The organism is Mesorhizobium sp. B2-4-18 (assembly GCF_006441385.1).
Taxonomy (GTDB): Bacteria; Pseudomonadota; Alphaproteobacteria; order Rhizobiales; family Rhizobiaceae; genus Mesorhizobium; species Mesorhizobium australicum.
In genome coordinates this window covers 168,889-284,231 of sequence record NZ_VFUW01000004.1, presented here as the reverse complement: position 1 = coordinate 284,231, position 115,343 = coordinate 168,889, and the positions used below count along the sequence as shown (strand labels likewise).

Here is a 115,343-nt window from a genome sequence, read left to right as displayed (position 1 = left end):
GCGCACCGAAACTGTGGGCCATGCGCTTCATCGAGCAGAACGAGAAAAGCCCGCGCGCCTGGTATGGCGGCGCGATCGGCATGGTCAACTTCAACGGCGACATGAATACCGGCCTTACCTTGCGCACCATCCGCATCAAGGACGGCATCGCCGAGGTTCGTGCCGGCGCTACATTGCTCTTCGACAGCATTCCAGAGGAAGAAGAAGCTGAAACCGAACTGAAGGCATCCGCCATGCTCTCCGCGATCCGCGACGCCAAGACGGGCAATTCGACCAGCACCGAGCGCACCACGGCGCGCGTCGGCGACGGCGTCAACATCCTTTTGGTCGACCACGAGGATTCCTTCGTCCATACGCTGGCCAACTACTTCCGCCAGACCGGCGCCAATGTCTCGACCGTGCGCTCGCCGGTGCCGGAGGAAGTCTTCGACCGGCTGAAGCCCGACCTCGTCGTGCTGTCACCCGGACCCGGCACGCCGAAGGACTTCGACTGCGCCGCGACCATCAAAAAGGCGCGCGCGCGCGACCTGCCCATCTTCGGGGTGTGCCTCGGCCTGCAGGCACTGGCGGAAGCCTATGGCGGAGAACTCAGGCAGTTGCACATTCCCATGCACGGCAAGCCGTCGCGTATCCGCGTCTCGAAGCCGGGCATCATCTTCTCCGGCCTGCCCAAGGAAGTCACCGTCGGCCGCTACCACTCGATCTTCGCCGATCCGGTACGCCTGCCCGACGATTTCATGGTTACGGCCGAGACGGAAGACGGCGTCATCATGGCCTTCGAGCACCGCAAGGAGCCGATCGCCGCGGTGCAGTTCCACCCGGAATCGATCATGACGCTCGGCCACAATGCCGGCATGCGCATCATCGAGAACATCGTCGCGCATTTGCCGCGAAAGGCCAAGGAAAAGGCAGCCTGACGCCAATGGCCGAAGCCGAGAACACGATGGCGATCGCAGCCAGGGCGGCCGCGAAGCGCAAGGTCGCCAACCTTGCCTTCTGGTCGATCGTGATCGCTTTTGTCGTGCTCGCGCTGAAAGCCGCCGCCTGGTACGTGACCGGCTCCGTCGCGCTCTATTCGGACGCGCTGGAATCGATCGTCAACGTCATCGCGTCGATTGCCGCTTTCTGGGCGATCCAGGTCAGCCACAAGCCGGCCGACCAGGATCACCCCTTCGGCCATCACAAGGCCGAGTATTTCTCCGCCGTGCTGGAAGGCGTGCTGATCGTGCTCGCCGCGCTTTTGATTCTGAACGAAGTCTGGCGCTCCTGGCAGGCCCCGGCGCCGCTCGAACAGCCTTGGAAAGGCCTTGCCGTCAACGGCGTCGCCACCGTCATCAACGCCTTCTGGGCCTGGATGCTGATTCGCACGGGCCGGGCGGAGAAATCGCCGGCGCTGGTCGCTGACGGCAATCACATCATGACCGATGTGGTGACGTCGGTCGGCGTCTTCGGCGGCCTGGTCGGAGCGATCCTGACCGGCTGGCAGATCCTCGACCCGGCATTGGCCGTCATCGTCGCGCTCAACATCCTGTGGCAGGGCTGGCATGTCATCGGCTCGTCGATGAACGGCCTGATGGACCGGGCCGTCGACACGGCGGAGCACATGCGCATCCGCGACATCATCTCGGCCAATTGCAAGGGCGCCATGGAGGTGCACGATCTCAAGACCCGCATCGCCGGCCGCGCCACCTTCATCGAGTTCCATCTGGTCGTAGACGCCGACATGTCGGTCGGCGCCAGCCATGTCATCTGCGATCGCATCGAAGACGCGCTGAAGGCCGAACTCCCCTCGGTGCGGGTGACCATCCATGTCGAGCCCGACGACGAAGCCAAGCTGCCCAAGGGCACGACCGCGGTGCCGTTCGCCTGAGGCGGGTCACTGTCGCTGACCTTGGAAGAGCAATTCCAAGAAAGCATGAGCGGCTCTCCGTCCGGAATTGCGTAAAAACAAAGAGCTAACCGGAGTTTCTCGACTTCGTCATCCTTGGGCGAAGCAGGAGCGCAGCTCCGTAGCGGCGACCCAAGGATGACGAAACGCTGGTTACGGCGCGCAGGCGGATTGTGGCATTGGCTCCAGCCGATAGACCTTGTCGTCGGACATCGTCTTGCCGTCGGCCGCCTTCGAGCACAGGTCGACGATCGCCAGGCTGCTGTTGGGGTTGGCAAGCGTGATGGCGCCGTTGGCGCCGCGCTTGAGGAAGATCTCCTTTTGCGCAATGTCGCAGGAATAATTGCTCGTCTTCGAACTCGCGGCACAACGCCATTGATCGGCCTCGCCCTGGCATGAATAAGTCTGCGTGACCTTGGCCCCCTTCTGCCGCGTCGTGACCGAGACCGCGATGTCGGCGCCGTCGGGCCAGTTCGCGGCGTCGCCTCCCGAGGCGAAGGACGCCAGTTCCACCGGTCCTCGAAACACCCGGATCGACTGCGTCAGTTGCTCTGGATGCGAACTCATATGCGCAGCGTCATAGTCGCGCCCGTAGCAGAAGGCCTGGTCGGGTTTGAGCCGCTCGCGCAGCGGCGGCCCGAGCGCCGGGTCGATCGGATCGATGCGGGCGAATTCAGCCTTGCAGGTCGCCGCCGGCATCGGATCGAGGCGGAAATTGTCGTCTTCCTTGCCAAGCGCCTGCCTGTCGTATTCAGCCGCGCCGAGTTCTTCTTCCGAACCGGCGTCGAGGTAGATATCGGACGACAGGTCCGACAGGATCAGCCGACCCTTGCCGTCGACCTTCAGCGACGCCAGCGTACGGTCGCAGTCCATGCCGCAACGGATCGGGCCCGATGCGCCATCCTCGGACTCGTGATTGCACCAGCCTCCGGCCCATTCCGGCGCCTTGGCGCCACGCACCGTGGTGGTGAGGAACCCATTGTAGGAAGTATCGGAATTCGCGTTCGGTTCCTCATTCGGACGGCTGACCGGATTATGGCCGTAGTAGAAGAAAATCCGCGTCACCTTCTGCTTCGGACGCGCCTTGAGGTGCGCCGCGTCATAGACCCGGCCGAAACAGGCGTCCGCCCCGTTGGGGCTGAGTTCGGTGAGTTTGAGCGCATTGTCGGCAAAAGCAGAACCCACAAGTCCGCCAAGCAGTGCGGCGCCAAATCCGGCGCTGGCAAACGTCTTCCATTCCCTGAACGCCATGTGCCCCTCTCCGCATCGACAGGACGTAACGTTAATTTATGCTAGTATTGCGGCCGCGGCCACGCAAATCGCGCTGAGCCGGCAAGCCAGGGAGGCACGCCATGCGCCGACGTGACATGTTCCACGCGGCTCTCGCCGGAGCCGGGACGCTTCTAGGCCTGCGGGCGGTGCAGGCGGCAACCACCGAGCCTGCCAGGCTGAAGGTCGCCTATCACCTCAGCGACCTCGACAAGATCAATTTCGTGCTCGGCAACATCAAGAACCACTATGAGGGCACGGGCGGCAACGTCGATATCGCGCTGGTCGTGCATGGTCCGGCGCTTGCCGGCTTCAAGTCGAAGGGCATATCGGCGGCGGTTTCGGGGCGCTTTACCGGTCTTGTCCAGCAAGGGCTCGACCCGCATGCCTGCGGCAACACCATGCACGGCATGGATATTACGCTCGCCGATTTGCTCGACGGCTTCCATGCCGCCGACAGGGGTGGCGTCGTCAAGCTCGCCGAACTGCAAAGCCAGGGCTATGTCTATCTCAGGCCTTGAAGCGGCACTGACTTGAATGCAAGGGTGGCAACACCCGCCAAGAAACTTGGAAATCCCCCGGAGGAACAGCAGTGCCAGAGACAGCCCTTGGTCTTGTCATCCCCGACCTCGCCGGCAAGGCGGTGCTGGTCACCGGCGCCTCGACCGGCATCGGCGCGGCGCTCGCGCTCGCTTATGCCGGGCAGGAATGCAAGGTGGCGCTGCACTACAATTCCAGCCGCGACGCCGCCGAGAAACTCGGCCAGACCATCCGCGACGGCGGCGGTGAGGTGTTCCTCGTCCAAGGCGACTTTTCTCTCCCTGCCGATGTCGAACGCGTCGTCGAGGACAGCGCGCGGCATTTCGGCCGGCTCGACGGGCTGGTCAACAATGCCGGCGGCATGCTTGGCCGCGTGCCCTACGCCGAGCAGACCGAGGCGCATTACGACGCGGTGATGGACCTCAACGCACGCTCGGTGCTGACCGCCACGCGCAAGGCGATCCCGTGGCTGAAAAAACAGGGCGGCTTCATCGTCAACACCTCGTCGATCGCCGCGCGCAACGGGGCGGGCGGCGGCGCCGGCCTTTACGGCTCGGCCAAGGCCTTCGTCTCCAACGTGACGCGCGGCATGGCCAAGGAACTGATCGGCTTCGGCATCCGCGTCAACGCCGTGGCGCCGGGCACCATCCTTACCCCCTTCCACGAACGCTATTCGACCGACGAGCAGATGAAGGGCATGGTCGCCACCATCCCGCAGGGCCGTGCCGGCACGGCGCAAGATTGCGTCGGCGCCTATCTATTCCTCTCATCGGATCTGTTGAGCGGCTACATCACCGGCCAGGTGATCGAGGTCAATGGCGGCCAGTTAATGCCTTGACCGGCGACCGGCATACTGGACACACTCCTTTCGCGCCAACCCAGGGGGAGACGAGGACATGTATGGACTGATCGGCAAGATGCGGGCGGCGCGTGGCCAGCGCGACGCTGTCATGGCCGTGCTGCGTGAGAGCACTGGCGCCCTGCCCGGCTGCCTGAGCTATATCATCGCCACCGACCCGGCCGACGCCGACGCGATCTGGGTGACCGAGGTGTGGACCGATCAGGCAAGCCACAAGGCCTCGCTGCAGCTTCCCGAAGTCCAGGCGGCGATCGCCAAGGCGCGCCCCTTCATCGGCGGCTTCGAATTCCAGGTGGAAACGCATCCGGTGGGCGGCTTCGGCTTGGCTGAAGCCAAAACGGGCTAAGGCGGGCGCCCGAGGCGGAAACATGCTTTTCACGCGCACTTGCGTTCGCATTTTTCGCGTCTGGGGTTAAGACCAGAACATGGATTCCGAGGCCGAGCAGCCAGCTTCCGACCAACCCGCCATCGAGCGCATGACGCGGCTGAGCAAGCCTTGGCAGTGGCTCATCCTGCTGGTCATCTCCGCGCTCTTCGCCGGCGCGCTGGAACTCGCCGCTTTGCCGGCGGCGCTGCTGATCGGACCGATGCTGGCGGCCATCGTCGCCGGCACCAACGGTGCCGCGGTGCGTGTGCCGCGCCTTCTGTTCGGCGCCGCCCAGGCTGTCGTCGGCTGCCTCGTCGCGGCTTCGATCTCGGCCGATATCTTCCCGGTCTTCTACAAGGAATGGCCGCTGTTCCTCGGCGTGGTGATCGCCACCGTCGCGGCCTCGAGCCTGCTTGGCTGGCTGATCAGCCGCTGGCGCATCCTGCCGGGCACCACCGCCGTCTGGGGTTCTTCGCCGGGGGCCGCCACCGCCATGGTGCTGATGGCCGGCGCCTTCGGCGCCGATCAACGCCTTGTCGCCTTCATGCAGTATCTGCGCGTCATCTTCGTCTCGATGACGGCAGCCCTCGTCGCCAAGATGTGGGTCGACACCTCGGGCATCGAGGTCCCGCCCGTTATCTGGTTCCCCGAGATCGATCCGCAACCCTTCGCCGCCACCATCGGCATGGCGCTCATCGGCGGCCTCGCGGGCAGGCTTTGCCGGCTGCCTTCGCCCTTCTTTCTCGGCAGCTTCATCTTCGGCACAGTCATCCATCTCGGCCTCGGGGTGCCGATGCAATTGCCGCAATGGCTGCTGGCGGTCAGTTACGCGATGGTCGGCTGGGCGATCGGCCTGAACTTCACCAGGCCAATCCTGCGCCACGCGGCACGCGCTTTGCCGCAGATCATCGCTTCGATCATCGCGCTGATCGCGTTTTGCGGCGGCCTTGCCCTCCTCATCAGCCGGCTCGCCGGCGTCGACCCGCTGACCGCCTATCTGGCGACAAGCCCTGGCGGCATGGACAGCGTCGCCATCATCGCCGCCGCCGCGCAGAACGTCGACATCTCCTTTGTCATGGCCCTGCAGTCGGCGCGCTTCCTGATCGTGCTGCTTGTCGGCCCGAGCATTGCCCGGCTGGTAGCCAGAAGCATCCGGGAATGATGAGGGCTGCCACCAAGGCACCGCTATCGCGCGGCTGCCAGGCGTTCGGGCAGGAAATCGACGAAGACGCGCACCTTTGGCGACAGATGGCGATTGGAGGGCCATAGCATCCGGAACTGGCCACGGCCGTCGACATGATCGTCAAGCACGGTGCGCAGCCGGTCCTCGCGCAGCGGGTCCCCCACCAGGAAATCGGGCATGCAGGCGATGCCGAGTCCGGCGATCGTGGCGCCTTTCAAAGCTTCCATGTTGTTGCAGGTCAGCATCGAACGGATCAGCGGTTGGGCGCTCCCGGTAATGAACGGCCAGTCCAGCAGCCTGCCGCTGTTGAGATAGCGGAAGTTTATGCCGAAATGCCTGATGAGATCCGCCGGCACACCGGGAGTGCCATGGCGATCGAGGTAGGAAGGAGCCGCGCACAGCAGCATGCGGAAGGGCGCAATGGGTCTGGACACCAATCGTGAATCAGGCAGCTCGCCGCTGCGGATGGCGACGTCGATGCCTTCCTCGATGACGTCGACGATCCGGTCGTTGAAATCGATATCGAGCTCGATCTCGGGATAGCCGGCCATGAACTCCGACAGCACCGGCAGCAAAAGATGGTAGGTGACGATCGGGGTCGAGACGCGCAACCGCCCACGCGGCGTCTCCCTTATCCGCGACAGCATCGCCTCGGCATCGTCGATGTCGTCGAGGATGCGCCGCACGCGCTCGTTGAACAGCTTGCCCTCCTCCGTCAGGCCGATCCGCCGCGTGGAGCGCTGCAGCAGCCGCACGCCGAGTTGCTGTTCGAGTCGCGCGACGCTTTTGCCGACCGCCGAAGCGGAGATGCCGAGCGCCCGGCCGGCGGCGACGAAGCTGCCGAACTCGGCGGTGCGGGCGAAAGCCAGAAGGCCGCTGAGGCGATCCATCATGTTGCTCCATTCGAGCGTTTCAGTCCGTTATATCAGGATATTTAATACTATTATTCCTGATCTGTCTCTGACCTATCTTGGTCCGCATGATCGGCGCCGCGGTTGCGCATGCCGGCGCAGACCGCTCAGATAGGAAAAACCCATGACCTTGAAGACCACCACCGGCCCGGCCGAGAGATGGCTCGTGCTCTTGTCGGTATGCCTCGCCGCGATGACGATGCCTCTGACCTTCACCGGCCCGGCCGTCGCGCTCTCCCGCATCGCGGCCGATCTCGGCGGCAGCCCGATCACGCTCAACTGGGTGACCAACGCCTTTATGCTGACCTTCGCCGCCAGCCTGATGGCGGCCGGAGCGCTGGCCGATAATCATGGCCGCAAGCGGATCTTCCTCGTCGGTCTTGCCCTCTACATATTCGCTTCGCTCGGCGCGATGCTGGCGTCCGACATCGCCTGGTTCGACATCTTCAGGGCCGCGCAAGGGCTCGGCAGTGCCTTGGCCTTCGCCGGCGGCGCCTCCGCACTTGCCCAGGAATTCGAGGGACCATCGCGGCTGCGCGCCTTCTCCTTCCTCGGCACCAGTTTCGGCATCGGGCTGGCCTTCGGCCCGATCGCCTCCGGCCTGCTCATCGCCGCCTTCGGCTGGCGGTCGATCTTTGTTCTGGTGATGGCGCTCGCGGCTGGCTCGGCAACCCTCGGCCTGCGCACCATCAGGGAATCGCGTGATCCGGATGCTTCCGGCCTCGACTGGGCGGGCGCCGCCACGTTCACCTTCGCGCTGGCCTCGCTGACCTATGGCGTGCTCCAGGCGCCCCAGAGCGGCTGGACCGATCCGCTGGTGGCAACGCTTCTCGGCGTCGCCGTCCTTTGCTTTGTGCTGTTTGTCGTCGCCGAGCGGCGCGTGCGCCGGCCGATGCTCGATCTCACCCTGTTTCGCTTTCCTCGCTTTGTCGGCGTCCAGTTTCTTGCGGCGGCGCCCGCCTATGGCTTCGTCGTCCTGCTCGTACTTTTACCGATCCGCTTCATCGGCATCGAGGGGATGAGCGAGATCAAGGCCGGGCAATTGATGATCTGCCTCTCCGGACCGTTGCTGTTCCTGCCCTTGCTCGCCGGCCAGCTGGCGCGCTGGATCGCTCCGGCCACGATCTGCGGCGTCGGCCTGCTCGTCGCGGCGGCCGGCCTGGTCTGGCTGAGCCTGACGCCACCGGTTGAGGTTGCGCTGGTCGCGCCACTGATCCTGATCGGCGTCGGCATCGCCTTGCCTTGGGGGTTGATGGACGGGCTCGCCGTCAGCGTCGTGCCGACGGAGCGGGCCGGGATGGCGGTCGGCATCTTCAACACCACCCGTGTCGCTTGCGAAGGTGTGGCGCTGGCCATCGTCATGGCGACCCTGTCAGGCTTCACCGCCGCGCAACTCGCCGCTCGGGGCGCTGCGCCTTCCAGCGACGCCGCCGCCGCGGCGCAAATGCTGGTGACCGGCAATGTCGGTGGAACCGTGCACCATTTGCCGGCGGCGGGCGTCGCCGTGCTGGTCGAGGCCTACGAAACGGCGTTCGACAGGCTGCTGATCGTGCTGGCGGCAATCACCATCGTCACCGCCCTCGTCGTCTTTCTCGGCCTGCGCCGCGGATCCGCGGCGGAGCACCAGACCGCACCCCTGCCGGCCTGCCAGGAGGGGTAGGCGTCAGCCATTCGCAGGCCAGCTGAATATCAATGCACCTTAGTCCAGCCTGTGCATCAGATCGTCATCCAGCCAGCGGCCGAAGAAATAAGCCAGCTGCTTGTGCCACCACGGCCAGTCATGGCTGACGTCGCCGCCCCAATAGTCGACCCAGGCCGGAATGGATTTGTCGCGCAGTATCTGTTCCAGCTGGCGGGTCTCGACCAGCATGCGCTCTTCCCATGCGCCCTGCCCGCAGCAGAAGATCAGCCTGAGCGCCTTCAGCCGCGCCAGCAGTTTCGGGTCGACGATCCCTGGCAGATAATCGAGCGGCGAATTGTAGAAGATGTCGCCGTCGAGCGCCTTGCCGAAGAAATCGCGGGCCGAATAGACACCCGACAGCGAGATGACGCCGCTGGCGAGCTCGGGAAACCGGAAGACGAAGTTCGAGGAATGGTAGCCGCCCATCGAACAGCCCGAGAACAGCGGCTTCAACCGCCGTCCGCCATTGGCTTGCGCGGCGGTTTCCAGAAATTCCGGCAGCGCCTCCTCGCGCAGATAGCGGAAATAGGCCTCGTGCCGGTCGATGCGATGCACGGCATCGACATCCCTGGCGAAGAAGGATTCTGTATCGATGCCGTCGACGGTGAACAGCTGGATGCGGCCGGTATCGATGAACTCGGCGAGCGCCCCCGCTCCGCCGGAATCTTCGAACTGGTAGAACCGGCCCTGCGAGGTCGGGAACACCACGACCGGCCGGCCGGCATGCCCGTAGCGCTTGTACTCCATGTCGCGGCCGAGATTGCGGGCGAAGACCTTGTGATAGGAAATGTCCATGCCTCAAGCCTTTTCGGCGTGGATATAGGCCACCGCCTCGCGCAGATCAGCCTGATCCTTCGAGCGCATCTGGTAGGCGTAATTTCCCATGGCCCGGCTGAAAACCTCTTCTATCGGCTGATGATGGACGATCTTGTCGCGGTGGGCGGCTAGCACGTCCGCGTGGCTATGCAAATAGTCGAGGTGGCGCTTGCGGCTGGCATAGGCGGTGAAATACTTGCCCTCATAGGGGCCGCCGACGGCATCCTTGACCACCATGTCCGCCCATGCCGCGTAGACATCGATGTCGAACGTGTAGTTGATCGCGTCGGTCATCCAGGCGCCGGGCGGCCGCATGTTGACCTCCAGCGCGATGATGCGGTCGTCCCTGGTCTCGAACAATTCGATATGGAAAAAGCGTTCGCGCACGTCGAATGCTTTCAGGATCTTGCGGCCGGCCTCCTCGACGGCAGGCCTGATCCGAGGAAAGCAGGTGTAGCTCATGTGGCGGTCCTTGTTGACCACGTCCATGACGCTCTGGTCGTAGCGATGGCTGGCCGCCAGCACCACCTCGCCGTCACGGTTGATCAATCCGTCATAGGTCACAACCAGCCCTTCGATGAACTGCTCCATGACGAAGGTCACGTCCTCCGGCTTGTCCCGGAAGAACTGGTCGAGCTCTTTCGGATTGGAGATCTTGAACGTGTTCGAAGCGCCGGAGCCCGAATCCGGCTTCACCACCACGGGGTAGCCGACGCGGCGGATGAAGGTCATGGCGCCGGCCCGGTCGGAGCATTTGCGCTGCGCGATCGTCTCGACACCGCTCTTGCGGAAGAAGGCGCGCATGCGGCTCTTGCGCTTCAGATTCTTCACGAAATCGAGCTTGGTGCCGTAGATGTTGAAGTCGGTGCGGATGTTGGCTTCTAGCTCCAGCCAGTGCTCGTTGAGCGATTCGAACCGGTCGATGCGGCCCCATTTGTGGATGAAATGGCCTATCGCCCGGAACACCGGCTCGTAATCCTCCATGTCGGCGACGCGATAGTATTCCGAAAGCGCCTGCTTCAGCTTGCCGTCGAGCGCATCATAGGGCGCATCGCCAATACCGAGCACGGTCGCGCCGGCCTTCTTCAGCCGGTCGCAGAAATCGGCGCCATTGGCGGGAAAATGCGGCGAGAAGAACACGAAATTCATGAACGCCCCCTGCCGACGGCACCCCGCCGGAAGCCAAGTCTGGCGCATTTGCGGCGCGCGGGGAAGAGCATCCGCGTTAAGATAAAATTCGACGGGGGCCGGCCCGCTTGCCTCCAACAGGCCGCTCCTGTATGAGAGCGGCCATGAACACGCGCGCCACCACCGCTTCCCGTCAGACCGGCTTTGCCGGCGAGACCGTGCGCGCGCTTGCCTCGACCCTGCTTCTTCTCGGCCTTATCGGCGATCGCCGGGTTCGCTGAAGGAGCGCCCGGCGGTCGAACCGCCGCGCAAGCGCATGCTCCTTGGCAAATCATATCAAGCGAACGAAATTCTGGTAAAGGCGCCGCTTGGCTCCACATCCGCCTGAAAGGTGGACCCGCCAGCCGCCGGGAGAAACAACGATGAACGCACGAGAAGACATCCGCGCCAGCGAGGCCGCGACCGGCAAGCAAGTTGGCCGGGGCATGCCGGACGCAGCCCGCAAATATCAACCCTACCCGACCGTCGGCCTCACCGACCGGACCTGGCCCTCGAAGGTGATCGACAAGGCGCCGATCTGGTGCTCGGTCGACCTGCGCGACGGCAACCAGGCGCTGATCGATCCGATGGGCCACGAGCGCAAGGCGCGCATGTTCGGCCTGCTGCTCGACATGGGCTTCAAGGAAATCGAGATCGGCTTCCCCTCGGCTTCGCAGACCGATTTCGACTTCGCGCGCTGGTGCATCGAGCAAGGCAACGTGCCGGCCGATGTGTCGTTGCAGGTGCTGGTGCAGTGCCGGCCTGAACTGATCAGCCGCACCTTCGAGGCGCTGAAGGACGCCACCAACCCGATCGTGCATTTCTACAACTCGACCAGCGAGTTGCAGCGTCGCGTCGTCTTCGAGAAAGATGTCGGCGGCATCAAGCGTATCGCGACCGACGCGGCCAAGATGATCACCGACATGGCTGCCAAGGCCGGCGGCGGCTATCGCTTCGAATATTCGCCGGAGAGCTTCACCGGCACCGAACTCGAGGTCGCTCTGGAGATCTGCAACGCCGTCACCGAGATCGTCAGGCCAACACCCGACAACAAGCTGATCATCAACCTGCCGTCGACGGTCGAGATGTCGACGCCCAACATCTATGCCGACCGCATCGAGTGGATGTGCCGCAATCTCGACAACCGCGAAAACCTGATCATCTCGCTGCATCCGCACAATGATCGTGGCACCGGCATCGCCACCACCGAACTCGGCTTGATGGCTGGCGCCGACCGCGTCGAGGGCACGCTGTTCGGCAATGGCGAGCGCACCGGTAATGTCGACATCGTCACCTTGGCGCTCAACATGTACACGCAAGGCGTCGATCCGGGCATCGACTGCTCCGACATCAACCGGATGAAGGATGTCTACGAATATTCGAACCAGCTGAAGATTCCCGAGCGCCACCCCTATGTCGGCGAACTCGTCTACACTGCTTTTTCCGGCTCGCACCAGGACGCCATCAACAAGGGCATGAAGGCCTTGAAGAAGGCCAACACACCGCACTGGGAAGTGCCATACCTGCCAATCGATCCGGCCGATGTCGGCCGCAGCTATGAGGCCATCATCCGCATCAACTCGCAGTCGGGCAAGGGCGGCATTGCCTATGTGCTGCAGGCCGATTACGGCCTCAATTTGCCGCGCAACCTGCAGATCGAATTCAGTCAGGCTATCCAGGCGATCACCGACGCCGAAGGCAAGGAAGTGCCGGCCAAGCGTATTCATGACCGCTTCCTCGAAACCTATGTCGACCAGCCTGGCGCCCGCCTGAAATTCCTCGATCATCACACTTATCCGGCCACCGAGGTGAAGGGCCGGCGCGTGGTCGAGGCGGTCATCCTCGACAACGGCAAGGAAGTGACGATATCAGGCACCGGCACCGGCCCGATCGACGGCTTCGTCGATGCGCTGTCACGCCATGTCGGCGTCGAGATGTCGGTGCTCGATTATTCCGAGCATTCGATGCAGCGCGGCTCGAATGCGTCGGCTATCTCCTATGTCGAGATGGAATATCCCGGCGGCAAGCTGTTCGGCGCCGGCATCAACACCAACATCGTCGCTGCCTCACTGGAAGCGGTAACGTCAGCGGCCAATCGTATCGTCGGCCGCAACGCGCGATAGTTTACCGTCGGCGCGAGAGCCGGGATTGGCTCTCGCGCCGCCATCCTTCGGGCCTGGATTGCTCCGGCATCCTGGCCATCCTGTCGCGCGCGGCTCATTAACCACCGGGAAAATATCCGGTGGGGTACGCGATCGCATAATGGGTGTGTACTTGTATGGCGGTGCGGGCATTATATGATCCGTGCCTTAACCTGTGCCGACTTCGAGAGGATCGACACTTGCAGCATGCCACGCCTGCCGCCCCCGCAGTGCGCGAAACATTGGAGCGACTGCTTGCCAGCGAAACGTTCGGAAGATCCGAACGGGCACGCAAGCTGTTGCGTTATCTTGTCGAGCGCGAACAGGCAGGCGAAGCCGACAGGCTCAAGGGCTTTTCCATCGCCATGGATGTCTTCGGCAAGGACGGCGATTTCGATCCTTCGACCGATGCGGTGGTGCGGGTTCAGGCCGGCCGGCTGCGCGACTTGCTGCAGCAATATTTCGCCAATGAAGGTGTTGCCGAGCCTGTCCGCATAGCCATTCCGCGCGGCGGCTATGTCCCGGCCTACGAGCTCAATGCGATCCGCTTGCCTGAGACGGCCGAACTCGCCATCCAGACGGGAGCGGCGGCGGCTCCATCGGCGCAACGCGGCACTGCCGAGAGTGCCATTGCGGCCCCTGCCTTACTGGCACCGATGGTTGCGCCGGCGCCGTCGGTGGCACGTCACCTCAGATTCTTCTGGATGGCGATCGCCGTCGTCATCGCCATGCTTGGTGTTCTGATCCTGCGTCAGGGCAGCGGTGCGCTGCTGGCAGGCGGCGACCTTGCGGCCACGCTCGAGACCGCAGGCCTCACCGGCAGCATCGAGCCGTCTCCCGCCAGCGAGGCCTTGCCGCTCGTCTACATCGCCGTCAAGGCCAGTGGCACGGATGCCAGCCGTGTCGCCGCATCGCTGCGCGCCGGCCTGAGCGGTTTCGATACGATCGACTTCATCGGTCGCGACGCGGTCGCCACGACCGATCCGGCCACCAATGCCACAAGCTTCATCTTCGATATTCTGCCTGGGCCGGATACGGGCGAAATCACGATTGAACTGCAGAGCGTGGCGACCGGACGGGTGCTTTTGTCGCGCAACCTGACCGCCGCCGAAAGCGCACCGACCGCCGTCGAGAACCGTATAGCCGGCATCTTGACGTCCGCTCTTCCCGCTTCCGGCACGATCTACAGCTATCTCGAACAGAGCGGTATTCAGACCGTCCTCACGCAATGCCTGACGCTCAACGACAAATATTATCTCGACCAGAACGCCAGGACCCACGAAGCCGCCTATCGCTGCCTCGAAACCCTCGCCGAACGCGGCACCAAGTCATCACTGGTCTATTCGGAACTCGCCTCGCTGCACCTGGAGGCCGTGAACGACCACTACGCCTATCCGCCGGATGCCACGATCGAGAAGGCGATGACATTTGCCCATCGCGCCGTGCAGATGGGACCGACCAGTCCTTATGCGCATCGCTCCTACGGCTACATCAATTCGCGTCTTGGCAACGCTGACGAGGCGCTGCGCTGGATGCGCAAGGCCCATGACCTCAATCCCTACGATCTCGCCATGGCCGCAGCTTACGGCTATGGGTTGATTTTCGCTGGCAGGTATGCCGAGGGGACGCCGATCCTGGCCCAGGCGGTGGACGCCTCCAGCGGTCATCCGACATGGTGGGATTTCGGACTTTTCGCCGGCGAACTCATGCTTGGCGACACGAACAAGGCCGCCATCGCCAGTTCCTCTTTGAGAACAACCGCAACCAAATCGCACTATCTTGCAGCCCGGCTGATCGGTGCCAAGATCGCCGGCCAGGACAATCTGGCGCGCAAGCTGCTCGACGAGCTAACCGCCAAATTTCCGAAATTCACCGCCGATCCGCGCGCGACCTTCATCGACCGGAAATATCCGCCCGATCTGACCGAGCGGCTGGTTGGGGCCCTGCGCGCGGCGGGCCTCGGCAACGCGAGCTGACGTCCCACCAACGGGTTGTTTGGACCAACCGAATTGTTGGCCGCCGAAAGTAGGTGGCAAACCCCCGATACGACGGATTGTCGGCTTTGTCAGGCGACTTCGCAAGGTCGAGAGAGCGCAACCGCCAGTCGTCGCGAAAATTTTACTGGCCATCGTGCTGGACAAGGAGCAATCCAGCCGCATTCCCATCTTCCCGTCCCGTAATCTTCCCGTCCCGTAATAAGCTTTCACATTTCAATGATCGCATCGCTCACGCCACCGAACAGGGTGCTGGCTCGAAGGCCGTCGCCCTGCTGCATGGTTTTGGCGGCTGCCACGGTGTCTGGCACGAAGTGATCCCGTCGCTGTCGCCTGCGGTGCGCACACTCGCTTATGACTTGCCGGGGCACGGGCTGTCGCTCGATTTCCCCGGCGCCGGCCCGGCCAAGGTGGCGGCAAGGGCCGTCCTGACCGATCTCGCCGCGCGATCGGTGAAGCGCGTTCATCTGGTGGGCCACTCGATGGGCGGCGCGGTGGCGACGCTGATGGCACTGGCCGAACCCGAGAGGGTGGCCTCGCTGACACTTCTGGCGCCGGGCGGCTTCGGCCCCGAGATCAACGGCCCGCTGTTGCGCCGCTTTGCCGCCTCATGGGATCCCTCCGACATCCGGGCGTGCCTAAGCGCGATGTCGGGACCGCTGACGCGCGCCGTCGACCGCACCGTGGATACCCTTCGCGACATGCGCGAGCGACCCGGCCAGGTGGAGAAACTCATCGAGATTGCTGCCGCCATGACCAGCGACGACCGGCAGGGCGTCATCCCGCACGACCGGTTGGACACACTGACCATGCCGGTGATGGTGGTATGGGGGAGCAATGACCCGATGCTACCCGTTACCCAAATGGATGGTCTGCCCGCGCGATTTCACGTGCACCACGTGCTGGAGGCTGGCCATATGCTGATCGAGGAGGCGCCCGATCTGGTCGCCACGATCATCCAGCGCAACATGAACCGCCGCGCCAGGCCCTTGCACCCGAAACTCGCTGCGACCGGCTGAGACGTCCCGCGCGGCACCGAGCGGGCGCTCTGCCATGTTGATCTCGCGAGTGCATTTTGCCTTCGGCTGTGTTAACTGCCTGTTAACCAAACCCGCGAGGCCACGCCGATGAAGGACGCAGGCGAGAAGATCGATCCGTCAAAGAAACTGTCCGATGCCATCCGTGATGTGAAGAATGCCTTCGCTGACCGCGACGATGTCGTCGTCGACATGCGCGAGGCGCACCGCATGCGCCTGGACCTGCTGGCCGCGGACCTCGCGCCCGTCTTTGCCGATGTTCCAGCCGACATGGACAATTTCGACTTTGTCGTCTCCTCGGGGCTGCAGCCGCGCCTGTGGATCGACGCCGTCAGCCATGTCGCGATGGGACGCGACCGTCGCACCTACCGCTTCCTCAAGGATACACGCATTGGCCGGGTCGTGCTTGCCGAGTCGACCGAGATGAAGCCGGTCGCCGATTCCGTGACGCGTTATGTGGCCGAGCGCATCGTCGAGCGCCAGAGGATGATGGAAGGTGGCGTCGAGCCGGCGGTCGCCGGCATGAAACGCGCCGAGGTCGCGGAAGCCGAGCCACCGCTGCGAGCATCGACGCAAGGCAAGGGCTGGTCGGCCTTCCTGTCCGGGCTTGGGCTGGTCGCCGCCGGCGCGCTGGTTGGTCTGGCGGTGTCGGCCGCGCTGCTGTGGGACCGCATCTCGGCCATGGTTCTCAACTGGCGGCCATAGCCTCGCCGGGCTCGACCCCGAGTTCCAGGCTCTGCAGATCGGAAGGCGGTATTGACGGTCCGGTCAGACCGCGCCGCGTCAGGTGGATACGCCAGTTACCCTTTTCGCCGTCGATGTCGAACAGATTGTACTGTGCTGCCGGGTGATTGCCGCCCGGCGCCTGGCCGGCGGCGGCGACCCCGACGACCGGGATCTTTGCACCGCGAAGCCCAATCTGGAACAGCGACGGCAGATGCGAATGGCCGTGCAGCACAAGCTCCGCGCCATGGCGGCGGACGATTTTGTGGAAGCGGGCGATGCCGAACAGCCGCTTGTGCTGGGAGACGGCGCCCCGCAGGGGCGGATGATGGATCATGATCGCGCGGAACAGCCCTTGCTTCGCCGTGCTCTCGAGTATCTTGCCGAGCCGAGCCGCCTGCCCCTCCATGAAAAAACCATTGGCCATGAAGGGCGCCGTGGCGCGCGCCGTCGAAACCCCGATCAGCGCGATATTGCCGCGCACGCGCAGATAGGGGAAGGCATTGCGGTCGACCGGCGTGTTGACACCGTCGCCGCTCATCCACGCCGCCCACGACCGGCAGACCTTGTCGAATGCGCCGGGCACATAGGCGTCATGGTTTCCCGGCACCACCGACACCACATGCGGTGGCCCCAGCGTCTCGAGCCAGTGTTTGGCCATCTCGATCTCACCGTCGAGGGCCAGGTTGACGAGGTCGCCGGTGACGGCGAGATGGTCCGGATTTTGCGCCTTGATATCGGCGACGATGGCGTCGATGACGGCGTCGTGCATGTGGCGGCGGCGGTTGCGCTGCCAGTTGACATAACCGAGCACGCGCTTGGAGGCGAGATCGCGATAGGATACATCGGGCAGCGGCCCCAGATGGACATCGGAAATATGCGCGAGCCTGAACATCCCTCCTTCATAGGCGACGTGCGCGCCCCTTTCCACCCACGGTTTCGCTACTGATGGCGAGCGACGAGGAGGCTCCGTTCCGCCAGACCGGCTGGGCGGGTTTGAGGGCGCGGCTGTTCCATCTCTATTTCGTGCTGCGGCGGCCAATGACGCTCGGTGTGCGCGGCCTGATCCACGATGCCGCCACCAATTCCGTCTTCCTCATCCGCCATACCTATGTGCCCGGTTGGCAGCTTCCCGGCGGCGGCGTCGAGGTCGGCGAGACGATGGCCGAAGCGCTGGCGCGCGAACTTTACGAGGAAGGCAACATCCAGATCACGGACGCGCCGATTCTCAAATCGATGCATTTCAACCGCCGTGCCAGCCGGCGCGACCATGTCGGCTTCTACCTCGTCGAGCATTTCAGCCGCACCGCACCGAAACTGCCAGACCATGAAATCGCCGAGGCCGGCTTTTTCCCGCTCAATCGCCTGCCGGAGGGCACGACGCCGGCAACGCTGCGGCGGATCGCCGAAATTTTCGCCAACGTGCCAGCATCGCCCTATTGGTAGTCAGGCAGCAGCCCTTCCGAACCGCGCCCGATCATGCGGCGCGCCATAGTCGAGCGTCGGCCCGACCGGCACGATCCGGGTCGGGTTGATGGTCTCGTGGCTGCCGTAATAATGCGCCTTGATGTGGCGCAGGTTCACGGTCCCGGCGACGCCAGGCACGCTATAGAGGTCGCGCAGATAGTTCGACAGGTTCGAATAGTCGGCGATGCGGCGCAGGTTGCACTTGAAGTGTCCGACATAGACCGGGTCAAAGCGCACCAGGGTGGTGAACAGCCGCCAGTCGGCCTCGGTGATGCGATCACCCACTAGGTAGCGCTGCCTGGAAAGGCGATGTTCCAGAGTATCGAGCGCCGAAAACAGCGCGCCGAACGCCTCCTCATAGGCCGCTTGCGTGGTGGCGAAACCGGCTCGATAGACGCCATTGTTGACGGCGGGATAGACCAGCCCGTTGATCGCGTCGATCTCGCCGCGCAAGGCCTCGGGGTAGAAGTCGAAGCTGGCGTCGCCCCATTCGTCGAAGGCCGAATTGAGCATCCGGATGATCTCGGAGGATTCGTTGGAGACGATCGTCTGTTCCTTCTTGTCCCACAGCACCGGCACCGTCACCCGGCCTGAATAGGCAGGATCGGCCTTGGTGTAGATCTGGTGCAGGAAGTCGAGACCATAGAGCGTGTCGCCGGTGGCGCCGTCCTCGGCGAGAAACGTCCAACCGTCCGCGCCCATGAAATGGTGAACCACCGAGACGGAGATGATGCCTTCCAGCCTCTTCAGCGTGCGAAAAATCAGCGTCCGGTGCGCCCAGGGACAGGCGAGTGAGATGTAAAGGTGATAGCGGCCGGGCTCCGCCTTGAAGCCGCGACTGCGGCCTTCGGCGGGTTTGCCGTCGTGCGTGATCCAGTCGCGCCATTGCGACTGCGCCCGCACGAACTTGCCGCCACTGTTCTTCGTGTCGTACCAGCGATCCTGCCATTTGCCGTCGACGAGCAATCCCATGAATTGTCCTTTCGGGTTTCCCGTCATGTAGGGCGCGATGCGGCAAGGCGGAAAGCATCCAGGGCTGAACAGATCGTCAATCGGTAGTGCCAGCGAACGGGTCGATTGCGGCGGCGCAAAATTGATGCTAGCGGACACTCCGCATGTTCGACTTTGCTTTGATCCGGTTTGACCGACGACGAAAGGGCGCCCGCGCTTGATGAAGCGCTGACTGGCGAATGCTGCCGTTTGCAGCAACCTTTCCTCCTCTACCGGAACGCAAAGACCATGAGCCTTGCCGACGTGAAATACCTGCCGGAAACTCCGGCGCATGATCCTCAAATCGAAGCCATTAACGACGAGGCCTTCGGCCCCGGCCGTTTCGTGCTGGCCGCCTACAAGATCCGCGAGGCCGGCGGCCACGAGCGCGCCCTGTCCTTTGTCGCGGTCGACGGCGACCTCGTCGTCGCCTCGGTGCGCATGACCCGCATAGCGGCGGGGGCCGGCCGGGCGCTGATGCTTGGGCCACTCGCGGTACGGCCGGCCTTCAAGAACCTCGGCATCGGCCGCCGGCTGGTAGCTATCGCGCTGGAGGCGGCCGCCAAGGCTGGCGCGCCGGCCGTCATCCTGGTTGGCGACGAACCTTATTACGGGCCGCTCGGCTTCAAGCGCATCCCCCGTGGTCAGATTTCGATGCCTAGGCCTGTCGACCTCGACCGCCTTTTGTCGCACGAGATCACGCCCGGCGCGGTTGCCAGGCTTTCCGGCGAGGTCGGTCACGCCAGCCAGCCAGGGCCGCCGAGCACGTCTAGGCGATGGCTTGACCCGGCCTTTCAATCCGGGCCTGATCCGTCCCTGTTTGATAGCAAGCCCATTCTCACGGGAAGGATGACGCCATGAATCCCAGCGGCCAGATAGCAATCGTGACCGGCGGCGGCTCCGGCCTTGGCGAGGCAACCGCTCGTGCGCTTGCCGCCAAGGGAGCCAACGTTGCCATCTTCGATGTCGGCATCGAGCGCGCGGCCAAGGTCGCGGCCGAGATCGGCGGCATCGCCGTCCAGTGCGACGTCGCGAGTGCCGACAGTGCCGTCGCCGCCCTGGCCGAGGCTGCCGCCAAGCTGGGCGAGCCGCGCATCCTGGTCAATTGCGCCGGCATCGCCATCGGCGTGAAGACGATCGGCAAGGATGGACCGCATCCGCTCGACCAGTACCGCAGGGTGATCGAGGTCAATCTGATCGGCACGTTCAACATGATCCGCCTGGTCGCCGACCGCGCCGCGAAACTCGAGCCGCTGCGGGGCGGCGAGCGCGGCGTCATCGTCAACACCGCTTCGGTCGCCGCCTATGACGGCCAGATCGGCCAGGCGGCCTATTCGGCTTCGAAGGGCGGTGTCGTCGGCATGACGCTGCCGGTGGCGCGCGATGTCGCCCGATCCGGCATTCGGGTCTGCACCATCGCGCCCGGCATCTTCAAGACGCCGATGATGGCCGGCATGCCGCAGGAGGTGCAGGATTCGCTGGGCGCCGCCGTGCCTTTCCCGTCGCGCCTCGGCGAACCATCCGAATATGCCGCGCTTGCCCTGCACATCGTCGAAAACCAGATGCTGAACGGCGAGACCATCCGCCTCGACGGCGCCATCCGCATGGCGCCGAAGTAAGGCGTGTCGCCCCAAGCTGCGAAGCGGTTTGCGCGGGCACCTCCCCTTGCCAAGTCCGGCATCATCGGCTGACAAGTGGAATAGGAAATCAACTTGGCAGGGCGAGAAACCTTGGACGATCGAAAGAAGGATGTCATCCGCGAGACCGACGCCGAGGCGATCCGCCTGGCGAAAACGCTTCTGCGCAGTGCCCGTTTCGGCGCCCTGGCGGTGCTGGAACCGGGGACCGGGGCGCCGCTGGCGAGCCGGGTCGGCGTCGCCACCGACATTGACGGCGCACCGCTCATCCTGGTGTCGATGCTCGCGGCGCACACGTCGGCCCTGCTTGCCGATCCCCGCTGTTCCCTTCTGCTCGGGGAGCCTGGCAAAGGCGATCCGCTGGCGCATCCGCGGCTGACGCTGGCCTGCCAGGCCTCGCGGCTGGAGCGCGGCTCGCAGGCCCAAGCTCGCGCCGCGCGCCGCTATCTCAACCGCAATCCCAAGGCGAGCCTCTATGCCGGGCTCGGCGACTTCTCAATCTTTCGCCTTGAGCCGCAGCGCGCCAGTCTCAACGGCGGCTTCGGCAAGGCCTATCTGCTCGACCGGGCCGATCTGGTCACCGCCGGGCCGATTGTCGAAGAGCTCGCGGCGAGCGAACAGTCAGCCGTCGAGCACATGAATGCGGACCATCTCGACGCGATCGCCAACTACGCCCATCATTTTGCCAAGGCGCCAGGTGCTGGCTGGAGCATCGCCGGGCTGGACGCCGATGGCATGGATCTGGTGTCCGGGGACGATGTTTGCCGGGTATTCTTTCCGCAACCACTGGCGACTGCGCAGGAATTGCGTCCCGTTCTGGTTGAAATGGCGAGGGCCGCCAAGGCGGCATCCTAGGCGCAAAGCGAGATTAAATTGCATTTGATCAAAAGCAACGCTTGAGATTTGAAAGAAATGTTCTAGGCTTTAGGTGTGGTGCTGACTCGTCGGCACCTTCACACGTGAATTTATGGATTCAGGCGCCATTGCCCCCATGGCGCCTCGATGAGCAAACAGCATGGGGCATCAATGGTCTCGACAAAGCTAATCGCCAACGCCGAATCAGCTGCCGAATTTCTGATGCTGATGGGCAACGAAAAACGGCTGTTGATCATGAGCTATCTGATCGACGGCGAAATGTCGGTCGGCGCCATCGCCGAAAAGGTGATGCTTAGCCAATCCGCCCTCTCGCAGCATTTGGCCAAGTTGCGGGCGCTGGACCTCGTGGACACCCGCCGCGATCGCCAGATGATCTACTATTCCTGCAAATCCGATGCCGTGCGCGAACTGCTCGCCATGCTGGAAGGCATTTTCGGCGGCGGCAAGGAGGATCTGTCCCAAATGGCGCAGAGGTTGCGCCGCGCCGGGACTTGACCGGACGCTGCCGCGGTCGTTTACCTCGCTGACGATTTCCGGAGCGTGGTTGGTGTGTCTTTCCCGGCGCACGGACCGCGCTTTCGATTGTTGAGCGGGACATGGACCCAATTCGCATCGACGATCCACGCGATCCGCGCGTCGCAGCCTATCTCGATATTCGCGAGCGCGATCTGGCGGGCCGGCAAGGCCGCTTCGTCGCCGAGGGCAAAGTGGTGCTCGACCTGCTTTTGTCGTCGAGGCGCTTCACCGCCGAATCCATCCTGATCCTGGAAAACCGGCTTGGCGGCCTGGAGGAGGTGCTGCGCAAGGCGCAAGCGGACCTGCCGGTCTACGTCGTCGCCGGCGGGGTGATGGACGCGATTGCCGGATTCCACATGCACCGCGGCATCCTGGCCATCGGCCGCAAGGAGACGCCGCATCCGGCCGGGTCATTGCTGGATGCCTTGCCCGCTCAAGCCCTGATCGTCGTGCCTGTCGGCATCGCCAACCACGACAATATGGGTTCGATCTTCCGCAACGCCGCCGCTTTCGGCGCCGATGCGGTGCTGATGGACGGGACATGCTGTGATCCGCTGTACCGCAAGGCGATCCGGGTTTCGGTCGGCGCCGCGCTCAAGCTCCCTTTTGCGTCCTTCACCGACACCGCGGGCTTCACCGCGGAGCTCGACCGCCGGGGCTATGACCAGTTCGCATTGTCACCGCGCGGCCGGATCGACATACGCGATGCACGGCGCGGCGAGCGGCTGGCACTCTATCTCGGCACCGAGGGCGAAGGCCTGCCCGAAAGCCTGCTTGCCCGCCTGCAAACCGTGCGGATCACCATGTCGAAGGGCTTCGACAGCTTGAACGTCGCTGCCGCCTCGGCCATTGCCCTGCATCATTTCTCGCGCTGACGATCATGTGAGCCAGGACACGGCGAAAGCGTCAGCCTGCACGGCGTCAGTTGGCTTCTGCTTTCTGCAAGGCGCGCACGCGATCGGCGAGGCTGCGGTCGTTGCCGGCAGAGCGATTGTCCTGCGGCGCGGCGAGCGCCTTGGCGATTGGTGAATCGGGGCCTTCGAGCTTGGCCGTCAGGTGGACCACCTCCGCCGCCAGCTCATTCATCTGCTCGCGCAGCGCGGCACCATTGCCGTTCGTCAAACCCGACGATGCGGCGGCGCCGAGATCCGCCTTGAGGCGCTTGTTCTCGCGCGCCAGCGCCGTCAGCCTGGCCTCCAGCCGTTCGCGGTCGCCGTCAAGCTTGGCAATCGCCCGGTCCAAATCGTCGCGCTTGCCGGCCTCCTCGTGCCGGGCCGGCTCATCTGGCTTGCCGACCAGCCGCAGGGCCGGTGCGCCGTCCTCGGTTTTCGATTTTTCCCGCAACCGCGCCAATTCCTTTTCCCGCCGATCAAGCTTGTCCTCACGGTCGGCGAGCGTTGCGAGCAGCCGCTGGACCTTCTTGTCGAGTTCAGCGGCCCTTTTCTTCTCGGCCTTCAGGGCATCGCGCGCGGCCTTGCTTTCGGCCATGATCTCCTGGCTGCGCCGATCCGCTTCCTTGCGCTGGCCGCGCAGCAGCAAGATATCGCTGGCAAGCTTCTGCAATTCGGATTCGCGGGCCACGAGTTCGATCTGGCGGCTGCTGGAGGCAAAACTGGCGTCGTCATACATGTGCTCCAGCTTCTCGAGATCGAGCGCCCGCCTTTCCAGCTTTCGTTCGGTTTCCTTGAGCCGCTCCGAAAGCTGATGTAGTTCCTCTTCGCGCTGTCGAAGCGCTTCGTTCTTGGCGCCGAGTTCGGCGAGCGCGTGGTCCTTGTCCGTGCGCTCGACCGCCAGCGCCTTCAGCGCCTCGCGGCCGCGATTGATCTCGACGAGTTGTTCGGCCGCCTTCTCGCGCAGCGTCTTGACGTTGATTTCGAGGCGCCGCGTCGTCATGGCGTATTCGGCCCGGATCTGGTCCTTGTCGGCCTGGATCTCGGCTTGCGTCAGCGGAATGGAGGCCTCGATGCGCCTGCGGGTCAGTGCGACGGCACGCCGCCAGACGGCGGGAGCCACCATCAGCGCCAGAAAGCCGGCACAGAGAAAGCCGAGGGCAAAGAACAGGACCGACTGAACCAAAGGACTACCCGTTATCGACGACAACTTGGAAGGCTGGACCGTGCCATCTTGGCATGGCGGAAATCCGGCACCGCGGCAAGGGCTTGCCGCGGCCCATTCGGGTCGTCGGTTGAGGAATCCGGTCGAACCGTCCGTGATTCGCTCATATCGGCCGGATCAGAACGGATTCCAGGTCGCCCGCTCGGTCAGTTTCAGGTAGCCCAGATTGACGCCGAGCCGGGCGCCGACGCCGGTACGGATCGGCACCAGCAGCACATTGTTGTTCTTCAGCACGTTGAAGCCGACACCCGCCACCACATAGGCCGAACCGGCGACGCCGCCATAGCGATTGTAGAGGTTGCCGACATCGTCGAGATTGTAGACCAGCATCATCACGCGTGACCCCTCGCCGCCGAAATCCCAGCCCAGCGACGGGCCTTGCCAGAACACTTTGTGATCGCCGGCATTCTTGGTGTAGAGCGTGCCTTCGCCATAGGTCAGGCCGCCGATCAGCGCACCGGATCCCTCCTCCCCAAGCAGGTAGCCATTGGGCAGACCGTAGGAGGCGAAAATCTTCTCCACGACGGTGGCCAACCCGCCCGACGTCGCGCCGAAGAACTTGTGGCCGGAATCGACAATCTCCTGAGCGGTGTACTCCTGCGCCCGCAGGGGCGATGTCGAGAAGACGAGAACGCCCATGAGCGCGATCGCCATTGAGAGGACACGGAGAAAACTCCGGTCATAGATTCGGGAAAACATGCTTCCAATCTCCGTCATGAAGCACTTTCGCCGACGCCTCGCATCCGTACGGCTCTTTAGGCGGCCGTTAAGGATGACTGTTAGGGGCAAACTATGCCGTAATCCTTTTTCAACCATTAAACTCCCACATGAAGATGGCGGTTCGAAGGCTCTTGGCCGCTCGAGCGGACACGCAGCCTGCGTGAACGCGCCATATGCCATGACGGCAATTTTGGATTTGTTGCTGCACGCACGGGCGCTGTGTATTCAGAAAGCCTTGGGTTGAAGCGTGATTCGTGTGGGCAGGCGCGAAGATCGATCGCTCGGCCGTCAAATGGAAGATTTTGCAGGGATTTCGCCGATGGCCGATCTGTTCACCCTTACCGCTCCCGACCTGGCGGCACTTTTATGCAGCCGCGTCTGCCACGACATCATCTCGCCGGTCGGCGCGATCAACAACGGGCTTGAACTGCTCGACGAGGGCGGCGCCGACGAAGACGCCATGCGGCTCATCCGTCAGAGTGCAAAAAACGCTTCGGCGCGTTTGCAGTTCGCCCGCATCGCCTTTGGCGCGGCCGGCTCGGCGGGCATGATGATCGACACCGGAGATGCCGAGGCCGTCGCCATCGCCTTCCTCAAGAACGAAAAGCCGGAATTGGTCTGGAATGGAACCCGTGCGCTGCTGCCCAAGAACAAGGTCAAGCTGCTGCTCAACCTGCTGCTGGTCGCCAACGCCGCCATTCCGCGCGGCGGCAAGCTGGTCGTGACGCTCGAGAATCTCGAAACCGAGCCGCGTTTTTCGCTTTCGGCAAGCGGGCCGATGCTGCGTGTGCCGCCGAAATTCCTCGAACTGCACTCCGGCCACAAGCCGGAAGAGCCGATCGACGCGCATTCGGTGCAACCTTATTACACGCTGCTGTTGGCCCGCGAGGCCAACATGACGATTTCGATTCACGCGACGCCTGAAGAAATCGTCCTCTCAGTGGCCTGAAAGTCGGCGCCGGCAGCGCGACCAAACGAAGTATTTCAGTCTGAAATATTTCATTGACGCCACAATCGCGGCGCGATGATCTTTGCCCGCTCGTCGACACCGAAGCATCCGCAAGGAAAAACCCGCCGAACGGTTTCTTTGCAAAAATTTTACCTAACGGCTTTTCGGCTTCTTTACCAGATCGGTCTAGGCTGCGCCGTAGATGCCCCGCACGACCGGATCGCCCAAGGGCAAAGAGGACGCGGAAATGAAACGCTGCATGTTCGTCGACGATTCAAGCGTCATCAGGAAGGTTGCAAAACGCATCCTGGGCGGTTCCGACATGATGGTCATCGAGGCGGCCAGCGGGCTTGACGCACTGGAGATGTGCGCCGCCGACATGCCCGACATCATCGTCATCGACGGCGCCTTGCCGGATATGCAGGCGGTCGACCTCATCCGGCGCGTGCGCGCCATGGAAAGCCCGATCCGGCCGCAGATCCTGATCTCGCTGGTCGAACTCGATATCGCGTCGATCATGCGAGCCAAGCGCGCCGGCGCCCAGGGCTATCTGTTGAAGCCCTTCAATCGCCCGCAACTGCTCGAACGTTTTCGCGCCTTGAAAATCGCTGCCTGAACGGAAGCTGTTCCAGGCAAACCGCGCGGTGGTCTGTCGTGTCGCACAAAAACAAATAATTGCTCCACAATGCAAAAAAACCCGGCCAAGCCGGGTTTTTTAGAAGTGCGCTGCCGACTGCGCTCAGGCGCTGACGCGGATATCTTCCGGTTCGCGCAGCACATAGCCGCGGCCCCAGACAGTCTCGATGTAGTTCTGGCCCCCGGACGCGGCGTCGAGCTTCTTGCGCAGCTTGCAGATGAAGACGTCGATGATCTTCAATTCCGGCTCGTCCATGCCGCCATAGAGGTGGTTGAGGAACATTTCCTTGGTGAGCGTGGTGCCCTTGCGCAGCGAGAGCAGCTCCAGCATCTGGTATTCCTTGCCGGTGAGGTGCACGCGCTGGCCGCCGACTTCGACGGTCTTGGCGTCGAGGTTGACCACCAGGTCACCGGTGGTGATGACCGACTGGGCGTGTCCCTTCGAGCGGCGCACGATGGCGTGGATGCGCGCCACCAGCTCGTCCTTGTGGAACGGCTTGGTCATGTAGTCGTCGGCGCCGAAGCCGAGGCCGCGTACCTTGTCCTCGATGCCGGCCATGCCGGAGAGGATGAGGATGGGCGTCTTTACCTTGGAGAGGCGAAGCGTTCTCAAGACCTCGTAGCCGGACATGTCCGGCAGGTTGAGATCGAGAAGGATGATGTCGTAGTCGTAGAGCTTGCCCAGATCGACACCCTCTTCGCCGAGGTCTGTCGTATAGACGTTGAAACTTTCCGATTTCAGCATCAGCTCGATGCTTTGTGCGGTTGCACTGTCATCTTCTATCAGCAGAACACGCATTTCATTCCCCTTTTCTGCCGCCGGACCATTTCACGACCCGTCATGTCCCGGAGCAGTGGTTGCCTTGTGCAGAGGCTGCCATCGAATGGTTAACAAAACCTAATTTCCCGTCCAATACGGTATCAGATTTTTTAACCCCTTTCTACACCCTCTTGAATCTAATAACGAATCACAGACCAAAATTCCTAATGCAGCACATTAATAACCCGGACTAAGTGACTCCAGGGACTCATCGACGCGGCTTCGCTTCGGCGGCCGGAATTTTTACCCGGCCTTAAGCCCTGACCCGTATGATTAACAATGCCCGTAAACGAATGGTTACCGTCGGCAAAAAACTTTAGGGTTTTGTTTCCCATAGTGCGGGGAAAGCCGGTGGACACGGGCAGCGCTTGGACCTTTCCAGGTGGTTTGGACGATATGTGCGGGTGTGCGTTTCCGGGAGTACCGAATCATGAAGTCACGTGAAAACCTCGTTCGGCTGAAGCAATTTCAGGTGAATGAGAAGCGGCGCCAGCTGTTGCAGCTCGACATGATGATCGCCGAGTTTGAGCGCATGGCCGTCGAATTGGAGCTTCAGATCACCGCCGAGGAAAAGAAAGCCGGCATCACAGATATCAATCATTTCGCCTATCCGACCTTCGCCAAGGCGGCGCGCCTGCGCCGCGACAATCTCAGGAACTCGCAAGGCGACCTCGCCCAGCAGCGAAGCGCCGCCGAATCATTACTCGGCGAAGCTGAAGCGGAGCTTTCCAAGGCTGAGATGCTGGAATCGCGCGATACCAAGGTTCGCGAAACCGAAACTGGCGGCCGCAGCGCCATGATCGGCTGAGTCGGCCGACATCGGCGCTATTTGGCGCATAAGCGCGCGCCCTGTCAGGCGACAGCCTGAACCGGCAACAGCAAGCCGCCGCGGAAGCGCTGCTGGCACGCAAGACCTACGCCGCCCAATCCTCCTCATTTCTGGCGCTGGCCCTCGCCCGGGCATCCCCTAATATCAGGCGCAGCTGCTCCGCCCGTGATCTGATCTGGGCAAGCAGTCCGGCCAGGTTGTGGCCGAGTTCGGTCAGTTCATGTTCGACGCGTGGCAAGCGCGCCATTGCGCAGCCAGCCTTTGCGCAGCGCGCAGACGCCAGCTCGCGCGATATCAGGGTCGAGCGCATGTCGGTGGTGCCCGACCGCGAGGGCTTGCCGGGTTGATCGACGCGCAAAAGCCTGCCGTCCATGTCGCCAGGACTTTTCCACTCGACTAGGCGGGAGCCGCCGACGCCTTTCTCACAACCAAGCCGATCGGCAAGGTAGCGCTGACCGTCTGAGCGGCGACACTGAAAGCAAAGGGCGCGGCATGCCGCGCCCTTTGCTTGTGGTGAGACCGGCCTAGTGCCGGTATTGCTGGATACGCGTGGTGCGCAGCCCGGCAAGACCATATTCGTCGATCGACGCTTGCCAGGACAGGAATTCCTCCGTGGTCAGCTTGTAGCGCTGGCATGCCTCTTCAAGGCTCAAAAGCCCGCCGCGCACTGCTGCAACCACCTCCGCCTTGCGCCGGATAACCCAGCGACGCGTGTTCGTCGGCGGCAGATCGGCAATCGTGAGAGGGCTGCCGTCAGGCCCGATAACATATTTGACTCTAGGTCTAACCAGATCGGTCATCGTACTCTCTACAAAAAACTCAAAGACCCAATCCCCGCCACGTTACCGCCACAGCTTTAAAAATTGCCTAAGCAGACCCTAATGACTAGGTAAGGATCGTGAACGCCGCGTTAGTCTTTTAGCGGGCATTTGAAATATGCGGCCGGAAGCCCCGTTTTAGCCGGGAGAAATGTGCCCGCTCGCAGTGTCCGCCACGCCGGGGTCGTCCTGCAAGCTGGCGCCGCATGAAAGCTTGACCTATATTCTCGACATTGGCATTGAGCCGCCGCGAAATGAAAGCACCATGAACAGTCTCGACCTCCCCAGACGCCCCGAAGAGACCCGCGTCGTCGTCGCCATGTCGGGCGGCGTCGATTCATCAGTGGTCGCCGGCTTGTTGAAGCGCGAGGGCTACGATGTCGTCGGCGTCACCTTGCAACTCTATGATCATGGTGCGGCAACGCATCGGGCCGGCTCATGCTGCGCCGGCCAGGACATCGACGATGCCCGTCGCGTTTCCGAGACGCTGGGTATTCCCCATTATGTGCTCGATTACGAGGAGCGGTTCCGCAAGGCGGTCATCGATCCGTTCGCCGAGAGCTACGTCGCCGGCGAAACCCCCATTCCTTGCGTTTCCTGCAACCAGACGGTCAAGTTCGCCGATCTCCTGGCCACGGCCAAGGATCTCGGCGCCGACGCGCTGGCCACCGGCCACTACATCCGCTCCGGCGCCAATGGCGCCCACCGGGCGCTTTACCGGCCGGTCGATGCCGACCGCGACCAGAGCTACTTCCTGTTCGCCACCACGCAGGCGCAGATCGACTACCTGCGCTTTCCGCTCGGCGGCCTATCGAAGCCCCAGGTTCGCGCCATCGCCGAGGAGATGGGGCTGACGGTGGCCGCCAAGCAGGACAGCCAGGACATCTGCTTCGTGCCGCAGGGCAAATATTCCGACATCATCGCCAAGCTGAAGCCGACTGCCGCCAACCCAGGCGACATCGTTCATATCGACGGCCGCGTGCTCGGTCGCCACGAGGGCATTCTGCGCTACACGATCGGCCAGCGCCGTGGCATTGGCATCGCGTCCGGCGAGCCGCTCTATGTCGTCCATCTCGACGCCGAGCGCGCCCGTGTCGTGGTCGGCCCGCGCGAGGCGCTGGAGACGCACAAGATCTATCTGCGCAACATGAACTGGCTGGGAGACGGAGGCCTCGCCGATGTGCCCGCCGGCGGCATTGAGCTGTTCGCCAAGGTGCGCTCGACCAGGCCGCCACGGCCGGCCGTGCTGCGTCACGAGGCAGGTGTGGCCTCGGTCGAACTGGCCGACGGTGAATCCGGCATCGCGCCTGGACAGGCGTGCGTGCTCTATTCCGACGATGGCAACGAGGCCCGTGTCTTAGGCGGCGGCTTCATCGTGCGCTCCGAGCGCGGCGCCGAAGCCGAAGCGATGCTGAGCCGGCTGGCCGCGAAGCCGGCGCAAGTTCCCGCCGAGTAGCTCTCCCCTGCCCATCGTACCAGGAGTGCGGCGTAGCCTTCCCTCAGGCCGTGGATTTGGTGTGGGTGACGGTGCCGGCCGTCAGGATGCGCAGCACCCTGATCGCTTCCTCGCCGCTGGTGCGCGGTTCGGCGCGCGTTTCGATGCAGTGGATGAAGTGCTCCAGTTCGCGCGTCAGCGGCATGCCCTGGGCAACCGCGACATAGGACGGCTCATTGGTGGTGAATGCCCACTGGCCGCTGTCCTGCCACACGGCGTGGCGGTAGACCGCAAGCTTGCGCTCCCATGGCTCGACATCGTCGAACACCGCCATCGCCTTGGTGCCGACCACGGTCAGCCGCCGCTCGCGATAGGGGTTGAGCCGCGATGTGAAAAGATGGCTGCGCAGTCCGTTGGGAAAGCGCATGTGCAGATGCGCGAAATCGCTGAGATTGTCGAGGAGTGCCGCTCCCTCGCCGCGCACCTCGATCGGCTCGGTGCCGGTGATGGCCAGGATCATCGACAGATCGTGCGGCGCCAGGTCCCATAGCGCATCGTTCTCGGTATGGAACTTGCCGAGCCCCAGCCGGTGCGAATGGATGTAGCGGACCTCGCCGAGCTCGCCCTTGTCGATCAGCCCTTTCAACGTCTCGAAGGCGGGATGGAAACGCAGGACATGGCCGACCATGAACACGCGGCTATTGTCCTTGGCCGCCTGCACCGAGCGCTCGGCATCGGCCACCGTCAGCGCGATCGGCTTTTCCACCAGCACGTCCTTGCGGTTCTCGACGGCGCGCACGGCAAGATCGGCATGGAACTGCGGCGGCAAGGCCATGATGATGGCGTCGATGTCATCGCGGACGAACAGTTGGTCCGGCTCGATCGCCAGGCAGTCCTGTTCGCTGGCGAAACCTTCGGCGCGAGCCCGATTGGTGTCGGAAACCGCGTGCAATGCGCCGAGCGCCTTGAGGGTGCGGATGTGGTTGGAGCCCCAGTATCCGCAACCGAGGACTGCAATGCGCGGCTTCATCTGTTTCAAACTCTAAAAACTCGTGGCCGAGACATAGCGACGTGCCCCGTCGAACTCAACCCCGGTGGCACCAACCAGCTGTTCGTGCGGCAAAGCTTTTCCCCATCGAGAATAGCCCTGATATCGAATGCATCGAAGCTTGACAGGCTCGCCCTCCCAACCTTATATCCGCGCGACCTTGGCGAACGCCTCGAAATGCCTTCGATTTAAGGCGGATTCGGGCCTGTCGCCGCCCTGGCGGGGTAGCTCAGTTGGTTAGAGCACGGGAATCATAATCCTGGGGTCGGGGGTTCAAGTCCCTCTCCCGCTACCAATTTCTAGAATAATTCAGATACTAATGGGCTCCGCCGCCCGAGAACCTTGGCTCGGTTTGCTATCCACGCAGCCATACCCGTTTGAGCGCGTAACGATCGAGTTCGCGGCCGATTTCCGCGCCGCCGCGTCAGCATCAGCGTGCTCAGGCTCTTGCCCTGCGGATCCTGCGCCAGTGACATAGCCGAAGGCGCGGCCGACACCGCCTTTGGGATGGCCTTGCCGGACCCGAACCCGATCCTCACGGAGTGAGTAGCCCCTGGCGTGCTCCTACTTGGCCAGGCGCGCGGCGTGCCACTTCAAATGGTCGTCCATGAAGGTCGAGATGAAATTATAGGAGTGATCGTAGCCTTCCTGCATGCGCAAGGTGAGCGCGATGCCGGACTTCTTGCAGGCGTCTTCGAGAAGCCATGGCCGCAGGCCGTCCTTGAGGAAGCCATCGGCGGTGCCCTGATCGACCAGGAATTCGCCGAAGCGGTGCCCGTCTTCGATCAGCGCTGTTGTATCGTAGGCGCGCCAGGATTTCTCGTCCTTGCCGAGATATTTTTCCAGAGCCGGCCGCGACCAGTCTGCCGTCATCGGCTGAACGATCGGTGCGAACGCCGAGCAACTTCTGAAGTGCTCGGAGTTCTTCAGCGCGATGGTCAGCGCGCCATGCCCGCCCATGGAGTGGCCAAAAATCGACTGGCGCTCCATATCGGCGGGGAACTGGCTGGCGATCAGGGCCGGCAGCTCGTCGACGATATAGGAGTGCATCCGGTAGTTCCTGGCGAAGGGCTGCTGCGTCGCGTCGAGATAGAAGCCGGCGCCCGAGCCGAACTGCCAATTATCCTTTTCGTCGGCCACACCCTCGCCGCGTGGGCTTGTGTCGGGGCAGACCACGATCAGGCCGAGCTCGGCCGCCAGACGCCGGTATTCGCCCTTGTCCATGACATTGGCATGAGTGCAGGTGAGGCCCGACAGATACCAGAGCACCGGCAGTGGCCCATCCTTGGCCTGCGGCGGCACGAAGACGGCAAAGGTCATGTCGCAGGCGCAGGCTTCGGAAGCGTGTGAACAAACACCTTGCACGCCGCCATGCGACTTGGACGTGGAAACGACTTTCATCAGCTCTGCCTTCTCGTCAAGAAATCCCGGCCCGGCATAGCGGCCGGATGCGTCGCTCGCAACCGCGAGCCGCTAATAAGTCCCGGCGGCGTTATCGAGGTGCACCCCGATAATGCCGCCGGTAGACGCCAGGCTTTGCGAACACGCTGACCTGGCCGGGAGGCTGGAGGCCAGCGAAAAGCCAGACGTTTCGATGGCCGGCGATCGGGCCGGCAGGGCGCCGGACTTGACGATTGCCCTTAGTGCCTGATCATCCCGGCGTCGACATTCAGCGTCTGGCCGGTGATCCAGCGGGCGTCGTCGCTGGCCAGGAACGACACGACATCGGCGATATGTTCGGGCTGGCCCTTGCCCTTCATCGCCTGGAGCATCTCGACGAAGCCGAACGCCTCGTTGTGCGGGCTTGCCTTGACGCCATCGCTCTCGATCAGGCCGGGCGTCACCGCATTGGCCGTGATGTTGTACTTGCCAAGCTCGGTGGCCAGCGCCCGGGTGAAGCCAATGACGCCGCCCTTGGCCGCGACATAGGCCGCCATGTTCGGCGTGCCGGCAAAGAAGGTGTTGGAGGCGATGCTGATCACGCGTCCGGCCTTGCCCGCCGCCCGCATCTGGTCGGTCGCCGCGCGGGTGACGATGAAGGTTCCCGTCAGGTTGACGTCGATGATCTTGCGCCAATGGTCGAGGTCGACATCGTCCCAGGCGACGAACGGCACGATGCTGGCATTGTTGACCAGGACGTCGACGCCGCCGGCGAGCGCCTGTATCTCGCCAAACAGCGCTTTCACCGAAGCCGGATCGGCAATATCGGCTGCAATCGCCTTCGCGTTGCCGCCGATTTCGGCGGCCGCGGCCTTGGCGCCCTCGGCATTGATGTCGCTGACGATGACGGTCGCGCCGTCGGCCGCCAGCCGCGCCGCGATCGCCTTGCCGATGCCCTGTGCCGCCCCCGTCACCAGCGCCGTCTTTCCCGCAAGCCGTTCAGTCATGAAATTTCTCCCTCGATGCGCAGTCTGTTGATGTCTGTTCAGGCGTCGGCGTCGATCACCGCCAGCGCCGCGTCGATGCCCTTGCCGACCGCAAGCTTCTGGCCAGCCGCGTTCATGGCGCCGCCAAGCGCCGTCAGCGCCGCGATCGCATAGATCGGCTGTGCCGTCGGGCCCATATGGCCGATGCGTGTAAGCTTCCCCAAAGTTTCGCCGCGACCCGACGAAAACACCACGCCGTAGCGGGCGCGCGCTGCCTGGCGAAGTGCTTTCTCGTCGACACCGTCGGGTGTGCGAACGGCCGTGGTGCTCGGCGAAGCGATTGCATCGCTGGCGGCCCAGATCGACAGGCCCATGGCGACGACGCCGGCCCGCATGGCCTTGGCCGTCAGTGCATGGCGCGCCCAAACCGCTTCTGGCCCCTCGTTGAGATAGAGATCGAGCGCCACATCGAGGCCGTTCACTTCGGCCACCGAGGGCGTGAAGGGGAATGGCTTGTCGCGCGACCAGGCGTTCTCCCAGTCGACGATGCTCAGCATCGAGGCGCGGGGCGCCGCCTTGTTGGCCTTCATCTTGGCCCAGGCGCGGTCGCTGACCCCCATGATCGTAAGCGCTGGCGGCGCGCCAAGACATTTGCCCGGGCCGGTCACATAGATGTCGGCCTTGCAGTCGTCCGGATGCGTCTTCATGCCACCGAAAGACGAGACGGCATCGACGATCAGGTAACCGCCATGCGCCGACACCAGCGCGCCGATGGCATCGATCGGGTTGATCGTGCCCGACGGCGTGTCGTGATGGCAGACGGAGACGACAGTGATTTCCGGATGCGCCTTCAGCATGGCGGCAACCGCCTGCGGGTCGATCGCCTCATTGTAGGGCACTTCGATTTCGAGGAGATGCGGTGTATAGCGCTTCGCCCAATAGCCGAACCCCTTGCCGTAGACGCCCGAGGCAAGGTTGAGCACGACGTCGTCCGATGTGATCAACGACGCCGCCGCCGCCTCGAGACCCAGCACCGGCTCTCCGTGCAGGATGACTGGCTTGTTGGAAAGCCGCATCGCTTTTTGAGCCTTGTCGACGACCTTCTCGTAGAAGAGCTGGAAGGCCGAGTCATAGTCGTAGAGCACCGTGCGGCCGAGGCCTCGCAGCACCTCGGCATAGGCATTGACTGGCCCCGCCGTCAGCGTGAGGACCGGATCCGCGTGATCGGGATAGCGCATGGTCTTGGTCTCCGGATTGGCGGCGATCAGCCGTAGAACTGTGTGCCGGTTTTGTAGGTCTTGAAGTTGTCCATGTCGTGCGAGTACATCAGCTCGGCGCCGTGATCCTCGGCAAGTTTCTTCACCCTGCGCATCGAATTGACGCCCGCGACCGGGTCGATATGGAAGGCGGCCTGGCAAAGCGTTTCCAGGCTCTTCTGCGTGTAGGCGGCGTCGATCGTGAACATGATCGGCTTGCGCTTGGGAAACTCGACCAGAAGGCTGTAATGGCCGATCGAGTGGCCGGGGGTGGAGATCAGTTTCACGCCTTTTGCCAGTTCGATGTCACCTTCGATGCCCTCGAAAGTCGAGTTGGCCCGTGTCGTGCCTGCCAGCAATTGCGCGGTCGCGCCACGTGCCTCCGCCGCTTCCGCCGAGAAGCTCAGGTCCGAATAACCGAGATGTTCGAAGGGCTGCGGATTGCAGGCTTGCGGCACCTCCGAACGGTGGCAGATCTTCTTGGCATGCGGAAAATACTTGTTGCCGCCGCAATGGTCGAAATGGAAGTGCGAGTTGACGACGACGTCGATGTCCTTCGGCTCCAGCCCGAGCAGCGCCAGCGCGCCGGGAATGGTCTGGTGCTTTTCCTGGATCGGCTTCTCGAAGGGCAGCACCTTCATGACGTGGTCGTAGTCATAGCCGGTATCGATGAGGAAGCGGCCCTCGGCATGCTCGATCAGGATCGAATAGACGGGGAAGCGCACTTCGCCGCCTGGGCCACGGTTCCAGAACACATGATAGCCGTCGAGGACAAGTGAGCCGCCGTCGAGCAGGTAGACCTTGGTATCCGACATTGTTGCCTCCTTTTCCGGCGCGGGTTCCATCCGCGCGTCTGGTTTTTCTCAGCGCGCCCCGCGCTCGTATGGAATGCCCAGTGCCGCCGGCAGGCTGGCCCGCCGCCCGAACAGCACCAGCATGATCATCACCGCCAGGAACGGCAGCATCTGGATGACATCGGTCGGTATGTTGATGCCCGCCACCTGCATGGCCGTCGTCAGCGACAGGCACACGCCGAACAGAAGAGCGCCAAACAGCACCCAGATCGGCCGTCCCCGCGCCAGCATCGCCAGCACGATGCCGAGAAAGCCGGCGCCATTGGTGATGAACGGAATGAACAGGCCCGCTCCGACATTGGCGAGGTAGGCGCCGCCAAGCCCCGCCAGCGCGCCGGTCGTCAGCACCGCGATGGTGCGGGTCCTGATGACGTCGATGCCGGCGACATCGAGCGCGGCCGGCTTGTCGCCCGCTGCCTGCAGGTTGAGGCCGAGCTGCGTGCGGCGGTAGAGGTGGCTCATGGCGAACACCAGGGCGACCGCCAGATAGACGATCAAGTGATGCCTGAAGAAGGCCGGGCCGATCACCGGAATGTCCGACAGCAGCGGAATGACGGTTGCGTCCGCCGCCGGCAGGCGGGGATAGCTGCGCGAAAACTGGAAATGATGGAGCAGCGCCGTCAGGCCTTCGAGACCAAGCGTCAGCGCGATGCCGATGACGATCTGGTTCAGCCCGATGCGCACGCAAAGCAGCGCCATGATCAGCGCCACCGCGACGCCGCCCGCAGCGCCGGTGAGAAAGCCTAGCCACAGCGATCCCGAATAGAACGCGCCGACGAAGCCGAGATAAGCGCCGGCCAGCATCATGCCCTCGATGCCGATGTTGAGCACGCCGGCCTTTTCCGACATCTGCTCGCCGAGCCCGGCAAGCAGCAGCGGAATGGCGGCGGTGACGGCGCCAAACAGCAATGCGCTGAGAAAGACTTCGCTGAAGAGCCCGGTCATGCCCTACGCCTTTCTCGACTGATGATAACGGTGGTCGACATATTCGGCCAAGGCGAGCACGATCAGCACGATGGAGACCAGCACCAGCGTGAAGTGATTGGGCACGCCAAGCCGCCGCGCCGCGCTCTCGCCGCCGATTGACAATACGGAGAGCAGGAACACGAAGCCGATCGCGGCAAAGCCGTTCATGCGGGCGAGAAACACGGCCGGAATGACCGCCAGCCCATAGGCTGGATTCCAGTCGGCGCGAACATTGCCTTGCACGCCGATGATGTCGACAGCGCCGGCAAGGCCGGCGAGCCCGGCGGAAATGGCGAAGACGGCAATCGTCAGGCCGGGCACGCCCAGCCCCGCATGAACCGCGGCGCGCGGATTGGCGCCGACGATCCTCAGTTTCAGCCCGAATGCCGTACGCGTCATCACCAGATGCACGATGATGATTACCGCCAGGCCGAGCAGCAGGCCACTGGTGATGGTGGTTTCGAACAGGCGCGGCAGCCGGTCTTCCACCGGCAGCGTGCGGGTCTGCGGCACGGTCGTGCCGGGATCGCGAAACACCAGCTTGACCAGCACGTTGGCGAGCGACGTGCCGAGGAACGTCATCATCAGCGTGGTGATGATCTCGTTGACACCCTGATAGGCGCGCAGCAGCGCCGGCACCAGCGACCAGATCATGGCCACCAGCATGGCAATCAGGAACGCGCAGAACAACGCCAGCCAGGCTGGCATGACCTGCACCAGCACGGGAGCGCTGGCCGCCGCCGTGACGGCGCCGAGCAGGAACTGACCGTCGCCGCCGAGGTTCCACATGCCGGCGCGAAAGGCAACGATCAGGCCGGCGGCGAGAAACAGCAGTGGAGCCATGCGCGTCAGCGTCTGCTGGATGCCGAGCGGCGAGAAGAGGCCCTTCTCCAGCACATAGCCATAATAAGCGAGGGGGTCGACGCCGACGGCAAGCAGGATGCAGCCGGCGATGACGAGGGCGGCAAGGATCGGCCCAAGCGTCATCAGCAGCCGGTGCACTATGTCGCGCCGCGTGGCGGCTGCGCTCGTGGCATCGAGTGCGGTGGCGCCGGCGGCGGGTGCGGTGTCGATGCTCATGCGGCAAGTCCGATCATCAGGCGACCGACCCTGGTCCGGGCATCGTCGGCATTGGCGACGGTGCCGACCAGCGCACCATTGGCAATGACGGCGATACGGTCGCACATGCTGAGCAGTTCCTCGAGGTCGGTGGAGATCAAGAGTACGGCGAGGCCGCGTGCCGCCGTGTCGCGGATGCGCTGGCGCGAGGCCAGCGTGTTGGCGAGATCGAGCCCATAGGTCGGCTTGTTGAAGATCACCACCTTGGCGCCTTCGGCCAGTTCCCGCGCCAGCAGCACCTTCTGGATGTTGCCGCCGGAAAGCCGCGCCACCGGTGTCTTCAGGCTTGGCGTGCGCACATCGTATTCGCGCACGAGCTCGGCGGCACGCCTGTCGATCTCGGCGCGCTGCTCGACGCCGCTGCGCCAGAAGGGCGCCGCCCCGACCTGCTTGAGGAAGAAGTTGATGGAGACAGGGAACGTGCCGACGGTGCCCTCGCCCAGCCGGTCGTCGGTCAGGTAGCGAAGACCGCGGTGGCGGCGTTCGCCGACGCTCAGCGCCTCGATGGCGGTGTCCTCCAGCCGGACCGAGCCGCTGGTCGCCGCCCGTTGACCGGCCAAGGCCTCCGCCAGTTGTTTCTGGCCGTTGCCATCGATACCAGCGATGCCGAGTATCTCGCCCGGGCGGATGTCGAAGGAGATCGACGACAGGCCGGGTGCAATGTCGGTCGGCGCGACCGTCAGATCCGCGACCTGAAGCAGAGGCGCGGCACTGGCATCGACAGCGCGGGCCGGACGTTCGACCGCTTCGGGATCGTCCTTCTGCTTGCCGAACATCAACTCCACGATCTCGGAAATAATCTCCTGCTCGCCGAGTGCGCGAAACCGCTCGGGCGGGATCTCGCCCACCTTGCGGCCGAGCTTGAGAACCGAGATGCGGTCGCCGAAGGCGGCCGCCTCCTTGAGCTTGTGGGTGATGAAGACGATCGCCAATCCCTGTTCGACGAGGCGCCGCATCAGCGCGCCAAGTTCCTCGATGCCCTTCGGCGTGAGCATCGAGGTGGATTCGTCGAGGATCAGCAGCCGGCTGTTGCGCACCATGGCGCGTAGGATTTCGACTTGCTGCTGCTCACCGAGCGAGAGTTCCGAAACTTTGGCATGCAGTTTTACCGTGATGCCGAGGCTGCCAGTGATCTCGGCCACGCGGGCCGCAAGCTCTTCGGTCCTCGGACGCTGCCACCAGGGCCCGCCAAGAAGCAGGTTCTCGGCGACCGTCAGGGTAGGCACCAGCATCATGTGTTGGAACACCGTTCCGATGCCAAGCGCCAGCGCATGGCGCGGCGACGTGATCGGCGTCGGCTTGCCGTCGACAAGTATGCGCCCCTCGTCCGGCTGCTGCAGGCCAGACAGCATGCCGATCAAGGTGGATTTTCCCGCGCCGTTCTCGCCGAGCAGTACATGCACCTCGCCAGGATGGATCGACAGGTCGACGCTGTCGTTGGCGACGATGCCGGGAAAGCGTTTGGTCACGGCTTCGAGCGCGACGATGTCGCGGCTGTCGACGGGCGATGAAGAAAGACTGCTCATGAAAGCCCAGCACTGGAAAACGGGAAATATCCGGAGGGGCGAACCGATCGCCCCTCCGGCAGCCGACTTCTGATCGCCTTACTGGGCGACGCTTGTCATCAGTGCCCTGACGGCGGCCGCGTCATAGACTGGCTCGACCTTGATCTTGCCGGAAATGACGTCCTCGCGCAGCGCCTGGATTTCGCTCCAGACGTTGTCGGGGATGGCGGCGGTCTTCAGCAACTGCACGGAATCGTCCTTGAGGCCGATCGAATAATGCTTGGTACCAAACGTGTCGGCCTTCAGGTCGGCGATCATCGCCGCGTAGACCGGTTCGATGTTCCACACCACCGACGACAGCAGGAAGCCCTTGTCGATTGGCGACTTGTCGCCGATGACGTCGATGAAATAGACCTTGCCGCCATCGGCGGCCTTGGTCGTCTCGACCGCCTGCAGCATGCCGAAGCTGGAGCCGTTGCCCTGGCCGAAAATGATGTCGGCGCCCGAGGCGATGACACTTTCGGTGACGCGCTTGCCGCCGGCAGCGTCACTGTAGGCGGCCGGCCCGATCACCGCATAGGTGATCTTGACGTCCGGGTTCTCCGCCTTCACCCCTTGCGCGAACGCCGCCGATTGCGAGTTCCACGATGGCGGTTCACCGGAGACGACGATGCCGACCGACTTCGAGCGCGACATCTTGGCGGCGAGACGGCCGGCCAGATAGGCGCCCTGGTGGCCGCTCAGCGTGTAGTCGGCGACGAGGCCTTTCTCCAGCCCGTTCGGCGTATCGACGATCGCTACCGGAACCTTCAGTTCCTTGGCGATCTCGGGTGCCGAGGTGTTGTAGCCGCTGGCATGCGCGATCAGCAGGCTGGCGCCGTCGGACGCGAGCTCGCGCAGCGTCGGACGGACATCGCCATAGCCGAGGCCCTGCGCCACGACCACCTCGACACCGGCTGCCTTGCCGGCTGCCTTGGCGGCGTCGATGCCTTGCTGGTTCCAGCCATAGTCCGTGCCTTCTTCAGGCGTGAGGATGGCGATCGACTTGACTTCGCCGGCAAGCGCGCCGCCCATCAAGATACCAGACAGTATTAATGCACTTACGCTACCCTTCAGGATCTTTAACATGTTACCCTCTCTGTTTTGATTTCCAATCAATATTTTTATTGTTATTGCGCACAAGCGAGATAGACTGCCTGAGAAAGCTACCCATGGAGCTCAGGAAAAGTGAAAATCCGTTATGTCCTCCCCGTGATGTTGGCGTTCACATCGCTTGCCAACGCCGTTGAGTTGCACCACGTGATCGTCCGCAAAGGCACCGACGGGCTCGATATGGTGCCATTGACGATTTCGAATGCCGGCAAGGAAGGCGTGTCCTGCAACGCCGACTTCGCCCACTGGTATTCAGAAGGGATCGCCACGATAGAGCCGGGCATGAGCGCTCGCGTCGAACTCTGGTTCGATCCCAAGACCGGCACCTTCACCATCCTCAACGACAAGCGCGAAAACCTGCCGGTCGAGCGCCTGTGGTGTGGCCTCGCGGGTCGCGCATATGCCACGCGCGGGCAGATCGCGCTCGACCGAACCGACGCCGCCAAAGGCGAGCGCGAAGTGTCCTGCGGCATGGAGCAGGACAGCCTGGCATGCCGGTAGGCGCTCATTGATCGGTCCGTCCGGGCCATCGTGCCCTATTCCTCCAGGAACTTGTCGGTGAAGACGTCGTCGGCCGACAGCGCAGCTTTGAGCACGCCCTGGTCGGTGAGCGTCTTCAGCGTTTCCTCCCACTGCGTCTTCGTCATCCAGCCGAGGCCGTGGTCCTTGGTGTCGGGGCTGGTGAAGGTTGAGGCGACGTCGGCGTTGATCTGGGCCAGCAGCACATCCTTCTTGTCCGCGTAACCGGGTGCGGCCTTCGCGGTGATCTCGGCGGCTTCTTCCGGATGGGCGACGACATAATCGAAGGCTTCCCTGTAGGCCTTGACGAAACGGGCGACGACGTCCGGCTTGTCCTTGATCATTGTCTCCGAGGTGAACAGGCCGGAGCCATAAGCCTTCCAGCCATGGTCGGCGCCCATCATGATGCTGAGCGAACCGGGACCGCCCGCCTTGGCTTCCAGTTCGGGAACCTCGGCGTCGACATAGCCGACCACCGTCTGAACCCGGCCGAGAAGCAGATAGCTTTCATAGGGCGGCGAGACGCTGTTCAGCGTCATGTCCTTTTCGGTCAGGCCGTTGGCCGCCAGGAAGCCCTTGAAAAAGATGTAGGTCGAGCCCGCTGGATGAATGCCGATGGTCAGGCCCTTGAGATCGGCCGGCTTGGTGAGCTTCACCGTCTTGGCGAGCGACATGATTGCCAGCGGCGAGTGCTGGTTGACGGCTGCCACCGCCACCACCGGAACGCTCTGCGAGCGGGCCACGGCGAGCGTGGGAAGATCGCCGAAACCGAAATCCGCGTTCCCGTTGCCCACCAGCCGCATGGCATCCGGCGAACCCGAACCCTTGCGGATTTCGGCGACATCGATGTCGTTCTTGGCGAAGAAGCCTTTTTCCTTGCCGACGAAGAACATGGCGTGGTTGCCGCGCACCACCCAATCGAGTTGGACGGTGATCTTGTCAGCGGCCAGCGTCGCGTTCGAGAAGCCAAGCGCGCCGGCAAAGGCCGCAAGCGTGGCTACCTTGATAAGTGAGCGTCTCAGCATTTTTGTTCCCTTTTATTGACGGTGGTTGATCGAGAGGCCTAGGCCTGGCTGAATTTCGGTGCCCATGGCACCACGATGCGTTCGAGGATTTCGGCGGCGTAGTAGAAGGCGATGCCGAGCACGGAGACGAGCAGCAGCGCCGCGAAGACCAGCGCGGTGTCGAGCTGGGTCGAGGCGAACTGGATGACGTAGCCTAAGCCGTCCGAGGCACCGGCGAATTCGCCGACGATGGCGCCGATCACGCTCAGCGTGGCCGCGATCTTGGTTCCCGCCATCAGGTTCGGCAGCGAATGCGGAACGCGGATCCTGAACAGGATCTGCGTCGGGCTGGCGCCGACCGAATTCATCAGCGACAGCAGCGAGCGGTCGACCGACTGCATGCCGGCCAGCATCGACAATGTCACCGGAAAGAAGGCGATAACCAGGATCAGGCCGATCTTGGGCGCGAGCCCATAGCCGAACCAGAGAATGAAGATCGGCGCCAGCGCCACCTTCGGCACGTTCTGGAACAGCACCACCAGCGGATAAAGCGCCCGGCCCAGCCAGTCGAAGCGCACGATGACCAGCGCAATGGCGACGCCGACCACGACGGAGACAAGGAACCCGAACAGGATCTCGCCTGCCGTCACCAGTGTCGCCTGCATCAGCGTAGCCCATTGCGCGACCAGCGATTGCGCGATTTCGGACGGGGCGGGAATAATGAAGGCGGAGATGGCGAAAATTCGCACCACGGCTTCCCATACGACGATCGTCGCCAGCAAAAGTATGACCGCCGGCAGCCAGCTCCCGGTCGCGGCCACCCAACTCGAGGCAAGCCGCGAGTCGGAGGGATTGGTGATGGGTTGATCGCTCATGACACGCCTCCCGGTTGGTGGCTGGCGCGCAGCATCGTGCGCAGTTGAACCACCAGCCTGACGAACTCCGGATCTTCCGTCACCGACAGATCGCGCGGGTAGGGCAGGCCAATATCGAGGCTTTCGGTGATCCGGCCGGGCTTGATCCCCAACACATGAACATGGCGAGACAAATGAATGGCTTCGTCGATGGAGTGGGTGACAAGAACGATGGTCTTGCCGGTGCGCTGCCAGATCTCCAGCAGCGACTGACCCATCTGGTCGCGGGTAATGGCGTCGAGCGCGCCGAACGGCTCGTCCATCAGCAGCACCGCCGGATCGAGCGCCAACGCCCGCGCGATGGCGACGCGCTGGCGCATGCCGCCCGACAATTCGTTCGGACGCTTGTGGGCGCTGTCGCCCAGGCCCACCAGCTCAAGCATCTCCTGTCCGCGCGTCCGTAGTTGCGCGCGCGAAAGCGACTTGTCGGCGATACCTAGCAGCATGGAAGCGTTGTCGACGGCGTTCTTCCACGGCAAAAGGTTGGCGTCCTGGAAGACGAGGCCGATCATGCGCTTGCGCGCCGCCTCGACCGGCGAAAGCCCGCCGATCGAAACGCTGCCGCTTGTCGGATTTACAAGTCCGGCCAGAACCTTCAGCAAGGTGCTCTTGCCGCAGCCGGAAGGACCAATGAGAGAAACAAACGAGCCCTTCGGTACCGAAAGATCGATGTTCTGCAGAACCAATTGCCTGGCCATGACCACCGAAACGCCCTTGGCGGAGATCAGGTCGTCATGACGTATATGGGCCGGCCGGCCACCGGCTGCCCGGATGGTTTCAACACGCATGGCTTGGTCCTCCATGCGGTACCCCAACCCGACCGGCCTTGTGAGCACGATGTGTCATGGCTACTCCCGGCCCTCCAGGATGCGACGCACCGCGACGAGCTTGCGCGCCCGTTCGCCTTGCAGCGCCTTTGTCTGCTCGGGCGTGTAGGAGAACATGCCCTCCCCCGACTTGATGCCGAGCTTCGACGCGTTCGTCTTTTCCAGCACCATCGGCGCGACATCGTCGCGATTGGAGAGATCGGCGTTGAGGAACGACGAAACGGACTTGTAGATATCGAGGCCCGCCATATCGAGCAGCGCCATCGGCCCGATGACCGCGATCTTGTAGCCGATGCCCCACGAGACGCAGGTGTCGAGATCTTCCGGCTCGATGACACCGCGCTCGACAAGGTCGACCGCCTCGCGCAGCAACGCATAGAGCACGCGGTTTTCGACGAAGCCCGGAACATCCTTCTTCACCACCACCGGCAAGAGGCCGATCGAGCGGATCAGGTCGCGAATCGTCGTCACGATACGCGGCGCGGTCTTTTCGCCTGCGATCACCTCGATCATCGGGATGATATGCGGCGGGTTCGACCAGTGCATGCCCACCATCCGCTCGGGATAGGAGATGTGCGCCTGCAGCTTGGTGATCGGGATGCCCGACGTGTCGGACGCCACGATTGTGTCCGATGCGATCAGGCTGTCGATCGTGCGATAGACATCGGCCTTGATCGAAATGTTTTCAGGAACGTTCTCGATGACGAGGTCGGCGCCCGATACCGCGTCTGCGATGTCATCCGTGAAGCGGACCGTTCCGGCGCCGGCCGGTGGCGCCGCGATACCCAGGGCGTCGAGAACGCCCTCGGCCACGCCCAGCATGGACCCCGCGCGCTCGATCGCGGCCGGGGCAACATCGTAGGCGACGACCTGCAGGCCGCCCCTGGCGAGCCGGGCGGCCATGCCAGGCCCCATCGTACCCAGACCGATGATGGCGATACGCTGGATCATTATGCTGCCCTGCTTTGCGTTGCCGCTTTTGATGCCGCGACGAGATCGGCGGCTTTCTCGGCAATCATGATCACCGCCGCGTTGATGTTTCCGCAGACCAGGTCGGGCATGACGGAAGCGTCCACCACCCTCAGGCAGTCGACGCCACGAAGCCGCAATTGCGGGTCTACGACCGAGGCCGCGTCGGCGCCCATCCGGCAGGTTCCCGCCGGGTGATGCACGGTGATGGACGTCTTGCGGATATGCTCATCGATCTCGTCGTCGCTCTGGCATTTCGGGCCAGGGAAAAACTCCGCCTCGATGAAGGGCTGCATGGAGGGCTGCGACGCGAGGTCCCTCGCCACTCGGAAGCCGGCCCGAAGCGAGCCCCAGTCCTTCGGCGAGGCGAGGAAATTCTGGTGGATCAATGGCGCCGCGAGAGGATCGGCCGAGGCCAATTTCACCGCGCCCCGGCTTTCAGGCTGCGTCGCCACGATCCGTGTGGCGAACCCGTCCGGAAACGGCGCCTTGAACGGCTCGAAATACGGCCACGCGGCGAGCGGGGCGGCCGTGAACAGCAGTTGCACATCCGGCAACGGACGCTCCGGGCCGCTTTTCAGGAACGCGACGACCCCGCCGGGCACATCTCCCGAGAAACCTCGTCCCGTGAAGTAGGTCTTGGCGAAATCGAACCCGATCCGATCGGCACGCATGTTGCGAAGGAAAGGGCCGCCCGGAGCCCGGCGCCGGTACATGAGAATGACCGAGACGTGATCCTGCAGGTTCTTGCCGACCGCCGGCAGGTTGACCCGCGTCTGGATACCGTGCGTCGCGAGTTCCTCTGGCGCCCCTATGCCGGACAGCATCAGAAGTTGCGGCGTGTTGATGACGCCGCCCGAGAGCAGGACTTCCCTGCGGGCGACGACCGACCGTTGGCCGCCGCCATGGTTCACAACCACGCCGGTGGCGCGCGTGCCCTCCAGCGTGATCTTCGTCGCCGTCGCTCCGGTCAGCACGGTCAAATTGGGTCGCTTCAGGGCCGGCCGCAGATAGGCGGACGCGGTCGAACTGCGCCGACCGTTCGAGATCGTCATCTGGAGCCGGCCGAAACCTTCCTGCCGCTCACCATTGTAGTCGTCCGTCTGTGGATATCCCGCCTCCACGCTGGCTTGCGCAAACGCGTCGATCAGCGGGTCCTTGTAACGGCAGAACTGGGTGCTGACCGGACCATTGCCGCCGCGAAAGTGGTTCGCGCCTCCTTCCCAGCTCTCCTGCTTGCGGAAATAGGGCAGCACCTTGTCGTACGACCAGTCATGGAGCCCGCTGGCCGCCCAACGGTTGTAATCGCCGCGATTTCCCCGCACATAGGCCATGGCGTTGGTCGACGAAGACCCGCCGATCACCTTGCCGCGGGCGCACTCGACCCTGCGTCCGCCGACATTGTCTTCCGGTTCGCAGAAATACATCCAGTCGTGACGTCGCTCGGTCAGGATCTTGCCCCAGCCAAGCGGGATGTGGATCATGGGGTCGCGATCCCAGCCGCCGGCCTCGAGCAGCAGCACCGAACATCCGGGGTCGGCGCTCAGCCGGTTGGCGAGCACGCAACCGGCCGATCCGGCTCCAACGATGATGTAGTCGTAACTTTCCGCGTGCGGCATGGTGCGTTTCATTGCCTTGGTCCGGCGCTCCTGCGCCAGGGAACTGTTGAAACCGAGCCTGGACCGTCCCGGCCAGGACTAGATATTCCTCTAGGCGGCCGGCACTAGGCCAGGCCGGCCTCTCTCAGACGCTGCGACCAGTGATTCCATCCTCGATCGATCTGGGCGCCGACGAGTTTTCCTGCCGTCTTTATCTCGCCCGGCGACAGATATTTGATGTTGCCGATCCGCAGGCCGGCCGTGAGCGCTGCCGCTTCCTGCTCGAGATAGAAGGCCCGGAAGACGACCTCACGCACGGAGTTGCCGACATTGACGACGCCATGCCGCGCCATGAGCACCACTGTCTGGTTGCCGAGACTTTCGGCGATATCAGCGCAGATCCGGGGGCTGCCGCCGAAGAGATCCGTCTCGTCGCCATTCTTGTCGCGAATCTCGTAGACCGGGACTTTCTCGCCGATGAAAGCTCCCATGTGGGTGACCGGCCGAAGCGGCGTGTCGACGAAGCAGTACGGCAGGACAGCCGGAGAATGGGTGTGGAGCACACATTGGACGTCGGGCCGCGCCTTGTAGATCTCGCTGTGGATGTAGCGCTCAAGATAGGACGGGCGATTGTCCGACGTCTCGCCGTCGAGATTGAAACGCTGGATGTCGTCGACGGTTATCAAGCTCGGAGCAAGCTTCTGGGCCAGGAAGAAGCTTTGGGGATCCTGGGGGTCACGGGCACTGATGTGCCCGAACGTATCCATGATGCCTTCGTTCAGAAGGATCTTCGTCGCCGTGACCAGCTCTTCGAAGACGGTCTGGTGCGCTGGGCTGTTGTCTTTCATTTCCAAATTCTCCCATTTCGCGGAGCTGGCGACCATTTTTATTCTTAGTTATCGGTCGCCGGCGTCGCGGATTTCACTTGTTTTCGTAGAGGCCAACGATCCGGTTTTGCTCGATGATGTTCCCGGCATATTTCTGCAGGAACTCCTCCCTGGTAGGCGTCCCTTCGACCTTGGTGTCCAGGGCATAGACCCAGAAGTAATAGTGATGTTCTCCATGGCCTGCGGGCGGCTGGGGCCCGTAATACTGCTTGCCGCCGGCGCCGTTTGGCCCGACGCGAAACTTTTCCTGCGCGTCCGAAAGATCGGTGGTCGACGGATCGATGCCGTAGACGACCCAATGGGTGAAGCCGTTGGGCAAGGGCGCGTCGGGATCATGGCAGATGACCGCGAGTTCCTTCGTGCCCGCGGGGACGCCGCTGACCGTAAGCCTGGGCAACACATTGCCTTTGTCGCCGGCATGCTCGTCGCGCAACTTCCCGAGCGGCTTGAAATCCGCTGACGTAATCTTGAGGTCCTTGATGTTCAGGGGCATGGAATTCGTCCTTCGCCAATTTCGATCGAACTAGACACCGGCCTTGAGGTCGGCGACGGATTTGCCCCCGACGCGCTGATGAACGCGCGGACCCGATGCGACGGCCACGCAGATCAAAAGCTCGTCGGGGCGCGGGCCATCCGGCACCGAAAATGTGACGGCATCATAGTGGGAACGGATGTAGAGCTCGTCCTTGTGGGCAAGCGGGATATCGATGGATGTGCCGGCCGCGGCGACCTTGCTGACCGACGAGATCCAGGCCTTGCCGCCGCCCACTTGCTGACGCAGCGGATCTCCGAACACCGTGGTGATGCAGGCGACGACATGTTCCTGCTCGCCGGATGTGCCCGCGATACCGCCTTTGCCATAGCTTTCGACCGGCCTGTTGCCGAGCAGCGCCACCGCCCGCTCGCCGAGCGCATGACCGATGGCTGAACTGGGATTGGTCAGGTCGGACAGTTCGGCGACGAACTTTCCGGCGAACGGATTGCGTATGACCACGCCAGTCGCGACTTTGACGAGGGTCTCGCCGGGCTGGCCGCCATCATGCCGGCTTTCCTGGACCGAGGCGTACCACCCCCTGACATCGTAGTCCCGTTCGACTTCACTGGAATAGTTCATCTTTATCTCCTGAAGGGAGCGCAGCTTGCGCGCGCGCCGATTTAATGCGTTGAGCGGCTCGTCCGATGCTACTGCGGCCATGAAAAGACGCCGCGCAGCGGGTCGTAGCGGGCTGCTTCCAATGCCGCCGGCGTGAACATGTTTCCCTTCGAGAGCGAGCGGTTCGCCGCATAGTCGCCGGACAGCGCCTGACAGCGATCGGTGATCGGGCGAATGCGCTTTTCCCACGCGACGAGCGCGTCCTCGACCGAAGAGCCAGTCTCCAAATCTTGCGACAGGCTGAAGGCATTGACCATCGCGCAACCGGCACCCTGGGCAAGAGCCGGACACATCGCATGCGCGGCATCTCCCACCAGGGCCACCTTGCCTCTTGTCCAGCTGTCGAGCTTGGTCGTTTCGTACTTGTCGTACCTGGCTGTTTTCAGCTTCGCCGCCTCGATCAGGCACGGCTCCAGGAAAGGGAACATCTCGACCCAGACCTCGAGATCGATCGGCACCTGCGACCCCCGCGGATCGGCGGCTGGAGCCATGAGGCCGAGATAAAGCTCATTCTCGTTGCAGGGCGAATAGAGGATCCGCTGAACGCGCGGCCAGAAGTTCCACATGTCTATGGTGTTGTCCCACTCGCCGTGACCGAGTTCCTTCTTCTTGCGAGGCACGATCAGCCGGATGAGACCGTCCTTGGAGACCCATCGGTCCTGCTTGAAGCCAATGGAGTCCCTGACCTTGGACCCAACGCCGTCGGCGCCGACGATCAGGTCGGCTTCGAGAACCTCTCCCGTCTGAAGCGTCAGGCGACCTTCCGGATCGGCGGCAACCGCTTCGGAGTTGACCGATACGTCGACACCCAGCGCGCGGGCGCGGTTGACCAGGGCGTCATGCAGGTGGCTCCGGGTCATGATGCGCCACGGGAGGCCGTTGAACGTCTCCTTGGAAACCGACTTGTTATGCATCCAGGTCTCGTAGGTCGGGGGCGTATGCGAACCTTGGAGAACATCATCCAGGGCGCCCAGTCCTTCGAGCACGCGAAGGCCATTGTGCCAGAGATAGATGCCCGCGCCGAATGCACGCAGCTCCGAGCTCTTTTCGTGCAGCCTGACATCCCAACCGTTCTGCCTCAGAGCGATGGCGGCGGTCAGACCGGCAAAGCCGCCGCCAGCGACCTCGGCACGGCGCGCCTTACCCTGGGTTTTGTTTACATTGGCCATTTTCTATCCTGATGCTGCGTACAAGAAGACGGCGTGCTGGGCCGTCAGGCGTCGATGAAATTCGTGATCGCTTTCAGCGTGATCTCGGGAGATACCTCGTTGACGTAGTGGTCGGCGCCCGGAACGACGACCACGGGCAGATCGGGCCGCAGCCGGCTTGTTTTTGCCAGCGCCGCCGCCGAAACCAATTTGCTCGCCTCGCCCCGAACGATAAGGACGGGCTTCGCCACATCCCGATAGGCGGGCACCAGGTCCGATCGCAGGCCCTTGGCCGTCTGGGCCATGGCCGCGGGCGACGCCAATGGTCGCAGCCCGCCGTCGACCCGCTGATAGCCGCTCTCGGCTCGGATCCTGATGGCGTCGGCGGGAATGTTCGGATAGCGGCCGGCAAGATAGGCTTCGACGGCCTTGATATCCTCGAAAAGCTGGCTTCCCGCGTTCACCCGGGCTTCCAGCGCATCCAACGCTTCGGTCTCGATATAGGGCGTGAAGTCGATTGCGATGACCGACCGCACCAGATCTGGATGTCGCACGGCTGCCGTGACGGAGTTTCTCGCGCCAAGCGAATGTCCGACGAGGATGGCAGGACCCCGGTCGAGGGTACGGATCAAGCCGGCAATGTCGTCGGCATAGTCATGCGCCTCGTAACCGCCTTCCGGCTTGTCGCTGTGGCCGTGCCCTCTCTGGTCGACGGCCACGGCGGTGAAGCGATCCGAGAGCCGAGCCATCAACGGCGTGAAGACCGCGGAATTGGAGGTAATGCCATGGAAAAACAGCATCAACGGGCCGTTGCCCGCCTCGCGCGCATTCAAGGTGATGCGGCCGGTGTCGATGCGTCGCGAGCCAAATTGGTCGGAAGCTATCCCTGCCGCAATGTTCATGATCCTCACCGTCACTGCCCGTCTCGGTCAAAAGGATCATACAGCCAGAAGGACGTCAAGCAGATTGTCTGACATTCTTGCAATCTTCAGATTTGACAATCTGGCTATTTTCTACGGCGTGACGTATGCTGGTTAGGAGATTGCGACTCAAACCGATGAGACGTTAGAGATGCCTCCAGATTTGAATTTGCGAATTTCCCCACGAACAGTTCAACGCGAGACCGTCGACAAGTTACGGCTCGCCATCTTCTCCGGATTGTTCCAGCCGGGAAGCCGCCTCATCGAGAGTCAGCTGTGCACACAGCTCGGCATCAGTCGCCCTTCGCTAAGGGAGGCTTTGCGCAGTCTCGAGGCCGAGCGCCTGATCGAGATCGTCCCCAACCGCGGGCCGTCGATACCGTCGCTTACGTGGGAGGTGGCAACCGCCATCTACGAGGTTCGAGAGCTGCTGGAAGTCGAGGCCGCGGGACGCTGCGCGTCGAGAATTTCCCCGGAGCAGTTGCTTGAACTCGAGAAATCTCTTTCCGCGTTCGAAGCGGCGGCGTCCAGCAATGACAGCCTGGCACAGGTCATGACCGCCGCGGACTTCTATTCGATCATACTGGCCAATTGCGGCAACCCGATCCTTGAGGAGGTCCATCGTGGCCTTGTGGCCAGGATCAGCTTCTTTCGCGGACGATCGATGTCCTTGGATGGCAGGGCACAGAGCAGTCTGGCGGAGATGAAGGAGATATACGAATCCATCGCCGCCGGCGACGAGAAGGCCGCCCGCAAGGCCTCCAAAAATCACCTGTTGAAGGCCAAAGCGGCAGCGAAGATGTCCATGGACAGCGCGATTTGAGTTTTTCGAAAGACAGTTGCTCCGCCTGAAACCCGAAGCCTTTGACGATGTCGCGGATCGACTGTCCGCGAACGGTCGATGCGTAGGCCACCTCGTGCCGGCGCCAAACTTGCCGACCATCCAAATACGCAAGCGTCAGATGGAGTGATGATGAGCTGGGCGAATTTTGAGCGCGAACGGGATGCCGATATCGTCATCGTCGGCGGCGGGTCGGCTGGCGCATTGCTTGCGGCGCGACTGAGTGAAAAGCCGGACAGCCGCGTTCTGCTGATCGAGGCAGGCGAAGAAGCGGTGGATCCCGACATCTGGAACCCCGCCGCATGGCCGGCACTTCAGGGCCGTGGCTACGATTGGGACTATCGCACGGAGCCGCAAGCCGGGACCGCTGGCCGGGTGCATCGCTGGGCGCGCGGGCGGGTGGTCGGCGGCTCGAGTTGCCTGCACGCGATGGGTTACATGCGTGGTCATCCCCGGGACTTCCAGGCATGGGTCGACGCGACCGGCGATAACAGATGGAGCTGGGATGAATTGCTGCCCGCGTTTCGGGCTATCGAGGATCACCCGCTCGGCGGCAACGGCCTTTACGGCAAGGGCGGGCCGATGCCCGTCCATTTGCCGGCCGACGAGGTCAGTCCGGTCGCGCGCGCGTTTATCGAAGCCGGCGCTTCGCTCGGCCTGCCGCGTCTTGAAGGGCACAACAGCGGGGAGATGATCGGCGTCACCCCGAACTCCTTGAACATTCGCGATGGGCGGCGGGTTACGGTGGCGGACGCCTGGCTCACGCCGGCTGTTCGAGGCCGCGAGAACCTGACCATCCTCACGGGATCGCGAGTGCGGCGGCTTAACCTGGCGAGCAATCGGGTCCACGGCCTCGAAATCGTGGGGCGACAGGGTCCGGTCGAAATCCTCGCGGATCAAATTGTCCTTTGCGCCGGCGCGCTGGAAAGTCCGGCTTTGCTGATGCGCTCGGGCATCGGTCCGCACGACATGCTCGATACCGCCGGCGTTGGCTGCTTGATCGATATGCCGGAAGTCGGTCGAAACCTTCAGGATCACCTGCTTGGCGCCGGCAACCTTTATGCGGCTCGCAGGCCCGTTCCTCCATCGCGCCTCCAGCACTCGGAATCGATGGCCTATATGCGCGCCGACGGGTTCACCGGTACCGGTCAGCCCGAAATTGTCGTTGGTTGCGGCATCGCGCCCATCGTGTCCGAACGCTTTCAGGCGCCTTCCGCCGGCACCGCATATTCGCTGCTGTTCGGGATCACCCATCCGATGAGCCGCGGCAGCGTGCGCATAAGCGGGCCGGAGCTCGACGATCGGTTGATCATCGACCCCGCATATTTGCAAAGCGGCCGGGACCGTGCGCTGTTTCGCCAGGCGCTCGAGGCAGCCCGGACGATCGGACATCGGGATGAACTCGCCGGCTGGCGCGAGCGCGAACTCCTGCCAGGCAGCCTGAACAGCGCGGCTGACATGGACGACTTCATCGCGCAGTCGGTCATCACGCATCATCATCCCTGTGGCACTTGCAGGATGGGCAAGGATCCGGACGCCGTCGTCGATGCGGATCTGCGGCTGAAGGCGCTCGACAATCTTTTTGTCGTCGACGCGTCGATCATGCCCAGTCTAACCGCGGGACCTATACACGCCGCGGTTCTCGCGATCGCCGAGACCTTCGCTCGATCTCGCGCCTGAGAAATAGCATATCGCCGGCAAAGCAAGCACGACCTGGCGACACGGCACCAACGGCGTTTCAGCGCTAGCTAACGGAACCGAATGGCTATCGCCGAATTTTGCTTCAGGCGGATTACGGAAGGGACCCCGTATTTGGAGCACCTGCATGAGCAACATAAGCGCCGAAGTCTCTGAGAAACAGAGCAATCTTCGGGCAAAAGGGCCATTCCAGCGGCTGCTGCGCACAATCGGGCCTGGTTTCATCACAGGCGCTTCGGACGACGATCCTTCGGGCATCGGCACCTACAGCCAGGCGGGCGCCCAGTTGGGGTTCAATGTCGGCTGGACGATGGTCTTCACCTTTCCGCTCATGGTCGCGATCCAGGAGATAGCAGCGCGAATAGGCCGGACGACAGGTCGAGGTATTTCCGGCAACCTCGCACGGCACTACCCGTCTCCGCTGATGTATTTTGTAGCCTTGCTTTTGTTCGCCGCCAACGTGATCAACATCGGGGCGGACCTGAGCGCGATGGCTGATGCATTGTGGTTGCTGGTGGGCGGCCCAAGCTCGCTTTACGTCGTTGCGTTCGGCGTGGCATGCGTTTTGGCGATCGTCTTCCTCGACTACAGCCGCTACGTCACGGTCCTGAAATGGACAACGCTGAGCCTCTTTGCCTACGTGGTGGCCGCGTTTCTGACTGATATCCCATGGGGCGAGGCGCTCAAGGGAATCGTTGTTCCGCATGTCGAATGGAGCCGGGCGTTCTTCACGACGCTTCTGGCCATACTCGGCACCACGATTTCTCCCTACCTGTTCTTCTGGCAAGCATCGCAAGAGGTCGAAGAGGAGAAGATCGACCCGAAGGCCAAGCCGCTGAAATGGGCACCGTGGCAGGCGCCGCGCGCGTTCCAGCGCATTCGCGCCGACACCTTGGTGGGCATGGCTTTTTCGAACCTGATCGCCATTGCGATCATTGTCACCACGGCCGCCACCCTGCACAAGGCGGGGGTGACCGACATCAATTCCTCCACCGACGCAGCCAAGGCACTGGAGCCGGTCGCGGGCAAATTCGCCTTTGTGATTTTTGCGATGGGGATTATCGGCACTGGCCTTCTCGCCGTGCCGGTTCTCGCCGGCTCGGCCGCTTTCGCCGTGGGCGAGGCGCGCCGCTGGCCAGTGGGGCTGGAGCGCAAGCCGAAGCAAGCGATGGCGTTCTATGCGACCTTGGCCGTCGCCGTGCTGCTGGGAATGGGAATCATGCTGACGCCGATCGATCCCATCAAGGCGCTTTACTGGAGCGCCGTCATCAACGGCATATGCGCGGTCCCCGTAATGGTCGTCATGATGCTGATGACCGGGCGTTCCGAGATCATGGGCGAATTCCCCGTCGAGGGCTGGCTGCGCTTTCTCGGCTGGCTCGCGACGACTGCGATGGGATTGTCGGTTATCGGCCTCGCGCTGCAATGGGCCTTTTGAAATGACCCGACCGGGTCAGGCTCCGGTATGACGCTGAGCGCCCGCAGGGGACGAAGACCTTGGCATCCGCCGGCAGTCGCGTACGGCACCCTCGTCAACGTGCGCTCAGCGCGACCATGCGATCGAGGGCGGCGCCAAGGCCTTTCAGCGACACCGGAAAACTCAGCTTGGTGTCGGCCGCGGTGGTGACGTCGAGTTTCAGCTCGGTCCCCGCCTTGAGCTTCTGCATCAGCGCCCGGTCGATCGGAAACAGCGCCACGCAGCCGTTCGGCAGGCAGGTCCTGAACTTCAACGGCCCGACGGGCGGCTGGTCGTCGATCTGGGGCGTCACGCCGGGCTCGAACAGGATGCCGAAGGGCAGCAGCAAGGTTCCGATCAGCCCGCCCTTCTGCCCCACGCGCAGTTCAACGGCCAGAAGCCTCTGGCCGTTTTTCTGCGTCTGGTCCTGCGTGACCGTGCAGACCCGGGCATTGTCCTGCATGCCGCAGGCGAGCTGCCAGTCCTGATAGGTTTCCTGGAGCGACGATGCGCCATTGGGAAGCGAAGCCTGCTGCTGTTGCGCGAAAACGGCCGGCACCGAAGCGGCGAAGGCAGCCGCGCAGATGACGGCTGCCTTCGGGAAAAGCTGTCTACGAACCAATGAATGCTGCCTTCTCTTGGGTGCCGGGCAAATGCCCGAAGTAGCGGCTCGAGGACCCGTGTTTATCGTCACGTACAGACCCATTCACGGATCTTGCATTGGGTCCCCCCTGCCTCGCAGGCTTGCAGGGCGAGATCCTCCGCTTCCCGGCGGGTCTCGGCGGAGTTCACGCCCCACGGGGTGAACCGGTGCTCCACTTTGTCTGCCACGGCGAGCGCGCCGCAATGCTTGTAGGGAAATCCGGTCTTATCGTCGTCCGTCCAATGACGGTGATTGCGGAACACGGTAACGACGTTGCAGGCCTTTCCACCGGCATTCTCGCAATATTTCTGCGCTATGTCCTTCGCTTCCTGCCGCTTGTCGGCGCCCCAGAAGAAGCCGTATTTGGTATCGGTCTGGGAGTAGGCGATTGCCGCCCAGATACCTTTCTCCTCCTGCGGTGGCTCGGACGGCTCCACCAGATCGGCCGAGACGACCTGCCCGCTCCACAGCAAGGCCATGCACAAGACTGTCAAACGTCGCGATTTCATGGTCCGCAATCCTTTCCAGGGCGCCTCGCCCATTCGCCTGACATTCTCACTTGGCCGCCGATGCGATGGAAATCACCACGCATGTGTTGCCCGTCGGCAGCAGAAGGGCTTCGCCCGTGTTGCCGCCAAGCTCGTACACTTCGACCTGTCCGAGATGATCCGTGATCTTGCTGCCTTGCGGAAGCGCGGACGTGACGTCGGCGCAGGGGCTGGCGAACGGCGCCACCCGCACCATGGTGCCTTCGCAACCCGTGGCGGTGGGCGAAGCAAAAACGATACCGGCGGCCGGCCCGCTGTAGCGCTCGGTCGCATAGTCCAGGCCGACAAGCGCCTGCACGGCGTGCTTGTCGGCGGCCTGGTCGCTCCACAGCGACTTGACGCTGTATTTCGAGCCGGTCGTCAAAAGCTGTCCGAGCACTGGATAGACGGTTGAACAGGCCTGCACGCCGGATTGTTTGACATGCTGGAGGAAGGGCGAGTCCGGCAGCGCGGGCGGCGCCGTGCCGGCCTGAGCGGCCGTCGGCGTGCCGACGAGACCGGCGATCGCGGCATAGTTCGCTGCGGCGAAGCCGATGCCCATCATGACCAGCCCCAGCGCGCACAAACCGATGACGCGCGGCCAACGCCGCGGCGGCTCGACGGTCCTCTTGCGGTCCGGCTCGACGGTCGGGTTGCTGCGCGTCGCGGAGATGAACGGGTCTTGCTGGCTCACGGTGCTGCCTCGGTTATTTGACTGGCGCAAGGGCCTCGGACAGCCCCTTGAGCGTTGCGGTGACGGTAACGGTCTGGCCATCGACGGTCGGGTAGGAAATCGCCGGCGTCGCCTTCTGCGCTATCTCCTGGCGCATCAGAGGTCCCACCGGCAGCATGCCGACACAGACCATTTCGTTGCAGCCGTTCAAATGCACGTCGATGGATTCGGCGCGCCCCTCGAACTTCAGCGATACCAGCCCATCGCTCCTGGCGTTCGGCGCGGTGCGCAGGATCATGTAGGGTTTGCCGTCCTGGGTGGCGGCGAGCGACCAGCTGAACGCCATCTTGCCCGCCCCGTCCTCGATCACCTGCGAGACGTTGCAGACCTTCTTGCGCGCCTTGAGGTTCTCGTCGCAGATCAGCGTCCAGTTCTCGAAGGGGCGGATGGTGCGCTGGTATTGTCCGAGCTTCACGTCCGGCGGCACGACCACGTCGGAGGGCTTGACCCTATATGGCGAAGCCGTCTGCGCGGCAGCCGGCGCCAGCCCGCCGGCAAGCGCCAGGCAGGTCAGGAATGCCATGGCTAGTCCGGGAAAACCAAGCGGGTTTCCCGGATTCGAGCCTGGCCTGACATGGCCGGTTCGCCTGTTCATTCCCGCCCCAGGTCCCCGCCTCAGTTCAAGGTGAAGCTCAGCCCGGCGCCGACACCGACATTTCCACCCGCCGCCGTGCCGGACACATTGCCACGGATGCGGCCGTCCTCGCTGGTGTAGCCCGCGCCGAAGGCAAAGGCGCTCGAGTCCCGCCAGAAGCCACCGCCCGCCGCCACGCTCAGCTTGCCGGGACGGTCGTCGTAGCGGAGCGAGGCTGCCGCCAGACCGATTGCCGCCGCCTGCCGTGCTTCGTCCCGGATGCCGCTGATGTCGGAATTGAGCTGGCTGAACTTCTGGTCGGTATAAGTGTTGGCTTGTTGCAACGTCGTGACAGCAACCTGGTCGGTATAGGTCTTGCTCTGAGCCAGGTTCAGGTTCAGCTGGTTGACGTTGACCGCGTCGGTGCCGGCAACGCCGGGGCCGACATTGGAGATGACGACAGGCGCATTCGGATCGCCGCCCTGCAGCGTGATCTTGTTGATTTTGGTCGTCGATCCGTCCGGATTGGTGACGGTGTCGTACTGCACGGTGTTTTGGACGGTGCCGCCGATGCCGCCGATCGTTTTGGTCAGGTCTTCGATCGCTGTGTTGGTGGCGTAGAGCTGCGAGCCGTTGATCGCATCGGTGCTGTCGGAAGAAACGCGTCCGGCGGCGACATTGGTGATCGTCCTCTCCGCGCCGGCATCGCCGACGCTGACGGTGCCGTCCGGGGTCGTGCCGGCAAAGGCGTAGGTCTTGCCGTTGATGACCGTGTTGGACGTGCCGACGGCGGTCTGCGACACCGAGCCGGAGCCGAGCGCCACATCGCTGGCATTGTTGGCCTGCGCGCCCTGGCCGAGCGCCACGGCGCCCTGCCCGGTCGCCGTCGAACCATGGCCCGCGGCCAGGCTGTCGGTGCCGCTCGCCACGCTCTCCGGCCCGATCGCCACCGCGTCGGTGCCGCCGGCAAGGCTGTCGGCCAGCGTCGAATTGGCATGGAAATATTTGATGCCGCCGCCATTGTTGATGGTGGTGAGCGCATTGTTCACGGCGGTGAAGCCGTCATAGACCGTCGAGTAGTTGTTGCCCTGGATGTTGTAGGTCGGCCCCGTGATCGAGCCGTCGGGATTGACCGTGGTGCCGCCGCCGAACAGGTTGGAAACATTTTGTGAGACACCGCGCAACTGCGAGACGTTGACGCCGTCCGTATCGGCCGAACCCGCCGCGACATTGGTGAGCTTGCGCTCCGCCCCGGCGGCACCGAAGGACACTTCGCCGACCGATGTCTGCGCGGCGCCGAGGGCAAAGGCTGTGTAGCCGGCCTGCGCGCCGACCGTGGTGATGGATGACGCGCCCAGCGCCACGCTGTTGGCGAAGGTGCTTTGGGCGCCGGCGCCCAGTGCGATGGATTGCACGCCGGCGGCGGTGGAGTCGGTGCCGAGCGCGATGCCGTCGGCCAGCATGACATGGGCGTTCTGCCCGATGGCGGTGCCGCCGGGTGCCGTCTGGTCGACGACGGCTCCATTGCCGATGCCGACGCCATTGTCGCCATTGACGACCGTGGTCGGGCCAACCGCGACCGATTCCGCTCCGACCGCCAGCGAGTCGCCGGCTGTCGAATTGGCATGGAAATATTTCGTCGAGGTGGCGGAGACCGCAGCGATCGCTCCCGCCAGCTGGCGCACAGTCACGGCGTCCTGGTCCTGCGTGCCGTCGGCCACGTTGGTGATCTGCCGGTAGGCCGTGGCGGTACCGACCGACACGGCGCCGAGCAGCGTCTTGTCGGTCGTGTTGTACTGGATGAAGTTGGACGGGCCGGCCGCGATCTGCCCGGAAGCCGGAGCGATCGCGCGGTCAGAGACCGAACCTTGACCGAGCGCCACGCTGCCGTCGATGCTGGCCGCGCTGTCGCGGCCGAGCGCAAGCGCGCTGACGCCGGTCGCGGTCGCCTGGTAGCCGACTGCGGTGGAACCGACGCCTTGCGCGAAGGAATCGGTCTGCGCCAGGCCGGTCTCGTTGGTGCGGGCATAGCGGATGCCCTCGCCATTGGCGTTGGTGTAGATCGCCGAGGTGTCGCCGGCGATGTTGTTGATCGTGTTGCCGAGATTGGTGATGTTGCCGCCGATATTGGCGATGTCGGTCGTGTTCTGCGTCACCTGCTGGTTGGTGGCGAAGAGCTGCGAGCCGTTGACGGCATCGGTCGAACCGCCGTTCAACTGTCCGGCGGCGACGTTCTGGATCTGGCGCTCTGCGCCGGCCGAGCCGACCGAGAAGGCGCCCGCCGGCGTGCCGCCGGCGAAGGTGTAGTTGACGCCGCCGATCGTCGTGCCGCCGACATTGGTCGTGGCGCCCGACGTCGAATTCAGGCCGATCGCGACGTCGCCGGCATTGTTGGCCACCGCGTTCGGGCCGACAGCGACGGAATCGGCTCCCAGCGCCTGCGAATCCGCCAGCGTCGAGTTGGCGTGGAAATACTTGATGCCGCCGCCGACATTGATGTTGTTGACGACGGCGCCGATGGCGTCGACCGCCTGGTTGGTGGCGGCGAGCTGCGAGCCGTTGATCGCGTCAGTCGAGAGCGCGCTGATCCGCCCCGCAGCCAGGTTGGTGATGGTCCGTTCCGCGCCCGGCGCGCCGATGCTGACCGTCGAGGTCGGGTTGGTGCCCTGGAAGGCATAGGTCGTGCCGTTGACCACCCCACTGGCGGTGCCGACCGCCACGGCGGTCACCGAGCCCGAGCCCAGCGCCACGTCGCCCGAGCTTGCCGCCGCCGAGGCGCCGTTGCCCAGCGCGACATTGCCGACGAAACCGGCGGCGCCCGCGGTGGAGCCGTTGCCCAGCGCGACGGAGCCTTGCCCGATCGCCTTGTTGTTGTTGCCGATGGCGACGGCGCCATTGGCCATATTGGCTCCGGTCGCGGTCGCCGTGCCGTCGCTGTTGGCGATGTTGTTGGCGCCGCCGGTGAAGGCGCCGGTGCCGCTGGCGAAGCTCGGATCGCCGATGGCGACCGCGCCGTCGCCAAAGGCGGTGTTGTTCGCACCGATCGAGACGGCTTGGCCGCCGGTCGCCACGGCGTTGGTACCCATGGCAACCGCGTTGGTGGAACTGGCCGCGGCATTGTTGCCGATGGCGATGGCGCTCGTAGCCGACGCCGCGGCGCCGATGCCAAGTGCGGTGCTGGCAACCCCGCTGGCGTTGGAGCTGACGCCGGCAGCGAGGGAATTGTCTCCCGTAGCCTTGGATCCTGTCCCGTACGAGGAGGCGTTTGTGCCACTCGCAACAGCCTGGCGTCCGGTGGCTGTGGAATTGTCGCCGCTGGCGTTGGTACCGGCGCCTACGGCAACCGATAAAATACCACCGGAACTTGCATTGTTGCCGAGCGCAAGGCCCGAGGTCGCGGTGCTGGCAACGATTGCGCCCGAGCCTATCGCAACAGCACCACCGGCTGCAAGCGCCTGCGCTTGGTTACCCATGGCGACCCCGAAGGCTCCCGATGCAACCGTGCTGGCGCCGACGGCGACCGAGTTAGTTGCCGATGCCGCGGCTGTGACGCCCATCGCTATGGCGGACGTGCCCGTTGCCTTGCTTTGGCGCCCGATCGCAGTGGAGTCAACCTGAGACGCCAGTACGTCCGTGCCAATGGCGATGGCGCTTTCCTGAAGGGCGCCCCCTCCCGCAACAGTTCGGTTGCCAAGATTGACGGCATTGATCGCGGTCGCGGTCGCCTGGAAGCCGATGGCGATGGCGTTCTGATTGCTTGCGACGGCGCTATTACCTTGGGCAAGCGAATCCAGCCCGGACGCTGTTGCCCCAAACCCGAGCGCGGTGGCGCGCAGCCCGGTCGCCCGGGTAACGTAGCCGATCGCCGTCGAGTTCAATCCGTCGGCACGCGCGTTCAGGCCAAAGGCGGCCGCGCCTGCGGCTGCAACCGAGTTGACGCCAATCGAGCTTGCTCCGTCCCCGTTGGCATGGGCGTTCCCGCCCAAAGCGAGGGCGTTGACGCCGGTCGCGCCCGCGAACACGCCTATGCCTATGGAATTGAGGCCATTGACACTCATCGCATAGCCGATGGCGATCGTAGCGTCGCCCGTTGCACTGTTGGAGGTGCCCAACGCCGTGCTGTTATTGCCATTCGCCGTCGCGCCGTTACCGATGGCGACGGCGTTGCCGCCTGTCGCCGACCCGCCACCGGCCTGATATTGCGCCAGGGCCGGCGTTGCAGCCATGCCGATCGCGAAGGCGCCCAGCATCGCGGCCGGCGCCCCGCCGACGCCCAGCGTTCCCAGCCCCAGGCGCTTGCGTCCCATACCCAGCGCGCGATGAGCCATGCGCAGCACCGCCATCAAACGACGACGAATTGAGCGGGAACGGGGATCGGTGCCGGCGATCCAGTTGCCGGCGAAATGCGCCGCGCGACGCTGCACAACAGGCGAGCCGCTCGAAATCTGATTGTCGGTCATGGTGCCCTCTCCGCTGGCCGGCATGGAATCGTCTGACAATTCCAGTCCACGGCAGGAAGACATGATTCCTGCTTGCCGTATTTCACGAAATTGCTGTCTTGTGAGAAAAGACCCGAGCATATAGGCGGAGGTTAACAGCTCGTTACCTTAGCAACTGCTTTAAAACCAAGTAATCAAGCAACGGTGTGGGCGACGCTTCATCTAATCTTGGCGTTAAGCTTTCCTACCCGCGCCTGCAATGGGGTCACTTGCCGGTATTTCTTCATCACGGTGGTAAAATGGCTCTGGCTTGAAAATCCGCTGGAATGGGCGATGTCGGCGATCGTCATACGGCTGTCGGCAAGCAGCCTTTCGGCGAGGTCCAGCCGCAGGTCGAGAACATATTGATGCGGCGGCACGCCGAACGTCCTGGCAAACGCCCGCACGAAATGAGAAGGCGACAACCCGCACACCGCAGCCATCTCGGCAAGCGCCAGCTTGCGGGTGAAGTTCTCGTGCAGGAAGTCTTGCACCTTGCGTGCGGCGCGGGGAGAAAGCCCGCCTTTTGCAGTGAGCGCCGGCTGCCGCGCCGAATTGATTCGAGAAACTGACCCGGGGAAACCATCATCGCCCGGCATTCTTCGGCCTCCTGATAAGTTCCAGATAAAGTTCAACCCGAGGCCTCCCTGGCCGTTCCCGCGAAAAACAATTCGTGATTGCTCGACGCGGGCCGGCGTCGTCGTGAGGCCCGTTCATGTGAGCGATCCGTCCGGACGGCGAACGATGCGCAGGCTGCATGGGCGCAAGCACGATCCCTGCGGAGTACTCCTTGGCCAGGAATGTCTGCGAGCCGGGCCCGCGAACGGAATAAATCACGCTTCCTTGCGCTGTGGCCCTGCGCGGACCTGCACTTTCAGGAATGATGTCCAGGACGTATCGAGCTGCTCGCTTCCGATCGATGCCTCGGGAAATGCCGCTTTCCCGTGCCTCGTCCGCATTTTTCATTCGCACTGCCTCAGCCGTCCGACGACGCCTCACATCCCCTTCCCGGCCCCGAAGACAGCGTAACGCAGCCATCTTCGCTTGGGAAGAACTCCCACGTGCAAAGAAAAATCTTTGTTCGAGAAAAGAACAAAGAATGGCGGTGAATGGGAGTTGCCGAGCGTTTCATTTTCGCTCGGCGCGAGGTCTTCGCCATCCAGGAGTTCGCCAATCGGTGCTGACACGCCCGGTCGCGCGATTCTGTGTTCTCGTCAACCGCTGACGGCAGGTGCCTGGCGCAGCCTGCGCTGATTGATGGCTTGCCCGCGAGGTCGAGCATGGGAGCCGCCGTTCGGAGCCGGTGATTGGCAGTCCGCTGCTACAGATCACCGCGCCGGTTCTCGTACAGATCCCAGGCGAGTTCCACGAAAGCCAGAAGAACATCGTCCCGCTTCCAGCCGGCCGCCACCGCGGCCTGCACGATCTCATTGACGAGAGGCAGCAACTGGTCCTGGCAATCGGCCGGCGCATCGCCGTCGCCCACTGGTGGCCCCTCGAAGTTGAACGTCATCATTCGGCGCCCCCCTCGCCATCAACCGAAGTGTTACATCGCTAATTTCATTCCCTCTGATATACAATGGATGCGGTACCAAAGTACAGGAAGCCTCGATGACCAAAGCAGCGCGGGACGACGCCGGATCGCACCGGCTCTATGCTTTCCCACGCGGTGAGGCTGGGCTCTCTCGGGTGGAATTTATCGCAGGTTGATCGAGCCAACTGCTCAATCCTCAAACGAACGTTCCCACCAGCTGGAGAGCCACGCTTGGCGGCCGAGGCTCTCGCGACCAGCGGCGGCCTGCCGTGCTCGCGACGGCGAGGCCGTCAAGGCCGCGGTCCGCGCCGATATCGACGCCGCTTTCAGCGTCCTGGTTGGCCTGCTCAAATAACCGTGCGCCGCCGTTCTCGCACATGCAGAGACGTGGATACGGCCGGCTGCATTGCCTTATGCGGGCGCTCGCTGGATAGTCCCGGCAATGTTCGAGACCCTGGCGATTCACTGGCCCCAAATACTGGCGATCATCTCGGTGGTGATGGCGACCATCGGCATTGCCCATGCTGTCATGACCAAGGAGGACGTCCGCGCCGCCACCGGCTGGGTCGGCATCATGGTGCTGTCGCCGATCCTCGGCGTGCTGATCTATGCCGTGGCCGGCATCAATCGCATCCGCCGCGCCACGATCAGCGCCCAGCGCCCGCTCGCCGATGGCCTGGTGTCGGCCAAGCATGAACGCGACGTCGCCCTCGAAGAGGCGTTGATCATCGAGCGCTATGGACAGCGGTTCACTGGCCTCAGGACGCTGGGCGACAGGGTGGCGCGGCGAACGCTCAACCCGGGAAATGCAATCGAGGTGCTGGAAAGCGGCGACGAGGCCTACCCGGCCATGTGCGCGGCGATCGACGGGGCCGAGCGCAGCGTCCTGCTCGAGACCTATATTTTCGACAACGACGCCGTCGGCCTGCTTTTCGTCGAAGCGCTGGCCGGCGCCGTCCAGCGCGGCGTCACCGTCCGTGTGCTGATCGATGCCGTCGGCGCCCGCTACTCCGTGCCCAGCATCCTGGGGCATCTGCGCCGCGCCAACATCCCGGCGGATGTCTTCAACGGCAACATCGTCATGGGCCTGCGCCTGCCCTATGCCAACCTGCGGACCCACCGCAAGATCCTGGTGGTCGACGGCACGGTTGCCTTTACCGGCGGCATGAACATCCGCAAGGGTTTTTCGGCGGAGTTCGCCGGGTCGAAAAGCGCCAGGGATACGCATTTCCAGGTCACCGGCCCCGTTGTCGCCGATCTCTTCTCCGTCGCCGCCGAGGACTGGCGCTTTGCCACCAAGGAGGCGCTGAAGGGCGACGCTTGGCGGATCACACCGATTTCGCCATCCGCCGGCCAACCGATGCTGGTGCGTGCGGTCGCATCCGGACCGGATGCAAGCAACGAAACCAACCACAAACTGCTGATCGGCGCCTTCTCGGTCGCGCGCAAGTCGATACGGCTGATGTCGCCCTATTTCCTGCCGGACCGGGAATTGATCAGTGCCTTGATCACCGCGGCCAGGCGCGGCGTCGAGATTGATGTCGTGGTGCCGGCGGTGAACAACCTCTTCCTTGTCGATCGCGCCATGACCGCGCAATTCGACCAGATCCTGAAGAATTATTGCCGCATATGGCGCACGGAAGGGCCCTTCGACCATTCCAAGCTGCTTTCGATCGACGGCGCGTGGGCCTATGTCGGGTCCTCCAACCTCGATGCCCGCTCGCTGCGGCTCAACTTCGAGATCGACCTTGAGGTCCTCGACGCGGGTTTTGCCACCGAGATCGAGACCCGGATCGGATCGGCGATCGAAACGGCCGTCCCAGTTACGCTGGCCTCCTTGCGGGCGCGTCCGTTCATCATCCGGCTGTTCGATCGCATGCTCTGGCTGGGATCGCCCTATCTCTAGGAGAAACTATCTCTGGGAAAAACCTGTCTTTAAGAAAACGACGTGTTTACCGGATAGGGTATCGCCAACCATGGAACATCGGCTGAAAGACTCTATTTCTAGGTGCATGGTGAGAACAGCAAGGACGATCGGCGCGCGATGCGAATGAACGGGCGCAGCCTACCGGCCAATATGCTCCTGTCCATTCGCGACCGGCGGATGCGCAAGGCCAACGCCTTCTCGGCGAAGAAGGACGGCGTCACCGGGACGCTGGTCGCCTCCTACAACGTCCACAAATGCATCGGCGTCGACCGCAAGTTCGATCCCGACCGCACCAGCCGCGTCATCCGGGAGATCGCCCCCGACGTCATCGCCCTGCAGGAGGCCGACAATCGTTTCGGCGACCGTGACGGGCTTCTCGACCTGCACCGTCTAGAACTCGAAACCGGCCTCGTGCCGGTGCCCATTTCAGCAACGGGCAAAGGCCATGGCTGGCACGGCAATGTCCTGCTGTTCAAAAGGGGCGTCGTTCGCGACGTGCATCAGATCAGGCTCCCGGGTCTCGAACCGCGCGGCGCGGTGGTCGCGGAAATCGATCTCGACGGAAATCAGTCCTTGCGCATCATCGCGGCTCATCTGGGCCTGCTGCGCCGCTCCCGCTCGCAGCAGGCCCAGGTCGTGCTGGATATCATGAACAGTCCCGACGAGAAGCCGACGCTCCTGCTCGGCGACCTGAACGAATGGCGGCTCGGAAACCGCTCCGCGCTGAACACGCTGCACGCGAGCTTCGGCCCGCAGCCTCCTGCCGTCCCCACCTTCCCGTCCAATCTGCCGCTGTTGGCGCTCGACCGGATCATGGCCAACCGGCACGGCATGATCGGGACCATCGAAGCGCATGACACACCGTTGTCGCGCGTGGCCTCCGACCACCTGCCGCTGACCGCCTTCGTCCACTTGTAATATGTGGCCGATAACGGCTTGATATCGCCAGCGTCGCAAAGCGTGTGGATTTTGAGCGGAACACCCGGTTGTTCCGCGAGTTTATGTGTGTTGAACATGCAGGAGGACGGAATGAAAAAGTTGATTTTGGCTACGGTGCTGGCGTTTGCCGCGACAGCTGCGGCGATTGCGCCCACGCAGGCTGCCAGCGTGACTATCCAGTCCGACGACGGCAACCAGTATTCCTCGGACGAAGATTCGGGAATCGTCGTGCGCCGTCATCATGAGCGCCGCTACGACAACGAGTATGATGGCGACCAGAGCGTTCAGTATGACAATGACGGCTACCGCTGGCGTCACCGCCATCACCGCTGCCACATCGAGACGGTCGTGCATTGGCGCCACCACCACAGGGTGGTCGAAGACGTTCGCGTCTGCGGCTGATCAACGTCTCCTGCCAAGCAGATACTTTTCGCCACCAGGCATTCTGGGCATAGCCACCGACCTTCCAAGGTCGGCGGCTATGCTGCATTGCACAAATTTGCGGCCTTGCTCATAATGCGGGCATGGTCCGAACTTCCCTCGCCGTCCTGGTGATCGACGAAAACCGCATCCGCGCTTCGATAATCGAAGCCGGATTGCGCGAGGCGGGTCATCAGCGGGTCACCGTCATCCATGACGTCTCGGGCATTGCGCGCCGCATTGCCGAGATCGAACCCGACGTCATCGTCATCGACCTTGGAAATCCCAACCGCGACATGCTGGAAAACATGTTCCAGCTGTCGCGGGCCGTAAAGCGCCCGATCGCCATGTTCGTCGACCGCTCGGATCAGGCCTCGATCGAGGCTGCGGTCGATGCCGGCGTTTCGGCCTATGTCGTCGACGGGTTGAGGCAGGAGCGCGTCAAGCCGATCCTCGACATGGCGGTGAGCCGCTTCAACGCTTTCTCGCGCATGGCACGTGAACTGGAAGAGGCGCGCAGCGAACTCGAGAGCCGCAAGGTGATCGACCGCGCCAAGGGCATCTTGATGAAGTCGCGGGGCCTGACCGAAGAGGCCGCCTACACGCTGCTGCGCAAGACCGCGATGAACCAGAACCGCAAGATCGGCGACATCGCCCAAAGCCTGGTGACTGCCGCCGGGCTTCTCGGACCGGCGGAGGACGAATGAGCATGGGCGCCGAGCACCAGATCACCGCCGGCTTCATGCCGCTTTTCGATAGCGCCGTGCTGGTCGCGGCCGGCGAACTGGGCTTTGCCGCGCGCGAAGGCATCGATCTCACCCTGCACCGCGAGACCTCCTGGGCCAACATCCGCGACCGCATCGCCATCGGCCATTTCGACCTCGCGCACATGCTCGGACCGATGCCGCTCGCCTGCAATCTGGGCCTCACTCCGCTCGCCTCCGAGACCATCGTGCCCTTTTCGCTGGGGCTCGGCGGCAACTGCGTCACCATCTCCAACGCCGTCTGGGCCGGCATGGCGGCGCACGGTGCGGCACCCGATCTCGATCCGGCCCGTGCCGGCGCGGCACTTGGCGCCTTCATCCGCGAGCGGGCCGACGCCGGCCGCGACCCACTGCGTTTCGCCGTCGTGCATCCGCATTCCGGGCACAATTACGAACTGCGTTACTGGCTTGCCGCCTGCGGCGTCGATCCATCGCGCGAGATCGAGATCGTCATCGTGCCGCCGCCCTTCATGGCCGACGCGCTGGCCGCCGGCCGCATCGACGGCTATTGCGTCGGCGAGCCCTGGAACAGCGCCGCGGTGGCGGCCGGCACCGGCCATATCGTCACCGTCAAGGCACGGATATGGCGCAACAGCCCGGAGAAGGTGATTGGCGTGCGCAAGGCCTGGGCCGAACAGGTCCCAGAGGCGCTGGCGGCCCTCTTGCGCGCATTGCATCACTCGGCGCGCTGGTGCCAGGATCCGGCGAACCGTGACGAATTGGCCGCGGTGATGGCGCAACGTGGCTTCCTTGGCCTGCCGCCGGCGGTCCAGATGCCGATCCTGACCGGCCATCTCCGGCTGGGCGGCGGGGCCGAGCTGGACATCGACGACTTCTTCGTGCCGTTCGACAAGGCCGCCAACTTTCCCTGGAAAAGCCATTCGCTGTGGTTCTACACGCAGATGGTCCGCTGGGGCCACGTCGCGCACACGCCCGACAATCTCGCCATCGCCCGCGACTGCTACCGCCCAGATCTCTACCGCTCGGCACTGAAGCCACTCGGGGTGGCGCTGCCCGGCGCCAATGCCAAGGTCGAAGGCGCGCTCAAGGCCGCGACCGCGGTAGGCGCGACGGGAGCCGGCCTCATGCTCGGACCGGACGGTTTCTTCGATGGCCAGATCTTCGATCCAGACGAGATCGACGCCTATATCGAGAGGCAAAAATCAGCCATCGGGGAAGCCTGATCATTTTAGCGCCATGCTTGTGCATTGCACAAAAATTATGCGCTCGAAAGGTGAGCTGACCAATGTTTGACCTCAGTCGCGACGGATCGGGTCGCCGCATAAAGCTCCCATCATATTGATTCCATTTTAATTTTTCGGCCAGAGGTAAACTGGCACGGTTCCTGCTTTGAAATAAACGAGCCTTCACGGGCAATGGAACAGGCGTCCAATGGCGGGCGCCATAGGCAAAGCTGCCGCTCAGGTCACTGCGCAATCCCCCCAGGGATGCGCGAAGCCTGGCCGGCGGCTTTTTTGTTTTTGGCCGAACACGCAATCGACGGCGCTTCAACCGCGCCCAACCGGAGACGACGATGACGAAACGGATCGGAACTGGCACGTCCCTCAAGGATTTCACCCGCCGCGATTTTCTGGCCAGCAGCGCGCTGACGGCGGGACTGTTCCTCGCCGCAAAGACATTGTTTCCCGCCGGCGCTCATGCCGAAGGGAAAGGTCCCGAAGTAACCGGCGCCAAGCTCGGCTTCATTGCGCTGACCGATGCCGCGCCCCTGATCATCGCCAAGGAGAAGGGCCTGTTCGCGAAATTCGGCATGCCTGATGTCGAGGTGCTCAAGCAGGCCTCCTGGGGCGCGACGCGGGACAATCTGATGCTCGGCGGCGAAGCCAACGGCATCGACGGCGCCCACATCCTGACGCCGATGCCTTACCTCATGCACACCGGCAAGGTGACGCAGAACAACCAGCCGCTGCCGATGGCGATCATCGCTCGCCTCAACTACGACTGCCAGGGCATTTCGGTCGCACAGGAATATGCCGCGACCGGCGTTGGCCTCGATGCCGCCAAGCTGAAGGACGCCTTCGCCGCCAAGAAGGCCGCAGGCAAGGAGGTCAAGGCCGCCATGACCTTCCCGGGCGGCACCCATGATCTGTGGCTGCGCTACTGGCTGGCCGCCGGCGGCATCAACCCGGACAAGGATGTCTCGACCATCGTCGTGCCGCCGCCGCAGATGGTGGCTAACATGAAGGTCGGCAATATGGACGTGTTCTGCGTCGGCGAGCCGTGGAACGAACAGCTTGTCCACCAGGGCATCGGCTTCACCGCCGCCACGACCGGCGAACTCTGGAAGGGCCATCCGGAAAAGGCGCTCGGCCTGCGCGCCGCCTTCATAGAAAAATATCCCAACGCCACCAAGGCGATCGTCATGGCGGTGATGGCGGCACAGCAATGGTGCGATGCCAAAGAAAACAAGGACGAGATGGCCGCCATCATCGGCAAGCGGCAATGGATGAATGTGCCCGTCGCCGACATCATCGGCCGTCTCAAGGGCGACATCAACTACGGCAATGGCCGGGTCGCCAGCGCCACCGACCTCTACATGAAATTCTGGAAGGGCGGCGTCTCCTACCCGTTCAAGAGCCACGACAGCTGGTTCCTCGCCGAAAACATCCGCTGGGGCAAGTTCGCGCCGACCACCGACATCAAGGCGCTGGTCGACCAGGTCAACCGCGAGGATATCTGGCGCGAGGCGGCCAAGGAACTCGGTGTCGCCGCGAGCGACATCCCGGCCTCGTCCTCGCGCGGCGTCGAGACCTTCTTCGACGGCAAGACTTTCGATCCGGCCAACCCCTCGGCCTATCTCGACAGCCTGACCATCAAGGCATCGGCTTAGTCAGGCCGTTTGTACCCAACGCAAACGGCGCCAGCGCCGTTTGGCGCTCAGTACCGCACCAGCACACCACGGAGTATCCCCAGGACATGTCCATCCAAGCCGTCGAGGACACCAAGGTGAAAGCATTCCCGGCCAAGTCAGCCGAGGTGGTCGCCTTCACCGCCAAAGCGCGGCGCCGTGTCGATCCGGTGGCGGTTGCCACCAGGGTGGCCAGCGTTCTCGTCCCGCCCGCCATCGTCATCGCCCTTCTGCTTGTCGTCTGGCAGGTCGCCTGCTCGTCACCGACGGCAAGCCTGCCGCCGCCGAGCCAGGTGTGGAACGAGGCCTATGACCTGATCGCGCATCCGTTCTTCGACAACGGCCCGCAGGATATCGGTCTTGCCTGGCGGGTGCTGATCTCGCTGCAGCGCGTCGCCATCGGCTTCGGCATGGCGGCGGTCGTCGGTGTGGCGCTCGGCGCGCTGGTCGGCCAGTCGATCTGGGCGATGCGCGGCCTCGATCCAGTGTTCCAGATCCTGCGCACCGTGCCGCCGCTCGCCTGGCTGCCGCTGTCGCTCGCCGCCTTCCGCGACTCCAACCCGTCGGCTCTGTTCGTGATCTTCATCACTTCGATCTGGCCGGTCATCATCAACACCGCCGTCGGCGTGCGCAACATCCCGCAGGACTATCGCAATGTCGCCCGCATCCTGCGGCTGAACCAGCTCGAATTCTTCGTCAAGATCATGGTGCCGGCCGCTGCGCCTTACATCTTCACCGGCCTGCGCATCGGCATCGGCCTGTCCTGGCTCGCCATCGTCGCGGCCGAAATGCTGACCGGCGGCGTCGGCATCGGCTTCTTCATCTGGGACGCGTGGAATTCGTCACGGCTGCCCGACATCATCGTCGCGCTCGCCTATATCGGCGTCACCGGCTTCTGCCTCGACCGCCTGGTCGCGGCGGTCGGCGCCTTTGTCACCCGCGGCACGACGGCAAAGTGAGGAGAGCGCCATGACCGCCTATCTCAAGCTCGACCATATCGACAAATCCTTCGCTCGTGGCAGCCAGGTAAGCGATGTGCTGAGGGACATCCGGCTGACCATCGACAAGGGCGAATTCGTCTCCATCATCGGCCATTCCGGTTGCGGCAAGTCGACCTTGCTCAACCTGATCGCCGGCTTGACCAAGGTTTCCGCCGGCGCGGTGTTGCTGGAGGACAAGGAGGTCGACAGCCCCGGCCCCGAGCGCGCCGTTGTGTTCCAAAACCACTCGCTGCTGCCGTGGCTGACCGTCTACGAGAACATCAATCTGGCGGTGTCGAAAGTCTTCGGCCGCTCGAAGAGCAAGGCCGAGCGGCATGACTGGATCATGCGCAATCTCGACCTCGTGCAGATGGCGCATGCGAGCGACAAGCGGCCGGCCGAAATCTCCGGCGGCATGAAACAGCGCGTCGGCATTGCCAGGGCGCTTGCCATGGAACCCAAGATCCTGCTGCTCGACGAGCCGTTTGGTGCGCTCGACGCCTTGACCCGCGCCCATCTGCAGGACGCTGTGATGGACATCCATTCCAGGCTGGGTTCGACGACGATCATGATCACCCATGACGTCGACGAGGCGGTGCTGCTGTCCGACCGCATCGTCATGATGACCAACGGCCCGGCGGCGACCGTCGGCGAGGTGCTGCCCGTGCCGCTGGCGCGGCCGCGCCGACGCATCGAACTTGCCTCCGACCGGACCTTCCTGCGTTGCCGCGAGGCGGTGCTGAAGTTCCTCTACGAACGCCACCGCTTCGTCGAAGCCGCGGAGTAACGCCATGACCGAAAAACTCGTCATCATCGGCAATGGCATGGCGCCCGGGCGCATGCTGGAGCATCTGCTGGAACAGGCGCCAGGCCGCTACGCGGTCACCATCTTCAACGCCGAGCCCAGGGTCAATTACGACCGCATCATGCTGTCGCCGGTGCTCTCCGGCGAGAAGGCCTATGAGGAAATCATCATCCATGGCGACGGCTGGTACATCGCCAATGACATCACCCTCTACAAGGGCCACAAGATCATGGCCATCGACCGGCAAGCGAAGACCGTCACCTCCGACCACGGCGTCACCGAGCCTTACGACAAGCTTGTCATCGCCACCGGCTCGGTGCCGTTCATCATCCCGGTGCCCGGCCACAATCTGCCGGGCGTGCTGACCTATCGCGATCTCGACGACGTTCAGGCGATGATGCTCGCCGCCCAGTCGCGCGCCAAGGCCGTCGTCATCGGCGGCGGCCTGCTCGGATTGGAGGCGGCGGCCGGCCTCAACGCGCAAGGCATGGATGTCACCGTGCTGCACGTCATGCCGACGCTGATGGAGCGCCAGCTCGATCCGGCCGCCGGCTACCTCCTGCAGCGCGCGGTGGAGCAGCGCGGCATCAAGGTCGTCACCAAGGCCAACACGCAGGCAATCACCGGCAATGGCAAGGTCGAGCGGGTGGAACTCGCCGACGGCACAATCATCCCGGCGACGCTGGTGGTTATGGCGGTAGGCATCCGGCCGAATGCGGCACTGGCCAAGGATGCAGGCATTGCCGTCAACAGAGGCATCGTCGTCGATGCCGGGATGCGCAGCAACGACCCGGATATCTACGCACTCGGCGAATGCGCCGAGGTGGGCGGCATGGTCTACGGGCTGGTGGCGCCGCTCTATGAGATGGCGCGTGTCGCCGCTCATCAGCTTGCCGGCGACGAGACCGCCGCCTTCGTCCACATGGACACGCCGACCAAGCTCAAGGTCACCGGCATCGACCTCTTCTCGCTCGGCGACTTCGCCGATGGGGACGACCGCCAGGAAATCGTGCTGCGCGACGCCTCGGCCGGCGTCTACAAGCGGCTGGTGCTCAGGGATGACCGCATCATCGGCACCGTGCTCTATGGCGAGACATCGGACGGCGCCTGGTTCAACGACCTGAAGAAGAAACAGACCGACATATCGCAGATGCGCGATACGTTGATCTTCGGCCAGTCCTACCAGGGGGGTGCCCCGCTGGACCCTATGGCGGCCGTTGCAGCCTTGCCGGATGATGCGGAAATCTGCGGCTGCAACGGCGTCTGCAAGGGCAAGATCACGGGCGCGATCACGGGCAAGGGCCTGACTTCGCTCGACGACGTGCGCGCCCACACCAAGGCGTCGGCGTCTTGCGGCTCCTGCACCGGGCTGGTCGAAAAGCTGATGGTGCTGACCCTTGGCGACACCTACAACCCAGCCGCCGTGCAGCCCATGTGCTCCTGCACCGTTTTCGGCCATGACGACGTGCGCAGGCTGATCAAGGCCAAGGGGCTGAAGACCATTCCGGCGGTCATGCAGGAGCTGGAGTGGAAGACCTCCTGCGGCTGCGCCAAATGCCGGCCGGCCCTTAACTACTACCTCGTCTGCGACTGGCCGGACGAGTATGCCGACGACTACCAGTCGCGCTTCATCAACGAGCGCGTCCACGCCAACATCCAGAAGGACGGCACCTATTCGGTGGTGCCGCGCATGTGGGGCGGCGTCACCAATGCGGCCGAACTGCGCGCCATCGCCGACGTCGTCGACAAATTCGAGATTCCGATGGTCAAGGTCACCGGCGGCCAGCGCATCGACATGCTGGGCATCCGCAAGGAGGACCTGCCGGCGGTGTGGGCCGATCTCGGCCAGGCCGGCTTCGTTTCGGGCCATGCCTATGCCAAGGGCCTGCGCACGGTGAAGACCTGCGTCGGCTCGGACTGGTGCCGCTTCGGCACGCAGGATTCGACAGGTCTCGGCATCCGCATCGAGAAGTTCATGTGGGGCTCGTGGACGCCGGCCAAGGTCAAGATGGCGGTGTCGGGCTGCCCGAGGAATTGCGCCGAGGCGACCTGCAAGGACGTCGGCGTCATCTGCGTCGATAGCGGTTACGAGATCCATTTCGCCGGCGCCGCCGGGCTCGACATCAAGGGCACGGAAGTGCTCGGCCTGGTCAGGACCGAGGACGAGGCGTTGGAGCATATCGTGGCGCTGACACAGATGTATCGCGAGCAGGGCCGCTATCTCGAACGCATCTACAAATGGGCCAAGCGCATCGGCATCGCCGAGATCAAGCGCCAGATCATGGACGATGGCGAGAAGCGCAAGGCCTATTACGACCGCTTCATCTTTTCGCAGAAGTTCGCCCAGGTCGATCCATGGTCCGAGCGCGTGTCCGGCAAGGACAAGCACGAATTCCGGCCGATGGCGTCGGTCGGGTTTGCGCAGGCGGCGGAGTGATGGCGATGTCAGCGCGAGGCACCCCCCTCTGGCCTGCCGGCCATCTCCCCCGCAAGGGGGGAAATCGGATGTCATATCTGCTTTCGCCAATCTCCAGCGCTGAAGAAAATGCGCCTGCGCTCAAGCTGCCAATCTCCCCCCTTGCAGGGGAGATGTCCGGCAGGACAGAGGGGGGTGCCTTGGCACATTCATATCAAGCAAAGGCACACCTATGACCTGGACATCGATCGGCACCCTCTCCGACATTCCCCGCCGTGGCGCGCGCTGTGTCGCCACCCCGCAAGGCAAGATCGCTGTCTTTCGCACCGCCGACGACCAGGTCTTCGCCATCGAGGACCATTGCCCCCACAGAGGCGGGCCGCTGAGCCAGGGCATCGTGCATGGCGCGGCGGTGACCTGCCCCTTGCACAATTGGGTGATCTCGCTGGAGACGGGTAAGGCGCTGGGCGCCGACGAAGGCGCGGTGCGCACCATTGCGGTCAAGGTCGAGGGCGAGCACCTGTTCGTCGCGCTGGAAGCGCTGGCCAGCCGCGCGGCCTGAACTATGGAGATTGACGCAGCGCGCGAGGTGAGGACCACCTGCCCCTATTGCGGGGTCGGCTGCGGCGTGCTGGCGAAGGTTGCCGCGGACGGGCAGGTATCTGTCCGCGGCGATCCCGATCATCCCGCGAATTTCGGCCGGCTCTGTTCCAAGGGCTCCGCACTGGCCGAGACGATCGACCTCGACGGCCGGCTGCTCCAACCGCAAATCCACGACCGCCCCGCCGGCTGGAACGAGGCGCTCGACGTCGTCGCCTCGACCTTCCAGCACACCATCGCCGAACATGGCCCCGACGCGGTCGCCTTCTACGTCTCCGGCCAGTTGCTGACCGAGGATTATTATCTCGCCAACAAGCTGATGAAGGGGTTCATTGGCTCGGCCAACATCGACACCAATTCGCGGCTCTGCATGGCTTCGTCGGTTGCCGGCCATCGCCGCGCGTTTGGTTCGGACACTGTGCCGGGAACCTACGAGGATCTGGAGCTGGCCGACCTGATCGTGCTGGTCGGCTCCAATCTCGCCTGGTGCCATCCCGTGCTCTATCAGCGCATCGCGGCTGCCCGGGAAAAGCGGCCCGAGATGAAGGTAGTGCTCGTCGATCCGCGCCGTACCATGACATCAGACATCGCAGACATGCATCTGGCGATCGCGCCGGATGGCGACGTCGCCCTGTTCACCGGCCTGCTCGCCTGGCTCGGCCAGCACAATGCGCTCGACCGTGCCTATATCACGGCGCATACGGCCGGATTCGGACAAGCCCTGTTCGCCGCCTCGACGCTGGACCTTGCCGGCGTCGCTGCCGCCACGGGCCTCAGCGAAGACCAACTTAGCCGTTTCTACAGCCTGTTCGCCAGGACGGAAAAGACCGTCACCGTCTACAGCCAGGGCGTCAACCAGTCGTCCCAGGGCACCGACAAGGTCAACGCCATCATCAACTGCCATCTCGCCACCGGCCGCATCGGAAAAGCGGGCGCCGGCCCTTTCTCGGTCACCGGCCAGCCCAACGCCATGGGCGGCCGCGAGGTCGGCGGCATGGCCAACATGCTCGCCGCCCACATGGATATCGAAAACCCCGGGCATCGCGAACGCGTGCAGCGCTTCTGGAAGGCGCCGGCGATTGCCGGGGAGCCCGGTCTCAAGGCGGTCGAGATGTTCAAGGCGGTGGCCGATGGGCGCATCAAGGCGTTGTGGATCATGGCCACCAACCCGGTCGATTCCATGCCGGATGCAGGGGCAGTCGAGGCGGCGATCAAGGCCTGCCCGTTCGTCGTGGTGTCGGACGTGCTGGCCGAGACCGACACGGTCCGCCACGCCCATGTCCGATTGCCGGCCACGGCCTGGGGCGAGAAGGACGGCACCGTCACCAATTCCGAGCGCCGCATCTCGCGCCAGCGGCCGTTTTTGGCCGCCCCCGGCGAGGCGCGGCCCGACTGGTGGATCATTGCGGAAGTGGCAAGGCGGATGGGCTTTGGCGAGGCGTTCGCGCATGAGAGCCCAGTGGAGATCTTTGCCGAGCACGCCGCGCTGTCGGGGTTCGAAAATGATGGCGAGCGGGATTTCGACATCAGCGCTTATGCTGCGATCGATGTTGAGGACTACGAAGGATTGGCTCCGTTCCATTGGCCGGCACCGAGCCCAGGCACCCCCCTCTGGCCTGCCGGCAGGCCAGAGGGGGGTGCTCAAGCTCGGCTTCAATCAGAAGGGGGTGCTCAGGCTGGAACTCGGCCAGAGGGGGCCACTTCGATCGAACGCCAACCAACCCGTTTCTTCGCCGACGGCAACTTCTACACGCCCGACCGCAAGGCCCGCTTCATCGCTCTGCGTCCAACCGTCGAAACCCGCATCACCGCCGCCTTCCCGCTCGTCCTCAACACCGGCCGGATCCGCGACCACTGGCACACCATGACGCGCACCGGCAAAAGCCCGCGCCTGTCCCAGCACATCGCCGAGCCCTTCGTCGAAATCCACCCCGAGGATGCACAGCTTTACGGCATTGGCGACGCTGACATCGCGCGCGTCTCTACTCCGCGCGGCGATGTGCTGGTCCGCGTGCTGGTGACCACGCGCCAGCGCCCGGGCAGCCTGTTCGCGCCGATGCACTGGACCGACCAGTTCGCCGCCAGGGGCCGGCTCGACACGCTCACGGCATCGCTTACCGATCCCGTGTCGGGGCAGCCGGCGCTAAAGCATGTCGCCGCTCGCATCGAGAAATTCACCGCTGGGGCCTTTGGCTTTGCCGTGACACGCAAAAGGCCCGTGACGATGGCCGCCGACTACTGGGCGACCGCCAGATGCCGGGGCGGCTGGCGGGTCGAACTGGCCTTTGCCAATGACGATATCGACTGGACGGCCTTCGCCGGCTCTCTCTTCGATGCCGCGGATGCCGAAATGCTCGCCTATCACGACCGCGAGGCCGGCCAGCACCGCATCGCCGCCTTCCAAGGCGAGCATCTGGCGGGTGCCTTGTTCATCGCACCCGGTCCGGTCGCGGTGTCGCGCGGCTGGGCCGCCGAGCAGCTCGGCGAGGTCCACGCCAGCCAGCGCGAACGCTTCAGGATCGTCGCCGGCCGTGCCGGTGCCGAGCGGCCCGATGCCGGCGCGACCGTCTGTTCCTGTTTCAACATCGGGGTGAACCAGATTACCGCGGCCGTGGCGGCCGGCTGCAACAGTGTCGAAGCCATCGGCGCCACGCTGAAGGCAGGTACCAATTGCGGTTCCTGCCGGTCGGAAATCCGCACGATCATCCAGGCCCGTCGGGTTCAGGCGGCCGAGTGAAGGTGTCCGTCCCACCTGGCAAGGTGGCACGGCCTTGCGAAATCGGCGGAACCCGCAAGGGCTTCAACCTGTCCAACGGTTAATTCGACTTGGCTGGGACTCATTTGGTTGATGGAGGTGAAAGATGCCGCCATGGACCAGCAACTGGAAACGCCTTGACGACCGTTGCGCCACGCTGCGGCTGGATCTCGCCGTTCGGCTAACGATTCGGGAAGGGGTTCTCAAGCCATAGCAAACGAGACGATAACCGTTGCCGTGGATCTGTGTCTCGGCTGGCCCTGTTCTTCGTAGTTGGTACGTCTGGACACAGATGTCGAAGACTGGAAAATGGGGAACGCAATCTCGCCATGCGAGTTGATTCAAGGCATCGGGAGATCATCGCTGAATTTGCAAGACATAGCCGGCCATCCAGCCTTGCACCGCTACGTTCAGGAACAGTCGCAGTCCCTGATCCGCATCTATGAGGAAAGCCCGCGGCTGGCTTCGATCTTTGCCACGCAGCAGCGCTGGCTGTTGGGCCATGTCGGCCTTGCCATGCACTTCAGGCGCGACCCGAACGACCGCCGCAAGGACCTGACCGTATCGCGTTTCATCGAGGTCGTGCACAAGAACGCGGTTGCCAGCCGCAACACGGCGGACGCCTTCATCAAGGAGATGCTGCACTACAACATCGCCGAGTATGTGGCGGGTGGGGACGGCCGCACGCATCCCCTGCAACCGACGGCGGCGACGATTGAGCGATTCACCGGCTGGGTAACAGCCCATCTGCGCACGCTCGACCATATCGATGGCGGCAACCGGCTGGCCAGGTTCCTGGAGCGGCCAGACATGCTTGCCACGCTGCAGCCCCTGGTGGCGGACGGCTTGCTAGCCTCAAAGCCGGTGCGCGAACCCAACCAGACCTTTTCCCTGTTCATCTGGCTCAACAATGGCGGCATCGTCATGGACTGGCTGATGTCGGGCATCAACCCCGACCATGCCGGGCTGGAGCGAATTCCGACCGGCGTGGTTTCGATCGGCGACTTCGCCAAATGGCTCAAGCTGTCGCGGACCCATCTCAGCCGTAAACTGCGCACGGCGGAGGAACTCGGCAGCATTGGCTGGCTTGGTCAGCGCGGCAATTCGGTGATGTGGGTGTCGCACGGATTCTACGAGGAATACATGATCGTCCAGGCCGCCAAGCTGGCCGTCGTCGACAGCGCCTTTGCAGCGTGTTTTTCCACCGACCGCCGAGTCCCGTCACCTCCCAGCTTGTGAAGGTGATGCAGGCTTATTTAAAGCGTCGATCGCGCGGGCGCGGCGCCGGTCAGACTGGTTGCGCCTCTTCGGTATGGCGTGCGCTCCAATGGCGCAGCACGACGGGAACGACGAGCGCCAGGCCGAGCAGCGAGGAATAGAGCTCGGGCGCCACCAGCAGCAGGGCGGCAAATACCAGGAGCACGTTCTCCCATGGGCGCGTTCGCACCAGCAGATAGCGCGACAGGGCGGCCCCGAGGCAGGTGATACCAAGCACGCAGCCGCCAAAGGCCAGGAAGAAATTCGGCCAGGTGAAGTCCTTTGTCACCAGCAGCAGGGACGGCGAGAAGACGAACACGAAAGGAACCAGCGCCTTGCCCAACCCTAACCGGAAGGCGGTGTTGCCTGTCTTGAACGGGTCCGCCCCCGCCATGCCGGCCGCCGCATAGGCGGCCAGCGCCACCGGTGGCGTGATGTCGGCCAGCAGGCCGTAATAGAAGACGAAGAAGTGGGCGACGATCGGTTCGGTGCCCAGCATGACCAGCGCGGGTGCCGCGATGGTCACCATGATGATGTAATTGGCCGTCGTCGGGATGCCGCAGCCCATCAGGATGCAGACCACGCCGGTCATGAGCAGGGTGAACAGCAGCGTCAGGCTCTGGGCCGAGAAGATCGACTCGGGGATGAAGGTGCCGAACAGGAGCGACAACTGGCCTGCCGTCGAGGTGACGATGTAGGATAGCTTGAAGCCGACGCCGGTCAGGGTGACGACGCCGACGACGATGCCGACGGTGCCGGCCGCGGCACCGACGGCGAGCGCATATTTGGCGCCGTCGCGCAGGCATACTGCGATGTCGGCAACCGACATGCGACGGCGCGGATTGAGCAAGCCGACGGCGATGCAGAGCGTGATGCCCCAGAAGGCGGCCATGTAGGGCGTGTAGCCCGAGAGCAGGACGCCGATGAGGACGACGAGCGGGATGATCGTCGGCCAGTCCCGCTTCAGCGCCTCGACGACGTCGGGCATCTCGTCCGGCCTGAGCCCCCTGAGGCCGGTGCGCTTGGCCTCGAAATGCACCTGCATGAACACGCCGAAGAAATGCATGAAGGCAGGCACGATGGCGGCCAGAATGATGGTCGTGTAGGGCAGTTCGAGGAATTCGATCATCAGGAAGGCGGCCGCGCCCATGATCGGCGGCGTGACCTGACCGCCGGTCGAGGACGCCGCCTCCACCGCCGCGGCGAAATGTTTCTTGTAGCCGAGCTTGATCATCGCCGGGATGGTCAGCGAGCCGACGGTGACGGTGTTGGCGACCGACGAGCCGGAGATCATGCCGAACAATGCCGAGCCGAAGATCGATACCTTCGCGGGACCGCCGGCGTAGCGGCCGGCGACCCAGGCGGCACAGTCGAGGAAGAGCTGGCCGAGGCCTATGCGGGTTGCGAAGACGCCGAACAGCACGAAATGGAAGACGTAGGTGGCGACGACGCCGAGCGCGATGCCGTAGATTCCCTGCGTCGTCAGATAGAGGTGATCGACAAGCTGGGAAACGGACGCGCCGGGGTGCACCAGAATGCTCGGCATGTACCGCCCAAACAGTGCGTAGGCCATGAAGATGCACGCGATGATCGGCAGCGGGATGCCGACGGAGCGGCGCGTCGCTTCCAGGAGAAGCAGGATCAGGATAACGCCCAACACCACATCGAGCGTCGTGGGGTTGCCGACGCGGAAGGCAAGATCGTCGAGCGGGATCATCGGCACGTGCAGCACGGCCACCACGGCGGCGAGCGCCAGCAGCCAGTCGAAAAGCGGTATGCCAAGCGGCCGCAGGAAGCTGGATTGCGCGGGCTGGTCGTAACCCTTCTTCACCAGCGGGAAGACGAGGAAGATCAGCGCCAGCACCATCGACAGATGGATGCCTCGGTGCAGCATCTCCTGCAGCAATCCGAAGCCGGCGGTGTAGTAGTGAAACAGCGACAGCGCCACCAGGAGGAAGCCGACCAGCCAGCCCGCGGCCTGGGTCAATGGCCGGAATCGGATTTCGGAGTCGAATTTCTCCTCCAGTTCGCGAGCTTTCTCCTCATCGAACTCCATCGCGGAAAGCGTGATTTTGTCATCGTCGCTCATGGCCGGTTCCGTGTCCTGAGTTTCCAGGCAAAAGAGGCGGAAAGCACGCCTCCCGCCTCGCTGTCGTCCATCGGTCCTACGCGCTGGTAGCTCCTACTTCAGGGCGCCGACTTCCTTGTAGAATTTCTCCGCACCGGGATGAAACGGAATGCCTGCGCTGGTGACCGCGTTCTGGAGCGTGATCAGCTTGCCCTTGGCATGGCCGGCCTGCAGCGCCTTCTGGGTCGCGTCGCTGTAAAGCGATTTGACGATCTTGTAGACGAGGTCGTCGGTCTGCTTGGCGCTGGTCACCCATTGCGCGGCGACGGATATGGTCTTGGTCTCGCCGACATTCTTGTAGGTGCCTTCCGGCACAGTGTCGGCGGAGAAGAACTTCTGCTCGGACAGGAGCTTGTCGGCTTCGGGGCCGGTGATTGGAACCAGGGTGATGTTGTTGGTGCTGGCAAGTTCGACGATGGCGCCGGTCGGATAGCCGCCGACGAAGAAATAGGCGTCCATGGCGCCATCCTGGAGCCGCTCGCCGGCCGGACCGGGCTTGAGGTATTCGGGCTGCACATCTTTCTCCGTCAGCCCGTATGCGCCGAGCACGAGGCGCGCGTCGACAATGGTCCCTGAGCCCGGCTCGTCGAGGGAAACGCGCTTGCCCTTCAGGTCCGCCACCGTCTTGATGCCAGCATCCGCTCGGGCGACCAGATGGATCGTTTCGGGATAGAGCGTCGCGATGAGGCGCAGGTCATCGGCCTTGGGCTTGCCCTCATAGAGGCCAGTGCCCGAATATGCCCAGTAGGCGACATCGGATTGCGTAAACCCTGATTCGGATGCACCCGACTGGATGGCGCTGATGTTGGCGACCGACCCGTTGGAGGACGTGGCGGTGGCGACCAGGCCTTCGACGCCGGCCGGCCCCGTTGCCGAGATGGCGTTGGCGATCAGGCCACCCACCGGATAGTAAGTGCCGGACGTTCCACCCGTGCCGATGCGGAAAAAAGCCTGCTGCGCGTGCGCCGGCGAAAGGCCGGCGGCGGCCAAAGCCAAAGCTCCTGTGCCCATGGAAAAGGTGCGGCGGTTGATCGAAACAGTCATAACTACCTCCGAGTCAAAGATCGGCAGGATGTTGCAGCAACCGGAAGGTTGTCAACCTGCGCGTGCTTTTTGGCCGTTTCCAAAGCGCTTCCAGGAAGGGTATGTTTCCGCCCGGAATCGCGTCAAAACAGGGACTTAATGGATGGCACCCGGCTCCGGGACAACGACCTGCATAAATCAGAGGCTTACAGCAGGTCGGGCGAATCCTATTCGCCGCGACATGCCGTAGAGCGGTTTAACCGCGTCGCCAGCGTCACCTGCCTGTTGGCGACAACCAGCCAAACACAAGAACCGTGAAATAAAAAACCCGCCTTGCGGCGGGTCATCGGCGCATGTCGGCACCATGCGAAAGATGGTAGCATAACTGCACTCAGCAATCAATCTCCGGTCGCAAACGGTTCGGGTGCGCAACGACACCCGAACCGGGCCGGCGTTCTCAATCGATGTCGAACGAGACGCCCTGGGCGAGCGGCAGCGCCTTGGAATAGTTCACGGTGTTGGTGGCGCGCCGCATATAGGCTTTCCACGCATCTGAACCGCTCTCGCGGCCGCCGCCGGTTTCCTTTTCGCCACCGAAAGCGCCCCCGATCTCCGCGCCGGAAGTACCGATATTGACGTTAGCGATGCCGCAATCCGAACCGTCGACACCGAGGAAGCGCTCGGATTCCTGCAGGTCGCGGGTGAAGATCGACGACGACAGGCCGGCGCCGACCGCGTTATGCTCGTCGAGCACGGCGTCGAAATCGGAATACTTCATCACATAGAGGATCGGCGCGAAGGTCTCTTCCGTCACCGGTACAACCTGCTTCGGCATTTCGACCAGCGCCGGGTGCACATAATAGGCATCGGGATGGCCGTTCTCGACCCGGCTGCCGCCAGTCACCTTGCCGCCATGCGCGGCCGCCTCCGTCAGCGCCTTCTGCATGGCGTCGAAGGCGGCCTTGTCGATCAGCGGACCGACCAGTGACGAGGTCTCCAGCGGATTGCCGACCGAGACGCTCTGATAAGCCTTCTTCAGCCGCGGCACCAAGGCGTCGTAGACGCTGTCATGGACGAACAGGCGGCGCAGCGTCGTGCAGCGCTGGCCGGCGGTGCCCATGGCGCCGAAGGCGATGGCGCGCAGCGCCATGTCGAGATCGGCCGTCGGGCAGACGATGCCGGCATTGTTGCCGCCCAGTTCCAGCACGGCGCGGGCGAAACGCTTGGCCAGGCGCGGACCGACATCCCGGCCCATGCGAGTCGAACCGGTGGCCGAGACCAGCGGCACCCTGGGATGGTCGACCAGGATTTCGCCGACCGCACGGTCGCCGATCAGAACCGGTGCCAGGCCTTGCGGTGCGTCGGTGCCGAAACGCTTGACCGCACGCTTGAAGATCGCCTCGCAGGCAAGCGCGGTCAGCGGCGTCTTCTCCGACGGCTTCCATACCACTGCATCGCCGCAAACCAGCGCCAGTGCGGCATTCCACGACCACACCGCGACCGGGAAGTTGAATGCGGAGATGACACCGACGACGCCAAGCGGATGCCAGGTTTCCATCATGCGGTGGCCCGGACGCTCGGTGGCGATGGTCAGGCCGTACAATTGCCGGGACAGACCAACGGCGAAATCGCAGATGTCGATCATCTCCTGCACTTCGCCGAGCCCTTCGGACGGGATCTTGCCGACCTCGATCGACACCAGCCGGCCAAGCTCGGCCTTGTGCGTGCGCAGTTCCTCGCCCAGCAGCCGCACCAGTTCGCCGCGCTTGGGACCCGGCACCAGCCGCCAGGACTGGAACGCCTTGTGGGCCGCATCGATGGTCTTTGCCGCGTCGGCCGGCGAGATCGTCTTCAGCGCCGCGATCCGCTCACCCGTCACCGGACTGCGCACGATCAGGTCGCCGCCGTCAAGCGCCTCCTTGGCCACGCCCAGTTTCGCCAGAAGCTCGCCCGTTTCCTTCGCTATCGTCATTTCTGTCCCTTTCAGAATCCCGCCGCTCATAGGGCGCGGGTCAACGCCTTGCGCCATGCCTTCCCGGCGCCGTCGCGGCTGGAAGGGGCTGTCATGGCGTGCCATTACCTGTTTCAGGAGAGAATCGCCACCCCGGCATGGTCCAAGCCCGGGCTGCACGATTGAGCCAGGCAGAACGGGCAGAGGCTTTCAGTTTGCTTTCTTCGCCGGCGTGCGTACGGCGCCGTCCTTGATCAGACGGTCGATATGCATGCGGATATGGGCAGCTTCCGCCGCCGTATTGGCGAGCGCGATGGCGCGGTCGAAGGCAATGCGTGCCTCCTCGCCCCGGTCGAGTTGCATCAACAGCCCGCCCTTGAGGCCGAAGAAATGGAAATAGCCCGAAAGCCTCGGCTCGAGCGGCTCGATCATCGCCAGCGCCGCCTCCGGTCCGCGCACCTTGGCGACCGCGACCGCACGGTTGAGCGTGATGACCGGCGACGGCTGCATCTGCTCGAGCAGGCCATAGAGCAGGTCGATCTCCACCCAGTCGGTGTCCTCGGCTTTCTCGGCCCGCGCGTGGAGCGCTGCGATCGCCGCCTGGACTTGATAGGGACCTGGCTTGCGATGGCGCAGCGCCTTGTCGACGAGCGCCAGCCCTTCGTCGATCATCTTGCGGCTCCACAGGCTTCGATCCTGGTCCTCGAGCAGCACGATCTCGCCATCATCGTCAAAACGTGCCGGTGCGCGTGCGTGCTGCAGCAGAAGCAGCGCCGTCAGCCCCATGATCTCCGGCTCGGTCTGGAACAGCCGCAGCAGCAGCCGGGCAAGTCGGATCGCTTCCTCGCACAAGGGCGCGCGAGCCGGCGCCTCGCCGCTGTTGGTCGAATAGCCCTCGTTGAAGATCAGGTAGACCATGGACGCGACCGCAGCGAGCCGCTCGGAGCGCTCGACCGCGCCCGGCGTCTCGAACGGCACGCCAGCGTCCGCGATGCGCGCCTTGGCGCGGGTGATGCGCTGCTCCATCGCGCTCTCGCCGACCAGGAAGGCGCGCGCGATCTGCTTGACGGTGAGGCCGGAGACGACGCGCAGCGCCACCGCGATCTGCTGCGTTGCGGGCAAATCAGGGTGACAGCAAATGAACAGCAGCCGCAATATGTCGTCGCGGTAATGCGCTCCGTCCAGCCGCTCGGCGATGTCGCTTTCGGCGTCCTCCAGATCGGAAACCTGGTCCTCTTCCGGCATCGGCGCCTGCTTGGCACGCTTGCGCACAGCGTCGATGCCGCTGTTGCGGCCGACGAAGATCAACCAGGCCGCCGGATCGCGAGGCGGCCCGTTTTGCGGCCAGTTCTTCAGCGCCTTGAGGCAGGCGTCCTGGAAAGCTTCCTCCGCCGTGTCGAGATCGCGGAAATAGCGCAGCAGCGCGCCCATCGCTTGTGGACGGGCAGCGCTGATCGCGGAGCTTATCCAGGCGAGTTCGGTCATGCCGGAACCCTGGTCGGATGGAACACCGATACAGGGCGGATTTCGTAGGAACCGCCGCTTGGGTTGACCTCGGAGAGCTCACGGGCGAATTCGACGGCCTCGTCGAGGTCGGCGCAATCGAGCGTGTAGAAACCGAGGAACTGTTCCTTGGTCTCGGCGAACGGCCCGTCGATGACCAGCGATTCACCTTTCACTTTCCGCAGCGTCGTTGCCGCCGTCGTCGGCAAAAGCCGCGCCACGGGCCCAAGCCGGCCGGCGTTGGCATACTTCTCCTGAACGCCGAGCAGGTCGGCCATGACCTTGTCGTCCTGTTCCTTGCTCCAGGAACAGACGACATCTTCGGAGGCGTAGCAGAGGATGGCGTAGAGCATGGACGGTCCTTTCTGTAGCAAAGGACGAAACAGTAGGGCCGATGCCGACATGGCGTCGATAAAAAAATCGAGACGCCGCGGATTCAGCGGCCGCCGATTGCCGCCGATCGGTCCTCCTGCGTCTTCAACCATCTCAACACGAGCGCTTCCTCCTCATCGAGGCCTTCGATGGACCGCTTGCGCTTGTTGGCTTCCGCCATTTCGGCAAGCAGTCGTCCTTCGCTCCAGGCCTCGAAGACCTGCGGATGGATATAGCATTGGCGGCAGACCGCGCGCGTATTCCCCAGCCGTTCGGCCACCTTGTCGATGACGCTGTTCATCACCCGTTTTTGCTGTGCCTGGCTCTCAGGCAGTTCCGTCTGTGCAAACAGCGACGCGGCGTGGATGGTGCCACCCCATGTGCGGAAGTGCTTCGAACTGAACGCGTCGCCGACCGCTTCGCGGATATAGTGGTTCACGTCGTCGGAGCGGACAGGGCGTCTGTTGCCGTCCTCGTCGAGATACTGGAACAGTTTCTGGCCCGGCAGGTCCTGCGCGCCCCGAACGATCCCCGCGATCCGGCGGTCAACCAGCTTCAATTTCCATTCCTTGCCGGACTTGCCCTTGAAGGCGAAGCGCAGGCTCGATCCCTTGATATCGACATGCCGGTCCCGCAAAGTCGTCAGGCCGAAGCTCTTGTTGTCGCGGGCATAGGCGGCATTGCCGACGCGGATCATCGTGTTGTCGAGCAGCCAGACCACCGCGGCGGCGACGCGTTCGAGCGGCAGGCCGTGACGACGCAGGTCGCTGTCGATCCTGCGCCGAAGGTCCGGCAGGCTTTCGGCGAAAGCCACGAGGCTCGAATATTTGGCGCCGTCGCGCTCCTCGGCCCATTGCGGATGATAGCGATACTGCTTGCGCCCCCGCTGATCCCTCCCGGTCGCCTGGATATGCCCGTTCGGATCGGGCGAAATCCAGACATCGGTCCAGGCCGGCGGTATGACGATCGCCGCGATGCGCGCTCTGTCGGCATCGGAGACCGCTTTCCCGTCCGGTGCCTTGTAAGCGAATCCCTTGCCTGCCTTCAGCCGGCGGATGCCGGGCTCGGCATCGCTGACATAGGTCAGCGCGGCATCCCTGGCGGAAATCTGTGCTCCATTCTTGGGTACGCTATCACCGTCGGCCAATCGGCTCCGCGACGATCCGGTTCTCTGCAGCATGTAAGCTCCACACGAAATATGCGTAGATAAGCTGCGGGCTGACCGCTGGTTCCACACCCCGCCTGGAAACAAGGCAATCCCGGTGGCGGCGGTCAGGCCTACAATGCGCGCTGCATCTGTGTCGGCGGAAGGGACAGCCGGCGGCGCGCCGCGAGCTTGAATTTGTAGCGCAGGCAGCGCCAGGCTTCCGAGCGCCGCTTCGGCGCCACTGAGGCTATTGCGAGAAAGCGCGCGGCCATGTCCAGGTCGCCTCGCGCATAATGGACACGGGCGATCTTGAGCGCGACGAGGCCCTCCCTGGCTTTCAGTGCCGAAATCGGGATGCCGCAATCGGTGAGCGTACGCAGCTCCCGGCGCCAGTCCAGGAAGCGCCGCACCGGGTTGACCGTGAAGCGATCGTCCGAACGCTCCGCTGAAACTTCGTAGATCATGACGGGGCGCTGAATCATGACCAGCGACGCCTTGCTCATCAGCCGCGCCCAGAACAGCGTGTCCTCGTCGAAGGCGAGCCCGACGGGGAACCGGGTCTCGCCGATGAGACGCCGGGAAGCCAGCACGCTGCCCACCGCCACCGAGCGTATATCCCCCTTCACGTAGGCGGAGGCGTTGGTGAGGCAGGCAGCGGTGTAGCCGTTTGGCACCTTGATCTGCCGATCCTGGCCGTTCACCCTGCGCCGGAAGGCACCGACGATCATGTCGGCCTTGGGCTGGTTTTCCGCCTGCGACAGCAAGGAGCTTAAGCCGCCCTGAAGGTGCAGGTCGTCGGCGTCGATCAGGTAGACCCACGGATGGGCTGCCTCGTCGAGCGCCAGGTTACGGGCGCCGCCGGCGTCGCGGCAACTGGCGGGCAGCACACGCAAGGGCAGGGATGATTGCACCGCGGCCTGCCGGGCTGCATCGGCCGTGCCATCGGTCGATTGATCGTCGACCAGCAGGACCTCGCCGATGAACCCGGCCTCTCCGCCAAGCGAGGCCAGCGTCTTAGCGATCGTTGCCGCCGCATTGTAGGCGGGTATGACGACGCTGACAGCTTTCAATGACAAACCTCATGCCTGTGCGCGGCAGCCTAAGACTATTCTCCCCTAAGGCGAATACAGACTAAGCACCTACAGGAAAAATGTGAAACGGCTTTTCCGTCCGGAATTGCGCGAAATCAAAGACTTGGATCGGCTTGCCTTTTCCGTGAACCGGTGAGCTGCTCTAGTGACCGCATCGATGTCTGAGAAGTCTGCTCCATCCTTGTGAGAACTCGCGGCGCCGGGCAAGTTAGTGCGCCCCGTTTCACGCCTTTTCGAGCACGACCGGGATGACGTCGACCGCCTGGTCGCCGACCTGTCCGCCAGTCGTCTTCAGCACGCCGACGATGGGCGCCACATCCGAATAGTCGCGCCCGTAACCAACGGTGATATGGTCGTTGGAGGCCCGCATGCCATTGGTCGGATCGAACTCCTGCCAGCCGGCATCACGCCCGCACCAGACCTTGACCCAGGCATGCATGGCATCCGCGCCTTCCAGCCGGGGCTTGCCTTTGGGCGGAATGGTGCGCAGGAAGCCGCTGACATAGCCGGCCGGAATGCCAAGCCCGCGTAAGCCGGCGATCATGATGTGGGAGAAATCCTGACAGACGCCCCGCTTCAGCTGGAAGGCGTCGCTGGCCCGGGTCCGCACCGTGGTCGCCTCGTCATCGTATGTGAAATCGCGATGGATGCGATTGCACAGGTTCATCGCCGTCCCTGCGGCCGAGTTTCCGATGCTGTCTCGCGCGAATGCGGTGATCGCGGCATCGATGCCCGCATGGCTGCTGGCGGCCAGGAAATGGTGCGGCGAGGCCGGCGCAAGCGACCGCACGGCGGCCAGCTCCTGTCGAAGGCGGCGGAGATCGGGCGACACGTCGAGCCCCGGCTCGGGCCGCGCCACCGACACACGCGCGCTCATCCTGATGTCGAGCGTGTCATGGGCGTCGCGAAACGCGATCGAAGTGACATTGTTGCCGAAGAAATCGGAAAAATCCGACCGTTCGTTGGGTGCCGGTGAAAAAGAAAGCGAAGCGGCGATGACACGCTGCACACCGTCAATGGTCGACGGCAGCACGCGCACCTGATGGCGTCCGCCGCCAGCAGCGGCAGCATAGTCGTAGTGGAGCAGAAGCCTGATGTCGTACAGCATGGCCATCTCTTTCTAGCCGAAATAGGCTTTGGCGAGGCTGCTGTAGAGCCCGCCTATTTCGCCCGCGAGATCGTTCAACGCCCTCACCGTCATGTCTGCCGGCTCCTTGATGGCGATGGACGTGTTGAGCTGCAGGATTTCCTTGGCCGCCGCCGACATGTGCCCCTCGCCGCCGGTCGCCGGCAACAGCCCTATCTCGGCTTTCAGCCTCTCCAATTGGAACAGGATGGAGCGTGGATTGAGCGGATCGAGCGCCAGGAGATCGATCACCGTGCGCCGGCCGGCCTGCACCGGATATTGCCGTCGATGGGTCATCACGCTGTCGCCGATCTCCAGCATCATGTCCAGCGCCCCGTCCGGCGCCTTGCTGCTGGTCAGTCGGGCCAGAGTGCTGGCGATCTGGATGCCGCGCTCCAGCCGCCGGCCGATCTCGAGGAAACGCCAGCCAGCGAAGCGGTACATGTTCTCATGCAAAAGGCCCGAGAATCCGGCAAGCTTGCGCAGGATCACGGTCATGGCCCGCGTCGCATCGTCGCCGGGCGCCACGGTTGTGGCGAACTGATGGATCGTTTTTGACAAATCCTTGAGCGCCAGCCAGCCATCCGGCGAGAAACGATCGCGGATCTGGCCGGCGCTGTACACCGCGCTGTCGAGCGTGCCGATCAGCCCTGGCGGGATCGCCGTTTCGACATCGATGCCGAACGGTTCGAGATAATCCCTGATATCGGCCAGCAGCGGCATGTCCGGATCGGACGTTTCGGCGAGCCGCACGTGATAGGCGCGCAGGATACGCACCGTGTCTTCCGAGCGTTCGATGTAGCGGCCGAGCCAGGTCAGGTTTTCCGCCGCGCGGCTGGGCAGGCTACCGGGCCTCGTCCGGTTGAAGCTGTCGCTCTCCTGCGGCAGCAGCGTCTCGCGCTCCACGGGTCTGTCGCTGACCACCCAGACATCAGCCGCCTGGCCGCCGCGCTGCATGGCGATCGCCGTCGGGTCGAGCGATAGGCCGACGCGCGCAAACCCGCCCGGCATCACCGTCCAGCCCTCGGGCGTACGCGCCAGATAGACGCGCAGGCTCGCCGGCCGCGGTTCCAGCCAGCCGCCGACATAGACCGGCGTCGTCGAAAGCGTCACCGCCTCCTGGCCGACGAAGGCCTCGCCGTCGCGTTCGATGCGCGCCACCAGTTCCGCCCGCTCCCCGACCGACAGCGCCGAGCCGAGCTTCGTCTGTCCGTCATCTTCGAAGGCAAGTCTTGTCGACAGCGCCGGGCCGACCACCATGCGGTCGATATTGGCGAGCACATGGGCGCGCTCCGTCTCCTGCCCGCACCACCATGTCGCCACACTGGGCAAAAGCAGCTCCTCGCCCCACAATTCGCGCGCGATCTTGGGCAGAAAGGCGAGCAGCGCGCGCGTCTCCATCAGGCCCGAGCCCAGCGCATTGACGGTGGACACCGAGCCTTGCCGGATCGCCTCGACCAGCCCCGGCGTACCGATCTGCGAATCCGGGCGCAGCTCGAGCGGATCGGCGAAGGCGGCATCGAGCCGCCGCCACAGCACGCTGATGGGCATCAGGCCGGACACGGTCCGCACCATCAGCCTGCCGCCGGAAACGGTCAGGTCCTCGCCTTCGAGCAGCATGATGCCGAGGTAGCGGGCGATATAGGCGTGTTCGTAATAGGTCTCGTTGAGTGGCCCCGGCGTCAGGATGGCGACGCGGCCGTCGCTCTCCTTTGCCATGCCGATCAGCGCATCGCGAAAGCGGCGGAAGAAGCCGGCGAGCCGGTGCACATGCATCTCGCCATAGATGTCGGACAAAGCGCGCGTGGTGGCGACCCGGTTTTCCAGCGCGAAGCCGGCGCCCGAAGGCGCCTGGGTACGGTCGCCCAGCACCCACCAGCGGCCGTCCGGACCGCGGCCGAGTTCGAAGGCGCAGAAGTGCAGGAAATGCCCTCCGGCCGGCCTGGTGCCGACCACGGGCCGCAAATATTCAGGGCTCGCCGCGATCAGTCCTGCCGGCAGGATACCTTTTTCGACCAGCCGGTTCGGCCCGTGGATATCGGCAACAATTTCCTCGAACAGTTCGGCGCGCTGCACCAAGCCGGCGCTGACCGCCTGCCACTCGCTGTCCTCGATGAGCAAGGGAATATGCGCCAGCGGCCATTCGCGCTCGTTGGCGCCCGCCTTGTCGTAGACGCGGTAGTAGACACCGGCATCGCGCAGATACTGGTCGGCGCGGGCGAAGCGCTGGCCGAGCTTTTCGGCCCCGAGTTCGTCCAGCGCTTCGACAAAATGCTTCCAGACCGGACGGGGATTGCCTGACGCGTCGACCATCTCGTCGACGACGCCGTCGATCGGCTGGTAGTGCTCCAGCAGGCTATGGGCCTGCGGCTTGCCGCGCACCCTTTTGTGATTCCCCTTTGCCATGTCAGATCACAGTCTTGGTGGACGCCTGAGGTCAAGGGTCATCGGGAAATCTTCCGCCGGCTGTTCCTCGCGCAACACATAGCCCGAGGGTGTGTGGCCGCGCGGTTCGAAGCGGGCGAGCCGCCGTGCCTCCGCCTCGTTGCCGTTGACGGGGAAAGTGTCGTAGCTGCGCCCGCCGGGATGCGCGACATGGTAGACGCAGCCGCCGATTGCCCGGCCGGACCAGCGGTCATAGATGTCGAACACCAGCGGCGTGTTGACCGGCAGCGCCGGATGCAGGCCCGAGGCCGGCTGCCAGGCCTTGAAGCGCACGCCGGCCACCGCGACCTCTCTGTTGTCGGTAATCCTCATCGGCACGATGCGGCCGTTGCAGACGATCGCATGACGCTCCGGGTTGAGGCCTTCGGTCCTGACCTGCAGCCGTTCGACCGATGAATCGACGAAGCGCACGGTGCCGCCGATCGCGCCCTGCTCGCCCATCACGTGCCATGGTTCCAGCGCTTGCCTGAGCTCCAGCTTGATACCGGCATGCTGCACCTCACCGCAGAAGGGAAAGCGGAATTCGAGCTGGGCATCGAACCATTCGGGCCGGAATTCGAAACCATTGAGCTTGAGGTCGTCGAGCACGTCGAGAAAGTCCGCCCAGACATGGTGCGGCAGCATGAAGCGATCATGCAGCGAGGTGCCCCAGCGCGCGAAGCGCCCGTCGAGCGGGTTCTTCCACGCGCGGGCGATGATGGCCCGCACCAGCAATTGCTGCGCCAGAGACATGCGCGCATTGGGCGGCATCTCGAATCCGCGGAATTCGACAAGGCCAAGCCGGCCAGTCGGACCATCCGGGGAAAACAGCTTGTCGATGCAGATTTCCGAGCGATGCGTATTGCCGGTGACGTCGGTCAACAGGTTGCGGAACAACCGGTCGACCAGCCACGGCAAGGGTGCGGCACCCTGGTCGGGATGCGGCACCTGCGCCATCGCGATTTCAAGCTCGTAAAGAGAGTCGTGGCGCGCCTCGTCGAAGCGCGGCGCCTGGCTGGTCGGGCCGATGAACAGGCCGGAGAACAGATAGGACAGCGAGGGATGCCGCTGCCATTGCAGCACCAGGCTCTTCAGCAGGTCGGGCCGGCGCAGGAATGGGCTGTCATTGGGCGTGGCGCCGCCGACCACGACATGGTTGCCGCCTCCGGTGCCGGTGTGGCGGCCGTCGATCATGAACTTGTCGGCGCCAAGCCGCGTCTGCCGCGCCTCGTCGTAGATCGCCGTCGTTGTCGCCACGCAGTCCTGCCAGTTCGAGGCAGGGTGGATGTTGACCTCGATGACGCCGGGATCGGGTGCCACGCGGATGACGTTGAGGCGCGGGTCATGCGGTGGACCGTAGCCCTCGATGTGCACGGGAAGGCCAATCGCCCTTGCCGCGTTCTCGGCGGCGGCGACGAGTTCGAGATAATCCTCGAGCGCCTCGACCGGCGGCATGAACACGCACAGCCTGCCGTCACGCGGTTCGACCGAAAGTGCCGTGCGCACCGCGCCGCCGATCTCGGTGATCTCCTGCTCGACGCGCTCCTGCTGGCCGGTCGTCGCCGTGAACGAGGCTGCCTGTTGGCGACGGGCCATTTCGTCGGCGCCTTCGAGTTCCGCAGGAGCGGCCGCTGGCAAGATCGCTTCGCGCACGGGCAAAGCGCCACGCGGCAGCGACGGATCGACGGGCACGATGTAGGGGAATTGCGCCGGCGGCACATAGGGCAGCGTGCCCAACGGCAGGCGATAGCCAACCGGGGAATCACCCGGCACCAGGAACAGCCGGCCGCGCCGCGTCTTCCATTTCTCCGAGCGCCAGCGCGGATCGGAGGCCTGGCTGTTCCAGCGTTGCACCGGCAGCACATATCCGGACGGCTTGGTCAGCCCGCGTTCGAAGACACGCGCCATGCGGCTGCGTTCCTCCGGATCTTCGAGTTTCGAATTCGACGGGTCGACATTGTCGGGCAGCTTGCCTTCCTTGAGCAGCCATTCGGCCGGATCCTCATAGGCTTCGCTGACCATGGACGTGTCGATGCCGAGTTCGCCGGCGATCGCCGTCAGCAGGCTTTCGGCTTGTTTCGGGCCGATATCAGCCGAACTATCTTCCCGCGCGATCAGCGACGGGTCGCTCCACACCGGCTCGCCGTCGGCGCGCCAAAAGAGCGAAAACGTCCAGCGTGGCAGGCTTTCACCGGGATACCACTTGCCTTGGCCGTAGTGGAGAAAACCGCCGGGCGCGAAACGCTCGCGCAGCCTGCGGATCAACGCATCGGCTTTTTCGCGCTTGGTTGGCCCAACGGCGGCGGTGTTCCATTCGGCGGCCTCGAAATCGTCGATCGACACGAAGGTCGGCTCGCCGCCCATGGTCAGCCGCACATCGCCGGCCGCGAGCGCGGCATCGACCTTGTTGCCGAGCGCATCGAGCGCCTGCCAGCTCTCATCCGAGAACGGCTTGGTGATGCGCGGATGCTCGGCGATACGGTCGACCCGCATCTCGAAGCCGAACTCGACATTGGCAAAGCTCGCCATGCCGGAAATAGGCGCCGCATTGCGGAAATGCGGTGTGGCGGCCAGCGGAACATGGCTCTCGCCGGTGAGCAGGCCCGAGGTCGGATCGAAGCCGATCCAGCCGGCGCCAGGAAGATAGACCTCGCACCAGGCGTGCAGGTCTGTGAAATCGACCGCTGTGCCGGCCGGCCCATCCAGCGCGACAAGATCGGGCTTGAGCTGGATCAGGTAGCCCGAGACGAAGCGCGCGGCGATGCCAAGATTGCGCAGGATCTGCACCAGGAGCCAGCTTGAATCGCGGCAGGAGCCCTTGGCCGCTGCCAGCGTTTCCTCCGGCGAGAAGACACCGGTTTCCATGCGCACGATATAGGCGATCTCGCGCTGCAGGCGGGCATTGAGATCGACGAGGAAATTGACCGTGTTGGGCGCGCCGCGGTCGACGGTTTTCAGAAACGCCTGGAGCAGCGGCCCGGCCGGCTCCGGCGTGCGGTAGATGGCGAGGTCGTCACGGATCTCCTCGGGATAGTCGAACGGGAACGCCTCGGCCGACGGTTCGACGAAGAAGTCGAACGGATTGTAGACGGTCATGTCGGCGACGAGGTCGACCTCGATCTTCAGCTCCGTCACCGGCTCCGGAAAGACGAAACGGGCAAGGAAGTTGCCGTAAGGATCCTGCTGCAGATTGACGAAGTGGTTCGCCGGCTCGACCTTGAGCGAATGGCTCAACACCTTGGTGCGGGAATGCGGTGCCGGCTGCAGCCTGATGATTTGGGGCCCGAGAACCACCGGCCGGTCGTATTTATAGTGGGTCAGGTGGTAGACGGCTGCCAGAATTGCCATGGGGCCCCGGAGATCGGCGTTTCATCAGCCGAACCCTGACACATCTGGCCGCCATTCTCCAAGCGGATGTTGCGGTGCACCTAAATTAAAGAACCGCTTGCCGGCTTAAGTCGCTCAAAAGAACGCCTGTATCCCCGTCTGCGCCCGTCCCAGGATCAGCGCGTGCACGTCATGCGTGCCTTCGTAGGTGTTGACGGTTTCCAGGTTCTGCGCGTGGCGCATGACGTGATAGCCGATCTGGATGCCGTTGCCGCCATGCATGTCGCGGGCCTGGCGGGCGATGTCGAGCGCCTTGCCGCAATTGTTGCGCTTGACGATCGAGATCATTTCCGGCGCCATCTTGCCTTCATCGAGCAGGCGCCCGACGCGCAAGGAGGCCTGTAACCCCAGAGCGATCTCGGTCTGCATGTCGGCGAGCTTCTTCTGGTAGAGCTGCGTGCCGGCCAGCGGCTTGCCGAACTGCTTGCGGTCAAGCCCATATTGGCGAGCGCGATGCCAGCAATCTTCCGCCGCTCCCATGGAACCCCAGGAGATGCCGTAGCGGGCCCGGTTGAGGCAGCCGAAGGGTCCACCGAGGCCCTTGGCGTTGGGCAGCAGCGCGTCCTCGCCGACCTCGACGCCTTCCATCACCACTTCACCGGTGATCGACGCGCGCAGCGAAAGCTTGCCGCCGATCTTCGGCGCCGACAGCCCTTTCATGCCTTTCTCGAGCACGAAACCGCGGATCTCGTCCTTGCCGTTCTCCCCCTTCAACTTCGCCCATACGACGAACACGTCGGCGACCGGCGCGTTGGAAATCCACATCTTGGAGCCGGAGACCTTGTAGCCGCTGGCGGTCTTTTCGGCGCGGGTCTTCATGCCGCCGGGGTCGGAGCCGGCATCCGGCTCGGTCAGACCGAAGCAGCCAATCCATTCGCCGCTGGCAAGCTTCGGCAGGTACTTCCTGCGCTGTTCGTCCGAACCATAGGCATGGATCGGGTACATCACCAGCGACGACTGCACCGACATCATCGAGCGATAGCCGGAATCGACGCGTTCCACTTCCCGCGCCACCAGCCCGTAGGTGACATAGCTGGCAGCGAGGCCACCGAACTCCTCCGGAATGTTGATGCCGAGCAGGCCGGCCTCGCCCATCTCGCGGAAGATCGCCGTGTCGAAGGTCTCGTTGAGATAGGCTTCCTCGATACGCGGCGCGAGCTTGTCGGCGGCAAAGGCGGCAGCGCCATCGCGCACCATGCGCTCGTCTTCCGAAAGCTGGTCCTCGATCAGGAACGGGTCTTCCCACACGAATGCATTCTTGTCGGCCATGGCTTCTCGATCCTTGAAACAGGTGAAGCCCGGCTTATCGGCTCGTGGCCTGAAAAAATCAAACGAAATTGCTTCCCGGATCAATGAGCGTTAGGAATGGATCATGAGTGTCCAGCGCCGCCTTTTGCCCAATATCAGCGCCCTTGCCGCCTTCGAGGCCGTGGCGCGGCTTGGCTCCTTCACCGCCGCCGCCCAGGAATTGGACCTGACCCAGGGCGCGGTCAGCCGCCAGGTCAGGCTTTTGGAAGATCAGTTCGGCCGGCAGCTGTTTGAACGCGACAGCCGCAATGTAAGGCTCTCCACGGCAGGTGAAATCTACGCCGAAGCGGTACGCTCGGCGCTTGGCCAGTTGCGTGACGCAGCCCTTGGATTGATGAGCAATCGGCATAGTGGGATCTTGAATCTTGCCATTCTGCCGACTTTCGGTACGCGTTGGCTGATGCCGATGATCCCCGATTTCGTCGAGAACAATCCCGACATCACCATCAATTTCGTCACCCGCGTCGGGCGCTTCGACTTCGCCCGCGAACGGTTGGATGCCGCCATCCACTACGGCCTGCCGGACTGGCCGGACGCCGACTCGACACTTCTGGTGCGCGAGACGGTGGCACCGGTGGTGTCGCCCGACTTCCTCGCCGGCCGCGCCATCGCCACACCGGCCGACATCGGCCGTTTGCCGCTGCTGCACATGACGACGCGCCCGGGGGCCTGGAGCGAATGGTTCGAGCATCAGGGCCTGAGCGCGCCGACCGGGCCTGGCATGCAATTCGAGCAGTTCGCCACCGCTGCCCAGGCTTGCATGGCGGGCCTCGGCGTGGCGCTCTTGCCGCAGATTCTCATCGAGGGCGAACTGCAGCGCGGCCAGCTTGTGCCCGCGCCTGGCCAGCCGATGCAGAGCCGCAGCGCCTATTACCTTGTCATTCCTCACGACAAGCGCGGCTATCCGCCGGTTGCCAGTTTCCGGGACTGGCTGCTCTGCCAGCTTGAGAAGGAGCCGGCTGTTCTGGCGTGGTAGCTACTTTCGCTTCAGCGCGTCCGCCAGCGCGGCGCCGAACGCACCTTGCTGTGCCGGCCGCTCCGGCTGGCGTTGCGGCGTAGGCCCGCGTGGCGCCGGCCTGCCGCCGCCATAGTCGCGCGGCCCGCCCTTCGATGCACCCCCCTCGCCGGCATCCTTACGCATGGAGAGCGCGATACGCTTGCGCTTGATGTCGACATCGACGACGCGCACCTTGACCACGTCGCCGGCCTTGACCACCTCATGCGCGTCCTTGATGAAGCGGTCGGCGAGCTGCGAGACATGCACCAGCCCGTCCTGGTGCACGCCTATATCGACGAAGGCGCCGAAAGCGGCGACATTGGTGACGGTCCCTTCCAGCAGCATGCCGGGCTTCAAATCCTTGATCTCGTCGATGCCATCGGCGAAGGTCGCGGTCTTGAAGCCGGGACGCGGATCGCGGCCGGGCTTCTCCAGCTCCGCCAGAATGTCGCGCACCGTCGGCAAGCCGAAACGCTCGTCGACGAAGACGCGCGGGTCGAGCGCCTTGAGCGCGGCACTGTCGCCCAAAAGCGAACGCACGTCGCGGCCGCAGGCGGCGACGATCTTCTTGGCCACGCCATAGGCCTCCGGATGCACCGACGAGGCGTCGAGCGGCTCGCTGCCATTGGCGATGCGCAGGAAGCCGGCGGACTGCTCGAACGCGCGCGGTCCAAGCCGTGCCACCTTCAGCAGGTCCTTGCGGCTGGCGAACGGGCCGGTCGCATCGCGATGCGCGACGATTGCATCGGCGAGCGACGCGCCGAGGCCTGAAACCCGCGCCAGCAACGGCGCCGAGGCGGTGTTGAGGTCGACGCCGACCGCGTTGACGGCGTCCTCCACCACCGCTTCCAGCGAGCGGCCGAGCCGGTACTGGTCGACATCGTGCTGATACTGGCCGACGCCGATGGATTTCGGCTCGATCTTGACCAGTTCGGCCAGCGGATCCTGCAGCCGTCGCGCGATCGACACCGCGCCGCGCAGCGACACGTCGAGGCCGGGGAACTCGGCGGCAGCCGTCGCCGAAGCCGAATAGACCGACGCTCCCGCCTCGCTGACGATCACCTTGAGCGGCTTCGGGCCGCCGTCCGAAGGCATGTCGGACAGCATGTCGGCGACCAGCTTCTCCGTCTCGCGGCTGCCGGTGCCGTTGCCGATCGAGATCAGCTCGACCTTGTGCTGGCGGATAAGCGCCGCAAGTTCGGCCTGCGTGCCACGCACATCGTTCCTCGGCGGAAACGGATAGACCGTCGTCGTCGCCAGCAGCTTGCCGGTGCCATCGACCACCGCCACCTTGACGCCGGTGCGGATGCCGGGATCGAGCCCCATCGTCGGCCGCGAGCCGGCGGGAGCCGCCAGCAGCAAATCCTTGAGGTTGCGGGCAAAGACATGGATCGCTTCTTCCTCGGCCCGCTCGCGCAGGTCGCGCATCAGGTCGAGCGTCAGGTGCAGCGACAGTTTGATGCGCCAGGTCCAGCCGGCGACCTCCATCAGCCAGCGGTCGCCTGGCAGGCTGGCACCGATGGCGTAGGCGTTGGCGATCATCCGCTCGACCGGCTTCACCGGCGAGCTGTCATCGGCATCCACATCGATGTCGAGCGACAGCACCTCCTCGTTGCGGCCGCGCAGTATGGCGAGCGCGCGGTGGCTTGGCACGGTCGCCCAACGTTCAACATGGTCGAAATAGTCCGAGAATTTCGCGCCGGCCTCCTGCTTGCCGTCGACCACCCTGGCGCGCAGGAAGGCGCGCTCCTTCATGTAGCTGCGCAGCTTGCCGACCAGATCGGCGTTTTCGGCGAATTGCTCCGACAGGATGTCGCGCGCGCCCTCGAGCGCCGCCTTCGCATCGGCCACCTCGCCGGTGACATAGGCGAGCGCGACGTCCGCGGGCACCAGCGCACGGTTGTTGAGAATGGCTTCGGCCAGCGGCCCCAATCCACGCTCGCGGGCGATCTCGGCCTTGGTGCGGCGCTTCGGCTTGTAGGGCAGGTATATGTCCTCTAGCTCCGCCTTGGTCGCGGCGCCCCCGATCTTGGTTTCAAGCTCTTGCGTCAGCTTGCCCTGCTCGCGGATCGAGCCCAGGATGGTGTCGCGGCGCGCGTCGAGTTCGCGCAGATAGACAAGACGCTCGGCAAGGTCGCGCAATTGCGTGTCGTCCAGCCCGCCGGTCACTTCCTTGCGGTAGCGTGCCACGAACGGCACCGTCGCCCCCTCATCGAGCAGTCCAATCGCCGCGGCCGCCTGTTCCGGCCGCGCCTTGATTTCGGCCGCGATGATGGCTGCGATGCGCTTGATGTCGGATGCCATGTCTTCCCACTCTCGTCGAAAAGAGCGGCGACCATAAGCGCAGACATCAGGTCCGCCAACCGCGACGTTTTGAACGGCGGCGGAGGTCCACAGGAAAACGCGATGCGTTCACCGGATCTGGGTACCGCAGGAATTTGCTGATACTGAGATCTCTGCGCCGCCCCTCACCTGCCTGCCGGCATCCTCTCCCCGTATAGTGACGGGGAGAGGGCGCTGTCATCGCCGATTTCGCCAATCGCCAACGGTGCAAAGGGGCGCCGGCGTAGCGACCAGATCCCTTCTCCCCGTCACTATACGGGGAGAAGGTGCCCGCAGGCGGATGAGGGGCAGCGCCGACATCACCAATCGCACGCGACTGCCCACTTAGACCATCCGGCTCAGCGCCTCGAAAAACGCAACGATCTCGATATCCAGCGCATCGTCGACCGGCTCCGGCTGCGACGACATCTTGGCGATCACCACTTCGGTGCTGGGATCGACATAAAGCCACTGGCCATGGATGCCGATGCCGCAATACGCGCCATTTTCGAAGCCGGTCTGATACCATTTGTTACGGTAGCGGCCTTTCGGGAACAGCGGCAGCATGGCACCGCGCCGCCAAGCTTCCGAGCTGCCGCCGGTACTGGTGGTGTCGCGCACCCAGGCCTCGGGCAGGATGCGGCGGCCATTGGCGGTGCCGCCCTGCCGCATCATCTCGCCGAGGCGCGCCAGGTCACGCTGCGTCACCGAAATGCCGCCGGCTGTGCGAGCCGTGCCTTCCATGTCGACGCCGACTGAGGCCTCGCCGACGGCGCCAAGCGGCAGCCATAGTTTCTCGCGCATCAGGTCGGTGAAGCGCTGGCCCGAGGCGCGCTCGAGCAGCAGGCCGAGCAGGTCGGAATTGGGCGAGCGGTAGCGGAAGGTCTGGCCATGCGGCTCGGCAAGCCGCTGCAGGGTCAGGATGAATTCACGCAGGCTTTCGGTGCCGCCGCCCGGATTCCACAGCGTCGCGCGGCGATAGCGGGCGAAGGCGCTTTCCGGATCGAGATAGGCCTCCTCGAAGTCGAGGCTGACGCTCATGTCGAGCACATGCCGAACGCTTGCATCGCCATAGGCCGAGCCGGCTGCTTCGGGGATATAGTCCATCACCGGCGCTTCCGGATCGAACACCCCCTCGCCTTCCAGTATGCCGGCGATGATCGCGGTCACCGATTTGCTGATCGAGAAGATGATGTGGCGCGCGCCAAACTCCATATGCGGCGCGAACCAGTCGCCAATGATCTTGCCGCCTTTCATCACCGTCAGGGCGTCGGTGCTGGAGCGCAGGAGGAATTCAGCCACCGTCTCCGGTGCAGTCGCGACCGTGACCTTTTCCCCGAGCAAGCCGTCCATGTCTCGCCGAGGGGCTTCTGCGGCGCCGGGCGCTGCCGCCACCCGGGCGGTCGGCACCAGTTCGCCGATATTCTGGAACGACCACCGATTGAACGGGCTCACACGCCAGTTGCCGAGCAGCACCTCGTTGCGGCGGAATCCGTATCGAGTCTCGAACGCGGTCTTGCCGGTCATGGCGTTTCCTCCCAGTCCATTGGTCATGAAGCTCAGGCAAGCGCCGCGGCGATGGCGTGCACGGCCCTCAGCGTTGCCCTGGAATAGGCCATGTTGCTGAAATCCGGCCAGGTCGACAGCTTCACCACGACTATTCCTGTGTTCCAGTCGATATGGATCAACTGTCCGAACACGCCACGGCACATCAGTGCCCGCGAGCTGGGATTCTCGATCCAGAACTGGTTGCGATAGCTGCCCTCGGGCAGGCTGGCCGAGAAATCCGGACCATGCCTGCCGGTACGCGTCGCCTCGATCCAGTCCGCCGGCACGATGCCGCCGCCATTGTCGAGGATCAGCTGGCCAAAGCGGGCGTAGTCGCGCAGCGTCGCGTTGAAGCCGCCATCGGCCAGCGCATAGCCGGCGCTGTCGACGGTGAAGCAGGCGCTTTCGTCAGCCCCGAGCTTTTGCCAAAGTTCTTCCGAGACGAGTTGCGCCAGCCGCTTGCCGGTCACCCGTTCCATGATGAAGGCGAGCACGTCCGTCTCGATCGAGCGATATTCGAACGTGGCTCCATGCGGGCGAACCGTGTCCTTCAAGCCCAGGATCAGTTCGAACATGTGCGATGGCCAGCGGAAATCCGGATCGCTGCCCGGTGGCACCGGCTTCCAGCCGGTGGCGACATCGACCTGGCCGATGTCGGAATAGCGGTCGGTGTATTCCTCCGAAAACCGCACGCCGGTGGTCATATCAAGCACATGCTGGACGCTGGCGCCGGCCCACCCGGTCGCGCTCAGTTCCGGCAGGTAGTCCGTCACTGGCTTCGCCGGATCGATCAGGCCGCGCCCGGCCAATATGCCGAACACCGAGCCGGTGACCGACTTGGCCATCGACTGCGACAGGTGCAGCGTGCGCTCGTCCATGCCGTTGAAATAGCGCTCATAGGCTATCCTGCCGTCCTTGAGCACCAGGAAGCCGTCCGTATAGGTCTCGTCGAGCAGACCGGCGAGTGTCGAAGGCCTGCCCTCGCTGTCCTCGACCGCTAGCCCGTCGAGATCGACCTCGGCGCGTTCGAGACGGTGGCGATGGCCAGCGCCGCGCCAGACTTCCACGGTCGGCAGAATTTCCCGTATGTGCTGGAAAGCCCAGCGGTTCCAGGGCGGCCTGTCCCAGTCGAGCCTCGGCGGCAGCATGGCGGGCGGCGAGCCTTGCATGATCGGCGGCCGCGGATCGCTGTTGCGATAGGAACTCATGAAAGGCCATTCCCGGAAAGAAAAGGCCCGGCGGCAAGTGCCGCCGGGCCCCTTGGGTCTGTGACTACTTCTGCAGTTCGGTCCAGATCTTGGTGTAGAGTTCCTGCGTCTCCGGAGCGCACATCTGCTGCAGTTCGCCAAGCGGCTTGGCGTCGGCCGGAATGACCACCTCCGGCGCGTCCTTCATGTCGGCTGGCATGTACTTGTCCGAGCCGGTGATGGCGTTCGCGTATCGGTGGAAGGCCGAGAGACCCGCGGCGTTTTCCGGATCCATGATGAAGTTCTGGAACAGCTTGGCGTTTTCGACGTTCTTGGCCTCCTTGAGCACAACGACGTTGTCGCTCCACAGCCCATAACCTTCCTTCGGATAGTTGAAGTGGATGGCCGGGTTGGCCAGCCGCTGGCGCAGGGCCGAACCGTTCCAGTCGCTGGTTGCCTTGAAGTCGCCGGCGCCCATCTTCTCGATGGTGTTGTATTCCATGGCGATCCAGTTCGGCTTGGCTGCCACCAGGAGGTCGCGCACCTTCTTCAGCACCGCCTTGTCGTCGGTGCATTGCTGACCGCCGACATACTTGATCGCCGCGAACATCACGTCGCCCATCTCGGGCACGACGTTGACCTTGCCCTTCAACTCGTCGGGCGTGTTGAAGATGATGCCCCAGGTGTTCGCCGGGCCCTTGTAGGCGTCGGTATTGACGACGACGCCGATCGTGCCCCAGGCCCAAGGAACAGTGTATTTGCGGCCTGGGTCGAAGTCGGGGTTGGCCCATTCGGGCGCGATGTTCTTGGCGTTCTCCATCTTGCCGGGATCGGTCTCCTGGACGAGGCCTTCCTTGATCCAGATCGGCACATAGGTCTGCGAAGGCACCGCGATGTCGAAGCCGGTGCCGCCCTGGCGAACCTTGGCCAGAGCGGTGTCGTTCGAGTCATAGTCGGTGATCGTCACTTTGATGTTGTATTTCGCCTCGAACTTCTTGATCACGTCGGGGCTGGTGTAGTTTCCCCAATTGTAGATGTTGAGCACGCCTTCGGCCCGCGCGAGGCCCGTCGAGGCAAGCAACGCCAACCCCATGGCGGTCGCTGTTGTCTTCCAGTTCATGGTTTTAACTCCCATTGTCGGTTTCAGTCTCGTTTCCTGCTGACGAAGAAAAACAACGTGACGATCGCGACCGAAAGCAGCAGGAAGGCGGTCGATATCGCGTTGATCTCGGGTGTGATGCCGCGGCGGATCTGGCCGAGCATGTAAGTGGGCAGCGTGTCCTGACCGCCCGATTTGACGAACTCTGTGATGACCACGTCATCGAGCGAGATGACGAAGGCCAGCATCAGGCCGGCCAGGATACCAGGCCACAAAAGCGGCAGCGTGATGCGGCGGAAGGTCTTCCATGGCGTCGCGTAGAGATCGGCCGCGGCGCGCTCGAGCGTCAGGTCCATATTCTCCAGCCGCGCCCGGATCGGCAGATAGGCGAACGGAATGCAGAACGCCGTATGCGCGGCGACCAGGTAGCCGATGCCGGAATAACCGGTGAAGATCTTGATGCGCGAGAAGAAGATCAGCAGCGCCACGCCGGTGACGATCTCGGGCACCATCAGCGGCTGGTTGATCGCCGCGTATTTGAAGGTAAGGCCGGGATACGACGCCGTGCGCGTGGTGGCGAGTGCCGCCATGGTGGCAAAGACGGTCGACAGCACCGCCGCGATGGAGCCGATCTGGAAGGAACGCAGCGTCGCGTCGATGACCTGAGTGTTCTGGTATGCCGACTGGAACCATTTCAGCGAAAAGCCGCCCCATTCGGATGTCGAGCTCGCCGCGTTGAAGGCGTAGATAACCAGCACGATGATGGGCAGATAGAGGATAACGAAACAAGTCGCCGCGATCGCGGTGAAACCCGGCTGGTGCTTGATGGAAAAGTTGCTAGCCATGCCGCACCCCCGACTTCCCGGCATTGCGCACATAGGCAAGCAGCGCCACCATAACGATGATCATCACCGTGATCGACAGTGCCGAGCCGAGCGGCCAGTTGCGGCCCTGTCCGAACTGCAGTTCGATCAAATTGGACAGCATCATGTTCTTGCCGCCGCCGAGCACGCTCGGCGTCACATAAGCGCCCAGCGCCGGAATGAAGACCAGGATCGAGCCGGCGATGACGCCGGGTTTGACCAGCGGGAAAATGATCTTCCGCAGCACCTTGAAACGCGTCGCGTAAAGATCGTAGCCCGCCTCGACCACCCGGAAATCGAGCTTCTCCATGCTGGCGTAGATCGGCAGAACCATCAGCGGCAGGTAGACATAGGCCATGCCGATCAGGATCGCCGTGTCGGTGTAGAGGATCTGGACCGGCGCCGAGACGATGCCGAGCTTGAGCAGGATCGTGTTGACGATGCCTTCGTTGCGGATGATCTGCAGCACGGCGAAAGTGCGGATCAACAGGTTGGTCCAGAACGGGATGGTGATCAGGAACAGCCAGAGATCCCTGGTCTTTTCACTGCGCGTCGCCATGAAGTAGGCCGTCGGGAAACCGAGCGCCAACGTGGCGAGTGTCGTCACAACCGCAAGCTTGATCGAGCGCCAGAAGATGGTGACATGCGCCGCCGCCAGCGACAGCGTGTCGTCGAAAATGTCGCGCTCCAGGAACACCGACGTCCAGGCATCGCCCGAGAACTGCCATTTCACGTCGCCATATGCGCCCGGCGTCAGGAGCGAATAGACCAACACGATCAGCAACGGGCCGGTCGCGGCGAACAGAATGACCAGCAGCGCCGGCGCTGACAGAAGCCAGCGGTCACGGACATCGCGCCGTTCCGCTGCCTTGGCGACTTCTTCCGCGGTCGCCATTAGTCCCTCAGCACTTGCGCGGCATCGTTGCCGATCATGATGCCGACCTTGTCGCCACGCTCGAAACCGCAGCCTGCGCTGCGCGTGTTCTGCTGGCGCACGGTGAAGGCCTCGCCGCTGTCGAGATGGACGTGGATATGCGTATCGGTGCCGAAATAGACGATGTTCTCGACCGTGCCCGACACGTCGCCCTTGTCCCTCGTCAGCTTGGCGTGCTCGGGCCTTACCACCACGGTGGCGTTGTCCTTCGGCTGAAAACCTTCGGCAACGGTCGCCTCGATGGTCGCGCCGGATTTGAGCGTCGCGCGCGCCTTGCCGCTGCCGATGCCCGATATGGCGGCGGTGAGGAAGTTGGTTTCGCCGATGAAGTCGGCGACAAAGCGATCCGCCGGCTTGTCGTAGATATCCCAGGGCGAACCGACCTGAAGGATCTTGCCCGACGACATCACAGCGACGCGGTCCGACATGGTCAGCGCTTCTTCCTGGTCATGAGTGACGAAGATGAAGGTGATGCCGGTCTCGTGCTGCAGCCGCTTGAGCTCGATCTGCATCTCCTTGCGCAACTTGTAGTCGAGCGCCGAGAGCGGTTCGTCGAGCAACAGCACTTTCGGCTGCGGCGCCAATGCCCGGGCCAATGCCACGCGCTGCTGCTGGCCACCGGAAATCTGGGCTGTGCGGCGGCCGGCCAGCGCTTCCATCTTGACCAGCTTCAGCATCTCGGCGACGCGCGCCTTGATCTCGGCCCTGGGCTTGCCCAGCATCTCCAGGCCGAAGCCGATATTGTCGGCCACCGTCATATGCGGGAACAGCGCGTAGGACTGGAAGACGGTGTTGACCGGGCGCTTGAACGGCGGCAAGGGCGCGATGTCCTGACCGTAGAGCAGGATTTCCCCGGCGGTTGGAAAGTCGAAGCCGGCGATCAGCCGCAGCAAGGTGGTCTTGCCGCAGCCTGAGGGTCCCAGCAGCGTGAAGAACTCGTTTTCGCGAATGGAGACCGAAACCTTGTCGAGAGCAGCGACCTGCCCCTCACCCGATCCGAAAATTTTGCTGACGTTTACTACTTCAATCGCATTCCGATCCGGTTTGTCCGGCACGATTACGCCTCACTGTTGACCCCGCTCTTGCTGGCGGAGTTTGTCCCCTGTTGGATGTGACCACATGGCCGGTAGGTTGGCAAGCCCGGCATCGAATCACAGTTCAGTCAGTCTTTAGCCAGCAAGCCTCATGCCATTATCGGGCCTGATAGGTGACCTTGCCGCCGCAGATCGTCGTCACCGGCCTTACCTTGTGCAGATCGGCCGGCGCCGTCTTCTCGATATCGGCCGACAGCACCACCAGATCCGCCATGTAGCCGGATTTCAGCATGCCCTTGCGATGCTCGGCGAATTCCGCATAGGCGCCCTCGACCGTGTAGGCGGCGATCGATTCATGCAGCGAGAAGCTTTGGTCGGGATCGCTTTCTGCCCATGGCTTGCGCAGCACTGCCGCCTGAATGCCCAGGATCGGGTCGATCGGCGACACTGGCCAATCCGAGGCGAACACGACATGGGCGCCGGCGTCCTTCAAGGTGCGCCAGGCATAGCTCAGCGGCCAGCGGGCCTGCCCGATGCGCGACACGGTCGGCTCCAACGGGAAATCCATGGCGCCGGGCGGATGCGGCGGCTGCATCGAGGCGATGACCCCGAGTTCGGCAAAACGCGGCACATCCGATGGGGTGGTGACCTCGATATGTTCAACGCGATGCCGGCTGTCACGCTTGCCGTTGGCCTTTTGCGCCGCCTCGTAGCCGTCGAGCACGGCACGCACGGCGCCGTCGCCGATCGAGTGTACCGCGATCTGCAGCCCGCGCCTGTCGATGGCGACCGCCAGGTCGATGAACTGCCGTGGCGTGAACAGCGGCTCGCCGACCCAGTCGGGACGATCGGCATAGGGCTCGACCATGACAGCCGTCCACGAGTCCAGCACGCCGTCGTAGAACACCTTGACCATGCCCGAGGACAGCCATTCGCTGTCGTAGCGTTCGGCCATCACGGACGCCTTGTCGAGCATGTCGAGCGTCATGAAGTTCTTGTAGTGGAAGGGGATCTGCACGCGGCAGGGCAGGCCTTCCTCGGCCTCGATCTCGGCCAGCAGTTCGAGCTGGTAGAGATTGCCGTCCATGTTCTGGATCGAGGTGATGCCGTGGCGCGCGCACCAGGCAAGCCCGCGCCGCATGATGTCGCGGTCGGCGGCGCGTTCGGCGGCCGACGGCATCGGGTCCGGCTCACCGCCGGTCGCCAGGCCCAGCCGCACGCGGCCTTCGCCGGCAAGGTCGAGAACCGGGCCGAAGGCCTCGCCCTCGCGCAATTCGCCCGCTGCCAAGCCATCGTCGCCCATGACGATCTCATTGCCCGGACCAAGCATGCGTCCTTTGAGGATGCCGGCCAGTTCAAGCGCCTTTGTGTTGGCCCACATCGTATGGTGGTCGGGGGCGGCCATGACGAATGGCCGGTCCGGCAGGATCGCGTCGAGATGGTGTCGCGTCACCCGCTCGTCGTCGAGCACGGTGTAGTCGACGCTCTGCCCGACCAGCATCCGCGCGTCGGGGTGCGCCGCTGCATAGTCGCGGATCGCCTTCTTCAGCGCCTCGAACCCATGCACGCCCGCCAGTTGCAGATGGGCAAGCTCGGCCGCGCCTGAAAACAGATGCATGTGGGCTTCGATGAAACCCGGGATCACCGATCCGCCATGCGCGTCGATCACCTCCGTGTCCGGTCCTTTAAGCACTTCGATGGAGGTGCTGCTGCCAATGGCGATGATGGCGCCGTCCTTGACGGCAACGGCCTCGGCGGCGGGATTGTCACCGTCCATGGTCAGCACACGACCGTTGATGACAATCAGATCCGCACCATCACCCGCATCCGTGACCGACATCGCAACTCCGCGCTTTTGACGACTGAATGAGACGGGCAAAACTCCGCGTCCAACGACCCGCCACACCACGGAGCGGCGCTATCGAACAATGAATGGTGCCAGTACGCTGTCTTCGAAATTTCCCTTGTTATCCCAAGAGACAGTGTGGATAAAGAATGCGACTGATTATTCGCGTTTGTCAACATGCCGGATTTAGAATGTATTGTGGACAGCACGCCCCGCTTGTGTTGGGACCAGGCAGGGAACGAGGGCATCAAGCAGTGAAGCGCAGTCTCGACCGCAAAACCAAGATAGCGCTCGAGCCGCGCAAGCAGCCGCGGCAACAACGGTCCAGCAAGGTGGTCGACAGGATTCTCGACGCTGCGCTGATCCTGACGCGGGAGCAAGGAACCAGGACACCGACGACGCTCGCCATCGCGCAGCGCGCGGGCCTGTCGGTCGGTTCGGTCTACCAGTACTTTCCCAACAAGGAAGCCATTCTTCTGGATCTCGCCCGGCGCTGGCTGTCATCCTTTCCCGAGGTGATCGCGAGGCGCATCAAGGTCGCCCCGCCCACCAACCGCGAAGAATTTCGGCGGGAAGTGCGCAAGCTGTTCATCGACACGTCGAAGCTCTACCTCGAAAACGCCACCCTGATGCCGGTGATCGAGGCCATTTCAGGCAATGCCGACCTGCGGCCGATCCAGAACGAATATGATGACCAGATCATCGCCCTCTATGCTGCATGGCTGCAGCATGTGAACCCCGCACTCGAAGGCAAGATCGCCAGCCGGCTCGGCGTGCTGATGATGGAGGTCGGGCACGTCTGTCGGCTCGTTGGGCTGAAGAAGGACCGCAGGACGTTCGACCTCATCGAGGACGATGTGGAAACCATGTGGCTCGCCTTGGTGAGCCCCTACCTCAACCTTGACTGACCGATTTCAATGCAATTCCGGACGGAAAACCGCTTCGCACTTCGAGAGGAAATTCATGAAGACTGTCTATTCGCCACTTCACGCCGGTCATGCCGGGCAGATGGAACTGGTCACCTCAGCCATCGTGCCCGGCTTCGAAAAGCCCTCGCGGGCGGAGTTCATCAAGGCGCGGGTCGAAAGCGAGAAGCTCGGACCGATCATTGCCCCGGTCGAGCACGACCTTGCCGCCGCCAAGCGCGTCCACCGGGCCGACTACATCGACTTCCTGCCGACCGTCTGGCCGCAATGGATCGCCGAGGGCCATGCGGGCACCGCGATGCCCTTCACCTGGCCGACGCGCGGACTGCGCGGCGACGTGCCGCCGAAGCGCATCGACGCCCTGCTCGGCTACTATTCCTTCGACGGCGGCGCCACCTTCGTCGAGGGCACCTGGGCCGCGATCAAATCGTCCTTTGACGTCGCCCTGACCGCCGCCGGCCTGATCAAGGACGGCGAGAGATCGGCCTTCGCGCTCTGCCGTCCGCCCGGCCACCATGCCGGGGCCGGCTTCATGGGCGGCTATTGCTACATCAACAACGCGGCCGTCGCCGCGCAATGGTTCCGCGACCAGGGCGCCAAGCGTGTCTCGATCCTCGACGTCGACTATCACCACGGCAACGGCACGCAGGAGATCTTCTATGACCGCGCCGACGTGCAGGTTCTCAACCTGCACGGTGATCCCATGGTCGAGTACCCGTTCTTCCTCGGCCATGCCGATGAGCATGGCGCGGAGGCCGGCGAAGGCTTCAACATCAACTACCCCATGCCCTTCGGCACCGGCTGGGATGCCTGGAACGTGTCGCTGGAGGATGCCTGCGCCAGGCTCGCCGCCTACGCTCCCGACATCGTCGTCGTCTCGCTCGGCGTCGACACTTTCGAAAAGGACCCGATCAGCCAGTTCAAGCTGAAAAGCCTGGATTATCCGAAGATCGGCCAGCGCATCGCCAAGCTCGGCCTGCCGACGCTGTTCGTCCAGGAAGGCGGCTATGCCGTCGAGGAGATCGGCATCAATGCCGTCGGCGTGCTGACCGGGTTCGAGGATCGGTAGAGCGGTCGTCCAGCAAGCGCAGCGCCTGCGGGGAGGACGGACAAAGGAAGGGTGGCGGCAGCCGCCCTTTTTTGCATCCTGAGGCGCCGCGTAAGCCCATCGCAAAAATCATGGCCGGCCTGCGCGGCTCGATTTCCGTGCCCAGGAAATGCAGAGAAATTGGCCGCTGAGTCGCAGGCCGACTCCACCGGATTCGATTTTGTCAAATCGCGTTTGATGTCGGATTCATCTGCGGGTAGATTAGACCCGAATCAGCCGGTCCTCGGGGGGCGCGGCGACCACCCAAAGTCTCACGTTCCGGAATTTTTCCGGCGCCAGACGCGGATGTCTCGCGTTCCCTGAATGGATTCCGTCTGGTTGGGCGCGGCCCCGCGCCTCGTGTGTGTCTCGTAAAAGTAACGCGTTTTCGGGTTCGGCGGCTGGCACTCCAGCAGCCGGGCATCAGAATTGATTCCGACCAAAAAGCAGCAGATGAGCAGTCCCGCCGCGCCTCTTCAATCCGACACATTGGGCTCGCGCCTGACGTCGCGCGGTGATCTCACCTCCTTCTTCATGAAGCTGACCGCCGAGATCGGCGCCGACAGCTACATGCTGGTCGCCATCGTCCATGACCAGGACCGCAACGATGCACGTATCGTGTCTTCGAACTGGATCTTCGACGCCATCGAGTTGATCGGCAAGCGGCTGATCGCCGGCCTTGCACAAGGCCCGCTCACCGCCGCACCCGGTATCCGTCCGACGCCGCTGGTGGCGGCCCAGGCGCCGGATGCCGGCGGGCTGGTCTCGGGCGAAGAGGCTCGGCTCCTCGACGTGCTCGGCCATGCCGAGGTCTATTCACTGCGGCTGAATGTCGGCCGTCAGCGCCTGTTCGCCTTGTTCTCGGCGGCCGCCGCCGGCCGGATCGACCAGCCGGCGCTGATGAAGGCGCAGCTGAAATGCTGCTACGCGCTTTCGCACATCCCGCAGTTGATCGCCGCCGCGGCGATGCAGGATCCGCTGTCGGACCGCGAGCGCGAATGCTTGTTCTGGGTCTCGGAAGGCAAGACCACCGACGAGGTGGCGGTGATCCTTGGCGTCTCCTCCAACACCGTCAACAGCTACATCACCCACGCCATCCAGAAATTCGCGGCCTCGAACCGTGCGATGGCCATCGCCACGGCGATCAGGAGTGGCATCATTTGAAACACGCCGACATCAAGGAGGCCGCGGAGGCCCTTTTCAACGAGCAGCGCAGCCCGTTCGGTGCCTTCTCGCTGGGATCCGAAACACATCACGCCGTCACCATTCCCGATGCGGTGCGCCGCTGCCGCTGGATCTCAGTCGACATCAATGCCTCGGCCTTCGGCCTGTACTTCGTCAGCCCGTCGCCGGAGCGCGCGCGGCTGGTCCCGTGCTTTGATTCAGATTATCCAGGCGTCGCGGTGGCCACCAAGTTCATTTCAGGCGCCAATGGCGAGGACATCGTTCGCCATAGCCGGATTTCGACCGAGCCGCGCTGGTGGACGGATGATGGCGTGGCGGCCATGGCCGACATGTTCGGCAATCTCGCCTGGACCGGACAGATGGCGCCGCTGACACCCGGGTCGAGCGGCATTGCCTTCCCCGTCCATGCCGATCGCGGTCAATGCGGTCTTGTCGTCTTCCTGGGATCGGAGATCGCGCTGGCGCAGGATGCGCTCTACGAAATTCACGCTCGCTGCTTCTCGCTGTTCGCCGCCGTCGCGCGGATGCGTCCGGGAGACGTCGGCAGAATGCGCTCGATCTCCAAGCGCGAGCTCGAATGCCTGAAGCTGACCGCCAACGGCAACACCAGCGAGGAGATCGCGCGGCTCCTGAAACTGTCGGTGCACACCGCCAACCAGTACCTCACCCAGTCGACCCAAAAGCTCAATGCGGTCAACCGCAACCAAGCGGTCGCCAAGGCGTTGCGGCTGGGGCTTATCGAGTAGCCGCTCTCGGCTGAAGGAAGCGCTTTAGAACGCCAGCGGTTCGACCTTGCGGATGCGGGCCTGTTCGATCACCGCCTCCAGCAGCGCCGTGTTGTGCCCGGGGTCTTCGCCCGGCTTTTCAAACGACACGTAATTGACCAGGACCGTGCTGCCGGTCTCGCTCAGCGTCAGCTGGAAATAGACGGTCACGCCTGGCGGCCTGAGTTCCAGATCGAGCACGATGCGCGGGCTGCCGCTCCAGTCGACATGTGCCTCGCCGCCATGACCGAGCCTAAGCGTACCCGGCATGAAGAACAGCTCCGCCGCTGAATCGACCAGATCCGACAGGCAGGCGAAATGCTCCAGCCGGATGAAGGCGATATAGTCGGCGACGTCGATCAGCCTGAGTTCCACCACCACCTGTTCGATGGCGCTGGCGACGATGATCTCGCGGGATTTTGCGTGCGGTTGCCGGTTCATGAAATCTGTCTGCGCTCAGCCTTTTTCGAGTAGACGATCCGCACCAGTTCGGCGACGGCCTGGTAGAATTGTGATGGGATCACATTATCGACCGAAACTTGCTTGTACATGGAGCGGGCGAGCGCCACGTCCTCGAAGATCGGGATGTTATGCTCCTTGGCGATTTCGCGGATTTTCAGCGCCACCAGATCCTGCCCTTTCGCTACGACCAGCGGCGCCGAATCTTCGTCGCGCACATATTTCAGCGCAATCGAGAAATGGGTCGGATTGGCGATAACGAGCGTCGCGCGCGGCACCGCGGTCATCATCCGCTTACGCGCCCGGTCGCGCGCCAACGAGCGCAGGCGCGACTTGACGATCGGGTCGCCTTCGGACTGCTTGAACTCGTCCTTGACCTCCTGCTTGCTCATGCGCAGGTCCTGCTTCCAGTGAAAGCGCGACCAGACGATGTCGATCGCCGCGATCAGTCCCATGACGAAGACGATCGCCACCAGTATGTCGACGGCGATGCCACGGATGACGAGGCCGAAAGCGACGGGATTGGTGATCATCCCGGCAAGCAGCTTGCGGTGGTCCTCCGACAGGGTGAAGGTGAGCACGGTGATGGCGAAACCGACCTTTGCGAGCGATTTCAAAAACTCGACCCACCCCTGGGCGCCGAACATCCGGTTCCAGCCCTTGGCGATCGATATGCGCGACATCTGCGGCCTGATCCGCTCGCCGACGAATTGCGGCATGTTCTGCAGCACCGAGGCGCTGATGCCGGCAACCGTCAGCAGCACCAGCAGGCTCACGACGGCGCGACCCACTTCGAACAAGACCTGCTTGTAAAGCGCGATGACATCGGTCTCGGTGTCCATCGGCCAGGCCTCGGGCTTCTCCAGGAACATCGACAGGAACGTGCTGAGATCGACGACGGCGTCCTTGGCATAGAAGACTGTGAACACCAGTATGGCGACGAACGAGGCGAGGAGCGCCGTTTCCCTCGAATGGGGCAGCTTGCCCTGTTCGATGGTATCGCGGATCTTCTTTTCCGTTGCCTCTTCGGTTTTCGAGTCCTTGTCGGTGGCGTCGGACATGCCTTAGGCGGCGTTCTGCGTCGAGGGAAGTTCGAAGGCCCCTTCGCGCGACAGGCGGATGGTGGTCGTCACGATCGTCTTGCGCGCGGCCATGATGTCGGCGGCCGGGACACCCTCCGAGCCTTGCCCGAGTTCGGCCTCGATCATGCGTCGCGAGCGCGCGCCGATCGCCGACAGCACCGCCTCGGCCAGTGCGGCCGACGTGCCGCGCAGCGCCAGCGTGACAAGCTCGGTCGACAGCCCGTCGAACAAAAGCACGCGCGCCTTCTGGGTGAGCAGCGGCAGGTCGTCGAAAGCGAACAGCCGGGCACGGACACCGTCGAGGTCGGGCGTGCCGGCGGCTTCGAGATCCTGCATGACCTCCTCAAGCAGGGGCTTTTCCAGCTCGTTGAGCACGCTGGCGACGCGCGCCTGCCCGGCCGAAGTGTCCTTGGTGGAGGTATCCGACAGCACGCTGGAGCGCAGCCGGTTCTCGACGATCCTGGTGGCGGCGGCCGGAACGTTGGCCATCGTCACCATGCGCTTGATGATCTCGCCGCGCATCGGCTTCGTCAGTGTCAAAAGCACACTCGCCGCCGCCTGCGGCCCCAGTTTCGACAGCACCATGGCCGCCGTCTGCGGGTGTTCGCCCGCTAGGAACGCGCCCAGCCGCGAGGGTTCGAGCTTTTCGAGATCGGGCCAGATCGGCGGCGGCCCTTCAGGCGCGACCTCGAATTTCTTGTCGCCCATGATGGCGCTCATCTCTTCGGGCGAAAGAGACTCGTTGAGAATGGTGTCCATCCTGTCGGCGGAATCGAGCAGGCCGGCGCCCTCGGTGAACTCGGCCTCGAATTCGGCGACGATGCGCTCGAGATCGCTCTGCGGAATGGTCCTGAGCAGCCGCGCGCCCTCGATCAGCGCCTTCAGCTCTTCCTGCTTGAAGAATTTCAGGAGACGGCTGGCGGACGGTTTGCCCATCGCCACCAATATGGCGGCTGCCTTCTGCGCGCGCGTCAGGGTCGTCAGCGGCGTCGTCATGCCTTTCGCCTCCGCTGCCACCGGCGAGCTCCGCGATCCATGTCTAGGCGCCCTTCGTGCCGGCGATGATTTCGGTCAGCCTGATGCCAAAGCGCGAAGGGTCGCTTTCGAGCACGGTGATCTCGCCGCGCGCGATCTTGCGGCCGTTCACCACGACATCGACCGGCTCGCCGATGCGGCGATTGAGCGCGACCGTCGACCCCTTCTGCAGCGCCATCAGATCGGCAACCGCCATCTCGGTGCTGCCGAGGATGATCTGGACATCGACGGGGATGTTCATGATGACGCTTGAATTGGCCCCCGCGGCGGCCCGGAACGCCGCATCGGGGCGCTGTTCTTCTTCGTGCAGGACCCCGCGCAATTCCTCGATGGCGCGATCGAGCTGCTCGTCCGGCTGGTCGAGCTCTGCTTCTACCTTGGTCTTGGCCATGCGTCGTCTCCAAAAGCTCAGGCGCGCCCGGCACCAGCCGGCATGAGCCCATCGATGAAATCCTGCCCGGCATCGAAAGGATGCCTGATTCGGACGGTGTAATTCTGCCCCAGTTTGCCGAACTCGCATACGAACAGCGTCTGGCCGCGCGCGCCGAGGCGAGCCCGCGATTGCGCCGTTTCTTCGAAGTCGATGACCTGGCCCACTTCGAGGTTGGCGAGGTCGCCCAGCGTCAGCCGCGCCAGCGGCATGGTGGCCTCGAGCGCTACGGTCGAGCGCATCACCTCTTCCGAAAAGCGTGCCCGCCAACTGGTTCCAT

At 63.7% G+C, this 115,343-nt stretch carries 103 protein-coding genes and 1 tRNA gene (2 of these 104 only partly in view); 43 read left to right on the top strand and 61 right to left on the bottom strand.

Features of this window, described 5'->3' with window-relative positions:
* Both FJ527_RS12020 and FJ527_RS12015 read left to right on the top strand, forming a co-directional pair.
* A protein-coding gene (locus FJ527_RS12020; protein ID WP_140790921.1) for an anthranilate synthase crosses the window boundary here: on the top strand, positions 1-917 show its 3' portion. The gene continues 1,273 nt to the left of window position 1, outside the view; 917 of the gene's 2,190 nt are visible here — the last part of the coding sequence; its start codon lies off the left edge, out of view; the stop codon is at positions 915-917.
* Positions 918-922: 5 nt separating this feature from the next.
* Positions 923-1,870: a cation diffusion facilitator family transporter gene (locus FJ527_RS12015; RefSeq protein ID WP_140823192.1), complete on the top strand. Its 948-nt coding sequence runs from the start codon at positions 923-925 to the stop codon at positions 1,868-1,870.
* Between the two features lie 171 nt (positions 1,871-2,041).
* On the opposite strand, the gene FJ527_RS12010 is transcribed toward FJ527_RS12015, so the two are convergent.
* Positions 2,042-3,139: a hypothetical protein gene (locus tag FJ527_RS12010; protein ID WP_140823191.1), complete on the bottom strand. Its 1,098-nt coding sequence runs from the start codon at positions 3,137-3,139 to the stop codon at positions 2,042-2,044.
* A gap of 101 nt (positions 3,140-3,240) precedes the next feature.
* Between FJ527_RS12010 and FJ527_RS12005 the strand changes: the two genes are divergently transcribed.
* The 4 genes from FJ527_RS12005 to FJ527_RS11990 all read left to right on the top strand — a co-directional run bounded on the left by FJ527_RS12005 (position 3,241) and on the right by FJ527_RS11990 (position 6,085).
* Positions 3,241-3,678 carry a DsrE family protein gene (locus tag FJ527_RS12005; RefSeq protein ID WP_140823190.1) on the top strand — a complete coding sequence of 146 codons (438 nt, stop codon included), beginning with the start codon at positions 3,241-3,243 and terminating at the stop codon, positions 3,676-3,678.
* 71 nt (positions 3,679-3,749) lie between these two features.
* Entirely contained in the window at positions 3,750-4,535 is a 786-nt protein-coding gene (locus tag FJ527_RS12000) for an SDR family oxidoreductase (protein WP_140823189.1), read from the top strand.
* Positions 4,536-4,593: 58 nt separating this feature from the next.
* Positions 4,594-4,902 carry a putative quinol monooxygenase gene (locus FJ527_RS11995; RefSeq protein WP_015316017.1) on the top strand — a complete coding sequence of 103 codons (309 nt, stop codon included), beginning with the start codon at positions 4,594-4,596 and terminating at the stop codon, positions 4,900-4,902.
* Positions 4,903-4,981: 79 nt separating this feature from the next.
* The gene (locus FJ527_RS11990) at positions 4,982-6,085 is read left to right on the top strand and encodes an AbrB family transcriptional regulator (protein ID WP_140823188.1); all 1,104 of its coding nucleotides are present in this window, start codon (positions 4,982-4,984) and stop codon (positions 6,083-6,085) included.
* Positions 6,086-6,108: 23 nt separating this feature from the next.
* Here FJ527_RS11990 and FJ527_RS11985 read toward each other — a convergent pair whose 3' ends face one another.
* Entirely contained in the window at positions 6,109-6,996 is an 888-nt protein-coding gene (locus FJ527_RS11985; protein WP_140823187.1) for a LysR family transcriptional regulator, read from the bottom strand.
* Positions 6,997-7,141: 145 nt separating this feature from the next.
* On the opposite strand from FJ527_RS11985, the gene FJ527_RS11980 reads away from it, so the two are divergent.
* Positions 7,142-8,677 carry an MFS transporter gene (locus FJ527_RS11980; protein ID WP_140823186.1) on the top strand — a complete coding sequence of 512 codons (1,536 nt, stop codon included), beginning with the start codon at positions 7,142-7,144 and terminating at the stop codon, positions 8,675-8,677.
* 39 nt (positions 8,678-8,716) lie between these two features.
* Here FJ527_RS11980 and FJ527_RS11975 read toward each other — a convergent pair whose 3' ends face one another.
* Together FJ527_RS11975 and FJ527_RS11970 are read right to left on the bottom strand one after the other, a co-directional pair.
* A complete protein-coding gene (locus FJ527_RS11975) occupies positions 8,717-9,493 on the bottom strand; it encodes an alpha/beta hydrolase-fold protein (protein WP_015316013.1) in 777 nt (258 codons plus the stop codon).
* Positions 9,494-9,496: 3 nt separating this feature from the next.
* A complete protein-coding gene (locus FJ527_RS11970; RefSeq protein WP_140617648.1) occupies positions 9,497-10,663 on the bottom strand; it encodes an ATP-grasp domain-containing protein in 1,167 nt (388 codons plus the stop codon).
* Between the two features lie 401 nt (positions 10,664-11,064).
* Between FJ527_RS11970 and leuA the strand changes: the two genes are divergently transcribed.
* The 4 genes from leuA to FJ527_RS11945 all read left to right on the top strand — a co-directional run bounded on the left by leuA (position 11,065) and on the right by FJ527_RS11945 (position 16,558).
* Positions 11,065-12,804: a 2-isopropylmalate synthase gene (gene leuA, locus FJ527_RS11960; protein ID WP_140823185.1), complete on the top strand. Its 1,740-nt coding sequence runs from the start codon at positions 11,065-11,067 to the stop codon at positions 12,802-12,804.
* Between the two features lie 218 nt (positions 12,805-13,022).
* Positions 13,023-14,798, top strand: a complete 1,776-nt coding sequence (locus FJ527_RS11955) for a hypothetical protein (protein ID WP_140823184.1) — start codon at positions 13,023-13,025, stop codon at positions 14,796-14,798.
* A 290-nt stretch (positions 14,799-15,088) separates the two neighbouring features.
* Entirely contained in the window at positions 15,089-15,835 is a 747-nt protein-coding gene (locus FJ527_RS11950; RefSeq protein ID WP_246677714.1) for an alpha/beta fold hydrolase, read from the top strand.
* Between the two features lie 108 nt (positions 15,836-15,943).
* Positions 15,944-16,558 (top strand): hypothetical protein, encoded by a 615-nt coding sequence (locus tag FJ527_RS11945; RefSeq protein WP_140823183.1) that lies wholly within the window; start codon positions 15,944-15,946, stop codon positions 16,556-16,558.
* Here the strand turns inward: FJ527_RS11945 and FJ527_RS11940 are convergent.
* Complete coding sequence (locus FJ527_RS11940; RefSeq protein WP_140617643.1) at positions 16,542-17,471, bottom strand: metallophosphoesterase; 930 nt, start codon at positions 17,469-17,471, stop codon at positions 16,542-16,544. The two genes, FJ527_RS11945 and FJ527_RS11940, sit on opposite strands and share 17 nt — an antisense overlap.
* A 53-nt stretch (positions 17,472-17,524) precedes the next feature.
* Here FJ527_RS11940 and FJ527_RS11935 point away from each other — a divergent pair, with 53 nt between their 5' ends.
* Complete coding sequence (locus FJ527_RS11935) at positions 17,525-18,022, top strand: NUDIX domain-containing protein (protein WP_140721592.1); 498 nt, start codon at positions 17,525-17,527, stop codon at positions 18,020-18,022.
* Here FJ527_RS11935 and FJ527_RS11930 read toward each other — a convergent pair whose 3' ends face one another.
* Entirely contained in the window at positions 18,023-19,015 is a 993-nt protein-coding gene (locus FJ527_RS11930; RefSeq protein ID WP_140823182.1) for a glutathione S-transferase family protein, read from the bottom strand.
* Between the two features lie 267 nt (positions 19,016-19,282).
* On the opposite strand from FJ527_RS11930, the gene FJ527_RS11925 reads away from it, so the two are divergent.
* The 5 genes from FJ527_RS11925 to FJ527_RS11905 all read left to right on the top strand — a co-directional run bounded on the left by FJ527_RS11925 (position 19,283) and on the right by FJ527_RS11905 (position 22,937).
* Complete coding sequence (locus tag FJ527_RS11925) at positions 19,283-19,894, top strand: N-acetyltransferase (protein WP_246677708.1); 612 nt, start codon at positions 19,283-19,285, stop codon at positions 19,892-19,894.
* Positions 19,891-20,652 (top strand): 3-hydroxyacyl-CoA dehydrogenase, encoded by a 762-nt coding sequence (locus FJ527_RS11920; RefSeq protein WP_140823181.1) that lies wholly within the window; start codon positions 19,891-19,893, stop codon positions 20,650-20,652. The genes FJ527_RS11925 and FJ527_RS11920 overlap by 4 nt, the downstream gene beginning before the upstream one ends.
* Before the next feature lie 111 nt (positions 20,653-20,763).
* A complete protein-coding gene (locus FJ527_RS11915; RefSeq protein ID WP_140721584.1) occupies positions 20,764-21,525 on the top strand; it encodes a HugZ family protein in 762 nt (253 codons plus the stop codon).
* A gap of 171 nt (positions 21,526-21,696) precedes the next feature.
* A complete protein-coding gene (locus FJ527_RS11910) occupies positions 21,697-22,041 on the top strand; it encodes a metalloregulator ArsR/SmtB family transcription factor (protein WP_015316000.1) in 345 nt (114 codons plus the stop codon).
* 101 nt (positions 22,042-22,142) lie between these two features.
* Positions 22,143-22,937: an RNA methyltransferase gene (locus FJ527_RS11905; protein ID WP_140823180.1), complete on the top strand. Its 795-nt coding sequence runs from the start codon at positions 22,143-22,145 to the stop codon at positions 22,935-22,937.
* 46 nt (positions 22,938-22,983) lie between these two features.
* Here FJ527_RS11905 and FJ527_RS11900 read toward each other — a convergent pair whose 3' ends face one another.
* Positions 22,984-24,138 (bottom strand): hypothetical protein, encoded by a 1,155-nt coding sequence (locus tag FJ527_RS11900; RefSeq protein WP_140823179.1) that lies wholly within the window; start codon positions 24,136-24,138, stop codon positions 22,984-22,986.
* A gap of 156 nt (positions 24,139-24,294) precedes the next feature.
* Positions 24,295-24,831 carry an EipA family protein gene (locus tag FJ527_RS11895; protein WP_224530344.1) on the bottom strand — a complete coding sequence of 179 codons (537 nt, stop codon included), beginning with the start codon at positions 24,829-24,831 and terminating at the stop codon, positions 24,295-24,297.
* Positions 24,832-25,216: 385 nt separating this feature from the next.
* Here FJ527_RS11895 and FJ527_RS11890 point away from each other — a divergent pair, with 385 nt between their 5' ends.
* Positions 25,217-25,846 (top strand): histidine phosphotransferase family protein, encoded by a 630-nt coding sequence (locus FJ527_RS11890; protein WP_015315996.1) that lies wholly within the window; start codon positions 25,217-25,219, stop codon positions 25,844-25,846.
* 247 nt (positions 25,847-26,093) lie between these two features.
* Positions 26,094-26,462 (top strand): response regulator, encoded by a 369-nt coding sequence (locus FJ527_RS11885; RefSeq protein WP_015315995.1) that lies wholly within the window; start codon positions 26,094-26,096, stop codon positions 26,460-26,462.
* A 123-nt stretch (positions 26,463-26,585) separates the two neighbouring features.
* On the opposite strand, the gene ctrA is transcribed toward FJ527_RS11885, so the two are convergent.
* A complete protein-coding gene (ctrA, locus tag FJ527_RS11880) occupies positions 26,586-27,281 on the bottom strand; it encodes a cell cycle two-component system response regulator CtrA (protein ID WP_006203583.1) in 696 nt (231 codons plus the stop codon).
* 451 nt (positions 27,282-27,732) lie between these two features.
* On the opposite strand from ctrA, the gene FJ527_RS11875 reads away from it, so the two are divergent.
* Positions 27,733-28,110 carry a flagellar export protein FliJ gene (locus FJ527_RS11875; RefSeq protein WP_140617636.1) on the top strand — a complete coding sequence of 126 codons (378 nt, stop codon included), beginning with the start codon at positions 27,733-27,735 and terminating at the stop codon, positions 28,108-28,110.
* Between the two features lie 106 nt (positions 28,111-28,216).
* Here FJ527_RS11875 and FJ527_RS29280 read toward each other — a convergent pair whose 3' ends face one another.
* Both FJ527_RS29280 and FJ527_RS11860 read right to left on the bottom strand, forming a co-directional pair.
* Entirely contained in the window at positions 28,217-28,504 is a 288-nt protein-coding gene (locus FJ527_RS29280; protein WP_181166334.1) for a hypothetical protein, read from the bottom strand.
* Positions 28,505-28,655: 151 nt separating this feature from the next.
* Positions 28,656-28,931, bottom strand: a complete 276-nt coding sequence (locus tag FJ527_RS11860) for a DUF1153 domain-containing protein (protein WP_006203587.1) — start codon at positions 28,929-28,931, stop codon at positions 28,656-28,658.
* 283 nt (positions 28,932-29,214) lie between these two features.
* On the opposite strand from FJ527_RS11860, the gene mnmA reads away from it, so the two are divergent.
* Positions 29,215-30,405, top strand: coding sequence for a tRNA 2-thiouridine(34) synthase MnmA (mnmA, locus tag FJ527_RS11855; RefSeq protein WP_140617635.1), 1,191 nt, complete (start codon positions 29,215-29,217; stop codon positions 30,403-30,405).
* A gap of 43 nt (positions 30,406-30,448) precedes the next feature.
* On the opposite strand, the gene FJ527_RS11850 is transcribed toward mnmA, so the two are convergent.
* Complete coding sequence (locus tag FJ527_RS11850) at positions 30,449-31,414, bottom strand: Gfo/Idh/MocA family oxidoreductase (protein WP_140823178.1); 966 nt, start codon at positions 31,412-31,414, stop codon at positions 30,449-30,451.
* Between the two features lie 236 nt (positions 31,415-31,650).
* Here FJ527_RS11850 and FJ527_RS11845 point away from each other — a divergent pair.
* Positions 31,651-31,727 (top strand) — tRNA-Met (locus FJ527_RS11845).
* 269 nt (positions 31,728-31,996) lie between these two features.
* On the opposite strand, the gene fghA is transcribed toward FJ527_RS11845, so the two are convergent.
* From fghA to FJ527_RS11805, 8 genes are all read right to left on the bottom strand, one after another.
* Positions 31,997-32,833 (bottom strand): S-formylglutathione hydrolase, encoded by an 837-nt coding sequence (gene fghA / locus FJ527_RS11840; RefSeq protein ID WP_140823177.1) that lies wholly within the window; start codon positions 32,831-32,833, stop codon positions 31,997-31,999.
* Positions 32,834-33,072: 239 nt separating this feature from the next.
* Positions 33,073-33,819 (bottom strand): SDR family NAD(P)-dependent oxidoreductase, encoded by a 747-nt coding sequence (locus FJ527_RS11835; RefSeq protein WP_140823176.1) that lies wholly within the window; start codon positions 33,817-33,819, stop codon positions 33,073-33,075.
* Between the two features lie 38 nt (positions 33,820-33,857).
* The gene (locus FJ527_RS11830; protein ID WP_140823175.1) at positions 33,858-35,036 is read right to left on the bottom strand and encodes an alanine--glyoxylate aminotransferase family protein; all 1,179 of its coding nucleotides are present in this window, start codon (positions 35,034-35,036) and stop codon (positions 33,858-33,860) included.
* A 26-nt stretch (positions 35,037-35,062) separates the two neighbouring features.
* Positions 35,063-35,869 carry a 4-pyridoxolactonase gene (locus tag FJ527_RS11825; RefSeq protein ID WP_015315988.1) on the bottom strand — a complete coding sequence of 269 codons (807 nt, stop codon included), beginning with the start codon at positions 35,867-35,869 and terminating at the stop codon, positions 35,063-35,065.
* Positions 35,870-35,917: 48 nt separating this feature from the next.
* Positions 35,918-36,853, bottom strand: a complete 936-nt coding sequence (locus FJ527_RS11820; protein WP_140617631.1) for an ABC transporter permease — start codon at positions 36,851-36,853, stop codon at positions 35,918-35,920.
* A gap of 3 nt (positions 36,854-36,856) precedes the next feature.
* Positions 36,857-37,954, bottom strand: coding sequence for an ABC transporter permease (locus FJ527_RS11815; RefSeq protein ID WP_015315986.1), 1,098 nt, complete (start codon positions 37,952-37,954; stop codon positions 36,857-36,859).
* Positions 37,951-39,519, bottom strand: a complete 1,569-nt coding sequence (locus FJ527_RS11810) for an ABC transporter ATP-binding protein (protein WP_140823174.1) — start codon at positions 39,517-39,519, stop codon at positions 37,951-37,953. Before FJ527_RS11810 ends, FJ527_RS11815 begins: the two co-directional genes overlap by 4 nt.
* A 78-nt stretch (positions 39,520-39,597) precedes the next feature.
* Positions 39,598-40,626, bottom strand: a complete 1,029-nt coding sequence (locus FJ527_RS11805; protein WP_140721561.1) for a BMP family protein — start codon at positions 40,624-40,626, stop codon at positions 39,598-39,600.
* A gap of 171 nt (positions 40,627-40,797) precedes the next feature.
* Here FJ527_RS11805 and FJ527_RS11800 point away from each other — a divergent pair, with 171 nt between their 5' ends.
* Positions 40,798-41,151, top strand: coding sequence for a hypothetical protein (locus FJ527_RS11800; RefSeq protein WP_224720747.1), 354 nt, complete (start codon positions 40,798-40,800; stop codon positions 41,149-41,151).
* 35 nt (positions 41,152-41,186) lie between these two features.
* Here the strand turns inward: FJ527_RS11800 and FJ527_RS11795 are convergent, their stop codons facing one another.
* The 10 genes from FJ527_RS11795 to FJ527_RS11750 form a co-directional block, all read right to left on the bottom strand.
* Positions 41,187-42,194, bottom strand: coding sequence for an ABC transporter substrate-binding protein (locus FJ527_RS11795; RefSeq protein ID WP_140665222.1), 1,008 nt, complete (start codon positions 42,192-42,194; stop codon positions 41,187-41,189).
* Positions 42,195-42,232: 38 nt separating this feature from the next.
* Positions 42,233-43,048, bottom strand: coding sequence for an ABC transporter permease (locus tag FJ527_RS11790; protein WP_140823173.1), 816 nt, complete (start codon positions 43,046-43,048; stop codon positions 42,233-42,235).
* Entirely contained in the window at positions 43,045-43,875 is an 831-nt protein-coding gene (locus FJ527_RS11785; RefSeq protein WP_140823172.1) for an ABC transporter ATP-binding protein, read from the bottom strand. Before FJ527_RS11785 ends, FJ527_RS11790 begins: the two co-directional genes overlap by 4 nt.
* Before the next feature lie 60 nt (positions 43,876-43,935).
* Entirely contained in the window at positions 43,936-44,865 is a 930-nt protein-coding gene (gene fhmpcd1 / locus FJ527_RS11780) for a 5-formyl-3-hydroxy-2-methylpyridine 4-carboxylate 5-dehydrogenase (protein ID WP_140617624.1), read from the bottom strand.
* The gene (locus FJ527_RS11775) at positions 44,865-46,502 is read right to left on the bottom strand and encodes a choline dehydrogenase (RefSeq protein WP_140823305.1); all 1,638 of its coding nucleotides are present in this window, start codon (positions 46,500-46,502) and stop codon (positions 44,865-44,867) included. The genes fhmpcd1 and FJ527_RS11775 overlap by 1 nt, the downstream gene beginning before the upstream one ends.
* Positions 46,503-46,606: 104 nt before the next feature.
* Positions 46,607-47,329 (bottom strand): class II aldolase/adducin family protein, encoded by a 723-nt coding sequence (locus FJ527_RS11770; protein ID WP_140665230.1) that lies wholly within the window; start codon positions 47,327-47,329, stop codon positions 46,607-46,609.
* A 73-nt stretch (positions 47,330-47,402) separates the two neighbouring features.
* Complete coding sequence (locus FJ527_RS11765) at positions 47,403-47,861, bottom strand: YbhB/YbcL family Raf kinase inhibitor-like protein (RefSeq protein WP_015315976.1); 459 nt, start codon at positions 47,859-47,861, stop codon at positions 47,403-47,405.
* A 30-nt stretch (positions 47,862-47,891) separates the two neighbouring features.
* On the bottom strand, positions 47,892-48,482 hold the full coding sequence (locus FJ527_RS11760) for an amino acid synthesis family protein (protein ID WP_041163678.1): 591 nt from the start codon (positions 48,480-48,482) through the stop codon (positions 47,892-47,894).
* A 68-nt stretch (positions 48,483-48,550) separates the two neighbouring features.
* The gene (locus FJ527_RS11755) at positions 48,551-49,690 is read right to left on the bottom strand and encodes an NAD(P)/FAD-dependent oxidoreductase (protein ID WP_140721548.1); all 1,140 of its coding nucleotides are present in this window, start codon (positions 49,688-49,690) and stop codon (positions 48,551-48,553) included.
* Between the two features lie 44 nt (positions 49,691-49,734).
* On the bottom strand, positions 49,735-50,571 hold the full coding sequence (locus FJ527_RS11750) for an alpha/beta hydrolase (protein ID WP_140823171.1): 837 nt from the start codon (positions 50,569-50,571) through the stop codon (positions 49,735-49,737).
* A gap of 169 nt (positions 50,572-50,740) precedes the next feature.
* Between FJ527_RS11750 and FJ527_RS11745 the strand changes: the two genes are divergently transcribed.
* The 3 genes from FJ527_RS11745 to FJ527_RS11735 all read left to right on the top strand — a co-directional run bounded on the left by FJ527_RS11745 (position 50,741) and on the right by FJ527_RS11735 (position 54,566).
* Positions 50,741-51,412 carry a GntR family transcriptional regulator gene (locus tag FJ527_RS11745; protein WP_140617621.1) on the top strand — a complete coding sequence of 224 codons (672 nt, stop codon included), beginning with the start codon at positions 50,741-50,743 and terminating at the stop codon, positions 51,410-51,412.
* Between the two features lie 150 nt (positions 51,413-51,562).
* Positions 51,563-53,110: a GMC family oxidoreductase gene (locus FJ527_RS11740; protein WP_140823170.1), complete on the top strand. Its 1,548-nt coding sequence runs from the start codon at positions 51,563-51,565 to the stop codon at positions 53,108-53,110.
* A gap of 145 nt (positions 53,111-53,255) precedes the next feature.
* Positions 53,256-54,566, top strand: a complete 1,311-nt coding sequence (locus FJ527_RS11735; protein WP_140823169.1) for a divalent metal cation transporter — start codon at positions 53,256-53,258, stop codon at positions 54,564-54,566.
* Positions 54,567-54,660: 94 nt separating this feature from the next.
* Here the strand turns inward: FJ527_RS11735 and FJ527_RS11730 are convergent, their stop codons facing one another.
* From FJ527_RS11730 to FJ527_RS11695, 7 genes are all read right to left on the bottom strand, one after another.
* Entirely contained in the window at positions 54,661-55,206 is a 546-nt protein-coding gene (locus FJ527_RS11730; protein ID WP_140665243.1) for an invasion associated locus B family protein, read from the bottom strand.
* Between the two features lie 68 nt (positions 55,207-55,274).
* On the bottom strand, positions 55,275-55,736 hold the full coding sequence (locus FJ527_RS11725) for a DUF4189 domain-containing protein (RefSeq protein WP_015315968.1): 462 nt from the start codon (positions 55,734-55,736) through the stop codon (positions 55,275-55,277).
* Positions 55,737-55,782: 46 nt separating this feature from the next.
* Positions 55,783-56,448: a hypothetical protein gene (locus FJ527_RS11720; RefSeq protein ID WP_015315967.1), complete on the bottom strand. Its 666-nt coding sequence runs from the start codon at positions 56,446-56,448 to the stop codon at positions 55,783-55,785.
* Between the two features lie 13 nt (positions 56,449-56,461).
* The gene (locus FJ527_RS11715; protein WP_140617616.1) at positions 56,462-57,010 is read right to left on the bottom strand and encodes an invasion associated locus B family protein; all 549 of its coding nucleotides are present in this window, start codon (positions 57,008-57,010) and stop codon (positions 56,462-56,464) included.
* A gap of 92 nt (positions 57,011-57,102) precedes the next feature.
* Positions 57,103-61,521: a YadA-like family protein gene (locus FJ527_RS11710; RefSeq protein WP_140823168.1), complete on the bottom strand. Its 4,419-nt coding sequence runs from the start codon at positions 61,519-61,521 to the stop codon at positions 57,103-57,105.
* 197 nt (positions 61,522-61,718) lie between these two features.
* Entirely contained in the window at positions 61,719-62,138 is a 420-nt protein-coding gene (locus FJ527_RS11705; protein WP_015315964.1) for an AraC family transcriptional regulator, read from the bottom strand.
* 722 nt (positions 62,139-62,860) lie between these two features.
* The gene (locus FJ527_RS11695; RefSeq protein WP_015315963.1) at positions 62,861-63,055 is read right to left on the bottom strand and encodes a hypothetical protein; all 195 of its coding nucleotides are present in this window, start codon (positions 63,053-63,055) and stop codon (positions 62,861-62,863) included.
* A 460-nt stretch (positions 63,056-63,515) separates the two neighbouring features.
* Between FJ527_RS11695 and FJ527_RS11685 the strand changes: the two genes are divergently transcribed.
* From FJ527_RS11685 to FJ527_RS11630, 12 genes are all read left to right on the top strand, one after another.
* Entirely contained in the window at positions 63,516-64,979 is a 1,464-nt protein-coding gene (locus FJ527_RS11685; protein WP_140619518.1) for a phosphatidylserine/phosphatidylglycerophosphate/cardiolipin synthase family protein, read from the top strand.
* Between the two features lie 138 nt (positions 64,980-65,117).
* Positions 65,118-65,918, top strand: coding sequence for an endonuclease/exonuclease/phosphatase family protein (locus FJ527_RS11680; RefSeq protein ID WP_140619516.1), 801 nt, complete (start codon positions 65,118-65,120; stop codon positions 65,916-65,918).
* A gap of 111 nt (positions 65,919-66,029) precedes the next feature.
* Positions 66,030-66,341: a hypothetical protein gene (locus FJ527_RS11675; protein WP_140619515.1), complete on the top strand. Its 312-nt coding sequence runs from the start codon at positions 66,030-66,032 to the stop codon at positions 66,339-66,341.
* A 122-nt stretch (positions 66,342-66,463) separates the two neighbouring features.
* A complete protein-coding gene (locus tag FJ527_RS11670) occupies positions 66,464-67,066 on the top strand; it encodes an ANTAR domain-containing response regulator (RefSeq protein WP_140619514.1) in 603 nt (200 codons plus the stop codon).
* 2 nt (positions 67,067-67,068) lie between these two features.
* Positions 67,069-68,307 carry a CmpA/NrtA family ABC transporter substrate-binding protein gene (locus FJ527_RS11665; RefSeq protein WP_181166343.1) on the top strand — a complete coding sequence of 413 codons (1,239 nt, stop codon included), beginning with the start codon at positions 67,069-67,071 and terminating at the stop codon, positions 68,305-68,307.
* Between the two features lie 350 nt (positions 68,308-68,657).
* The gene (locus FJ527_RS11660) at positions 68,658-69,974 is read left to right on the top strand and encodes a CmpA/NrtA family ABC transporter substrate-binding protein (RefSeq protein WP_140823166.1); all 1,317 of its coding nucleotides are present in this window, start codon (positions 68,658-68,660) and stop codon (positions 69,972-69,974) included.
* Positions 69,975-70,060: 86 nt separating this feature from the next.
* On the top strand, positions 70,061-70,951 hold the full coding sequence (gene ntrB / locus FJ527_RS11655; protein ID WP_140823165.1) for a nitrate ABC transporter permease: 891 nt from the start codon (positions 70,061-70,063) through the stop codon (positions 70,949-70,951).
* A gap of 10 nt (positions 70,952-70,961) precedes the next feature.
* Entirely contained in the window at positions 70,962-71,759 is a 798-nt protein-coding gene (locus FJ527_RS11650; RefSeq protein WP_015315955.1) for an ABC transporter ATP-binding protein, read from the top strand.
* 4 nt (positions 71,760-71,763) lie between these two features.
* The gene (gene nirB, locus FJ527_RS11645; protein ID WP_140661843.1) at positions 71,764-74,214 is read left to right on the top strand and encodes a nitrite reductase large subunit NirB; all 2,451 of its coding nucleotides are present in this window, start codon (positions 71,764-71,766) and stop codon (positions 74,212-74,214) included.
* 211 nt (positions 74,215-74,425) lie between these two features.
* Positions 74,426-74,755 (top strand): nitrite reductase small subunit NirD, encoded by a 330-nt coding sequence (nirD, locus tag FJ527_RS11640; RefSeq protein ID WP_140619503.1) that lies wholly within the window; start codon positions 74,426-74,428, stop codon positions 74,753-74,755.
* A 3-nt stretch (positions 74,756-74,758) separates the two neighbouring features.
* The gene (locus FJ527_RS11635) at positions 74,759-77,530 is read left to right on the top strand and encodes a nitrate reductase (protein ID WP_140823164.1); all 2,772 of its coding nucleotides are present in this window, start codon (positions 74,759-74,761) and stop codon (positions 77,528-77,530) included.
* A 327-nt stretch (positions 77,531-77,857) separates the two neighbouring features.
* The gene (locus FJ527_RS11630; protein ID WP_140713509.1) at positions 77,858-78,787 is read left to right on the top strand and encodes a hypothetical protein; all 930 of its coding nucleotides are present in this window, start codon (positions 77,858-77,860) and stop codon (positions 78,785-78,787) included.
* 49 nt (positions 78,788-78,836) lie between these two features.
* Here the strand turns inward: FJ527_RS11630 and FJ527_RS11625 are convergent, their stop codons facing one another.
* The 11 genes from FJ527_RS11625 to FJ527_RS11575 form a co-directional block, all read right to left on the bottom strand.
* On the bottom strand, positions 78,837-80,894 hold the full coding sequence (locus FJ527_RS11625) for a TRAP transporter permease (RefSeq protein WP_140823163.1): 2,058 nt from the start codon (positions 80,892-80,894) through the stop codon (positions 78,837-78,839).
* 93 nt (positions 80,895-80,987) lie between these two features.
* Entirely contained in the window at positions 80,988-81,977 is a 990-nt protein-coding gene (locus FJ527_RS11620; RefSeq protein ID WP_140721502.1) for a TAXI family TRAP transporter solute-binding subunit, read from the bottom strand.
* 436 nt (positions 81,978-82,413) lie between these two features.
* On the bottom strand, positions 82,414-83,928 hold the full coding sequence (locus tag FJ527_RS11615) for an aldehyde dehydrogenase family protein (RefSeq protein ID WP_140823162.1): 1,515 nt from the start codon (positions 83,926-83,928) through the stop codon (positions 82,414-82,416).
* Between the two features lie 189 nt (positions 83,929-84,117).
* Positions 84,118-85,392, bottom strand: a complete 1,275-nt coding sequence (locus tag FJ527_RS11610) for an RNA polymerase sigma factor (protein WP_015315947.1) — start codon at positions 85,390-85,392, stop codon at positions 84,118-84,120.
* Entirely contained in the window at positions 85,389-85,763 is a 375-nt protein-coding gene (locus FJ527_RS11605) for a YciI family protein (RefSeq protein ID WP_015315946.1), read from the bottom strand. Before FJ527_RS11605 ends, FJ527_RS11610 begins: the two co-directional genes overlap by 4 nt.
* An 83-nt stretch (positions 85,764-85,846) precedes the next feature.
* Positions 85,847-86,962, bottom strand: a complete 1,116-nt coding sequence (locus FJ527_RS11600) for a DNA topoisomerase IB (RefSeq protein ID WP_140823161.1) — start codon at positions 86,960-86,962, stop codon at positions 85,847-85,849.
* 98 nt (positions 86,963-87,060) lie between these two features.
* On the bottom strand, positions 87,061-87,999 hold the full coding sequence (locus tag FJ527_RS11595; protein WP_140619495.1) for a glycosyltransferase family A protein: 939 nt from the start codon (positions 87,997-87,999) through the stop codon (positions 87,061-87,063).
* Positions 88,000-88,243: 244 nt separating this feature from the next.
* A complete protein-coding gene (locus FJ527_RS11590; RefSeq protein ID WP_140823160.1) occupies positions 88,244-89,128 on the bottom strand; it encodes a transglutaminase family protein in 885 nt (294 codons plus the stop codon).
* A gap of 12 nt (positions 89,129-89,140) precedes the next feature.
* Positions 89,141-91,552, bottom strand: coding sequence for a circularly permuted type 2 ATP-grasp protein (locus FJ527_RS11585; protein WP_140792786.1), 2,412 nt, complete (start codon positions 91,550-91,552; stop codon positions 89,141-89,143).
* Between the two features lie 6 nt (positions 91,553-91,558).
* On the bottom strand, positions 91,559-94,918 hold the full coding sequence (locus tag FJ527_RS11580) for a transglutaminase family protein (RefSeq protein ID WP_140823159.1): 3,360 nt from the start codon (positions 94,916-94,918) through the stop codon (positions 91,559-91,561).
* A 114-nt stretch (positions 94,919-95,032) separates the two neighbouring features.
* A complete protein-coding gene (locus FJ527_RS11575; protein WP_140823158.1) occupies positions 95,033-96,226 on the bottom strand; it encodes an acyl-CoA dehydrogenase in 1,194 nt (397 codons plus the stop codon).
* Positions 96,227-96,329: 103 nt separating this feature from the next.
* Between FJ527_RS11575 and FJ527_RS11570 the strand changes: the two genes are divergently transcribed.
* On the top strand, positions 96,330-97,241 hold the full coding sequence (locus FJ527_RS11570; RefSeq protein ID WP_140823157.1) for a LysR family transcriptional regulator: 912 nt from the start codon (positions 96,330-96,332) through the stop codon (positions 97,239-97,241).
* Here FJ527_RS11570 and FJ527_RS11565 read toward each other — a convergent pair whose 3' ends face one another.
* The 8 genes from FJ527_RS11565 to FJ527_RS11525 all read right to left on the bottom strand — a co-directional run bounded on the left by FJ527_RS11565 (position 97,242) and on the right by FJ527_RS11525 (position 108,089).
* Positions 97,242-99,566, bottom strand: a complete 2,325-nt coding sequence (locus tag FJ527_RS11565) for a Tex family protein (protein WP_140823156.1) — start codon at positions 99,564-99,566, stop codon at positions 97,242-97,244.
* A gap of 363 nt (positions 99,567-99,929) precedes the next feature.
* Positions 99,930-101,111, bottom strand: a complete 1,182-nt coding sequence (locus tag FJ527_RS11555; protein ID WP_140823155.1) for a serine hydrolase — start codon at positions 101,109-101,111, stop codon at positions 99,930-99,932.
* A gap of 32 nt (positions 101,112-101,143) precedes the next feature.
* Positions 101,144-102,340, bottom strand: coding sequence for a serine hydrolase (locus tag FJ527_RS11550; RefSeq protein ID WP_140823154.1), 1,197 nt, complete (start codon positions 102,338-102,340; stop codon positions 101,144-101,146).
* 64 nt (positions 102,341-102,404) lie between these two features.
* Positions 102,405-103,439 (bottom strand): extracellular solute-binding protein, encoded by a 1,035-nt coding sequence (locus tag FJ527_RS11545; RefSeq protein WP_015315934.1) that lies wholly within the window; start codon positions 103,437-103,439, stop codon positions 102,405-102,407.
* Positions 103,440-103,462: 23 nt separating this feature from the next.
* The gene (locus FJ527_RS11540) at positions 103,463-104,263 is read right to left on the bottom strand and encodes an ABC transporter permease (RefSeq protein WP_015315933.1); all 801 of its coding nucleotides are present in this window, start codon (positions 104,261-104,263) and stop codon (positions 103,463-103,465) included.
* On the bottom strand, positions 104,256-105,176 hold the full coding sequence (locus tag FJ527_RS11535; protein WP_140823153.1) for an ABC transporter permease: 921 nt from the start codon (positions 105,174-105,176) through the stop codon (positions 104,256-104,258). The genes FJ527_RS11540 and FJ527_RS11535 overlap by 8 nt, the downstream gene beginning before the upstream one ends.
* Positions 105,176-106,270: an ABC transporter ATP-binding protein gene (locus FJ527_RS11530; RefSeq protein WP_140823152.1), complete on the bottom strand. Its 1,095-nt coding sequence runs from the start codon at positions 106,268-106,270 to the stop codon at positions 105,176-105,178. Before FJ527_RS11530 ends, FJ527_RS11535 begins: the two co-directional genes overlap by 1 nt.
* Positions 106,271-106,406: 136 nt before the next feature.
* Positions 106,407-108,089 carry an amidohydrolase gene (locus tag FJ527_RS11525; RefSeq protein ID WP_140823151.1) on the bottom strand — a complete coding sequence of 561 codons (1,683 nt, stop codon included), beginning with the start codon at positions 108,087-108,089 and terminating at the stop codon, positions 106,407-106,409.
* Between the two features lie 260 nt (positions 108,090-108,349).
* Between FJ527_RS11525 and FJ527_RS11520 the strand changes: the two genes are divergently transcribed.
* The 4 genes from FJ527_RS11520 to FJ527_RS11505 all read left to right on the top strand — a co-directional run bounded on the left by FJ527_RS11520 (position 108,350) and on the right by FJ527_RS11505 (position 112,039).
* A complete protein-coding gene (locus tag FJ527_RS11520) occupies positions 108,350-109,003 on the top strand; it encodes a TetR/AcrR family transcriptional regulator (protein ID WP_140823150.1) in 654 nt (217 codons plus the stop codon).
* Between the two features lie 55 nt (positions 109,004-109,058).
* Entirely contained in the window at positions 109,059-110,090 is a 1,032-nt protein-coding gene (locus FJ527_RS11515) for a histone deacetylase family protein (RefSeq protein WP_140823149.1), read from the top strand.
* A gap of 471 nt (positions 110,091-110,561) precedes the next feature.
* A complete protein-coding gene (locus FJ527_RS11510; RefSeq protein ID WP_140823148.1) occupies positions 110,562-111,272 on the top strand; it encodes a helix-turn-helix transcriptional regulator in 711 nt (236 codons plus the stop codon).
* The gene (locus FJ527_RS11505; protein ID WP_015315926.1) at positions 111,269-112,039 is read left to right on the top strand and encodes a helix-turn-helix transcriptional regulator; all 771 of its coding nucleotides are present in this window, start codon (positions 111,269-111,271) and stop codon (positions 112,037-112,039) included. The genes FJ527_RS11510 and FJ527_RS11505 overlap by 4 nt, the downstream gene beginning before the upstream one ends.
* Before the next feature lie 24 nt (positions 112,040-112,063).
* Here FJ527_RS11505 and FJ527_RS11500 read toward each other — a convergent pair whose 3' ends face one another.
* The 5 genes in view from FJ527_RS11500 to FJ527_RS11480 are tightly spaced (at most 43 nt apart) and all read right to left on the bottom strand, a layout consistent with a single transcriptional unit that may run on beyond the window.
* Positions 112,064-112,498 (bottom strand): hypothetical protein, encoded by a 435-nt coding sequence (locus FJ527_RS11500; RefSeq protein WP_015315925.1) that lies wholly within the window; start codon positions 112,496-112,498, stop codon positions 112,064-112,066.
* The gene (gene flhB, locus FJ527_RS11495) at positions 112,495-113,577 is read right to left on the bottom strand and encodes a flagellar biosynthesis protein FlhB (RefSeq protein WP_140823147.1); all 1,083 of its coding nucleotides are present in this window, start codon (positions 113,575-113,577) and stop codon (positions 112,495-112,497) included. The genes FJ527_RS11500 and flhB overlap by 4 nt, the downstream gene beginning before the upstream one ends.
* Before the next feature lie 3 nt (positions 113,578-113,580).
* A complete protein-coding gene (locus FJ527_RS11490; protein ID WP_140619464.1) occupies positions 113,581-114,594 on the bottom strand; it encodes a flagellar motor switch protein FliG in 1,014 nt (337 codons plus the stop codon).
* Between the two features lie 43 nt (positions 114,595-114,637).
* Positions 114,638-115,024: a flagellar motor switch protein FliN gene (gene fliN / locus FJ527_RS11485; RefSeq protein ID WP_015315922.1), complete on the bottom strand. Its 387-nt coding sequence runs from the start codon at positions 115,022-115,024 to the stop codon at positions 114,638-114,640.
* Positions 115,025-115,041: 17 nt separating this feature from the next.
* A protein-coding gene (locus FJ527_RS11480) for a FliM/FliN family flagellar motor switch protein (protein ID WP_140619462.1) crosses the window boundary here: on the bottom strand, positions 115,042-115,343 show its 3' portion. 646 nt of this gene lie beyond the right edge of the window; 302 of the gene's 948 nt are visible here — the last part of the coding sequence; the start codon falls outside the window, past its right edge — the gene reads right to left on this strand; the stop codon is at positions 115,042-115,044.

Coding starts and splice junctions, on each gene's coding strand:
- FJ527_RS12015 (WP_140823192.1), top strand. CDS start 923: ATGGCCGAAGCCGAGAACACGATGGCGATCGCAGCCAGGGCGGCCGCG.
- FJ527_RS12010 (WP_140823191.1), bottom strand. CDS start 3,139: ATGGCGTTCAGGGAATGGAAGACGTTTGCCAGCGCCGGATTTGGCGCC.
- FJ527_RS12005 (WP_140823190.1), top strand. CDS start 3,241: ATGCGCCGACGTGACATGTTCCACGCGGCTCTCGCCGGAGCCGGGACG.
- FJ527_RS11995 (WP_015316017.1), top strand. CDS start 4,594: ATGTATGGACTGATCGGCAAGATGCGGGCGGCGCGTGGCCAGCGCGAC.
- FJ527_RS11990 (WP_140823188.1), top strand. CDS start 4,982: ATGGATTCCGAGGCCGAGCAGCCAGCTTCCGACCAACCCGCCATCGAG.
- FJ527_RS11985 (WP_140823187.1), bottom strand. CDS start 6,996: ATGGATCGCCTCAGCGGCCTTCTGGCTTTCGCCCGCACCGCCGAGTTC.
- FJ527_RS11980 (WP_140823186.1), top strand. CDS start 7,142: ATGACCTTGAAGACCACCACCGGCCCGGCCGAGAGATGGCTCGTGCTC.
- FJ527_RS11975 (WP_015316013.1), bottom strand. CDS start 9,493: ATGGACATTTCCTATCACAAGGTCTTCGCCCGCAATCTCGGCCGCGAC.
- FJ527_RS11970 (WP_140617648.1), bottom strand. CDS start 10,663: ATGAATTTCGTGTTCTTCTCGCCGCATTTTCCCGCCAATGGCGCCGAT.
- leuA (WP_140823185.1), top strand. CDS start 11,065: ATGAACGCACGAGAAGACATCCGCGCCAGCGAGGCCGCGACCGGCAAG.
- FJ527_RS11945 (WP_140823183.1), top strand. CDS start 15,944: ATGAAGGACGCAGGCGAGAAGATCGATCCGTCAAAGAAACTGTCCGAT.
- FJ527_RS11940 (WP_140617643.1), bottom strand. CDS start 17,471: ATGTTCAGGCTCGCGCATATTTCCGATGTCCATCTGGGGCCGCTGCCC.
- FJ527_RS11935 (WP_140721592.1), top strand. CDS start 17,525: ATGGCGAGCGACGAGGAGGCTCCGTTCCGCCAGACCGGCTGGGCGGGT.
- FJ527_RS11930 (WP_140823182.1), bottom strand. CDS start 19,015: ATGGGATTGCTCGTCGACGGCAAATGGCAGGATCGCTGGTACGACACG.
- FJ527_RS11925 (WP_246677708.1), top strand. CDS start 19,283: ATGAGCCTTGCCGACGTGAAATACCTGCCGGAAACTCCGGCGCATGAT.
- FJ527_RS11920 (WP_140823181.1), top strand. CDS start 19,891: ATGAATCCCAGCGGCCAGATAGCAATCGTGACCGGCGGCGGCTCCGGC.
- FJ527_RS11910 (WP_015316000.1), top strand. CDS start 21,697: ATGGTCTCGACAAAGCTAATCGCCAACGCCGAATCAGCTGCCGAATTT.
- FJ527_RS11905 (WP_140823180.1), top strand. CDS start 22,143: ATGGACCCAATTCGCATCGACGATCCACGCGATCCGCGCGTCGCAGCC.
- FJ527_RS11895 (WP_224530344.1), bottom strand. CDS start 24,831: ATGGCGATCGCGCTCATGGGCGTTCTCGTCTTCTCGACATCGCCCCTG.
- FJ527_RS11890 (WP_015315996.1), top strand. CDS start 25,217: ATGGCCGATCTGTTCACCCTTACCGCTCCCGACCTGGCGGCACTTTTA.
- FJ527_RS11885 (WP_015315995.1), top strand. CDS start 26,094: ATGAAACGCTGCATGTTCGTCGACGATTCAAGCGTCATCAGGAAGGTT.
- ctrA (WP_006203583.1), bottom strand. CDS start 27,281: ATGCGTGTTCTGCTGATAGAAGATGACAGTGCAACCGCACAAAGCATC.
- FJ527_RS11875 (WP_140617636.1), top strand. CDS start 27,733: ATGAAGTCACGTGAAAACCTCGTTCGGCTGAAGCAATTTCAGGTGAAT.
- FJ527_RS29280 (WP_181166334.1), bottom strand. CDS start 28,504: ATGGACGGCAGGCTTTTGCGCGTCGATCAACCCGGCAAGCCCTCGCGG.
- FJ527_RS11860 (WP_006203587.1), bottom strand. CDS start 28,931: ATGACCGATCTGGTTAGACCTAGAGTCAAATATGTTATCGGGCCTGAC.
- mnmA (WP_140617635.1), top strand. CDS start 29,215: ATGAACAGTCTCGACCTCCCCAGACGCCCCGAAGAGACCCGCGTCGTC.
- FJ527_RS11850 (WP_140823178.1), bottom strand. CDS start 31,414: ATGAAGCCGCGCATTGCAGTCCTCGGTTGCGGATACTGGGGCTCCAAC.
- fghA (WP_140823177.1), bottom strand. CDS start 32,833: ATGAAAGTCGTTTCCACGTCCAAGTCGCATGGCGGCGTGCAAGGTGTT.
- FJ527_RS11835 (WP_140823176.1), bottom strand. CDS start 33,819: ATGACTGAACGGCTTGCGGGAAAGACGGCGCTGGTGACGGGGGCGGCA.
- FJ527_RS11830 (WP_140823175.1), bottom strand. CDS start 35,036: ATGCGCTATCCCGATCACGCGGATCCGGTCCTCACGCTGACGGCGGGG.
- FJ527_RS11825 (WP_015315988.1), bottom strand. CDS start 35,869: ATGTCGGATACCAAGGTCTACCTGCTCGACGGCGGCTCACTTGTCCTC.
- FJ527_RS11820 (WP_140617631.1), bottom strand. CDS start 36,853: ATGACCGGGCTCTTCAGCGAAGTCTTTCTCAGCGCATTGCTGTTTGGC.
- FJ527_RS11815 (WP_015315986.1), bottom strand. CDS start 37,954: ATGAGCATCGACACCGCACCCGCCGCCGGCGCCACCGCACTCGATGCC.
- FJ527_RS11810 (WP_140823174.1), bottom strand. CDS start 39,519: ATGAGCAGTCTTTCTTCATCGCCCGTCGACAGCCGCGACATCGTCGCG.
- FJ527_RS11805 (WP_140721561.1), bottom strand. CDS start 40,626: ATGTTAAAGATCCTGAAGGGTAGCGTAAGTGCATTAATACTGTCTGGT.
- FJ527_RS11795 (WP_140665222.1), bottom strand. CDS start 42,194: ATGCTGAGACGCTCACTTATCAAGGTAGCCACGCTTGCGGCCTTTGCC.
- FJ527_RS11790 (WP_140823173.1), bottom strand. CDS start 43,048: ATGAGCGATCAACCCATCACCAATCCCTCCGACTCGCGGCTTGCCTCG.
- FJ527_RS11785 (WP_140823172.1), bottom strand. CDS start 43,875: ATGCGTGTTGAAACCATCCGGGCAGCCGGTGGCCGGCCGGCCCATATA.
- fhmpcd1 (WP_140617624.1), bottom strand. CDS start 44,865: ATGATCCAGCGTATCGCCATCATCGGTCTGGGTACGATGGGGCCTGGC.
- FJ527_RS11775 (WP_140823305.1), bottom strand. CDS start 46,502: ATGCCGCACGCGGAAAGTTACGACTACATCATCGTTGGAGCCGGATCG.
- FJ527_RS11770 (WP_140665230.1), bottom strand. CDS start 47,329: ATGAAAGACAACAGCCCAGCGCACCAGACCGTCTTCGAAGAGCTGGTC.
- FJ527_RS11765 (WP_015315976.1), bottom strand. CDS start 47,861: ATGCCCCTGAACATCAAGGACCTCAAGATTACGTCAGCGGATTTCAAG.
- FJ527_RS11760 (WP_041163678.1), bottom strand. CDS start 48,482: ATGAACTATTCCAGTGAAGTCGAACGGGACTACGATGTCAGGGGGTGG.
- FJ527_RS11755 (WP_140721548.1), bottom strand. CDS start 49,690: ATGGCCAATGTAAACAAAACCCAGGGTAAGGCGCGCCGTGCCGAGGTC.
- FJ527_RS11750 (WP_140823171.1), bottom strand. CDS start 50,571: ATGAACATTGCGGCAGGGATAGCTTCCGACCAATTTGGCTCGCGACGC.
- FJ527_RS11745 (WP_140617621.1), top strand. CDS start 50,741: ATGCCTCCAGATTTGAATTTGCGAATTTCCCCACGAACAGTTCAACGC.
- FJ527_RS11740 (WP_140823170.1), top strand. CDS start 51,563: ATGAGCTGGGCGAATTTTGAGCGCGAACGGGATGCCGATATCGTCATC.
- FJ527_RS11735 (WP_140823169.1), top strand. CDS start 53,256: ATGAGCAACATAAGCGCCGAAGTCTCTGAGAAACAGAGCAATCTTCGG.
- FJ527_RS11725 (WP_015315968.1), bottom strand. CDS start 55,736: ATGAAATCGCGACGTTTGACAGTCTTGTGCATGGCCTTGCTGTGGAGC.
- FJ527_RS11715 (WP_140617616.1), bottom strand. CDS start 57,010: ATGGCATTCCTGACCTGCCTGGCGCTTGCCGGCGGGCTGGCGCCGGCT.
- FJ527_RS11710 (WP_140823168.1), bottom strand. CDS start 61,521: ATGACCGACAATCAGATTTCGAGCGGCTCGCCTGTTGTGCAGCGTCGC.
- FJ527_RS11705 (WP_015315964.1), bottom strand. CDS start 62,138: ATGCCGGGCGATGATGGTTTCCCCGGGTCAGTTTCTCGAATCAATTCG.
- FJ527_RS11695 (WP_015315963.1), bottom strand. CDS start 63,055: ATGATGACGTTCAACTTCGAGGGGCCACCAGTGGGCGACGGCGATGCG.
- FJ527_RS11685 (WP_140619518.1), top strand. CDS start 63,516: ATGTTCGAGACCCTGGCGATTCACTGGCCCCAAATACTGGCGATCATC.
- FJ527_RS11680 (WP_140619516.1), top strand. CDS start 65,118: ATGCGAATGAACGGGCGCAGCCTACCGGCCAATATGCTCCTGTCCATT.
- FJ527_RS11675 (WP_140619515.1), top strand. CDS start 66,030: ATGAAAAAGTTGATTTTGGCTACGGTGCTGGCGTTTGCCGCGACAGCT.
- FJ527_RS11670 (WP_140619514.1), top strand. CDS start 66,464: ATGGTCCGAACTTCCCTCGCCGTCCTGGTGATCGACGAAAACCGCATC.
- FJ527_RS11665 (WP_181166343.1), top strand. CDS start 67,069: ATGGGCGCCGAGCACCAGATCACCGCCGGCTTCATGCCGCTTTTCGAT.
- FJ527_RS11660 (WP_140823166.1), top strand. CDS start 68,658: ATGACGAAACGGATCGGAACTGGCACGTCCCTCAAGGATTTCACCCGC.
- ntrB (WP_140823165.1), top strand. CDS start 70,061: ATGTCCATCCAAGCCGTCGAGGACACCAAGGTGAAAGCATTCCCGGCC.
- FJ527_RS11650 (WP_015315955.1), top strand. CDS start 70,962: ATGACCGCCTATCTCAAGCTCGACCATATCGACAAATCCTTCGCTCGT.
- nirB (WP_140661843.1), top strand. CDS start 71,764: ATGACCGAAAAACTCGTCATCATCGGCAATGGCATGGCGCCCGGGCGC.
- nirD (WP_140619503.1), top strand. CDS start 74,426: ATGACCTGGACATCGATCGGCACCCTCTCCGACATTCCCCGCCGTGGC.
- FJ527_RS11635 (WP_140823164.1), top strand. CDS start 74,759: ATGGAGATTGACGCAGCGCGCGAGGTGAGGACCACCTGCCCCTATTGC.
- FJ527_RS11630 (WP_140713509.1), top strand. CDS start 77,858: ATGGGGAACGCAATCTCGCCATGCGAGTTGATTCAAGGCATCGGGAGA.
- FJ527_RS11625 (WP_140823163.1), bottom strand. CDS start 80,894: ATGAGCGACGATGACAAAATCACGCTTTCCGCGATGGAGTTCGATGAG.
- FJ527_RS11620 (WP_140721502.1), bottom strand. CDS start 81,977: ATGACTGTTTCGATCAACCGCCGCACCTTTTCCATGGGCACAGGAGCT.
- FJ527_RS11615 (WP_140823162.1), bottom strand. CDS start 83,928: ATGACGATAGCGAAGGAAACGGGCGAGCTTCTGGCGAAACTGGGCGTG.
- FJ527_RS11610 (WP_015315947.1), bottom strand. CDS start 85,392: ATGACCGAACTCGCCTGGATAAGCTCCGCGATCAGCGCTGCCCGTCCA.
- FJ527_RS11605 (WP_015315946.1), bottom strand. CDS start 85,763: ATGCTCTACGCCATCCTCTGCTACGCCTCCGAAGATGTCGTCTGTTCC.
- FJ527_RS11600 (WP_140823161.1), bottom strand. CDS start 86,962: ATGCTGCAGAGAACCGGATCGTCGCGGAGCCGATTGGCCGACGGTGAT.
- FJ527_RS11590 (WP_140823160.1), bottom strand. CDS start 89,128: ATGCTGTACGACATCAGGCTTCTGCTCCACTACGACTATGCTGCCGCT.
- FJ527_RS11585 (WP_140792786.1), bottom strand. CDS start 91,552: ATGGCAAAGGGGAATCACAAAAGGGTGCGCGGCAAGCCGCAGGCCCAT.
- FJ527_RS11580 (WP_140823159.1), bottom strand. CDS start 94,918: ATGGCAATTCTGGCAGCCGTCTACCACCTGACCCACTATAAATACGAC.
- FJ527_RS11575 (WP_140823158.1), bottom strand. CDS start 96,226: ATGGCCGACAAGAATGCATTCGTGTGGGAAGACCCGTTCCTGATCGAG.
- FJ527_RS11570 (WP_140823157.1), top strand. CDS start 96,330: ATGAGTGTCCAGCGCCGCCTTTTGCCCAATATCAGCGCCCTTGCCGCC.
- FJ527_RS11565 (WP_140823156.1), bottom strand. CDS start 99,566: ATGGCATCCGACATCAAGCGCATCGCAGCCATCATCGCGGCCGAAATC.
- FJ527_RS11555 (WP_140823155.1), bottom strand. CDS start 101,111: ATGACCGGCAAGACCGCGTTCGAGACTCGATACGGATTCCGCCGCAAC.
- FJ527_RS11550 (WP_140823154.1), bottom strand. CDS start 102,340: ATGAGTTCCTATCGCAACAGCGATCCGCGGCCGCCGATCATGCAAGGC.
- FJ527_RS11545 (WP_015315934.1), bottom strand. CDS start 103,439: ATGAACTGGAAGACAACAGCGACCGCCATGGGGTTGGCGTTGCTTGCC.
- FJ527_RS11540 (WP_015315933.1), bottom strand. CDS start 104,263: ATGGCTAGCAACTTTTCCATCAAGCACCAGCCGGGTTTCACCGCGATC.
- FJ527_RS11535 (WP_140823153.1), bottom strand. CDS start 105,176: ATGGCGACCGCGGAAGAAGTCGCCAAGGCAGCGGAACGGCGCGATGTC.
- FJ527_RS11525 (WP_140823151.1), bottom strand. CDS start 108,089: ATGTCGGTCACGGATGCGGGTGATGGTGCGGATCTGATTGTCATCAAC.
- FJ527_RS11515 (WP_140823149.1), top strand. CDS start 109,059: ATGAAGACTGTCTATTCGCCACTTCACGCCGGTCATGCCGGGCAGATG.
- FJ527_RS11510 (WP_140823148.1), top strand. CDS start 110,562: ATGAGCAGTCCCGCCGCGCCTCTTCAATCCGACACATTGGGCTCGCGC.
- FJ527_RS11500 (WP_015315925.1), bottom strand. CDS start 112,498: ATGAACCGGCAACCGCACGCAAAATCCCGCGAGATCATCGTCGCCAGC.
- flhB (WP_140823147.1), bottom strand. CDS start 113,577: ATGTCCGACGCCACCGACAAGGACTCGAAAACCGAAGAGGCAACGGAA.
- FJ527_RS11490 (WP_140619464.1), bottom strand. CDS start 114,594: ATGACGACGCCGCTGACGACCCTGACGCGCGCGCAGAAGGCAGCCGCC.
- fliN (WP_015315922.1), bottom strand. CDS start 115,024: ATGGCCAAGACCAAGGTAGAAGCAGAGCTCGACCAGCCGGACGAGCAG.